The 115,070-nt window shown below is 57.6% G+C and carries 105 protein-coding genes and 3 pseudogenes (2 of these 108 only partly in view); 58 read left to right on the top strand and 50 right to left on the bottom strand.

The features are described 5' to 3' along the window. Positions 1-179: the start of a 5-methyltetrahydropteroyltriglutamate--homocysteine S-methyltransferase gene (locus GRI39_RS13295; protein WP_160740207.1), read on the bottom strand. Its footprint begins 922 nt before the window's first position; only the first 179 of its 1,101 coding nucleotides appear in the window; its start codon is at positions 177-179; the stop codon falls past the left edge of the window. 192 nt (positions 180-371) lie between these two features. On the opposite strand from GRI39_RS13295, the gene GRI39_RS13290 reads away from it, so the two are divergent. The 7 genes from GRI39_RS13290 (at position 372) to GRI39_RS13260 (ending at position 6,556) form a co-directional block, all read left to right on the top strand. After that, positions 372-1,136, top strand: a complete 765-nt coding sequence (locus tag GRI39_RS13290) for a glutathione S-transferase family protein (protein WP_160740206.1) — start codon at positions 372-374, stop codon at positions 1,134-1,136. Beyond that, on the top strand, positions 1,136-1,924 hold the full coding sequence (locus GRI39_RS13285; RefSeq protein ID WP_160740205.1) for a glutathione S-transferase family protein: 789 nt from the start codon (positions 1,136-1,138) through the stop codon (positions 1,922-1,924). The genes GRI39_RS13290 and GRI39_RS13285 overlap by 1 nt, the downstream gene beginning before the upstream one ends. Positions 1,925-2,054: 130 nt before the next feature. Further along, entirely contained in the window at positions 2,055-2,927 is an 873-nt protein-coding gene (locus tag GRI39_RS13280; protein ID WP_211371610.1) for an amidohydrolase family protein, read from the top strand. A gap of 56 nt (positions 2,928-2,983) precedes the next feature. Continuing rightward, on the top strand, positions 2,984-3,730 hold the full coding sequence (locus GRI39_RS13275) for an SDR family NAD(P)-dependent oxidoreductase (RefSeq protein ID WP_160740204.1): 747 nt from the start codon (positions 2,984-2,986) through the stop codon (positions 3,728-3,730). A gap of 33 nt (positions 3,731-3,763) precedes the next feature. Further along, positions 3,764-4,537 carry a glutathione S-transferase family protein gene (locus tag GRI39_RS13270; RefSeq protein ID WP_160740203.1) on the top strand — a complete coding sequence of 258 codons (774 nt, stop codon included), beginning with the start codon at positions 3,764-3,766 and terminating at the stop codon, positions 4,535-4,537. A 53-nt stretch (positions 4,538-4,590) separates the two neighbouring features. Beyond that, complete coding sequence (locus GRI39_RS13265) at positions 4,591-5,598, top strand: zinc-dependent alcohol dehydrogenase family protein (RefSeq protein WP_160740202.1); 1,008 nt, start codon at positions 4,591-4,593, stop codon at positions 5,596-5,598. A gap of 58 nt (positions 5,599-5,656) precedes the next feature. Then, positions 5,657-6,556 (top strand): TauD/TfdA dioxygenase family protein, encoded by a 900-nt coding sequence (locus tag GRI39_RS13260; RefSeq protein ID WP_160740201.1) that lies wholly within the window; start codon positions 5,657-5,659, stop codon positions 6,554-6,556. 24 nt (positions 6,557-6,580) lie between these two features. On the opposite strand, the gene GRI39_RS13255 is transcribed toward GRI39_RS13260, so the two are convergent. Continuing rightward, on the bottom strand, positions 6,581-6,982 hold the full coding sequence (locus GRI39_RS13255; RefSeq protein WP_160740200.1) for a VOC family protein: 402 nt from the start codon (positions 6,980-6,982) through the stop codon (positions 6,581-6,583). Positions 6,983-7,094: 112 nt separating this feature from the next. Here GRI39_RS13255 and ligM point away from each other — a divergent pair, with 112 nt between their 5' ends. Continuing rightward, on the top strand, positions 7,095-8,495 hold the full coding sequence (ligM, locus tag GRI39_RS13250; RefSeq protein WP_160740199.1) for a vanillate/3-O-methylgallate O-demethylase: 1,401 nt from the start codon (positions 7,095-7,097) through the stop codon (positions 8,493-8,495). 119 nt (positions 8,496-8,614) lie between these two features. On the opposite strand, the gene GRI39_RS13245 is transcribed toward ligM, so the two are convergent. Continuing rightward, positions 8,615-9,625 carry an NAD(P)H-dependent flavin oxidoreductase gene (locus GRI39_RS13245; protein WP_211371609.1) on the bottom strand — a complete coding sequence of 337 codons (1,011 nt, stop codon included), beginning with the start codon at positions 9,623-9,625 and terminating at the stop codon, positions 8,615-8,617. A gap of 194 nt (positions 9,626-9,819) precedes the next feature. Between GRI39_RS13245 and GRI39_RS13240 the strand changes: the two genes are divergently transcribed. Continuing rightward, positions 9,820-11,361 carry a catalase gene (locus GRI39_RS13240; RefSeq protein ID WP_281351883.1) on the top strand — a complete coding sequence of 514 codons (1,542 nt, stop codon included), beginning with the start codon at positions 9,820-9,822 and terminating at the stop codon, positions 11,359-11,361. Positions 11,362-11,454: 93 nt separating this feature from the next. Here GRI39_RS13240 and pyk read toward each other — a convergent pair whose 3' ends face one another. After that, a complete protein-coding gene (gene pyk, locus GRI39_RS13235; protein WP_160740197.1) occupies positions 11,455-12,909 on the bottom strand; it encodes a pyruvate kinase in 1,455 nt (484 codons plus the stop codon). 45 nt (positions 12,910-12,954) lie between these two features. On the opposite strand from pyk, the gene GRI39_RS13230 reads away from it, so the two are divergent. The 7 genes from GRI39_RS13230 (at position 12,955) to GRI39_RS13200 (ending at position 16,064) form a co-directional block, all read left to right on the top strand. Beyond that, complete coding sequence (locus GRI39_RS13230) at positions 12,955-13,266, top strand: DUF1244 domain-containing protein (RefSeq protein WP_160740196.1); 312 nt, start codon at positions 12,955-12,957, stop codon at positions 13,264-13,266. Positions 13,267-13,367: 101 nt separating this feature from the next. Then, complete coding sequence (locus tag GRI39_RS13225; RefSeq protein ID WP_160740195.1) at positions 13,368-13,604, top strand: DUF2312 domain-containing protein; 237 nt, start codon at positions 13,368-13,370, stop codon at positions 13,602-13,604. A gap of 112 nt (positions 13,605-13,716) precedes the next feature. Beyond that, on the top strand, positions 13,717-14,034 hold the full coding sequence (locus GRI39_RS13220; RefSeq protein WP_160740233.1) for a heavy metal-binding domain-containing protein: 318 nt from the start codon (positions 13,717-13,719) through the stop codon (positions 14,032-14,034). Between the two features lie 128 nt (positions 14,035-14,162). Continuing rightward, on the top strand, positions 14,163-14,906 hold the full coding sequence (locus tag GRI39_RS13215) for a YebC/PmpR family DNA-binding transcriptional regulator (RefSeq protein ID WP_160740194.1): 744 nt from the start codon (positions 14,163-14,165) through the stop codon (positions 14,904-14,906). Between the two features lie 15 nt (positions 14,907-14,921). Continuing rightward, positions 14,922-15,389: a crossover junction endodeoxyribonuclease RuvC gene (ruvC, locus tag GRI39_RS13210; RefSeq protein WP_160740193.1), complete on the top strand. Its 468-nt coding sequence runs from the start codon at positions 14,922-14,924 to the stop codon at positions 15,387-15,389. A 4-nt stretch (positions 15,390-15,393) separates the two neighbouring features. Next, positions 15,394-15,708 (top strand): antibiotic biosynthesis monooxygenase family protein, encoded by a 315-nt coding sequence (locus GRI39_RS13205; protein WP_160740192.1) that lies wholly within the window; start codon positions 15,394-15,396, stop codon positions 15,706-15,708. Between the two features lie 8 nt (positions 15,709-15,716). Beyond that, positions 15,717-16,064 carry an ArsC family reductase gene (locus tag GRI39_RS13200; protein WP_160740191.1) on the top strand — a complete coding sequence of 116 codons (348 nt, stop codon included), beginning with the start codon at positions 15,717-15,719 and terminating at the stop codon, positions 16,062-16,064. A gap of 64 nt (positions 16,065-16,128) precedes the next feature. Here the strand turns inward: GRI39_RS13200 and ubiG are convergent, their stop codons facing one another. Beyond that, positions 16,129-16,869: a bifunctional 2-polyprenyl-6-hydroxyphenol methylase/3-demethylubiquinol 3-O-methyltransferase UbiG gene (ubiG, locus tag GRI39_RS13195; RefSeq protein ID WP_160740190.1), complete on the bottom strand. Its 741-nt coding sequence runs from the start codon at positions 16,867-16,869 to the stop codon at positions 16,129-16,131. Positions 16,870-16,921: 52 nt separating this feature from the next. Between ubiG and GRI39_RS13190 the strand changes: the two genes are divergently transcribed. Together GRI39_RS13190 and GRI39_RS13185 are read left to right on the top strand one after the other, a co-directional pair. Beyond that, the gene (locus GRI39_RS13190) at positions 16,922-18,193 is read left to right on the top strand and encodes an aspartate kinase (RefSeq protein ID WP_160740189.1); all 1,272 of its coding nucleotides are present in this window, start codon (positions 16,922-16,924) and stop codon (positions 18,191-18,193) included. A 96-nt stretch (positions 18,194-18,289) separates the two neighbouring features. Then, a complete protein-coding gene (locus GRI39_RS13185) occupies positions 18,290-18,856 on the top strand; it encodes a YcxB family protein (RefSeq protein WP_160740188.1) in 567 nt (188 codons plus the stop codon). 16 nt (positions 18,857-18,872) lie between these two features. Here the strand turns inward: GRI39_RS13185 and gltX are convergent, their stop codons facing one another. From gltX to rpoB, 3 genes are all read right to left on the bottom strand, one after another. Beyond that, positions 18,873-20,204, bottom strand: a complete 1,332-nt coding sequence (gene gltX / locus GRI39_RS13180; RefSeq protein WP_160740187.1) for a glutamate--tRNA ligase — start codon at positions 20,202-20,204, stop codon at positions 18,873-18,875. 114 nt (positions 20,205-20,318) lie between these two features. Continuing rightward, positions 20,319-24,632, bottom strand: coding sequence for a DNA-directed RNA polymerase subunit beta' (gene rpoC, locus GRI39_RS13175; RefSeq protein ID WP_160740186.1), 4,314 nt, complete (start codon positions 24,630-24,632; stop codon positions 20,319-20,321). A 76-nt stretch (positions 24,633-24,708) separates the two neighbouring features. Then, positions 24,709-28,869: a DNA-directed RNA polymerase subunit beta gene (gene rpoB / locus GRI39_RS13170; RefSeq protein WP_160740185.1), complete on the bottom strand. Its 4,161-nt coding sequence runs from the start codon at positions 28,867-28,869 to the stop codon at positions 24,709-24,711. Positions 28,870-29,320: 451 nt separating this feature from the next. Here rpoB and GRI39_RS13165 point away from each other — a divergent pair, with 451 nt between their 5' ends. The 5 genes from GRI39_RS13165 to rplL all read left to right on the top strand — a co-directional run bounded on the left by GRI39_RS13165 (position 29,321) and on the right by rplL (position 31,540). Further along, positions 29,321-29,458, top strand: coding sequence for a hypothetical protein (locus GRI39_RS13165; protein ID WP_160740184.1), 138 nt, complete (start codon positions 29,321-29,323; stop codon positions 29,456-29,458). Between the two features lie 24 nt (positions 29,459-29,482). Then, positions 29,483-30,022 carry a DUF2975 domain-containing protein gene (locus tag GRI39_RS13160; protein WP_160740183.1) on the top strand — a complete coding sequence of 180 codons (540 nt, stop codon included), beginning with the start codon at positions 29,483-29,485 and terminating at the stop codon, positions 30,020-30,022. After that, on the top strand, positions 30,022-30,246 hold the full coding sequence (locus tag GRI39_RS13155) for a helix-turn-helix domain-containing protein (protein ID WP_160740182.1): 225 nt from the start codon (positions 30,022-30,024) through the stop codon (positions 30,244-30,246). Before GRI39_RS13160 ends, GRI39_RS13155 begins: the two co-directional genes overlap by 1 nt. Positions 30,247-30,581: 335 nt before the next feature. Further along, the gene (rplJ, locus tag GRI39_RS13150; protein WP_160740181.1) at positions 30,582-31,097 is read left to right on the top strand and encodes a 50S ribosomal protein L10; all 516 of its coding nucleotides are present in this window, start codon (positions 30,582-30,584) and stop codon (positions 31,095-31,097) included. 74 nt (positions 31,098-31,171) lie between these two features. After that, positions 31,172-31,540, top strand: a complete 369-nt coding sequence (gene rplL, locus GRI39_RS13145; protein ID WP_160740180.1) for a 50S ribosomal protein L7/L12 — start codon at positions 31,172-31,174, stop codon at positions 31,538-31,540. Positions 31,541-31,713: 173 nt separating this feature from the next. Here the strand turns inward: rplL and GRI39_RS13140 are convergent, their stop codons facing one another. Further along, positions 31,714-33,015 (bottom strand): O-acetylhomoserine aminocarboxypropyltransferase/cysteine synthase family protein, encoded by a 1,302-nt coding sequence (locus tag GRI39_RS13140; protein WP_160740179.1) that lies wholly within the window; start codon positions 33,013-33,015, stop codon positions 31,714-31,716. Positions 33,016-33,144: 129 nt separating this feature from the next. Continuing rightward, positions 33,145-33,636 (bottom strand): c-type cytochrome, encoded by a 492-nt coding sequence (locus GRI39_RS13135; RefSeq protein WP_343033347.1) that lies wholly within the window; start codon positions 33,634-33,636, stop codon positions 33,145-33,147. A 186-nt stretch (positions 33,637-33,822) separates the two neighbouring features. On the opposite strand from GRI39_RS13135, the gene GRI39_RS13130 reads away from it, so the two are divergent. From GRI39_RS13130 to groL, 3 genes are all read left to right on the top strand, one after another. After that, positions 33,823-35,220 (top strand): MATE family efflux transporter, encoded by a 1,398-nt coding sequence (locus GRI39_RS13130; protein ID WP_160740178.1) that lies wholly within the window; start codon positions 33,823-33,825, stop codon positions 35,218-35,220. Positions 35,221-35,371: 151 nt separating this feature from the next. After that, complete coding sequence (gene groES / locus GRI39_RS13125) at positions 35,372-35,659, top strand: co-chaperone GroES (RefSeq protein ID WP_160740177.1); 288 nt, start codon at positions 35,372-35,374, stop codon at positions 35,657-35,659. Positions 35,660-35,714: 55 nt separating this feature from the next. Continuing rightward, complete coding sequence (groL, locus tag GRI39_RS13120; protein ID WP_160740176.1) at positions 35,715-37,364, top strand: chaperonin GroEL; 1,650 nt, start codon at positions 35,715-35,717, stop codon at positions 37,362-37,364. A gap of 108 nt (positions 37,365-37,472) precedes the next feature. Here groL and GRI39_RS13115 read toward each other — a convergent pair whose 3' ends face one another. Then, a complete protein-coding gene (locus tag GRI39_RS13115) occupies positions 37,473-38,984 on the bottom strand; it encodes a sensor domain-containing diguanylate cyclase (protein WP_160740175.1) in 1,512 nt (503 codons plus the stop codon). A 392-nt stretch (positions 38,985-39,376) separates the two neighbouring features. On the opposite strand from GRI39_RS13115, the gene GRI39_RS13110 reads away from it, so the two are divergent. The 3 genes from GRI39_RS13110 to GRI39_RS13100 all read left to right on the top strand — a co-directional run bounded on the left by GRI39_RS13110 (position 39,377) and on the right by GRI39_RS13100 (position 41,763). Then, entirely contained in the window at positions 39,377-39,784 is a 408-nt protein-coding gene (locus tag GRI39_RS13110) for a baeRF12 domain-containing protein (protein WP_160740174.1), read from the top strand. Positions 39,785-39,996: 212 nt separating this feature from the next. Beyond that, positions 39,997-41,001, top strand: a complete 1,005-nt coding sequence (bla, locus tag GRI39_RS13105; protein ID WP_160740173.1) for a class A beta-lactamase — start codon at positions 39,997-39,999, stop codon at positions 40,999-41,001. A 135-nt stretch (positions 41,002-41,136) separates the two neighbouring features. Continuing rightward, positions 41,137-41,763 carry a glutathione S-transferase family protein gene (locus tag GRI39_RS13100; RefSeq protein WP_160740172.1) on the top strand — a complete coding sequence of 209 codons (627 nt, stop codon included), beginning with the start codon at positions 41,137-41,139 and terminating at the stop codon, positions 41,761-41,763. A 99-nt stretch (positions 41,764-41,862) separates the two neighbouring features. On the opposite strand, the gene GRI39_RS13095 is transcribed toward GRI39_RS13100, so the two are convergent. Next, a complete protein-coding gene (locus GRI39_RS13095; RefSeq protein WP_160740171.1) occupies positions 41,863-42,141 on the bottom strand; it encodes a hypothetical protein in 279 nt (92 codons plus the stop codon). Between the two features lie 259 nt (positions 42,142-42,400). Between GRI39_RS13095 and polA the strand changes: the two genes are divergently transcribed. Further along, positions 42,401-45,271, top strand: a complete 2,871-nt coding sequence (gene polA / locus GRI39_RS13090; protein ID WP_160740170.1) for a DNA polymerase I — start codon at positions 42,401-42,403, stop codon at positions 45,269-45,271. A gap of 49 nt (positions 45,272-45,320) precedes the next feature. Next, positions 45,321-46,433: a mechanosensitive ion channel family protein gene (locus tag GRI39_RS13085; RefSeq protein WP_211371608.1), complete on the top strand. Its 1,113-nt coding sequence runs from the start codon at positions 45,321-45,323 to the stop codon at positions 46,431-46,433. Here the strand turns inward: GRI39_RS13085 and GRI39_RS13080 are convergent. The 3 genes from GRI39_RS13080 to GRI39_RS13070 all read right to left on the bottom strand — a co-directional run bounded on the left by GRI39_RS13080 (position 46,430) and on the right by GRI39_RS13070 (position 50,416). After that, positions 46,430-47,500: an acyltransferase family protein gene (locus tag GRI39_RS13080; RefSeq protein ID WP_211371607.1), complete on the bottom strand. Its 1,071-nt coding sequence runs from the start codon at positions 47,498-47,500 to the stop codon at positions 46,430-46,432. The genes GRI39_RS13085 and GRI39_RS13080 overlap by 4 nt on opposite strands. A gap of 185 nt (positions 47,501-47,685) precedes the next feature. Further along, the gene (locus GRI39_RS13075) at positions 47,686-49,995 is read right to left on the bottom strand and encodes a CDC48 family AAA ATPase (RefSeq protein WP_160740168.1); all 2,310 of its coding nucleotides are present in this window, start codon (positions 49,993-49,995) and stop codon (positions 47,686-47,688) included. 43 nt (positions 49,996-50,038) lie between these two features. Continuing rightward, positions 50,039-50,416, bottom strand: coding sequence for a hypothetical protein (locus GRI39_RS13070; protein WP_160740167.1), 378 nt, complete (start codon positions 50,414-50,416; stop codon positions 50,039-50,041). Positions 50,417-50,646: 230 nt separating this feature from the next. On the opposite strand from GRI39_RS13070, the gene GRI39_RS13065 reads away from it, so the two are divergent. Continuing rightward, positions 50,647-51,354: a CoA transferase subunit A gene (locus GRI39_RS13065; protein ID WP_160740166.1), complete on the top strand. Its 708-nt coding sequence runs from the start codon at positions 50,647-50,649 to the stop codon at positions 51,352-51,354. A gap of 2 nt (positions 51,355-51,356) precedes the next feature. Then, the gene (locus GRI39_RS13060; RefSeq protein ID WP_160740165.1) at positions 51,357-51,992 is read left to right on the top strand and encodes a CoA transferase subunit B; all 636 of its coding nucleotides are present in this window, start codon (positions 51,357-51,359) and stop codon (positions 51,990-51,992) included. 95 nt (positions 51,993-52,087) lie between these two features. Here GRI39_RS13060 and metK read toward each other — a convergent pair whose 3' ends face one another. The 6 genes from metK to hisS all read right to left on the bottom strand — a co-directional run bounded on the left by metK (position 52,088) and on the right by hisS (position 59,272). Further along, complete coding sequence (gene metK / locus GRI39_RS13055) at positions 52,088-53,302, bottom strand: methionine adenosyltransferase (RefSeq protein ID WP_160740164.1); 1,215 nt, start codon at positions 53,300-53,302, stop codon at positions 52,088-52,090. 52 nt (positions 53,303-53,354) lie between these two features. Further along, positions 53,355-54,944, bottom strand: a complete 1,590-nt coding sequence (gene lnt / locus GRI39_RS13050) for an apolipoprotein N-acyltransferase (RefSeq protein WP_160740163.1) — start codon at positions 54,942-54,944, stop codon at positions 53,355-53,357. A gap of 78 nt (positions 54,945-55,022) precedes the next feature. Then, positions 55,023-55,883, bottom strand: coding sequence for a DUF4167 domain-containing protein (locus GRI39_RS13045; RefSeq protein ID WP_160740162.1), 861 nt, complete (start codon positions 55,881-55,883; stop codon positions 55,023-55,025). Positions 55,884-56,124: 241 nt separating this feature from the next. After that, complete coding sequence (gene prmC / locus GRI39_RS13040; RefSeq protein WP_160740230.1) at positions 56,125-56,964, bottom strand: peptide chain release factor N(5)-glutamine methyltransferase; 840 nt, start codon at positions 56,962-56,964, stop codon at positions 56,125-56,127. An 8-nt stretch (positions 56,965-56,972) separates the two neighbouring features. Continuing rightward, positions 56,973-58,040, bottom strand: coding sequence for a peptide chain release factor 1 (gene prfA / locus GRI39_RS13035; RefSeq protein WP_160740161.1), 1,068 nt, complete (start codon positions 58,038-58,040; stop codon positions 56,973-56,975). Then, a complete protein-coding gene (gene hisS, locus GRI39_RS13030; protein ID WP_160740160.1) occupies positions 58,037-59,272 on the bottom strand; it encodes a histidine--tRNA ligase in 1,236 nt (411 codons plus the stop codon). The genes prfA and hisS overlap by 4 nt, the downstream gene beginning before the upstream one ends. A 271-nt stretch (positions 59,273-59,543) precedes the next feature. On the opposite strand from hisS, the gene ppa reads away from it, so the two are divergent. Further along, positions 59,544-60,089, top strand: coding sequence for an inorganic diphosphatase (gene ppa / locus GRI39_RS13025; RefSeq protein ID WP_160740159.1), 546 nt, complete (start codon positions 59,544-59,546; stop codon positions 60,087-60,089). Between the two features lie 287 nt (positions 60,090-60,376). Beyond that, positions 60,377-61,291, top strand: a complete 915-nt coding sequence (locus GRI39_RS13020) for a type I restriction enzyme HsdR N-terminal domain-containing protein (RefSeq protein WP_343033346.1) — start codon at positions 60,377-60,379, stop codon at positions 61,289-61,291. Positions 61,292-61,526: 235 nt separating this feature from the next. Here the strand turns inward: GRI39_RS13020 and GRI39_RS13015 are convergent, their stop codons facing one another. The 3 genes from GRI39_RS13015 to GRI39_RS13005 form a co-directional block, all read right to left on the bottom strand. Then, positions 61,527-62,936: a mechanosensitive ion channel domain-containing protein gene (locus tag GRI39_RS13015; protein WP_160740158.1), complete on the bottom strand. Its 1,410-nt coding sequence runs from the start codon at positions 62,934-62,936 to the stop codon at positions 61,527-61,529. Continuing rightward, entirely contained in the window at positions 62,933-64,279 is a 1,347-nt protein-coding gene (locus GRI39_RS13010) for a TldD/PmbA family protein (RefSeq protein WP_160740157.1), read from the bottom strand. The genes GRI39_RS13015 and GRI39_RS13010 overlap by 4 nt, the downstream gene beginning before the upstream one ends. Before the next feature lie 90 nt (positions 64,280-64,369). Beyond that, positions 64,370-64,747 carry a hypothetical protein gene (locus GRI39_RS13005; protein WP_160740156.1) on the bottom strand — a complete coding sequence of 126 codons (378 nt, stop codon included), beginning with the start codon at positions 64,745-64,747 and terminating at the stop codon, positions 64,370-64,372. 246 nt (positions 64,748-64,993) lie between these two features. Between GRI39_RS13005 and lptB the strand changes: the two genes are divergently transcribed. From lptB to GRI39_RS12980, 5 genes are all read left to right on the top strand, one after another. Beyond that, on the top strand, positions 64,994-65,755 hold the full coding sequence (gene lptB, locus GRI39_RS13000; protein WP_160740229.1) for an LPS export ABC transporter ATP-binding protein: 762 nt from the start codon (positions 64,994-64,996) through the stop codon (positions 65,753-65,755). 106 nt (positions 65,756-65,861) lie between these two features. After that, entirely contained in the window at positions 65,862-67,340 is a 1,479-nt protein-coding gene (rpoN, locus tag GRI39_RS12995; protein WP_160740155.1) for an RNA polymerase factor sigma-54, read from the top strand. Positions 67,341-67,506: 166 nt separating this feature from the next. Further along, complete coding sequence (gene ctrA, locus GRI39_RS12990; RefSeq protein WP_160740154.1) at positions 67,507-68,202, top strand: response regulator transcription factor CtrA; 696 nt, start codon at positions 67,507-67,509, stop codon at positions 68,200-68,202. A gap of 110 nt (positions 68,203-68,312) precedes the next feature. Then, positions 68,313-69,017 (top strand): tRNA (guanine(46)-N(7))-methyltransferase TrmB, encoded by a 705-nt coding sequence (trmB, locus tag GRI39_RS12985; protein ID WP_160740153.1) that lies wholly within the window; start codon positions 68,313-68,315, stop codon positions 69,015-69,017. A 114-nt stretch (positions 69,018-69,131) separates the two neighbouring features. Beyond that, positions 69,132-69,971, top strand: a complete 840-nt coding sequence (locus GRI39_RS12980) for a tyrosine-type recombinase/integrase (protein ID WP_246205076.1) — start codon at positions 69,132-69,134, stop codon at positions 69,969-69,971. A gap of 406 nt (positions 69,972-70,377) precedes the next feature. Here GRI39_RS12980 and GRI39_RS12975 read toward each other — a convergent pair whose 3' ends face one another. Further along, positions 70,378-70,842: a cupin domain-containing protein gene (locus GRI39_RS12975; protein ID WP_160740152.1), complete on the bottom strand. Its 465-nt coding sequence runs from the start codon at positions 70,840-70,842 to the stop codon at positions 70,378-70,380. A gap of 91 nt (positions 70,843-70,933) precedes the next feature. Between GRI39_RS12975 and GRI39_RS12970 the strand changes: the two genes are divergently transcribed. Then, on the top strand, positions 70,934-71,797 hold the full coding sequence (locus GRI39_RS12970) for a LysR family transcriptional regulator (RefSeq protein WP_160740151.1): 864 nt from the start codon (positions 70,934-70,936) through the stop codon (positions 71,795-71,797). A 15-nt stretch (positions 71,798-71,812) separates the two neighbouring features. Here GRI39_RS12970 and GRI39_RS12965 read toward each other — a convergent pair whose 3' ends face one another. From GRI39_RS12965 to GRI39_RS12935, 7 genes are all read right to left on the bottom strand, one after another. Continuing rightward, entirely contained in the window at positions 71,813-73,276 is a 1,464-nt protein-coding gene (locus GRI39_RS12965) for a PepSY-associated TM helix domain-containing protein (protein ID WP_160740150.1), read from the bottom strand. Then, entirely contained in the window at positions 73,273-73,824 is a 552-nt protein-coding gene (locus GRI39_RS12960; protein ID WP_160740149.1) for a hypothetical protein, read from the bottom strand. Before GRI39_RS12960 ends, GRI39_RS12965 begins: the two co-directional genes overlap by 4 nt. Next, on the bottom strand, positions 73,824-76,277 hold the full coding sequence (locus GRI39_RS12955) for a TonB-dependent receptor (RefSeq protein WP_160740148.1): 2,454 nt from the start codon (positions 76,275-76,277) through the stop codon (positions 73,824-73,826). Before GRI39_RS12955 ends, GRI39_RS12960 begins: the two co-directional genes overlap by 1 nt. 83 nt (positions 76,278-76,360) lie before the next feature. Next, positions 76,361-77,353 (bottom strand): FecR family protein, encoded by a 993-nt coding sequence (locus GRI39_RS12950; RefSeq protein ID WP_160740147.1) that lies wholly within the window; start codon positions 77,351-77,353, stop codon positions 76,361-76,363. After that, on the bottom strand, positions 77,326-77,835 hold the full coding sequence (locus tag GRI39_RS12945) for a sigma-70 family RNA polymerase sigma factor (protein WP_160740146.1): 510 nt from the start codon (positions 77,833-77,835) through the stop codon (positions 77,326-77,328). Before GRI39_RS12945 ends, GRI39_RS12950 begins: the two co-directional genes overlap by 28 nt. A gap of 144 nt (positions 77,836-77,979) precedes the next feature. After that, positions 77,980-78,417, bottom strand: coding sequence for an NUDIX hydrolase (locus GRI39_RS12940; RefSeq protein WP_160740145.1), 438 nt, complete (start codon positions 78,415-78,417; stop codon positions 77,980-77,982). 38 nt (positions 78,418-78,455) lie between these two features. Continuing rightward, positions 78,456-79,325, bottom strand: a complete 870-nt coding sequence (locus GRI39_RS12935) for a LysR substrate-binding domain-containing protein (protein WP_211371606.1) — start codon at positions 79,323-79,325, stop codon at positions 78,456-78,458. Positions 79,326-79,440: 115 nt separating this feature from the next. Between GRI39_RS12935 and GRI39_RS12930 the strand changes: the two genes are divergently transcribed. From GRI39_RS12930 to GRI39_RS14840, 6 genes and pseudogenes are all read left to right on the top strand, one after another. Continuing rightward, entirely contained in the window at positions 79,441-80,706 is a 1,266-nt protein-coding gene (locus tag GRI39_RS12930) for an MFS transporter (RefSeq protein ID WP_160740144.1), read from the top strand. 12 nt (positions 80,707-80,718) lie between these two features. Beyond that, entirely contained in the window at positions 80,719-81,300 is a 582-nt protein-coding gene (locus GRI39_RS12925; RefSeq protein WP_211371605.1) for a LysE family translocator, read from the top strand. 13 nt (positions 81,301-81,313) lie between these two features. Then, positions 81,314-82,291 carry an NAD-dependent epimerase/dehydratase family protein gene (locus GRI39_RS12920; RefSeq protein WP_160740142.1) on the top strand — a complete coding sequence of 326 codons (978 nt, stop codon included), beginning with the start codon at positions 81,314-81,316 and terminating at the stop codon, positions 82,289-82,291. After that, positions 82,288-82,731 (top strand): carboxymuconolactone decarboxylase family protein, encoded by a 444-nt coding sequence (locus GRI39_RS12915; protein WP_160740141.1) that lies wholly within the window; start codon positions 82,288-82,290, stop codon positions 82,729-82,731. Before GRI39_RS12920 ends, GRI39_RS12915 begins: the two co-directional genes overlap by 4 nt. 47 nt (positions 82,732-82,778) lie before the next feature. After that, positions 82,779-83,741 (top strand): GNAT family N-acetyltransferase, encoded by a 963-nt coding sequence (locus tag GRI39_RS12910; protein ID WP_160740140.1) that lies wholly within the window; start codon positions 82,779-82,781, stop codon positions 83,739-83,741. After that, positions 83,738-84,031, top strand: a pseudogene (locus GRI39_RS14840) (NAD(P)H-dependent oxidoreductase); the annotation flags it as partial. The gene GRI39_RS12910 and the pseudogene GRI39_RS14840, both read left to right, overlap by 4 nt. A gap of 13 nt (positions 84,032-84,044) precedes the next feature. Here GRI39_RS14840 and GRI39_RS14650 read toward each other — a convergent pair. Genes GRI39_RS14650 through trbB form a run of 3 tightly spaced genes read right to left on the bottom strand, consistent with a single transcriptional unit; the run spans position 84,045 to position 85,647 of the window. Continuing rightward, positions 84,045-84,332: a VirB3 family type IV secretion system protein gene (locus tag GRI39_RS14650; protein ID WP_246205075.1), complete on the bottom strand. Its 288-nt coding sequence runs from the start codon at positions 84,330-84,332 to the stop codon at positions 84,045-84,047. After that, the gene (locus GRI39_RS12900; protein ID WP_160740138.1) at positions 84,329-84,664 is read right to left on the bottom strand and encodes a TrbC/VirB2 family type IV secretion system protein; all 336 of its coding nucleotides are present in this window, start codon (positions 84,662-84,664) and stop codon (positions 84,329-84,331) included. Before GRI39_RS12900 ends, GRI39_RS14650 begins: the two co-directional genes overlap by 4 nt. Further along, positions 84,661-85,647, bottom strand: a complete 987-nt coding sequence (trbB, locus tag GRI39_RS12895; protein ID WP_160740137.1) for a P-type conjugative transfer ATPase TrbB — start codon at positions 85,645-85,647, stop codon at positions 84,661-84,663. Before trbB ends, GRI39_RS12900 begins: the two co-directional genes overlap by 4 nt. A gap of 273 nt (positions 85,648-85,920) precedes the next feature. Between trbB and GRI39_RS12890 the strand changes: the two genes are divergently transcribed. Beyond that, entirely contained in the window at positions 85,921-86,178 is a 258-nt protein-coding gene (locus GRI39_RS12890) for a ribbon-helix-helix domain-containing protein (protein ID WP_211371615.1), read from the top strand. A gap of 4 nt (positions 86,179-86,182) precedes the next feature. Next, on the top strand, positions 86,183-86,497 hold the full coding sequence (locus GRI39_RS12885; RefSeq protein WP_160740136.1) for a type II toxin-antitoxin system RelE/ParE family toxin: 315 nt from the start codon (positions 86,183-86,185) through the stop codon (positions 86,495-86,497). Between the two features lie 198 nt (positions 86,498-86,695). Here the strand turns inward: GRI39_RS12885 and GRI39_RS14850 are convergent, their stop codons facing one another. From GRI39_RS14850 to GRI39_RS12865, 5 genes and pseudogenes are all read right to left on the bottom strand, one after another. Continuing rightward, positions 86,696-87,397, bottom strand: a complete 702-nt coding sequence (locus GRI39_RS14850) for a DnaJ domain-containing protein (protein ID WP_246205085.1) — start codon at positions 87,395-87,397, stop codon at positions 86,696-86,698. Positions 87,398-88,054: 657 nt separating this feature from the next. Further along, a pseudogene (locus tag GRI39_RS14640) lies at positions 88,055-88,255 on the bottom strand (ParB N-terminal domain-containing protein); the annotation flags it as partial. Positions 88,256-89,073: 818 nt separating this feature from the next. Further along, complete coding sequence (locus GRI39_RS12875) at positions 89,074-89,967, bottom strand: plasmid partitioning protein RepB C-terminal domain-containing protein (protein ID WP_160740134.1); 894 nt, start codon at positions 89,965-89,967, stop codon at positions 89,074-89,076. Then, the gene (locus tag GRI39_RS12870) at positions 89,964-90,848 is read right to left on the bottom strand and encodes a plasmid partitioning protein RepB C-terminal domain-containing protein (protein WP_160740133.1); all 885 of its coding nucleotides are present in this window, start codon (positions 90,846-90,848) and stop codon (positions 89,964-89,966) included. The genes GRI39_RS12875 and GRI39_RS12870 overlap by 4 nt, the downstream gene beginning before the upstream one ends. Beyond that, positions 90,845-92,413 (bottom strand): recombinase family protein, encoded by a 1,569-nt coding sequence (locus tag GRI39_RS12865; protein ID WP_160740132.1) that lies wholly within the window; start codon positions 92,411-92,413, stop codon positions 90,845-90,847. The genes GRI39_RS12870 and GRI39_RS12865 overlap by 4 nt, the downstream gene beginning before the upstream one ends. 73 nt (positions 92,414-92,486) lie before the next feature. Here GRI39_RS12865 and GRI39_RS12860 point away from each other — a divergent pair, with 73 nt between their 5' ends. From GRI39_RS12860 to GRI39_RS12850, 3 genes are all read left to right on the top strand, one after another. Beyond that, the gene (locus tag GRI39_RS12860) at positions 92,487-92,855 is read left to right on the top strand and encodes a hypothetical protein (protein WP_160740131.1); all 369 of its coding nucleotides are present in this window, start codon (positions 92,487-92,489) and stop codon (positions 92,853-92,855) included. Positions 92,856-93,028: 173 nt separating this feature from the next. Next, entirely contained in the window at positions 93,029-93,370 is a 342-nt protein-coding gene (locus tag GRI39_RS12855; RefSeq protein WP_160740130.1) for a helix-turn-helix domain-containing protein, read from the top strand. 6 nt (positions 93,371-93,376) lie between these two features. Continuing rightward, positions 93,377-94,627 carry a type II toxin-antitoxin system HipA family toxin gene (locus tag GRI39_RS12850; RefSeq protein ID WP_160740129.1) on the top strand — a complete coding sequence of 417 codons (1,251 nt, stop codon included), beginning with the start codon at positions 93,377-93,379 and terminating at the stop codon, positions 94,625-94,627. Between the two features lie 387 nt (positions 94,628-95,014). Here GRI39_RS12850 and GRI39_RS12845 read toward each other — a convergent pair. Both GRI39_RS12845 and GRI39_RS12840 read right to left on the bottom strand, forming a co-directional pair. After that, a pseudogene (locus tag GRI39_RS12845) lies at positions 95,015-95,287 on the bottom strand (integrase core domain-containing protein); the annotation flags it as partial. A 132-nt stretch (positions 95,288-95,419) separates the two neighbouring features. Then, positions 95,420-97,612 carry a TonB-dependent receptor gene (locus GRI39_RS12840; RefSeq protein ID WP_160740128.1) on the bottom strand — a complete coding sequence of 731 codons (2,193 nt, stop codon included), beginning with the start codon at positions 97,610-97,612 and terminating at the stop codon, positions 95,420-95,422. 52 nt (positions 97,613-97,664) lie between these two features. On the opposite strand from GRI39_RS12840, the gene GRI39_RS12835 reads away from it, so the two are divergent. After that, positions 97,665-98,588: a helix-turn-helix domain-containing protein gene (locus tag GRI39_RS12835; RefSeq protein ID WP_160740127.1), complete on the top strand. Its 924-nt coding sequence runs from the start codon at positions 97,665-97,667 to the stop codon at positions 98,586-98,588. Between the two features lie 39 nt (positions 98,589-98,627). On the opposite strand, the gene GRI39_RS12830 is transcribed toward GRI39_RS12835, so the two are convergent. From GRI39_RS12830 to GRI39_RS12805, 6 genes are read right to left on the bottom strand one after another with little or no spacing between them, the layout of a single operon-like run. Next, positions 98,628-99,632 carry a siderophore ABC transporter substrate-binding protein gene (locus GRI39_RS12830; RefSeq protein ID WP_160740126.1) on the bottom strand — a complete coding sequence of 335 codons (1,005 nt, stop codon included), beginning with the start codon at positions 99,630-99,632 and terminating at the stop codon, positions 98,628-98,630. Then, on the bottom strand, positions 99,629-100,405 hold the full coding sequence (locus tag GRI39_RS12825) for an iron ABC transporter ATP-binding protein (protein ID WP_160740125.1): 777 nt from the start codon (positions 100,403-100,405) through the stop codon (positions 99,629-99,631). The genes GRI39_RS12830 and GRI39_RS12825 overlap by 4 nt, the downstream gene beginning before the upstream one ends. Next, complete coding sequence (locus GRI39_RS12820; RefSeq protein WP_160740124.1) at positions 100,402-101,352, bottom strand: iron chelate uptake ABC transporter family permease subunit; 951 nt, start codon at positions 101,350-101,352, stop codon at positions 100,402-100,404. The genes GRI39_RS12825 and GRI39_RS12820 overlap by 4 nt, the downstream gene beginning before the upstream one ends. Continuing rightward, a complete protein-coding gene (locus tag GRI39_RS12815; protein ID WP_160740123.1) occupies positions 101,349-102,311 on the bottom strand; it encodes an ABC transporter permease in 963 nt (320 codons plus the stop codon). Before GRI39_RS12815 ends, GRI39_RS12820 begins: the two co-directional genes overlap by 4 nt. Further along, positions 102,308-103,009, bottom strand: coding sequence for a TetR/AcrR family transcriptional regulator (locus tag GRI39_RS12810; protein ID WP_160740122.1), 702 nt, complete (start codon positions 103,007-103,009; stop codon positions 102,308-102,310). Before GRI39_RS12810 ends, GRI39_RS12815 begins: the two co-directional genes overlap by 4 nt. A 37-nt stretch (positions 103,010-103,046) precedes the next feature. Further along, positions 103,047-105,173, bottom strand: coding sequence for a TonB-dependent receptor (locus GRI39_RS12805; protein ID WP_160740121.1), 2,127 nt, complete (start codon positions 105,171-105,173; stop codon positions 103,047-103,049). A gap of 111 nt (positions 105,174-105,284) precedes the next feature. Here GRI39_RS12805 and GRI39_RS12800 point away from each other — a divergent pair, with 111 nt between their 5' ends. From GRI39_RS12800 to GRI39_RS12790, 3 genes are read left to right on the top strand one after another with little or no spacing between them, the layout of a single operon-like run. Next, the gene (locus GRI39_RS12800; RefSeq protein WP_160740120.1) at positions 105,285-106,094 is read left to right on the top strand and encodes a siderophore-interacting protein; all 810 of its coding nucleotides are present in this window, start codon (positions 105,285-105,287) and stop codon (positions 106,092-106,094) included. Between the two features lie 3 nt (positions 106,095-106,097). Next, positions 106,098-107,702 carry an ATP-binding cassette domain-containing protein gene (locus GRI39_RS12795; RefSeq protein WP_211371604.1) on the top strand — a complete coding sequence of 535 codons (1,605 nt, stop codon included), beginning with the start codon at positions 106,098-106,100 and terminating at the stop codon, positions 107,700-107,702. Further along, entirely contained in the window at positions 107,699-109,264 is a 1,566-nt protein-coding gene (locus GRI39_RS12790) for an ATP-binding cassette domain-containing protein (protein WP_160740119.1), read from the top strand. Before GRI39_RS12795 ends, GRI39_RS12790 begins: the two co-directional genes overlap by 4 nt. Positions 109,265-109,552: 288 nt before the next feature. On the opposite strand, the gene GRI39_RS12785 is transcribed toward GRI39_RS12790, so the two are convergent. Next, the gene (locus GRI39_RS12785) at positions 109,553-111,817 is read right to left on the bottom strand and encodes an NADP-dependent malic enzyme (RefSeq protein WP_160740118.1); all 2,265 of its coding nucleotides are present in this window, start codon (positions 111,815-111,817) and stop codon (positions 109,553-109,555) included. 114 nt (positions 111,818-111,931) lie between these two features. On the opposite strand from GRI39_RS12785, the gene mutS reads away from it, so the two are divergent. Together mutS and GRI39_RS12775 are read left to right on the top strand one after the other, a co-directional pair. Continuing rightward, positions 111,932-114,541 (top strand): DNA mismatch repair protein MutS, encoded by a 2,610-nt coding sequence (mutS, locus tag GRI39_RS12780; RefSeq protein WP_211371603.1) that lies wholly within the window; start codon positions 111,932-111,934, stop codon positions 114,539-114,541. 44 nt (positions 114,542-114,585) lie between these two features. After that, entirely contained in the window at positions 114,586-114,981 is a 396-nt protein-coding gene (locus GRI39_RS12775; protein WP_160740117.1) for a YidH family protein, read from the top strand. A gap of 22 nt (positions 114,982-115,003) precedes the next feature. Here GRI39_RS12775 and GRI39_RS12770 read toward each other — a convergent pair whose 3' ends face one another. Continuing rightward, positions 115,004-115,070: the final stretch of a hypothetical protein gene (locus GRI39_RS12770; protein WP_160740116.1), read on the bottom strand. The gene runs 266 nt beyond the window's last position; the window shows 67 of its 333 coding nt (coding positions 267-333); its start codon lies beyond the right edge, outside the window; its stop codon occupies positions 115,004-115,006.

Genomic DNA, 115,070 nt, shown 5'->3' with positions numbered 1-115,070 from the left:
CCATCCGTAATGGCTTTCAGGCCAAGGCTTTCCTGCCATTTGACCAGCTCGGCAATGGACTGATTCTCGATTTCGCGCAGCTCGGCAGGGTCCATCCGGGCATCGCGCGCTTCCACCAGCTTCTTGGGGCGCAAAAAAGAACCGACATGATCGGCACGCAAAGGAAGTTTCTGAGGCACGCGAAGCGCTCCTTTTCATATAGGCGAATACTAATCGGCCTCGCCTATGGAATAAGCTGCTCTACATCGCAATGGTGAAAACGGTGGCTTTATAGCGCCTCAGCCGTTCAACTTGACCGCCTCCCCCGCCTGATTGTATGTATGACTTACAAACAACAGCCCTGAAAAAGAGGCTGAAAAATCGGAGAGATCATGGCTGACGTCACGCTCTATCACTGGGAGCCGAACGCCAATTCAGGCAAGCCTATGCTGGCCCTGATGGAAAAGGGTGTGCCCTTCCAATCGCATTACATCAACATGCTGGAATTCGACCAGCACAAGCCGGAATATCTCGCGATCAACCCGCAAGGTACGATCCCGGCGATGACCCATGGTGCCCGTGTGCTGACCGAAAGCACCGCGATCATGGAATATGTGGATGAGGAATTTTCGGGGCCGGAACTGATGCCAGCCGATGCGCAGGATCGCTGGCGTATCCGCTGGTGGATGAAGTTCATGGATCAATGGCTTGGCCCCAGCTTCTCCATGATCGGGTGGAGCACCTTTGTTGGCCCGATGGTCCGCCAGAAACCCAAGGAAGAATTGGAAGCGCTGATTGAACGCATACCCTTGCCTGAACGCCGCCGCGCATGGCGCAAGGCCATGTTTGGGCAATTTGGTGAAGAGGAACTGGCCGAAAGCAAGCGCCGCGTGGGCTTCGGGATCGACCGGTTGGAAGAAGAACTCGGCAAGCGCGAATATGTCGGCAGCGATCACTATTCGCTCGCCGATATCAACATCTTCAATTCCACCTATTCGCTACCGCTCTCCCATCCGCATTTCGCGAGTAAGGAGCGGACCCCCAACATCATGCGCTGGCTCAAAACGGTCTACCTGCGCCCGGCGGTTCAGGAGACATGGAAAATGGGCAAGACCGACCTTGCCCATCGCTATAGCCTCATCATGGAGGATATCTGATGGCCACTGCAATTCTCTACCATGGTGAGCCCAATGGCCCCTCTTTGAGCGTTTTGGCAGCGCTGGCCGAAAGCGGGCTGGACATTGAATGCCGCTCGATCAACCTGCTGAAAGGGGAGCGGTACACACTCCCCGGCGCGGAACAAACACTCGCCAGTGATATGGCGGTGGAAGGCGAAGGGCCGGTTCTGCTGAAAGATGGCGAAACCATGAGCGAGGCGGTGTTCCTCGCGCAATATTTCGATGATGCGGCAGGCAGCTGCGGGCTGCAGCCCAAGGATGCCTATGCCCATTGGGAAATGATGATGTGGTGCCGTCAAACAACAGAACGGCTTGCCCCGGCAGTCGCTTATATCGGCAATCTGGCCACTTCGCAGAGCGTGGTTGGCGCGATGGATGAGGCAGAGTTTTCCGCCATTGCCAAGAGCGTTTTCAGTGATGATTTGCGTGAACGCTGGCAGGATTTACGCGATAACCGGGTGGATGCAGCCAAGCTGGAAGATAGCAAAACCAAGGTCGCGCAATTCGTTGAACGGGTTGAAGAAAAGCTTGCCGATGGCCGCGAATGGCTGATGGGGGATTTCTCCATCGCCGATCTTGAGACCTTCGCCTGGTTGCGCCCGATGGCTGCGCTGGAAGCAGCGGCTTTCAAGGGAAAACTGCGGGCTGCGGCATGGATGGAACGGCTGGAGCAACGGCCTTGTATCAAGGCGGCTCTGGCGCACGCGACGGTTGACGACCCATCCCATGCTTTCGCCCCCGGCCCGGAAATCAATCGCTGGGGCTAGGCTAAAAAAGCTGAAACCATAAAGCAGGGCACACATGGTCCGCTCTATGGTTTCACCGCGACGACCTTTCGGGCTCTCGCAACTCGTTTGGAGAGTATAAGATGAACGCAAAATTATCGGGAGCAGATCCTTGCCTATAGATCTCAGTAAAATTCGGGCGATTGACGTTCACGTCCACGCCGAAGTGTCCTGCCATGACCCCGAAGATCCGGTGATGGGCAAATATTTCGACGCAGCCAGCACCTATTTCAAAGCGCCTCGTGAACGGCCAAAGATTCCTGAAATCATTGAACTTTACCGTGAAACACAGATTGCCCTGTGCCTGTTCACGGTCGATTGCGAAAGCGGTATGGGTGCCAAGCGCGTATCCAATTACGAGATCGCCGAATTTGCCCAGAAGAACGATGATATTTGCATGGCCTTTGCCAGCATTGATCCGCACAAAGGCAAATATGGCGCGCGCGAAGCCCGCGATCTGATCGAGAATCATGGTGTCAAAGGCTTCAAATTCCACGGCATCGCTCAAAACGCGCATCCAGCCGACCGGATGGCCTATCCGATCTATGAAGTGATTAACGAATATAAGCTCCCGGTGATTTTCCACACCGGCCATTCGGGCATGGGCACCGGAATGCGCGGCGGCGGCGGGATGCGGCTCAAATATGGCCAGCCGATGCTGATTGACGATGTGGCGGTGGACTTTCCCGACATGAAGATCATTCTGGCTCACCCAAGCTGGCCATGGGTGGATGAAAGCCTGTCGATGGCGCTGCACAAAGACAATGTCTTCATCGACCTGTCTGGCTGGAGCCCGAAATATTTCATGCCCCAGATCATTCGCTATGCGAACACGCAACTGAAAAAGAAGATGCTCTTCGGGTCAGATTTCCCGCTGATTCATCCGGATAAATGGATCGCAGCGGCCAAGGAAGTGGGCTTCAAGGATGAAGTTATGCCCCTGATTATGAAGGACAATGCCGCAAGAATTCTCGGCCTGTCCTGATGTGATGACCAGCCGACTGCGAAAACGTGGCGGCTCAAAACCTGTAAGGATGCTCAATGGACTTCACCGGACATCATGTCGTCATCACCGGCGCATCAACCGGGATTGGCAAGGCGACCGCTCAGCGGATCGTTGAGGCCGGTGGCAAAGTCTCGCTTATCGCGCGCCGTGCCGGGCTGCTGGAGGAATTGGCCTCCCAGCTCGGCCCCGCTGCGACATGGGTTGCGGCAGACGTGGCGGATCAGGCCGCCTTGCTCGCCGCACTCGATAGCTTGGTGGAAATACAAGGGCCGATCGATGGCCTGTTTCTCAATGCCGGAATTGGTGGAGCGTTTGCCCCGATCAGCGGATATAGCGACGAAACCTTCGATCAGGTTCTTGCCGTCAATCTGAAGGCGCCCTTCTGGGCGATCAAACATGTGTTGCCCGCTATGGCCCGGCGCGGACGCGGCGCTATTCTCATCACCGCTAGCCTTGCCGCCAAACGCGGCATGGCGATGAATGCGGGGTATGTGGCGTCCAAACACGCGGTGCTGGGCCTCGCCCGCGCTGTAGCGGTGGAGGCTGCCCCGCAAGGCGTACGTTGCAATTGCGTGATCCCCGGTTTCATCGAAACCCCGATGCTGGACGAAGTTCCGGCCGATCAGAAGGGCAAGATCGAAGCACGTGTGCCGCAACGCCGGATGGGTTCAGCGGAAGAATTGGCTGCAGTTGCCGCCTTCCTGCTCTCCGATGCCGCCAGCCATGTGACCGGGCAGGATTGGGCGGTCGATGGTGGCGTGCTCGAAAGCATAGAAATGTGATGGCTTTTCAAAGGCCACATTTGGGAGAGTGAAATGGCGATCAAATATTACCACGCCGAACCTTTGGCCAATTCGCTGAAAAGCATGGTCCCCCTGATTGAGAAGGGGCTCGACTATGAATCAATCTATGTCGATCTGCACAAGTTCGAACAACATTCCGATTGGTTCACCGCAATCAACCCGGAAGGGCAGGTGCCGGTGCTTGACCATGATGGCACGATCGTCACCCACACCACCGTCATCAATGAATATCTCGAAGATGTCTTCCCCGACGCACAGCCGGAATCCGGGCATTTACGCCCCACCGATCCGGCAGGCGCAGCGCGGATGCGCTATTGGAACAAATTCGTCGACGAACATGTGATGAACCACGTGTCCATGCATGGCTGGCACCGTCTGGTACGGGTCATCGCACGCAATATTGAAAGCGGCGATTTCGAAGAATTGATGAGCCATGTGCCGCTGCCCGATCAACGCAAGAAATGGATGCAGGCCCGCTCCGGCTTTTCCGAAGCGGACCTTGCCAATGCGATGGAAAAGATCGAATATGCGATGAACAAGGTCGAAGCCCAATTGGGTGAAACACCGTGGCTCGCCGGATCGACCTATACTCTGGCCGATATCAATTTCTTTGCCCATTGCGGCGCGATGGTGGAGCGGATGTTCCCCGATCTCGATGTGGAAAACCGCTTTCCGCGCACGGTGGATTGGCGTGATCGGGTCAAAGCACGCCCGGCCGTGGCAAAGGCGCTGCAAAGCGAAGACCGCACGGCCCCCGGCCTTCGGACCTGGAGCGGCGATCAATAGTTGTGACTATGAATGCCCTATCAGGGGCACCCATAAATGACAGGAGATCGACCATGCGCGCATGGATGCTTCCCGCAAACTCAGACAGCTACAAACAGATCGCTTTGCATCAAGTGGAACAGCCCTCACCCGGCCCCGGTGAAGTGCTGATCCGCATGAAGGCATGGTCGCTCAATTACCGCGATTTCATGATCGCATCAGGCCATTACTTTGGCGGCAAGCTCACCAGGGAAACGATTCCCCTGTCCGATGGCGCAGGTGAAGTCGCTGCTGTGGGGCAAGGTGTCACCCGCTTCAAGGAAGGGGACCGCGTGCAAAGCGCGTTCTTTTCGCATTGGGAAGAAGGCCCCCCACGCCAAAGCCCCGCGCTGGGCGATGGCCAAGCACCCGGCGTGCTGGCCGAATATGTGGTCCTGCCTGAAAGCGGCGTGGTCCCGATGGCTAAGAGTCTCGATTTTGGCGAAGCGGCCTGTCTGCCCTGTGCTGGCGTAACCGCATGGAATGCGCTTGTTGAAGGCCCACGCCCCGTAAAAGCCGGAGACAAGGTTCTGGTACTCGGCACCGGCGGTGTTTCCATGATCGCACTACAAATCGCGCGGGCCTGCGGCGCTGAAGTGATCGCCACCAGTTCGTCCGATGCAAAGCTTGAAAAGGTGAAACTTCTAGGCGCTTCCCATACGGTCAATTACAAGAGCACACCCGAATGGGGCGCTTATGTGAAGGAACATTTCGGCGGGGCTGACAAAGTCGTCGAGGTCGGCGGCGCCGGTACGGCCGAACAATCCATGAATGCCCTCGCCATGGAAGGGGAAATTGGCTTCATTGGTGTCCTATCACCCGAAGGCGGTCCAAACCCGCGCGGGCTGATGATGTCTGCCGGATTGATGCGCGGGATTTTCGTGGGCTCTTCTGCCATGGCCAAAAGATTGAATGCAGCCGTGGACGCCAATGGTATCACGCCTGTCATCGGCAAACGCTTCAGCTTTGAAGAAGCAGACAAGGCCTATGCCCATGCCGATAGCAACGATAGCTTCGGCAAAACCGTGATCGAATTGGCATAAGCGCGGATGGCGGGGTTGGTGCGATGGCTCAACCCCGCTGACAAATGGAGAGGAATTGATGGAAGAGGCAAAGATCAGCCTGCATGGCGATTTTGACAATGCTGCGCACAATTATCAGCATATCAGTGTAAAACCTGCGGCCGCAGCCCTTGGCGCAGAAGTGTGCGGCATTCGCCTCAGTGACCTTGGCGAAGCGGCGTTTGCCGAATTTCGCCATGCTCTCCATCGCCACAAGATCCTCTTCCTGCGCGATCAGCATCTCTCTCATGAAGAACATGAAGCCTTTGCCGCTCGCCTTGGTCCCTTCGCCGTCGATGCCTATACGCAAGGGACAGAAGGGCACCGCAATGTTCACCCGATCATCAAGGAAGCCGAAACCCGCTCCAAGGCGCTGTTCGGTGGAGGGTGGCACACCGATTCACCTTTTTTGGCAGAACCGCCCTCCATCACCATGCTGCGCGCGGTCGAGATTCCGCCCTATGGCGGCGACACGGTCTGGGCCAATACGGCGCTCGCCTTCCGCTTCCTGAGCCCGGTGATGCAGGATATGCTGCGCCCCTTGCGGGTCCATATGTCCGCTGCCGCCAATTATGCGACACAGGCCAAGGTGGCCGGCAAGGCCCTGCCCTTTGCCGATGAGCAGCAAAAGAGCGAGGCGCTGGAAGGCCGTTTTCACCCACTGGTCCGCACTCATCCCGAGACGGGCGAAGAAGCGCTCTATGTCGATGAAGTCTATGCCGTGGGGATTGAAGGGCTGACACAGGAAGAAAGCCGCCCGCTACTCGATTTTCTCCGCCGTCATATCACCAACCACGCGCTGACGTTCCGCCTGCGCTGGGAAGTGGGCATGGTCGCCATGTGGGATAACCGCGCCACGCTGCATCTTGCCGCCAACGATTATGACGGTTTCCGCCGCGAGATGTATCGCACCACCACGGCAGGCACCGCGCCACGATAAAAGACGTGCAGTGGTGTCATTCGATCATTGGGCGAAGAAGTTCAATTCCAGCAGAATATTGTTCGGGTCAGCGGTGAAAATCTGCCGCAGATTGATCGCAGCCACATAGTTTTCCTGAAAATCGGCCCCTGCTGCTTTCAGCCTGGCGATCACCGAATCATAGCCTTCACACTTCAGCGCCACATGATGCAGTGCGCCGGTCAGAGATCCGGGTTTGACAGGACGATCATAAGTGCGTGGACAGTCCACACTGTTGATGTGAATTATCGCACGGCCTGCCTCATCAAACATCCAGATGGCGTTTTCCGGGGTCAGTGGCGGCGGCGCATTGCGCCGTTCCAACTGCAATAAATCGCTGTAAAATCGGGCGGTTTCCTCCATCCGATCAGTGATGATGTTGATATGGTCGAGGGACTCGACGCGCATCTTATAGCTCCCTAACGATATCCTGCCTTTGGGCTTGCAGCATGGGCAAAATTTAGTATGTAGTGCTTACAAATTTTCAGAGTTTTGGTTTCATTTGAGAGAGGAAACTAACATGGCCGCAAATCTAGAACAAAAACTTGCTGAGCAGTCGAGCATTGTCGACATGCTCCGCAATTCACAGATCGGTGCCTATGTGTACCCGGTCGTGGCTCCTGAATTTCACAACTGGCGTTCTGAACAGTGGGCATGGCAGCACAGCGCCGTCCTGTTCGACCAGTCACACCACATGGTTGACCTCTACATCCGTGGTAAGGATGCGCTGAAGCTCCTCTCCGACACGATGATCAACTCCCCTAAGGGTTGGGCCGTCAACAAAGCCAAGCAGTATGTTCCGACCACGCCTTATGGCCATGTGATCGGCGACGGCATCATCTTCTGGCTCGCTGAAGAAGAATTCGTCTATGTGGGCCGTGCACCTGCTGCAAACTGGCTGATGTATCAGGCAGAAGTCGGCAAGTATGATGTCGAAATCGTCCATGATGATCGCTCGCCAAGCCGCCCGATGGGCAAGCCCATCAGCCGCATCAGCTGGCGCTATCAGATCCAGGGCCCCAAGGCCTGGGACATCATCGAAAAGCTGCACGGCGAAAAGCTCGACAAGCTGAAGTTCTTCAACATGAGCGAAATGAAGATCGGTAACAAAACCGTTCGTACACTTCGCCACGGCATGTCCGGCGCACCTGGCCTTGAACTCTGGGGTCCTTACGAAGAAAAGGACTACATCAAGGAAGAAATCCTCAAGGCTGGCGAAGAATTCGGCATCGTGCCGGTCGGTAGCCGCGCCTATCCGTCCAACACGCTGGAATCGGGCTGGATCCCTTCCCCGCTGCCTCCGATCTACACCGGCGACAAGCTGGCTGACTATCGCAAGTGGCTCGGTGCGGATAGCTACGAAGCCGTGGGCGCCATCGGTGGTTCTTTCGTCTCCGAAAACATCGAAGACTACTACCTCAACCCATGGGAACTGGGCTACGGTCCGTTCGTGAAGTTCGATCACGACTTCATCGGCCGTGAAGCTCTCGAAGCTCTGAACCCTGCGGAACAGCGCAAGAAGGTCACGCTGGAATGGAACAGCGACGACATGAAGAAGATCATGGGCTCGCTCTTCGATCCAGAAGGCGGCGTTCCTTACAAGTTCTTCGACCTGCCGCTCGCCAACTATGCCAACTCCAACTACGATTCGGTGGTTGATGCTGGCGGCACCAATGTCGGCCTGTCGATGTTCACCGGCTACTCCTTCAACGAAAAGAAGGCATTGAGCCTCGCCACCGTGGATCACGAAATCCCCGAAGGCACCGAACTGAAGGTCATCTGGGGCGAACCAGACGGCGGCTCCAAGAAGACCACGGTTGAACCACACAAGCAGATCGAAGTCCGCGCGATTGTATCGCCGGTGCCTTATTCTTCGGTTGCTCGTGAAAACTACGCTGAAGGCTGGCGCACCAATCGCTAAGCTTTAGCGAGACGCAAAATAAAGAAGGCCCCCGAGATACACTCTCGGGGGCCTTTTTGTTGCCTTCAGTATCTCTAGAGGCCTTTAAGGCCCCTTTAGGTCGCGCTAGCCCCCATCAATTATCGCCGAGCCAACGCTGCTTCGGATTCAGCCATCAGGCCTGCAATGATCTCAGCCGCAGGCTCTTCCTGCTTGACCATACCAACCGATTGCCCGGCCATAATCGAGCCATTTTCAACATCGCCATCGATCACCGCACGGCGTAAAGCCCCTGCCCAATAGCGTTCAATCTGAAGCTGGGCCTCCATCATCTCAACCGAGTTGGAATCCAGCAAAGCCGCCACTTCGCGTTGTTTGGCGGTAAATTCATCCGTACCCTTATTCTTCAGCGCACGCACCGGAATCACGGGCAAACGCGCATCAACCTGAACGCTCGAAACCGCATCACGGGCATTGGCGCGGAAGAATGCTTTCTTGAAATCCGGGTGGGCAATACTCTCTGTCGCACAGGCAAAACGCGTGCCCAATTGAACGCCAACAGCGCCCATTTCGAGATATCCGGCAATCGCTTCACCGCGGCCAATGCCGCCGGCCACAAACACCAGGTGATCTTCCGCCAGCGCCGGCAGGAATTCCTGCGCCAGCACGCTGGTGGACACCGGGCCAATATGGCCGCCGGCTTCCGAGCCTTCGATCACCAGCGCATCGGCGCCGGAACGGAACAGCTTTTTGGCCAGCGCAATTGTCGGTGCAAAAACAATCACTTTCGCCCCAAAAGCCTTGATCGCTTCCACGCTGCCCTTGGGCGGAATGCCGCCTGCCAGCACCACATGGGTCACGCCATGCTTCTTACAAACCTCAATCAAATCAAAGATATCAGGATGCATGGTAATGAGGTTCACACCGAAGGGCTTATCCGTCAGCTCCTTGGTGGCAGCGATCTCAGCATCCAGCAGATCGGGGGTCATGGCGCCGCAGGCAATGACACCAAAACCACCGCCATTGGAGATCGCCGCCACCAGATTACGTTCCGAAACCCAGCTCATCGCACCGCAGAGAATGGCATGTTCCGTGCCAAGGAATTCCGCACCGCGGCGCATCAGTTCATGGGTTTTGGGATAAAGGGTCATGGATCGCATCTTCTCAAATAAGGGTTTGCCGCCCTACCTAGCCTGAGCGCGACCGGCAAGCCGCAAGCAATGAGAAGCTGCATCATGCGCGCTGCATTAAATCGCATATAACGATTATAGTTACGTGTTTAATCGGTTTTACCGAAATCATGAACTCTCCTACATCTGTTTTCATCAACCAGAGGAGTGATCTCATGGATAATGGAAATTCAGGCGGCAAATGTCCCGTCATGCACGGAAACCTGCCAAAAACCGCGCTGACCACAGCATTCGGCGCGCCCGTCGTCGATAATCAGAACAGCTACACGGCAGGGCCGCGTGGTCCGCTGCTGATGCAAGATGTGTGGCTCCTGGAAAAACTCGCCAACCTTAACCGTGAAGTCATTCCCGAACGGCGGATGCATGCCAAGGGTTCAGGCGCATTTGGCACTTTTCGCGTTACCAAAGACATCACCCGCTATACCCGTGCGAAATTCCTGTCCGAAGTGGGCAAGGAAACCGAAATGTTCGCCCGTTTCACCACTGTTGCGGGTGAACGCGGCGCGGCTGATGCCGAACGGGATATTCGCGGTTTTGCACTGAAATTCTACACTGAAGAAGGCAATTGGGACCTTGTCGGTAATAATACGCCTGTCTTCTTCCTGCGCGATCCGCGCAAATTCCCTGACCTCAACAAGGCAGTAAAGCGCGATCCCAAAACCAATATGCGTTCGGCCACGAATAATTGGGATTTCTGGACCCTGCTCCCTGAAGCATTCCATCAGGTTACGATTGTCATGTCTGATCGTGGCATCCCCAAAAGCTATCGCCACATGCACGGCTTTGGCAGCCACACTTACAGCTTCATCAATAGTGCCAATGAACGGTTCTGGGTGAAATTTCACTTTAAGACCCAGCAAGGCATTGAAAATCTTACGGATGAAGAAGCAGCAGCCGTGGTGGCAGCGGACCGTGAATCCAATCAGCGTGACCTGTTCGACGCGATTGAACGTGATGACTTCCCCAAATGGACCATGTATATTCAGGTGATGAATGAAGAAGAGGCAGCGACCTGCGGCTTCCATCCCTTCGACCTCACCAAAATCTGGCCCAAAGCAGATTACCCGCTGATTGAAGTCGGCGAATTCGAACTGAACCGGAATGCTGAAAACTACTTTCAGGATGTCGAACAGAGCGCCTTTGCACCTTCCAACACGGTGCCGGGAATTTCTTTCTCACCTGACAAAATGCTGCAGGCCCGCCTCTTCGCTTATGCCGATGCGCAGCGTTATCGTCTGGGCGTGAATTACCATCAGATCCCGGTTAATGCGCCGCGTTGCCCGGTCATGACCAATCACCGCGATGGAATGGGCCGGATGGATGGCAATTATGGCTCTTTGCCACATTACCAGCCGAACAGCTTTGGCCAGTGGCTTGAGCAACCGGAATATCGCGAGCCTCCGATGAAAATCGACGGCAACGCCGATTTCTGGAACTTCCGTGAAGATGATGACGATTACTTCAGCCAACCCCGCGCATTGTTCAACCTGATGAGCAATGAGCAAAAGCAGGTCCTGTTTGACAACACAGCACGTGCGATGGGTGATGCGCTCGACTTCATCAAGCAGCGGCACATCAACAACTGCACCCGGTGCCACCCGGACTATGGTGCAGGCGTTGCCAAGGCCCTTGGTATGGAAGCGCCATCGGCTGAAATGCTGGAAGGGGTCAGCCCGGATCTCGCTGAAGCACTGTAAAGGTTCGAACCATAGGCCAAAGCCAGTGCTCCGCTGGCTTTGGCTTATAACTCTTCGCGCCCTTGCTCCCTCATCGGCGCGAAGAGTTCTTTCTTAATTTTCGTGCTTCTTCAATTCATCGCCCTGAAGGGTGACGACATGCAGAAGATTGGTGGCGCCCGGTGTACCAAACGGAACACCAGCCAGCACGATCAATTTATCAGTCGCATCACCAAAGCCATGGCGCAAAGCCATACGCTTGCCCTTGGCGATCATCTCTTCAAAGCTGCCAATATCCTTGGTTATCACTGGATAGGCCCCCCACAGCAGCGCTGTGCGGCGAGCAGTCACGGCAGAGGGCGTCAGCACCATCACTGGCACGGAAGGCCGTTCGCGGACCACCCGCCGTGCGGAAGCCCCACTGGCCGTGAAAGTCACAATAGCGCGAATCGGCACAGTATCGGCAATCGTCATGCAGGCATGGGAAAGCGCATCAGCCGTTGTCGCGTCAGGCGGTGTTTCCAGAAAACGCACGCGCTGTTTGAAATCGTCGCTGCGTTCAACCTGGGCCGCGATACGATCCATCATCAGGACCGCTTCTTCCGGCCAGTCACCAGCGGCCGTTTCAGCCGACAGCATCACCGCATCAGCACCATCATAGACAGCGTTGGCGACGTCTGACACTTCGGCGCGGGTGGGTGATGGGCTTTCAATCATGGACTCAAGCATTTGAGTCGCCACGATGACCGGCTTGCCAAGCGTGCGTGAGAAATTGACGATGCGCTTCTGCAGCGGCGGGACTTCTTCAGGGTTCAATTCCACCCCAAGGTCCCCACGCGCAACCATCACACCATCGGACAATTCGATAATTTCATTGAGTCGTTTGATCGCCTGCGGCTTCTCAATCTTGGCGCAGAGCGAGCCGTAACCGCCCATCAATTTGCGCGCTTCGGCGATGTCTTCCGGGCGCTGAACGAAGGACAGGCCGATCCAGTCAGCGCCGTGCTCAATCGCAAAGGTCAGATCGCGGCGATCTTTTTCTGTCAGAGCCGGAATCGGCACTTCAGCATCAGGGACATTCACCCCCTTACGGTTGGAAATCACCCCGCCAACTTCAGCCGTGCAATGAATCGCATCGGGCGTCGCTTCACGCACACGCATACGAATCTTGCCATCGTTAATCAGCAGACGGTGGCCTTTTTCGAGCAGACCAAACAATTCAGGATGGGGAAGCTGGACACGGGTTGCATCGCCAGGTTCTGGATTGCGATCTAGCGTGAAGCGCGCACCGTGGGCGATGAGCGCCTTGCCATCCTTGAATTCGCCAACCCGCAACTTCGGCCCTTGCAGATCGCACAAAATCGCGATCGGGCGCTGGAATTCCTTCTCGAGCGCGCGAATCGCCTCAAAGCTCTTTTCATGGATCGAATGATCACCATGACTCATATTAAGGCGGAAAGCGTCAGCGCCTGCGCGCACAAGCCGCCTGAGCATTTCGGGATCACTGCTTGCGGGGCCAACAGTAGCGAGAATTTTGACCTTACGGTCACGCGGTTGAAATTTTGCCATGACCCACGCCTATGGCATAGCAATGAGACAAGACAAGGACCAAAAATGACCAAAGTGAATGATCCGCTGGATGAATTGCCCGATCAGGTGGCCGCAGAGGCTTTTCGGAGGCTTGTCCGCCATCTGCGCCATCGCCATGATGCACAGAATATTGATCTTATGGGACTCTCCGGCTTTTGCCGTAACTGCCTGGCTGACTGGATTCGCGAAGCGGGAGCCGATGTTGATAAGGCCACGGCCCGCGAAATCATTCACGGTATGCCGATGGATGAATGGAAAGACCGCTATCAAACGCCCGCAACCGCGGAACAGCTCGCCCGAATGGAAGCGAGTGTGAAACGAAACACGCCCAAATGATGCTCATGGTGGGTAAAATTCCGGGGATGGGTTCACCATTGCCCGGCACAGCGCTATCACGCCGCCCCAATTGATTCTCGAATATTCCTGGAGTTACCCCGATGGCCGAAGCCCATGACGACCGCCTGCGTCTTCTCATTGAACGCATTGAGCGACTTGAAGAAGAAAAGAAGGGCATTTCTGACGATATTCGCGACGTTTACGCTGAAGCCAAAGCCGTCGGCTATGATCCCAAGATCATGCGCCAGGTGGTCCGCCTGCGCAAAATGAAGCCCGATGACCGCAATGAGATGGAAACCATTCTCGATACTTACAAAGCAGCGCTTGGCATCTCATAAATTCTGTTTCGAACTTCTCTGTCAGGCATTACGCTCAACAGAGAAGTTTATAACAGATTAAGAGGATGAAAGTATGGCCAGCCCCTGGAGCGACAACTCGCACAGCGACCGCATGATTGTTACCACCACGACCGCGATTGAAGGACGCCCGGTGCGCGATTATCTCGGCGTGGTGACGGGTGAAGTGATTGTTGGTGCGAACCTGTTTCGCGACATATTTGCATCCATCACCGATCTTGTTGGCGGCCGCTCGGGCAAATATGAAGAAGTGCTGGCCCGCGCCCGCAAGGAAGCCATCGCTGAAATGCAAAGCGAAGCGAAAGCCTTGGGCGGCAATGCGGTGGTGGGCGTCGATATTGACTATGAAGTCCTGGGCCAGAATGGGTCTATGCTGATGGTCAGCGTTTCGGGCACCGCCGTCATCGTCTAAACCAGCTTCAAAACCTTGCTTTTCTGGCCAGTGTTGCCCTTTAGGCGCTCTGCGGTGTAAAGGCAGCAACCGCGAGAGGGTAAGCCGCGTGACGTGGCTGGCCCGGACATACAATTTCGAAGGTTCCCATGGCAGGCCATTCCAAGTTCAAAAATATCATGCACCGCAAGGGCGCGCAGGATAAAAAGCGCTCCGCGATGTTCTCCAAACTTTCCCGCGAAATTACCGTCGCGGCCAAAATGGGCATGCCCGACCCGGATATGAATCCGCGTCTGCGCGCTGCGATCAACGCAGCCAAAGCGCAATCCATGCCCAAGGATAATATTCAACGCGCGATCGACAAGGCGTCGGCCAATGAAGGCGATGAATATGAAGAAATCCGCTATGAAGGCTACGGTCCCGGCGGCGTTGCGCTGATCGTTGAAGCGCTGACCGACAACCGCAACCGCACTGCCACCAATGTGCGCACCGCATTCTCCAAGAATGGCGGCAACCTTGGTGCATCGGGCGCAGTGAGCCATGGTTTTGAACGCCTCGGCCTGATCGTCTATCCGGCATCTGTTGGCGACGAAGAAAAGGTTCTTGAAGCCGCGATGGAAGCAGGTGCTGACGATATTCAGTCCGGCGATGACGAGCATGAAATCTGGACTGCCGCTGAAGATCTGCACGGTGTTGCCAGCACGCTGGAGAAATCACTGGGCGAAGCCGAAACTGTTAAGCTCGCATGGAAGCCCAACCTCACCGTTGATGTAGCAGAAGGCGATGCGCAGACCCTGTTCAAGCTGATCGACGCGCTTGATGATGATGACGATGTGCAGACCGTTTGGGGCAATTACGAAGTCTCCGACGAAGTGATGGAGAAGCTCGGTTAAGAACTGGCACGCCTCGTGCTGATTCTTGGACTTGATCCTTCTCTGACATGTACCGGATGGGGCGTGGTGCGGGTCGATGGCCCGCGCCTTTCCCATGTGGCCAATGGCCAGGTGTCCACCAATGCCAAATCTCCAATGCCAGAGCGTTTGCTGCATCTCCATGATGCGTTGATCGCGGTGATCGAGACTTACAAGCCCGATCGGGCAGCGGTGGAAGAGGTGTTCGTTAATAAGAACCCGCAATCCACCCTGAAGCTTGCCCATGCGCGCGGCGCAGTTCTGACCGCCTGCGGGCGAATGAGCCTTCCGGTGAATGAACATTCTACCCGGCTCGTCAAAAAAGCTGTGGTCGGCACCGGCGCGGCTGAAAAACAGCAAGTGCAGGCCATGCTGAAAATCCTGCTTCCGCTGGCCAAAGTGTCTGGCTCGGATGCAGCCGATGCGTTGGCGGTGGCCATAGCGGATGCTCATCTGAAAGGGTAATGACATGTATCTCGTCGTGTTTCGCAATCGCAAGCGCGCCGATCTCGACCCGATTGCTTATGAGGCAGAGAATCTCCGCATGGAGCAACTGGCACTTGCAAGCCCCGGATTTCTGGCGCTTAAGGCCTACACTGCCGATGACGGCGAAGTGGTGACGATCAGTGAATGGATGAGCGAGGAACATGCGCGCCAGTGGGGTGCCCATGCCGAACATCGCATTGCCCAGCACCACGGTCGGGAACGCTATTACGAAAGCTATACGCTCTTTGCCTGCCCTGATCCGCGCATCCACCAGTTCAACCGGTCACAAGATTCCTAGGACATTTCATGAGTATCACCCTCTACGGCATCCCCAATTGCGACACTGTCAAAAAGGCCCGCAAATGGCTCGAAGCGGAAGGTATTGAATATACCTTTCACGATTACAAAAAGGATGGTGCCGATGGGGACCGCCTGAAAGACTGGACCGATGCCAAAGGCTGGGAAGTATTCGTCAATCGCCGTGGCACCACCTTCAAGAAGCTTCCCGAAGAGCAGAAGGCCAATCTCAATCAGCCCATGGCCATCGCGCTGATGCAGGAGCACACCTCCATGATCAAGCGCCCGGTGGTGGAATATGATGGCGGCCTGCTGGTCGGCTTTGACAAGGCTGAATGGGCCAAGGAACTGAAGTAACACACAGGCTGCGTCCATTGATGTCACCCGGAGACCATTCCGAGGTGACATCAGCGGCGCAGGCTTAATCCTTACGCCATGCCGTGAAGATGTAATTCAGCGACAGATCGTCAGACAAATGCAGCCCCTTCATCGGGCTAAAGGCGATTCCTTTAGGGGCGCTGGTTTCCAACCCTGCCTCTGCCAGTAAATCTACAAATTCTTCCGGTGTGATGAAATCTTCCCAATGATGCGTGCCCCTCGGCACAGCGCCAATGGCCTCCGCAGCCTTGACCAATAGCCAGCGCGATGCAGGTGTCCGGTTGGGTGTGGAGAGCACCATCAACCCATCTGGCGCAAGGCGCGCAGCCAGCTCGCCCACAAAGGCGCGCTTATCAGCCACATGTTCAATCACCTCCATTGAAGTGACAAGATCGAACTGACCCAGCCCCAATTGCCCCAACTCGCCGTGGCGATAGATGATAGGCAGTTGCGACCCTTGCGCATGGGCGCTCGCCGCAGCAATATTTTCTGCCGCCGCATCTACACCCGTCACCGTGGCCCCCAGGCGCGCAAGCGGTTCGCAGAGCAAGCCTGCCCCGCAGCCGACATCCACGGCACTTTTGCCCAAAAGCGGGCGAATACTCTCAGGATCACCGCCCCAGTGCAGATCGATAGACTCGCGAATGAAAGACAGCCTGACCGGGTTCAGCTTGTGGAGCATGGCGGAAGATCCTTGCGGATTCCACCAGTCAGCAGCAAGAGCACCAAAATGTTGGGCCTCTTCAGGACGGATTGTTTCAGACTGGACAGTTGCATTGCTCATTCCACAGCCTTAACAGCGCGCGAGTATCCGCACCAGCAGGAGAAGGCGCGAATTGGCCCGTATCGTAATGAAATTCGGTGGCACCTCTATGGCAGGCAGCGAACGTATTCGCCGCGTAGCCAATATTGTGCGCCGTCAACAAGCTGCCGGACATGAAGTTGCGGTGGTCGTCTCTGCCATGGCTGGCGAGACAGACCGTCTGGTAAACTTCTGCCGTGAAGCCAACGCTCTCTATGACCCGGCTGAATATGACGTGGTCGTGTCGAGCGGTGAGCAGGTCACATCCGGCCTGCTCGCGCTCACCTTGCAGAGCATGGGTTGCAAGGCCCGCAGCTGGCTTGGCTGGCAATTGCCGATGAAAACCGTTGAAGCCCATGCAAAAGCACGGGTGGATGAAATCGATTCAGAAGCTCTGATTGCAGCCATGCAATCCGGCCAGATCGCCGTGATTCCCGGCTTTCAGGGTGTGTCTGATGAAAATCGTATCACCACTATGGGGCGCGGCGGCTCGGACACATCAGCCGTTGCCATTGCCGCAGCGGTGAAGGCAGATCGCTGCGACATCTACACCGATGTCGATGGTGTCTACACCACCGATCCGCGCATCGTGGCCAAAGCCCGCAAACTCAAATATGTCACTTACGAGGAAATGCTCGAACTGGCCTCTGTAGGCGCCAAGGTTCTGCAGACCCGTTCGGTCAGCCTCGCTATGAAGGAGAATGTGCGCGTTCAGGTGCTTTCCTCCTTCATTGATGAAAATGCCCCTCTGGCCGATGAAATTCCCGGCACGATGATCGTCTCTGACGACGAAATGGAAGAATTGCATATGGAACGTCAGCTTGTCACCGGAATCGCCCATGACAGAAACGAAGCGCGCATCGTTCTGACGCGCGTGCCGGATAAACCCGGTGCGGTCTCCTCTGTCTTCGGCCCGCTGGCTGAAGCGTCGATCAATGTCGATATGATTATCCAGAATGTCGGCCGCGATAAGGGTGAAACCGACGTTACCTTCACCGTGCCACAGGCGGATCTTGCCCGCGCACAGGCCCTGCTTGAAGACAAGCGCGATGCCATCGGCTTCAACCGCATCATCACCGATGCACATGTTGCCAAGGTGAGCGTGGTGGGTGTCGGCATGAAGAGCCATGCAGGTGTGGCCGCAACCATGTTCAAAGCACTCGCTGAGCGCGGCATCAATGTGCAGGCGATCAGCACATCCGAAATCAAGGTTTCGGTGCTGATTGACGAAGATGAAGTTGAACTGGCTGTTCGCGTCCTTCACACAGCCTATGGGCTGGACCGCGTGGATGATACCGTAGCCTAAGGGCACAGATCACGACGCAACACACTTTTAAAAGCCCTTCATGCTCCACGCATGGGGGGCTTTTGCTTTTGGCATTGCGGGTTAAGAATACACTTCATGAATGCACCTTCTTTTCCCGAAATCCGCTATCTGCTCAGCGAGAGCGACCTGATAGCTGCGCAACGCGCCTGGTGGGCCGGAGCCATCCGCTGGCAGAATATGCTGATCGTCGCCGGCGTCATGTGGGCAATCTATGCCATCATCCTCATCGGAATTGAAATTTACTCTGATGAGACGCCGGAGATTGCCGTACTGATTACCATGGTGCCTGTGGCGATTATCGCCACTTTGGTCATCATTCTGGTGAGTTACATTCAGGCTAAGTGGCGCGCCAAACGCGCCTATCGAGAGCATAAGGCTTTGTCAGAAGAGCTGACGTTGCGCTGGAACGATGAAACGCTGTCCTTCACCTTGATAAATGGCTCAACGCACTATCCTTGGGGTGATTTTCACTGCTGGCTGGATGGGCCAGAGACCTTACTCCTCTACCAAACGCACGCCCTATTCAATCCGCTTCCCAAACACGCTCTGCCGCCAGGTGCGGTGCACGCCATCATCAGCCGCCTGCGCGACGCCGGTGTGCCGGAACGTGAACGTTTCGGCTTCATCCGTTATAGCGGATGAAGCCTTTGAACAGCTGTCAGGAATTGGCAGCCGCTTGTAAACGTTCGCGGGCAGTAGCTTCGCCGATCAGCGGGAGCATGGCTTTCATATCAGGACCGTGATCCAGCCCGGTCAGCGCCTGACGCAACGGCAGGAACAGTGCCTTACCCTTGCGGCCTGTTTGCTCCTTGAGCGCCTGTGTCAGTGTACCCCAAGGCTCATCGCCCCAAGTAAGTGCTTCGGCGGCTTGGGCGAGGAATAGCTTGGTGTCGGCATCAAATGGGGGCTGATTGATCGGGCCTGTGACCAGTGTCCACCATTCGGCCACATCAGAAACAGTGCCAAGGTTAGGCCTCACCGCTTCCCAACCTTTCGCATCCATGCCTTCAGGTAGGCGCTCTGACACCGCATCATAAGGCATTTGATGGACGATGGCCGTGTTTACACGCTGCAGATCATCGTCATCAAACTTGGCCGGAGCGCGACCAAATGTGCTGAGATCAAAGCTCTCAATCAAAACCTTGCGATCAAGGACAGGTTCAACCGGCTGCGATGTACCAAGCCTTGCCAGCATGGCGATAATCGCTTCCGGCTCGATCCCGTTTTCCCGCATCGCATCGCAACCAAGTGAGCCAAGCCGCTTGGACAGTTTGCCTTCGCGTCCTACCAAAAGCGCTTCATGCGCAAAGCGCGGAGGTGCAGCATGAAGCGCGGTAAACATCTGAATTTGAACGGCAGTGTTGGAAACATGGTCTTCACCGCGCAAGATGTCAGTGACCCCCATTTCAATATCATCCACTGCGCTTGGCAGCATATAAAGCCATGAGCCATCAGCGCGCATTATGACCGGATCAGAAAGCTGCGCCGGGTCAAATTTCTGGTCTCCGCGAATGCCGTCTTCCCATGTGATCATCTCTTCATGGTCAAGCTTGAAACGCCAATGGGGGGCAATGCCCTCAGCTTCCTTGGCGGCCCGCTCATCCTCTGTCAGGGAAAGAGCAGCGCGATCATAGATTGGCGGCATACCGCGCCCGAGCTGAATCTTGCGCTTGATATCCAGCTCCTGCGAGCTTTCATAACAAGGATATATCCGGCCTGCGGCCTGCAATGTTTCGAAAGCAGCCTGATAATGGGCAAGCCGGTCAGACTGACGCTCCTCCCCATCATAGGACAGGCCCAGCCATGCCAGGTCAGTACGGATGGCTTCCACGTAACGCTCTTCGCTACGTTCCTGATCGGTATCGTCGATCCGCAGCAGAAAGCGCCCCCCATGTTTTTGCGCCAGCATCCAATTGTGGAGAGCTGTGCGGATATTGCCGACATGAAGGCGGCCAGTGGGCGACGGGGCGAAGCGGGTTACGATGGACATAAAACAGCGCCTAGCCCTGCCCTCCGCGCCCGGCAAGACAGAGCGAACATCAGACACAAAAAACCCCGCCGGATCGCTCCGGCGGGGTGATTGTGGTCAGAAGATCAGAGTGGCTTATGCGTCGTCGTCAGGTGTTGCCGCTTCGCCTTCGTCACTCTGCTGGAGATATTCGCCAGCATCAGCATCAAGACCGTGCGTTGCACCTTCCATGCGGGCCAGCGGATCATCGCCGATGGCCGCTTCAGCCCCCTGCTTCAACTCAGCTTGATGCTCTTCCTCTGCCGTTTCGGCGGCAATCAACGCTTCCTGCATCTTCTGATACTGGGCGCGAATGGCAGCGTCACGACCGGAAGCGGCCACGCGGATGCGGTTCATACCCGCGCCGGTACCGGCAGGGATGAGACGACCCACAATGACGTTTTCCTTGAGGCCAATCAGGGAATCCTTCTTACCTTCAACCGAAGCCTGCGTCAGAACGCGGGTGGTTTCCTGGAAAGAAGCGGCAGAAATGAAGCTGCGGGTTTGCAGCGAAGCCTTGGTGATCCCGAGAAGGATCGGCTTGCCTTCAGCCGGCTGCTTACCGCGGCCAAGCTTGGCATTCACTTCCAGCATTTCTTCCAGATCGACCTGTTCAGCTGGCAGAAGCGTGGTGTCACCACCATTGGTGATTTCAACCTTCTGCAGCATCTGGCGAACGATCACTTCAATGTGCTTATCGTTGATCTTCACGCCCTGCAGACGATAGACTTCCTGGATTTCAGCCACGAGATATTCAGCCAGAGCCTCGATACCGAGAACTTCGAGAATATCATGTGGGTTCGGGCTGCCAGAGATAAGCGTATCGCCCTTCTTGACGAAGTCGCCTTCCTGAACGTCGATCACCTTGGTCTTGGGGATCAGATATTCTACTGGATCACCCTCTTCCGGGACAATCGCGATCTTACGCTTCGCCTTGTAATCGCGGACGAATTCAATCCGGCCGGAAATCTTGGCGATAACCGCATTGTCCTTCGGGATACGTGCTTCGAAGAGTTCCGCAACGCGTGGCAGACCACCGGTAATATCACGGGTCTTGGCAGCTTCACGGCTGGCACGAGCCAGAATGTCGCCTGCTTCAACCTGCTGACCATCTTCGATGGAAAGCGTTGTGCCCGGAGCCAGCATATACCGTGCTGCTTCACTCTCGTCGGAACCTTCGTTCAGAAGAGTAAGGCGCGGACGCAGATCTTCCTTCTTGGCCCGGCCGCTTGCGCGATATTCGATGACGACGCGCTGGGTCATACCCGTTGCTTCGTCAGTCCGCTCTTCCATAGTCTTGCCTTCAGCAAGATCCTGATAGCGCACGACACCCGACTGTTCAGTGATGATCGGTAGAGTGAACGGATCCCACTCAGCCAGACGATCGCCTTCCTTCACCTTCGCCCCATCCTCGAACATGAGCATGGTACCATAAGGCAGACGGTGAATAGCACGTTCACGGCCTTCGGCATCGATGATGACCATTTCGCCGTTACGGGCCAGCGACAGACGACGGCCACGCTTATCAACGATAGTCGGCATGTCACGGTATTCCACCGTACCATCCGAAATCGATTCAAGATGCGAGGTTTCGTTGAGCTGAGCTGCACCACCAATATGGAAGGTACGCATGGTGAGCTGCGTGCCCGGTTCACCGATGGACTGCGCAGCGATAACGCCGACAGCTTCACCGATATTCACCGTTGTACCACGCGCAAGATCACGCCCGTAGCACTTGCCGCAAACGCCCTGCGTTGCTTCGCATACCAGAGGTGAACGGATCTGTGCGCTCTGCACTTCAGCCGCTTCGATTTCAGCCACCATCGCTTCGTCAAGCAGAGTGCCCGACTTCACAATGACTTCGCCGGTCGCTGCGTTGACGATATCTTCAGCCGTGGTGCGACCAAGAATACGTTCACCCAGCGATGCGATCACCGAACCGCCCTGAATAATGGCCCGCATTTCCAGCGAATTGCTGGTCTTGCAGTCTTCTTCAACGATCACGCAATCCTGCGATACATCAACCAGACGGCGAGTCAGGTAACCCGAGTTTGCCGTTTTAAGAGCCGTATCGGCGAGCCCCTTACGGGCGCCGTGGGTGGAGTTGAAGTATTCAAGAACGGTCAGACCTTCCTTGAAGTTCGAGATGATCGGCGTTTCAATGATTTCACCTGATGGCTTGGCCATCAGACCACGCATACCACCAAGCTGCTTCATCTGGGCCGGGGAACCACGGGCACCAGAGTGGCTCATCATGTAGATCGAGTTGATCTGCGCTTCACGGCCATTCTCGTCCTTCGGACGCGCCTTCAGGTCTTCCATCATGGCATTCGCAACCTGGTCACCGCAACGGCTCCAGGCATCGATCACCTTGTTGTATTTTTCCTGCTGGGTGATGAAACCGTCCTGATACTGCTGCTCATAATCGGCAACCAGCGTCTTGGTCTGTTCGATCATTTCGACCTTCGATTCAGGGATGATCATGTCATCCTTACCGAAGGAAATGCCCGCACGGCACGCATGGCGGAAGCCCAGGCTCATGATCGCGTCGGCGAACAGAACCGTGTCCTTCTGGCCCGTGTGACGATAGACCTGATCGATCACGTCCCCAATGTCCTTCTTGGTCAGGACGCGGTTGATGACTTCAAACGGCACTGTGTGCTTCTTAGGCAGACATTCACCGATCAGCATACGACCCGGCGTCGTCTGAACGCGCATCATATACTGATTGCCGTTCTCATCCGTCTGCGGAACCCGCGTCGTGATCGAAGAATGCAGTGTCACCGCACCGACATGAAGCGCCTGATGCACTTCCTTCATGTCGCTCAGCACCTTGCCTTCACCTGGTTCGCCAGCGCGATCCATTGACAGGTAATAAAGGCCCAGCACCATGTCCTGTGAAGGCACGATGATCGGCTTACCATTGGCAGGTGACAGGATGTTGTTGGTCGACATCATCAGCACACGTGCTTCAAGCTGGGCTTCCAGCGAAAGCGGCACGTGAACAGCCATCTGGTCACCATCGAAGTCGGCGTTGAAGGCCGAGCAGACCAGCGGGTGAAGCTGGATCGCCTTACCTTCGATCAGAACGGGTTCGAACGCCTGAATGCCGAGACGGTGAAGCGTTGGTGCGCGGTTGAGCATCACCGGATGTTCACGGATCACTTCATCAAGGATGTCCCAGACTTCCTTGCGCTCCTTTTCGACCCATTTCTTGGCCTGTTTCAGGGTCATGGAAAGACCCTTGGCATCAAGGCGAGCGTAAATGAACGGCTTGAACAGTTCGAGCGCCATCTTCTTTGGCAGGCCGCACTGATGAAGCTTCAATTCCGGACCGGTCACGATCACGGAACGACCCGAATAGTCAACGCGCTTACCCAGAAGGTTCTGACGGAAACGTCCCTGCTTGCCCTTGAGCATGTCAGACAGCGACTTCAGCGGACGCTTATTCGCACCCGTGATGACCCGGCCACGGCGGCCGTTATCGAACAATGCGTCAACCGATTCCTGCAACATGCGCTTTTCGTTACGGACGATGATGTCCGGCGCACGCAGTTCCATCAAACGCTTGAGGCGGTTGTTGCGGTTGATCACACGGCGATAGAGATCATTGAGATCCGAGGTTGCGAAACGGCCACCATCGAGCGGCACCAGTGGGCGCAGTTCAGGCGGGATAACCGGCACAACTTCGAGGATCATCCATTCCGGGCGGTTGCCGGATTCAATGAAGCTTTCTACAACCTTGAGACGCTTGATGATCTTCTTCGGCTTCAGGGCAGACTTGGTTTCAGCCAGTTCCTTCAGCAGATCTTCGCGTTCCTGCTCCAGATCGAGATCCATGAGCATGATCTTGACCGCTTCGGCACCGATGCCAGCGGAGAAGGCTTCTTCGCCATATTCGTCCTGCGCGTCGAGCAGTTCGTCTTCGGTCAGCAACTGGAATTTTTCGAGCGGGGTCATGCCCGGCTCAATCACCACATAGCTTTCGAAATAGAGCACGCGCTCAAGCTGCTTGAGCTGCATATCCAGCAGAAGACCGATGCGTGACGGCAAGGACTTCAGATACCAGATATGGGCAACCGGAGCGGCGAGTTCGATATGGCCCATCCGTTCACGGCGGACCTTGGTCACGGTGACTTCAACGCCGCATTTTTCGCAGACAACGCCCTTATACTTCATGCGCTTGTACTTGCCGCACAGGCATTCGTAATCCTTTACCGGCCCGAAAATGCGGGCGCAGAAAAGGCCATCACGTTCCGGCTTGAAGGTCCGGTAATTGATGGTTTCAGGCTTCTTGATTTCGCCGAAAGACCAGCTGCGAATACGCTCAGGACTCGCGATTCCGATCTGGATTTGATCGAAAGTCTCGGTCTTGGCGATCTGGTTCGTGAATTTGCTCAGTTCATTCATTTTTCACATCCCTCGCGGGTGAAATAGGTATTGCGGAAGGTAGGATGGCGGCCCCGGACAGGGCCGCCCAAATCCCTTATTCCGCTGCCTTCGGCAGAGCGTCGTCGTCACCATCGTCAATCGATGAGAGTTCGACATTGAGACCGAGAGAACGCATTTCCTTGACGAGCACGTTGAAGCTTTCCGGGATACCCGCTTCAAACGTATCATCGCCCTTGACGATCGCTTCATAGACCTTGGTACGGCCGACCACGTCATCCGACTTCACCGTCAGCATTTCCTGCAAGGTGTAAGCGGCGCCGTATGCCTGAAGTGCCCAGACTTCCATTTCCCCGAAGCGCTGACCACCAAACTGCGCCTTACCACCCAGCGGCTGCTGTGTGACAAGCGAGTATGGACCGATCGAACGGGCATGGATCTTGTCATCAACAAGGTGATGGAGCTTCAGCATGTAGATGTAGCCCACGGTAACCTTACGGTCGAAGGCTTCACCTGTACGGCCATCGAGCAGAGTAACCTGACCCGATGTGTCATACCCTGCCAGGCTGAGCATTTCCGAAACGTCCGCTTCACGGGCACCATCGAAGACCGGAGTGCCCATCGGCACACCATTCTTCAGATTGCCAGCCAGTTCAACAATCTCAGCAGCCGAGCGGTTTTCGATATCCGCGTGATAATGTTCGCCATAAACATATTTCAGACGATCGACGACCGCGGTTGGTGGCGCAGCGGTTTCCGGATCAGGATTGGCCTGGCGCCATTCCTCAAGCGAAGCCTGCACCATCTTGCCAAGACCACGCGCTGCAAGACCCAGATGGGTTTCGAAGATCTGACCAACGTTCATGCGCGACGGCACACCCAATGGGTTGAGCACGATGTCAACCGGTGTCCCGTCTTCCATGAACGGCATGTCTTCTTCAGGCAGAATGCGGCTGATAACACCCTTGTTACCATGACGGCCGGCCATCTTGTCGCCCGGTTGCAGCTTACGCTTCACCGCCACGAAGACCTTGACCATCTTGAGAACGCCCGGTGCCAGTTCGTCACCACGTTCCAGCTTTTCACGGCGATCTTCGAACTTGTCACGGATGCGCTTCACCGTCTCGTCATAGTCAGCTTTGACGGCTTCGAGCTGGGCCTGCATGTTGTCATCGGCCACCGCGAATTTGAACCATTCGTGGCGATCGACTGTTTCCAGCAGTTCTTCCGTGATGACATCGCCCTTCTTGATCCCCTTGGGCGCTGCGCTGATCGTCTGACCAAGCAGCATTTCCTGAAGGCGGTTATAGGTCGCACGGTTGAGAATGGCGCGTTCGTCTTCGCTATCCTTCTTGAGGCGTTCAATCTCCTCATTCTGAATGGCACGCGTACGGTCATCAATTTCGATACCATGACGGTTGAAGACACGCACTTCGACGATCGTACCGGCAACACCGGGTGGCAGACGCAGGGACGTATCACGCACGTCGCTGGCTTTTTCACCGAAGATGGCGCGCAGAAGCTTTTCTTCCGGCGTCATCGGGCTTTCACCCTTCGGCGTGATCTTGCCGACCAGAATATCACCCGGATGCACTTCTGCCCCGATATAAACGATACCCGCTTCGTCGAGGCTGCGCAGGGCTTCCTCACCGACATTGGGAATATCGCGCGTGATATCTTCCGGCCCAAGCTTCGTATCGCGAGCCATGACTTCAAACTCTTCGATATGGATCGAAGTGAAGACGTCATCCTTAACGATCCGCTCGGAGATCAGGATACTATCTTCGTAATTGTAGCCATTCCAGGGCATGAAGGCGACGAGGCTGTTCCGGCCAAGAGCCAGTTCACCCATATCGGTTGACGGGCCGTCAGCGATGATATCGCCAGCTTCCACATAATCACCGACATTCACCAGCGGACGCTGGTTGATGCAGGTATCCTGGTTCGAACGCTGGAACTTTTCGAGCGTGTAAATATCCACACCCGGATTGCCCGCTTCGATTTCGCCGCTGGCACGGATCACGATACGCGTCGCATCGACCTGATCGACGATACCGGCCCGTTTAGCCGAAATAGCCGCCCCGGAATCGCGGGCCACAGTGGCTTCCATGCCGGTTCCGACGAACGGCGCTTCAGCATTCACGAGAGGCACAGCCTGACGTTGCATGTTGGAACCCATGAGCGCGCGGTTGGCGTCATCGTTTTCCAGGAATGGAATAAGCGATGCAGCAACCGAAACGAGCTGCTTGGGGCTGACGTCCATCAGCGTCACCTGCTCACGCGGAGCCATGGCGAATTCGCCATTCTGACGGGTGGAAACCAGCTCTTCAACAAAGCTGCCATCTTCGTTCAGGGCAGCGGAAGCCTGCGCAACGGTGTGCTTCTGTTCTTCCATAGCGGAAAGATAGACCACTTCGCTGGTAACGCGATGGTCCTTCACAATCCGATAAGGCGTTTCGATGAAGCCATATTTATTCACCCGCGCAAAGGTCGAGAGTGAGTTGATCAGACCGATGTTCGGGCCTTCCGGCGTTTCAATCGGGCAGATACGGCCATAATGGGTCGGATGAACGTCACGGACTTCGAAGCCTGCGCGTTCACGGGTAAGACCGCCCGGCCCAAGAGCCGAAACACGGCGCTTATGGGTGACTTCCGAAAGCGGATTGGTCTGGTCCATAAACTGGGAAAGCTGCGACGAACCGAAGAATTCACGAACAGCTGCAACTGCAGGCTTCGCATTGATCAGATCGTTCGGCATCACGGTCGAGACATCGACCGAACTCATGCGTTCCTTAACGGCACGCTCCATGCGCAGCAGGCCGACGCGATACTGGTTTTCCAGCAATTCGCCAACCGAACGCACACGACGGTTACCAAGGTTATCGATGTCGTCGACTTCGCCCTTGCCGTCCTTGAGATCGACCAGTTCCTTGACCACAGCAAGGATATCTTCCTTGCGCAGCGTTGTCACTGTGTCTTCAGCATCAAGGCCCAGACGCATGTTGAGCTTTACCCGGCCAACAGCAGAAAGGTCATAGCGTTCACCGTCGAAGAACAGGCCTTCGAACAGAGCTTCAGCCGTTTCCTTCGTTGGCGGTTCGCCTGGACGCATCACCTTATAGATGGCTTCCAGACCTTCATCACGGTTCTCAGCCTTGTCGGCCTGAAGCGTGTTGCGCATCCATGGGCCGGTTGTGACGTGGTCAATATCGAGAAGCGTCAACTCATCGATACCGGCAGCATCAATCTTTTCGAGATTTTCAGGCGACACTTCGTCACCTGCTTCGATGTAGATGCGGCCTGTCGCGTCATCGACCAGATCCTGCGAAGCATAACGGCCGAAGATTTCTTCGGTCGGGATAAGCAGGGTCTTGAGGCCGTCTTTTTCTGCCTTATTGGCAGCGCGCGGAGAAACCTTCGTACCGGCGGGGAAAACTTCTTCACCCGTATCGGCATTCACCAGCGGGAAGCCCGGCTTGATGCCGCGCCATGCTTCGGCGAGGAAAGGAATCTTCCAGCCGTCAGGCCCGCGTTCCCACTTCACAGTATTGTAGAAGTGCGCGAGAATTTCTTCGCTGTTAAGCCCCAGTGCGAACAGGAGCGAGGTGACAGGAAGCTTACGCTTACGGTCAATACGAACGTTCACGATGTCCTTGGCGTCAAATTCGAAATCGAGCCATGAACCGCGATATGGAATCACACGAGCGGCGAAGAGGAATTTGCCCGAGGAATGGGTTTTCCCGCGGTCATGGTCGAACAGAACGCCCGGCGAACGGTGCATCTGCGAAACGATCACACGTTCCGTACCATTGATTAGGAAGGTGCCATTCCCGGTCATGAGCGGCATATCGCCCATGTAAACGTCCTGCTCCTTAATATCGAGCACGGAACGGGTTTCGGTTTCCTGATCGACTTCGAACACGATCAAACGCAGCGTCACCTTCATAGGCGCTGCATAGGTAATCCCGCGTTGACGGCATTCTACCGTATCAAACTTGGGATCTTCCAGTTCGTAATGAACGAAATCCAGCTCGGCAGAGCCGGCGAAATCGCGGATCGGGAAAACCGAACGCAAGGTCTTTTCGAGACCCGAGACGTATCCGATATCCTTGTTGGAGCGCAGGAAGTGCTCGTAACTTTCGCGCTGAACCTCAATGAGGTTCGGCATCGGCACGACTTCGTGGATATCCCCGAAGATCTTGCGGATGCGCTTCTGCTTGCTGCCGGTAGGAACCGGTGCGTTCGCCTTGGTCGCCATAAGTGAGTGGACCTCTTCGCTTTAGTCGATTCGGAACCGGCATTTGAAGACCGATTCGTAAATATTCATGCCACGCGCAGATGTGGCCCATAGAGGCAAGAACAGCCGCAGAAGCGCACGCAACCCTAGGGATTGCGCAGCCTGCAGCTCTTTTCGCGTCTATGGAAAACCGGTGCTTCCATCCTGGCCAAACCCCCGCGCCGGGTTCAGCTTGCTCGAAGCAAGACCGATATGTGAGGCTGGATATAGGCAGACCGCCGCCCTGTGTCAATGCCAGCCCCTCCGCGAAAAGCGCCGATTTGAGCGCCTTAGAGTGCAGCTCAACATGCCACCCGGCACATTTTCAGCATGAGAAACGATATGCTAATTATTGTTTTTCGATATTATCGTTTGACAATAAATCCAATGGGCCATATTGAATATCGATATCGGACATATTGGAGAACGAACAATGCTCAGCACCAAAACCATCACCAACAGCCTCGCCATCCTTGGCGCAGTCCTGATCACACTCACCGCCTTTCAGCAGGCTTTGACCATTCCGCAAACTCACGCCGCCACACTGATCAGCGCGCCTGCTCTGGCCTGATCCACACATAAGGAGACTTTAGTCATGTCGTCACTGACCAAAGACCCGCTGCTATCGATTGCCAAAATCGTGCTGGTGGTTTTTCTGGGCGCTATTGGAGTGGCCGGTGTAGCACTCACAGCCGCCCTGATAGGCTTGCCGTTTTATAGCGGCCTGTTGCTGGAAAAGCTGGCAGAACAAAACTCTCCGGTCGGATCGCAGCTTATCTGGGCACTCGCAGGAATCTTCATCCTTGCGATAGTCCTCGTAGCCATTGCATTCTATTTCTTTGCGCTACTGCGCCGCATCGTAAACAGCGTGGGCGATGGCGATCCTTTCATCGCAGAAAATGCCACACGCCTCACCCATATGGCCTGGGCCTCGCTAGCCGGACAATTGACCGCCATACCATTGACAGCAGTGGCAACCTATATCGGGAAGATTGCTTCAGATGCAGGCAAACATGTGAATTACGACATTTCATTTCCCATTGATGGCCTGCTGATGGTCCTGATCCTGTTTATTCTGGCTCGGGTGTTTCGTAAGGGCACCGAAATGCGCGAAGAGCTGGAGGGGACTGTCTGATGCCGATTGATGTAAAGCTGGACGACATCCTGCACGATCGCCGGATGACCCTGACCGAACTGGCCGATAGGGTTGGCCTCACCCTCGCCAACCTGTCGATCCTCAAAACTGGCAAGGCCAAAGCCATTCGGTTTTCTACTCTCGAAGCCATCTGCCGTGAACTGGATTGCCAGCCGGGTGACTTGCTCGGCTACGCATCGGAGGCGAATGAACCAGCCGAATAGGCTTTCATGCTTGACTCCTGCCACAAGAAAACTAAAGGCCTGCCCTGACCGGCGGGCCTTTGCCTGTTGGTCGTCCGTCCGAGACAGCTGGTGTGCTCAATTGGGAGTGCTTAATTTCCGGCCTAGACGGGGAAAAGAGTTTCAAGGCAGCTTGTAAGAGCTGCCAGCGCACCAATTAGGTGCACCTCCTTCCCTTAGTCACGGACTCGCCCGTATCGGACCATCCGGTGCGGAGCTTCTGTGTGTTTGCGCATGCAGAGGCAAGCAAACGAAGCCGGTTACGGAGGCTGAGGGAATTTCCTTCAGGCGAAGTGGCCATAGTGAAGGAGTACGGCATGGATCGTTCGCAAAAAACCGACGCGGTCGCCGAGCTTAACGCTGTCTTCAACGAGATGGGCGTGGTGGTTGTCACCCGCAATCTCGGCCTTTCGGTGGCTCAGTCCACTGAACTGCGTTCGAAGATGCGTGATGCTGGCGCGACTTATAAGGTTGCGAAGAACCGCCTTGCCACGATCGCCCTCAAAGACACGCAGTACGAAGGTCTGGAAGAATATCTTACCGGTCCTACCGCACTGGCATGGTCAATGGACCCTGTCGCAGCCGCCAAGGCTGCCGTGGAATTCGCCAAGACGAACGACAAGCTCGAAATCGTCGGCGGCGCAATGGGTGCGACTAAGCTCGATGAAGCTGGTGTAAAGGCTCTTGCCTCTATGCCATCGCTCGACGAGCTGCGCGGCAAGCTGGTGGGCCTCATCAACGCTCCGGCGACGAAAATCGCCCGCGTTGTCAACGAACCCGCCAATAAGCTCGCTCGTGTATTTGGCGCATATGCCGCCAAGGACGCAGCGTAAGCGGTTCAACGCAAGCAAACATTCTCCCGGCACCGAAATGGGCCGGGCAAGTCATCTGATTGGAGTGAAGTATCATGGCAGACATCGCCAAAATCGTAGAAGAACTTTCAACGCTTACCGTTATGGAAGCTGCTGAACTCGCAACCGCGCTTGAAGAAGCTTGGGGCGTTTCTGCTGCTGCTGCTGTTGCCGTTGCTGGCCCAGCTGCTGAAGCTGCTGCAGTTGAAGAAAAGGACGAATTCGACGTCGTTCTCACCGGCGACGGTGGCAAGAAGATCCAGGTCATTAAGGAAGTCCGCGCCATCACAGGTCTGGGCCTCACGGAAGCCAAGGCTCTCGTCGAAGGCACGCCTAAGGCTGTCAAAGAAGGCGTCAGCAAGGCTGAAGCTGAAGAAGTTAAGGCTAAGCTCGAAGCAGCCGGCGCAACTGTCGAACTCAAGTAATTGGGTTGGGTCCGGCTTGCCCGGACCCGCTACTTCTCTCAAGCCTGAGAGACAGGAAAAGGGTGGTACCGCGAGGTGCCGCCCTTTTTGTTGTTTATCATATTAGCGCCTTAGCGCCAGCCAGTCTGCCTGCCTCACTCGGATCAGAGCAAGGCAGGCGACAGGAGTGGGTGTCAAGCCTTGGCGGCGCTGTCCAAAGCCTGCGCCAGATCGGCCAGAATGTCGTCATGATGCTCCAGCCCGATGGACAGGCGCACATAGCCCGGAGATACGCCGGTCGCGACCTGCTCTTCTTCCGATAGCTGGGAGTGTGTGGTTGAGGCAGGATGGATCGCAAGGCTACGCGCGTCCCCAATATTGGCGACATGATAGAACAACTTCAGCGCATCAATGAAGCGGCGGCCAGCATCGCGCCCACCAGCCAGCTCCATACCCACCAAGCCGCCAAAGCCGCCTTTCAGATAATGGTCTGCCCGCTCCCGCTGCACCCCGGTCTGCACCGATGGGTGAATGATCCGGGTCACATCATCACGCTGGGAAAGGAAGTCCACGACCTTCAGCGCGTTCTCACAATGGCGTGGCATCCGAAGCGGCAGGGTTTCAAGTCCCTGCAATATCTGAAACGCATTGAACGGAGAGAGCGCCGCCCCCAGATCGCGCAGCAGCACAGTTCGTGCGCGCAAGGCATAAGCAATGGGTCCCAAAGGCTTCGCCGCTTCAGACCACACCGCACCGTGATAGCTTGGATCAGGTGTGTTGAGCAAAGGCTGGCGTTCCGGGAAAGCGCCCCAGTCAAAATTGCCACCATCCACGATCATGCCGCCAATCGACGTGCCATGGCCGCCGATATATTTGGTGGTGGAATAAACCACGATGGCAGCTCCATGATCGAGCGGACGAGCAATCAAAGGTGCCGCGGTATTGTCCACGATCAGCGGAATACCCATAGCGCGCCCGGCATCAGCGATATCCGACATTGGGCTTACCACCAGCTTCGGATTCGGTAATGTCTCGACATACCAGGCCCGCGTGCGTTCGTCAGAGGCCTTTGCAAAAGCTTCCGGATCACCCGGATCGACAAAGCGGGTTTCAATCCCCATTGCCCGCAGCGTGTTGGCGAAGAGATTATAGGTCCCGCCATACAGATCGGTGCCACTGACGATATTATCGCCTGCAACGGCAAGATTCTGCACCGCATATGCCGAAGCCGCCTGCCCTGAAGCCACGGCAAGCCCTGCGGCACCACCCTCCAGCGCAGCGACGCGCTGTTCGAGAATGTCGGTGGTTGGGTTACCGAGGCGAGTGTAAATATTGCCCAATTCCTTCAGGGCGAAGAGATTGGCCGCATGATCCGCATCATGAAACTGATAAGATGTGGTTTGGTAGATCGGCGGCGCGACCGAGCCGGTCACCGGATCGGCCCGCCAGCCAGCGTGGAGGGCAAGCGTTTCTGGATGAAGTGTACTGTCAGTCATAGGCTCTCTTCCCGAACTATCGCAAGGATACCCGAAAGCGGCTAAGAGCCATCACCGCACAATGCAATAAGGTGAGCGACCATCTGCTCTCACTTTATTACCAAGAGCGCGTATCCTTGGGCAGTTTTATTAGGAAGTGAGGGACTTGATATAAGCAATCACTTCTTTGCGCATTTCCGGATTTTTCATCCCGGCATAGCTCATCCGGGTGCCCGGAACCACTTTGCGCGGATTTTCAAGATAGGCATCAAGCGTAGCATCATCCCACACAAGGCCGGATTTCAACATGGCTGGACTGAAACGGAAACCTTCGACCTCGCCCGCTTTCTCCCCATAAATGCCCGTCAGAGAAGGGCCGATCATGTTCTTGCCCGGCTGTGTGGAATGACAGATCGAACATTGCGCAAATGCCTTGGGCGGTCCTGATACGGCTGATACTGCGGAGGTTTCGGCTGCATCCGATGTTTCAGTGGGCGCAGGCGCTTGTGACGCTACCGTGTTCCCAGCCTCACTATCTGTCGATGAAGGGGCTGCACTTCCTCCATCATTCGACTCTCCACCGCTGCAGGCGACCAGCACGATAGACAGAACAGAACAGGCCAGAAAATTTTGAAACGTCACGATTCCACTCCAATTATCACGATCGTTACTATCGTGATAATCCCGTGATGCAAGGCTCAAACTGTAGAGGCGCAGCAAAAAGCCGGTAGGTGTGTCACCCGGCAGTCGCAGCCCCCGCCAATTCCAACCCGTCTGCGACAATAGCGCTGGCACAGCTTCTGAAATACTCCTATCCGCACCAGCTTTATGTCTGTCATCAACCCTCGATCCATCGGTAAAACAACCGATAGCTGGCGCGGCGAATTTGCTGCCACCTTGCGTCTTGCCGGGCCATTGGCGCTGGCCGGGTTGCTGCAAATGGCCATCGGCGCGATGGACGTCATGTTCATTGCCCGGCTCGGCCCGATTGAATTGGCAGGCTCCAGTCTGGCGGTGGCATTCCAGGGGACAATTCTGTGGAGCCTGATGGGCCTCACCGGCTCTGTCAGTGCGGTGATTGCCGAAGCCATTGGACGCAAAGGCCCCGCCGTGCGCGAAGTGCGCCGGGCAACCCGCATGGCTTTCTGGCTCAGTATCTTGTTTGGCCTGTCCGGCATGGCACTATGCTTTGCGGGCGAATGGGTGATGCGGATCACCGGACAGGAGCCACGGGTCGCAGCACCAGCCTCAGCCTATCTCGATATTATTGCCTGGGCCTTCATCCCACAGCTTCTGGCGAATGTGCTGCGCAATTTCGTGTCCGCGCTGGGCCGGCCTTTCTTTGCCACTTTCATTGTCTTTAGTATGTTGCCGGTCAACTTCGTCGGAAATTATCTGTTGGTATTTGGCGCTTTTGGCTTCCCCGAACTGGGGCTGGAAGGCGCGGCCTGGGCCAGTGTCATCACCGGCATTGCAACGCTCGGAGCCTACATCCTCGCCATCCACAGCGACCGGCGGCTGCGGCGCTACCATATTTTCGGCAATGTGTGGCGGTCAGAATGGGCTGCCTTCCGAACCATTCTGCGCATAGGCTGCCCGGTCGCTGTCACCATCATTGCTGAAGCCGGCCTGTTCAACGCCGCCGCTTTCCTGATGGGAAATATCGGTGCGCTGGAACTGGCTGCACATACTCTGGCAATCAATATCGCTGCCCTTGCTTTCCAGATTCCTTTCGGGATCGGACAGGCCGCCACAATCCGCGTGGGCTATCATTATGGTGCGCGCAACAAGGTGGCAGTCGGCCGCGCCGGATGGGCAGCGGTGATCTGCGGTCTTGCCTTTGTGGCCTTCACTGGCGGCGCTATGCTTTTCACACCCGAATTCCTGCTGACGCCGTGGATCGACCCGACCGCGCCTGAAAATCGCGCTCTTGCGGCCCTTGCCGTCAGCTACCTCGCGGTTGCTGCCGCATTCCAATTGTCAGATACAGTGCAGGCCATTTTGATGGGCGCATTACGCGGCCTTCAGGATACCCGCATCCCGATGACCTTTGCGCTGATCGGCTATTGGGGCTGCGGCTTCACGCTGGCTATCTATCTCGGATTTGAAACGCCCTTTGCAGGCCAGGGCATCTGGATCGGCCTTGCGACCGGCCTGAGTCTCGTTTCCATAGCGCTGCTCCAACGCTGGCTCCGGCGCGAAAAGCTCAACCTCATCCGGCACTGAGAACGGCCTGCCGCCCTATTCATCACTGCGTCAAAAAAATGCACCAACAGGTGCTTGACGCAAGCAAAGCGCAGAACCATATCCCCCTCGCTGGCACTCTCAATCGGAGAGTGCCAAAACACATATTCAACTCTAGGAAGAGGTCATACATATGGCATTCCGTCCGCTGCACGACCGTGTTCTGGTCCGTCGAATTGAGGCCGAAGAAAAAACGGCCGGTGGCATCATCATTCCAGACAGCGCTAAAGAAAAGCCCAGCGAAGGCGAAATCGTCGCTGTTGGTACTGGCGCGAAGTCTGAAGATGGCAAGGTTACCCCGTTGGACGTCAACGTTGGTGATCGCGTGCTTTTCGGCAAGTGGTCCGGCACTGAAGTCAAGGTCGACGGTGAAGACCTGCTCATCATGAAGGAAAGCGACATCATGGGTGTGATGGCCTGAGCCATCCCCGTGTGACGATTTTCCCAAAGTTTTCTAGATTCCAGGAGAAACTATAATGGCTGCTAAGGACGTGAAATTTTCGCGCGACGCGCGCGAACGCATCCTCAAGGGTGTTGATACACTCGCCAATGCCGTGAAGGTAACGCTCGGCCCTAAGGGCCGCAATGTCGTGATCGACAAGAGCTTCGGCGCTCCACGCATCACCAAGGATGGCGTTTCCGTTGCCAAGGAAATCGAACTGAAGGACAAGTTCGAAAACATGGGCGCACAGATGCTGCGCGAAGTGGCTTCCAAGGCGAACGACAAGGCCGGTGACGGCACCACCACTGCTACGGTTCTGGCTCAGGCTATCGTTCGCGAAGGCATGAAGTCGGTTTCCGCTGGCATGAACCCGATGGACCTCAAGCGCGGCATCGACCTCGCTGTGGGTAAGGTCGTTGACGATCTCCACAACCGTTCAAAGGTTGTTTCCGGCACTTCTGAAGTGTCCCAGGTTGGCGTTATCTCCGCCAATGGCGACAAGGAAGTCGGCGAAAAAATCGCTGAAGCCATGGAAAAGGTCGGCAAAGAAGGCGTCATCACGGTTGAAGAAGCCAAGGGCCTCGAATTCGAACTCGATGTCGTTGAAGGCATGCAGTTTGACCGTGGGTACCTGTCACCTTACTTCGTGACGAACCCTGAAAAGATGACGGTTGAACTCGAAGATCCATACATCCTGATCTTCGAAAAGAAGCTGACCAATCTTCAGTCCATGCTGCCGGTTCTCGAAGCCGTTGTGCAGGCTGGCCGTCCTCTGCTCATCATCGCAGAAGACATCGAAGGCGAAGCGCTTGCAACACTCGTGGTCAACAAGCTGCGTGGCGGCCTGAAGATCGCTGCTGTCAAGGCACCTGGCTTCGGTGATCGTCGCAAGGCGATGCTGCAGGACATTTCGATCCTCACCAAGGGTGAAATGATTTCCGAAGACCTCGGCATCAAGCTCGAAAGCGTTACGCTGGGTATGCTCGGTCAGGCCAAGCGCGTCACGATCGACAAGGACAACACCACCATCGTCGATGGTGCCGGTGAAGCTTCCGACATTCAGGCACGGGTTGAACAGATCCGCGGCCAGATGGAAAACACCACGTCCGATTACGACAAGGAAAAGCTGCAGGAACGTCTTGCTAAGCTTGCTGGCGGCGTAGCCGTAATCAAGGTTGGCGGCGCAACTGAAGTCGAAGTGAAGGAACGCAAGGATCGCGTTGATGACGCTCTCCACGCTACCCGCGCTGCAGTGGAAGAAGGTATCGTCCCTGGCGGCGGTACGGCTCTTCTCTATGCCACCAAGGTCCTTGAAGGCCTGACCGGCGTAAACGAAGACCAGACCCGCGGTATCGACATCGTTCGTCGTGCTCTTCAGGCTCCGGTTCGCCAGATCGCTGAAAATGCTGGCCATGATGGCGCCGTTGTCGCTGGCAAGCTGATCGACGGTAACGATGAAACCATGGGCTTCAACGCATCCACCGATGTGTACGAAAACCTCGTCACCGCCGGCGTGATCGATCCTACGAAGGTTGTTCGCACAGCCCTTCAGGATGCAGCATCTGTTGCTGGCCTGCTGATCACTACGGAAGCCGCCATTTCGGAACTGCCTGAAGACAAGTCTGCTCCTGCAATGCCTGATATGGGTGGCATGGGCGGAATGGGCGGCGGCATGGGCTTCTAAGCCCATCAGCCCACGCAAATTTTGCAAATGAAGAGGCCCGGGGGAGCAATCCTCCGGGCCTTTTGCATAAAAGCTAATACTCACCGTATCGTGCGCAGAGAAACCCGATCACGCTGCGGCAATGCACTCGTAGATCGTGCTCTTCTCACTATTGCTCTGAGTATAGCATACTCTGTCGCGGCCAAGCGCCTTTGACCGATACAGCGCGGCATCTGCCAGCCTGTATGTGCGGGACAGGGTTGCCCCCCAGGCAGGGGCAACGCCCACGCTCAGCGTCAAAGGCTTTTTAAGAACGCTGACCTCATGAGCCACCGCTGCCGTGATGTTTTGGCGTAATTCGTCCATTGCAACACTGGCCTGGCTCCCAGACTCGCTCACGATCAGCGCACCAAATTCCTCACCTCCCAGCCGCCACGCGCGGACCAATATCCGATCTTCCACAGCGAAGGCCAATTCGCGCCCGATAACTTTAAGCACAGCATCTCCGATCAGGTGACCATGCTGATCATTGACCAGTTTAAAATGGTCCACATCAAGCAGGACAAGGTGATCCTTTTCCATCCATTCCTGCCGGTCAAAAGAACGGCGGTTGGGCAATCCGGTCAAACCGTCTGTTTCGGCAAGAATCGTCAGCTCATCACGTCGTGCCAGTGCGCGATCCCGCTCCCTGCGCAATTGAGACACACGCCATGCCACCGCCATCACCATGACGATGGATTCATACCCCATCGCAACATAAAAGCCGTAATCCCATTCAATGGGAGCGCTATAGAAATTGAGGCCGCGCAACACCCTTTCGGCCGCCATGGCAACCGGCAGAGCCCAGGCCAGCACGACATAACGCACCGCGATACTGCCACGGCGCCAGGCATTGACGCAGACCAGAGTGAAAATGATAGGTCCTGGCACGAATAATAAATGGTACAGGGGCCGTATTTTAAACGGCAATACTTCCCCGAAAATCGGAACCACAAGCGCGGCAAAACATGCAAATGGAGTAAAGCTCATCCCGATTTTCTTAAAAAGAGGGGACAGCGCATCACGTTCAAGAAAGGACAACAAAAACGGCACCAGCATGGCCATAGCCAGTGCCGCGCAGCCATATGACAGGCCTGACCTCACCCACAATGTTGTACCGGGGAAGAACAGGAAGATCAGTGAACTTGAGGCGATCGTATAGAGCGCCAGCAATACGCCGGTGAAGGCATGATAAAGGATGAATTTAGCCTTCATCACAATGAACAGGCTGGCACAGTAGAACGCCGCCAATCCCATCATACCCACGACCAGCGCAAAACTGACCAAGGCAGAGAGCCGTTCGCCATCAGCATGGGCTCCGCTGTCCAGCTCCAGCATCTCACTGACCAGAATGCCCATGGGTTTATCCACACGCACATAGAGCGCTTGTAGCGCTCTCCCCTTCGTGTCCAGCGGCAGGCTAAACCACGTCCCTGCACCAAAATGGCGCGCTAAGGCCTGAGCATCATAATAATGGGAGCTTTCCGATCCATCGGTAAATTCCATATGAACCATCAGGCCGCGAAAGGGAGAGGCGTCACTGGCCAATTCCAAATCGCCGGCTTTGGAAAGATCGCGCAAGGCCGGACTATCGATGTTCATCCGCAGCCATACATAAGGGTAACGTGCAGCTTCTTTGGTAGGTTTACAGTTCCAGTCGCCACGTTGTTTGACTGTTACAACATCGAGAGGTGTATCACTTGCTAATAAGCAGCTGTTTTTAAAGACAGATTCTTTTGCCTGGGCAGGTGTAGTCATTCCCAGAAAAAAGACTGAGACAACTAAACACAATAATACAGCCCCGCGTTTCATATACACAACGTTGTGGATGATCTTTCTATCTGGCCACATTGAACGCACGTCCCAGGCACTCGATACTATATTCCTGACCCATAAACGACTAATATTACGCACATAGTTCACTACACCGGAAACCGGGCACATTGTGTGTGGCTGTGCGTTGGCTCTAAGAACATAAAAGAGGAGAACGATTCATGAAATGTCCGCATATGGCACATGTCGCTATTGTAGACGGAGCCCGCTTTGTCGTGATGCGGAACAAAGGGCAAGCTTTTGAGCCCAAGCTTGAAAAGGTGAGTAACCCTGAATTGGAAGCTACCAACTTCAGCGCGGGTATTCGCCATCAGGATGATGGCGGGCAACGCCACGGCCGCACCGATCTTAATGAACTGGCGCATGGTGCCGCTGCTGCACAATGGCTCAACGAACAGGTGCTGGCTGGAAAGATCGATGATCTGGTGGTGATTGCTGACCCTAAAACGCTGGGCGAAATGCGCCGCCATTATCATAAGGAGCTTGAACAAAAGCTCGTGGGTGAGCTGGCCAAAGAACTAGCCAATGAACCCGCCGATGTGATCGAAAAGGCCATCGCGGCACATTAACTGCATAAACCAGTCGAAACATCGGAAGGCGGCGAATCATTTTCGCCGCCTTTTGTGTTCCCCATTGCAGGTAACTTGGTGCGCGAATCCCGGAAAACCGCAGGTTCCATCACTTCAGCGCAAAAAATTGCTCGGCTCGTCCGATATGGCTTGGTGTAAGTGTACTGGCTAAGTTAACAATTTCCCAAGAAACTTTCCTTTAATTGAGAGTCATGAAAACGAGACTGATCCATCGCATCGCTGCAGGGCTAGCTCTCGCCACCGCCATCATTGCCCCGGCGCAGGCGAGTGACCAGACTTTTGAAGCGGCTTTCGACACCGCCCTCGGCACCGATCTGCGTGCCCCACATGATTACAGCCCGAAATTAAGAAGTGCGCTCGAAAGTCGAATTGCACAGATTGCCAATGGCGATCAGGGCCGCATCGGCGTTGCTGCGATCGATTTATCAACCGGCCGCGAATTATCCGTCCTGGGAGATCAGCGTTTCCCCATGGCCAGCACCAGCAAGATTGCCATTGCAGCCACTTATCTGGACGGTGTGGATAAGGGGAAGCTCAGCCTCAGCAGCGAATATCCGCTGATGGTGCCGGTGAGTTCCAAGCCCTTTTCCTCCAAAATTGCCCCGGTGAAAAAAGGCCAATATCTCAGCGCTCGTGAGCTGATTACCTTGATGCTGACGCGCAGTTCCAATTCTGCGACTGACGCCATTCTCGCGGCTCTTGGTGGTCCAAGCGTGGTGGATGAGTGGGTTCACCGGCAGACAAAGATCACCAATTTCACACTCACCCGCGATATTGCCACTCTTGTGCGTGACGATGGAGAGATTGACCCCGTTTCTCACATAGACACCCGAGACAGTGCATCGCCCAAGGCGATGGTGCGCTTGCTCAAAGGCCTGTATCAGGGCGACTGGCTGAGCGAACAGAGCCGCAGCTTTCTGATTTCCACAATGGAAAAGTGCCGCACCGGCACGCGCCGTATCCGCGCCCAGATGCCTTCCACCGTAACCGTTGCGCATAAAACCGGATCGCTTCACAATACGTCGAGCGATATCGGCATTGTGACCACGCCTGATGGCCGCTCCTTTGCCGTAGCGATTTATGTGACCGGTCAAGGCACGCGCGCCAATCGTGAAGCTAAGATCGCCACCATCGCCCGTGCGATTTACGATGGCTATAGCGATTCAAAAACACATTGGGTCGACGCAAAATATTGATATTTCACACTGCTTGAGCGCGCACTTCAGGTGCGTGCTTAACCTGCCAAGATTGCGCTATTTTGCGCGGCATGTCGCCAATAAGCTGCATCATGCGTTAGAACCTCTGATTATTCAGCAAAATCGGAGCGTTCCATGGCGATCATCGTCCACCATCTTGAAAATTCGCGATCCCAGCGCGTGCTTTGGCTGCTGGAGGAGCTTGGGCTCCCTTATGAAGTAAAGCGCTATGAGCGTGACAAGGCGACCATGCTCGCTCCACCTGAACTCAAGCGCATCCATCCCTTAGGTAAATCGCCACTGATTGAGGATGAGGGGGTCGTCATTGCCGAGACCGGGGCGATTGTGGAATATCTCGTCGCCAAAGCAGATGGTCAGCTAGGCCCGCCAGTAGGCGAAAAGGACGCGCTTTTGTGGCGCCACTTCCTTCATTATGCGGAAGGTTCTTTAATGCCGCCGCTTCTGGTGATGCTTGTCATGGCGCGTATTCCATTGATGGGAAAACTTGCATTGAAGAAGTTTCGCCCGATGGCGGAAATTCACTTCGAATATGTCGAAGGACAGCTTGCTGCACGAGACTGGTTTGCAGGGGACCACTTCACCGCCGCAGATGTGATGATGAGCTTCCCGATCGAAGCTGCCGCTCATCGCGCGAGCATCACACAAGGCCGCCCGAATATCGCCGCATGGCTCGAAAAGATCCATGCCCGCCCCGCCTATCAAAAAGCCCTCAAAGCTGGCGGGCCGTACGCCTACGCGTGAGGAAAAGGGAACTTCTGTTCACGCTAAAGCTGGACATGAAAAAGGGCGCCGCCCAATGGCAGCGCCCTCAATCATGCGAAAAAGCTCGCTCTCTGGCTATTACTTAGCAGCAGGAGCAGCAGCTTCGTCCTTGGCTTCGTCAGCAGCAGTTGCAGCTGAATCAGCAGCAGCTTCAGCAGAGTCAGCAGCCGAATCAGCAGCAGCAGCAGCGTCATCACCAGCAGCTTCAACAGCGTTACCAGCTGCGTCTACGTTTGCAGCAGCGTCATCCATTGCGGAGTCAGCAGCTTCGGTGGTTGCATCCTGCGTGCCTTCTGAGCAAGCTGCGAGTGAAAGAGCAGCACCAGCAACGGCAACAGCGAGAACGATCTTGCGCATTTATAAAATCCTTAACAGCGAGTGGACTGTGCACGGCAACAGGCCGTACGCAAAGCCTCCCGAGTTGGGCGGCTTCAACGTCGCTAAATAATCGTGTCGTGAACGCTATGCAAGATAAATGCGTCGCAAGGAGTAAACACCTTGCGACTGGGCACCTTCAGACCCCCTCTTTGATAATCCCGCCATAATAGTGAATTACGTCAAGACTAAGGCGGGAATTGCGGCTGACCTTACTGCAAACGCCTGCTAGCAAGCATCCATGTCGGACAAGCAGCACCTCTATCTCGTCGATGGCTCGGCCTATATTTTCCGCGCCTATCACCGTCTTCCGCCCCTTACGAACCCGGAAGGCACGCCCGTCGGCGCAGTTTACGGCTATACCACTATGCTGTGGAAACTGGCTGAAGAGCTACACAAGGCCAATGGCCCGACTCACCTTGCGGTGATTCTCGATAAGGCTTCGAAGTCCTTTCGCAACGATATCTACCCGGAATATAAGGCGAATCGCCCGCCGCCGCCCGAAGATCTGGTGCCGCAATTCCCGCTGATTCGCGATGCGACTCGGGCATTCTCGCTGCCCTGCATCGAAGAAGAGGGACTGGAGGCCGATGATATCATTGCCTCTTATGCCCGCGCTGCGGCGAAAAAGGGTTGGGATGTAACGATTGTCTCATCCGACAAGGATCTGATGCAGCTTGTCGGCACTTGCGCCCCAAGCAGTGACGAGCCTGAACATCCCGGCGGTGGCTGCATCGACATGCTCGATACGATGAAGAATCAGCGGATCGGCCCAGATGAAGTGGCTGAGAAATTTGGTGTCCCCCCGGAAAAGGTCGGCGATGTGCTCGCACTGATGGGCGACTCAGTTGATAATATTCCTGGCATCTTCGGCATCGGCCCCAAGACCGCGACCAAATTGATCCAGGAGCATGGCAGTCTCACCGGTGCGCTTGATGCAGCGCCCGATATGAAGAAGTCCAAGCTCAAGGAACGGATGCTCGAAGGGCGCGCAATGGCTGAACTCAGCCGCGTGCTCGTCACTTTGAAAGAAGATGCGCCGCTGCCGATGGCGCTGGATGATTTCAAACTCGATGCGATCCCGCCAGAGCCTTTGATGGAATTCCTGTCCACCCATGGTTTTTCCAGCCTGTTGAAACGTCTGGAAGCGGGCACCGGTAGCCCGTCACGCAAGACTGATCTCAATCCGCCCAAGGCTGACAATGGCAAAGAAGCGGCCCCCGCATCACAGGATGGCCATCGCCAGCCTCTGCCGGATATGCCAGCCGTGGACCGCTCGGCCTATATCTGCGTGCAGGATGAAGAAACGCTCCAGACATGGATAGCCCGCGCCTTCGCCGCCCGCGAAATCGCGATTGATACAGAGACCAGCGCACTGGATGCGATGCAGGCTGATCTGACCGGAATCAGCATCGCCATCGGGCCGAACGATGCCTGCTACATACCGCTCGGCCATGGCGGCAGCGATATGTTCTCCGAAAAGCCGGCTCAGGTACCTTTCAGTCGCGCTCTGGAGCTGTTGAAGCCTCTTCTGGAGGCTGAGGCAGTGCTGAAAATCGGCCAGAACATCAAATATGACCTCAATGTGCTGGCCCGCCATGACATTATGGTGCGCCCGATTGACGATACGATGGTCATCAGTTTCAATCTCGATGCAGGCCGTTCGGATCAGGGAATTGGCGGCGGACACGGCATGGATGAACTGTCCGAACGCCACCTTGGCCACACGACCATGAAGTTCAAAGATGTCTGCGGTACGGGCAAAAAAGCGATTTCCTTCGGTGAAGTCCCGCTCGACAAAGCCACCGAATATGCCGCTGAAGATGCTGACGTTACCTGGCGGCTCTATCAGCATTTGAAACCACGCCTCGCGCTGGAAGGCGGCACACGCATTTATGAACGCGTTGAACGGCCCCTGATTCCGGTCGTTGCGGCGATGGAGCGTGAAGGTATTCGCGTCGACCGCGAAGCCCTCTCCCGCCTCTCCGGGGAATTTGCCGAAACCATGGCGAGCCTCGAAAAGACCATTCACGAAATGGCAGGCGAAGAATTCACCATCGGCAGCCCCAAGCAATTGGGAACGATCCTGTTTGAAAAAATGGGCTACAAGGGCGGGCGCAAAGGCAAGAGCGGCCAATATTCCACCGATCAGGCGATTCTGGAAAAGCTTGCCGGGGAAGGTGCGGAGGTCGCCAGCAAAGTACTGGAATGGCGCCAGCTTTCCAAGCTGAAGAGCACCTATACTGATGCTCTGCAAGCGGCGATCAATCCCAAGACAGAGCGGGTGCATACCAGCTACTCGCTGGTTGGCGCACAAACCGGGCGTTTGTCTTCCACTGATCCCAATTTGCAGAACATCCCGATCCGCACCGAAATTGGCCGCCAGATTCGCCAAGCCTTCGTGCCGGAAAAGGGCAATCTGCTTCTGGCGGCCGATTACAGCCAGATCGAATTGCGCCTGGCCGCGCATATGGCCGATGTCCCGCCTTTGAAGGAAGCCTTTGAAAAAGGTGAGGATATTCATGCCCGCACAGCAGGTGAACTGTTCGGAACGGTTGACCGTGACACGCGCTCACGCGCCAAGACGATCAACTTCGCCATTCTCTATGGCATTTCACGTTGGGGATTGGCCGGCCGGCTCGGCGTAGAATCCGATGAAGCCCAAGCGATGATTGACCGCTATTTTGAACGCTTCCCCGGCATCCAGCGCTATATCGTCCGCACTCTGGAAGAAGTGCGCGAACGCGGTTATTCCGAAACGCTGTTTGGCCGCAAGACATGGTTTCCCCGGATCAATTCCAAGAATCAGGCGGAACGGCAAGGCAGCGAACGCGCTGCCATCAACGCGCCGATCCAGGGCACCTGCGCCGATATCATCAAACGCGCGATGTCGCGGATGCTGCCCGCATTGGCCGAAGCTGACCTCGGCCATGTCCGCATGTTGCTGCAGGTGCACGATGAATTGGTGTTCGAATTGCCGGAGGGGGATGTGGAAAAAGCGAGGCCAGTGATCGAGAAGGTGATGGCCGAAGCCGCCCTTCCCGCCGTTGATCTCTCCGTGCCACTGGCGATTGAGATCGGTACCGGGATGAGTTGGGACGCAGCGCACTAGGAACCATTTCGCAGTTGCAGCATCGTTTGAGAAAGGTGATGCTGCAACTATGTTGAGTCAATTGGACCCTTATCTCGACGGATTCCCGACATGGGCGCCCGTTCTTATGCGCGTTTTCGTGGCTGGTGGGCTGGCGATTATCTTTGCCCTCCTCCTTCATAGCCTGTTGTTCCGCCTGCTGCGGCGCTTTGCGAAGGCAAGTGACAGCGCATCGGACAATATTGTGGTGCGCAAGCTCGCCCGGCCAAGCCGGTATGCGCTGGTGGCGCTGTCTCTGGTGGTGGCTGGCCATGCCATTCCTGAGCTGGAAGAATTGTGGAACAGCATTAGCGGCGGGGTAATGCCCTTGCTGGTGGGGTGGATGGCGGTGGCGATTCTCCACGCCATGACCGAAGCGATGATCCTGCGCAGCGATATTTCGATGCCGGACAACCGCGCCGCCCGCCGCCGCCGGACAAGACTGTCCATCTTCAGCCGTATCGCCACTTTCATCATCGTATTTGTGACTATCGGCCTGATGCTGCTCGCCATTCCCGGCGTGCGCGATATCGGGGTGACACTGGTCGCATCGGCAGGGCTTGCCGGCCTCGCAGTGGGTGCCGCTGCGCAGCCTGCGCTCAAATCCCTGATTGCTGGCTTCCAGATGGCGCTGACAGAGCCGGTTATTGTGGGAGACGCGGTCATCATCGGGGGAGAATGGGGCTGGGTCGAGGAAATCCGCACCACCTATGTTGTGGTGAAAGTATGGGATGAACGCCGCCTTGTGGTGCCAACCTCCAAATTCCTGGATGAGATTTTCCAGAACTGGACCAAGACCACCTCAGAATTGCTCGGCACGGTCTATCTCTATGTCGATCCGATGACCAGGCTCGATGCGATCCGAGCCAAATTCATGGAAGCGATCGAGGAGAATGAGAGATGGGATGGGCGTGTCAAACATATGCAGATCACCGATCTCACCCGCGATGCGATTGAAGTGCGCCTGCTCATGACCGCCAAAGATTCGCCCACGCTCTACGATCTGCGCTGTGACATTCGCGAAGAACTGATCCAGTGGATTCGTGACACCATGCCCGAAGCGATCGTGCGCGGCCGGGTGCAGCCTGAAGGTTCGCTCACCCTGCGCGATGAACGCAGCACCGATTTTCAGCGCGGTACTTAAGCCCCTTCAGGCCATGCGGGGATCGTTTTGCGCCTCGGTTCACCAGTCAGCCGCCCACCGCTCAACAGGTCTGCCGCCGATGGCCAATAACGGGTCAGCGCCATGCCAATCGGCATGATGACCGCCAGCACCATAAAGGGCTGTGTGAGAAAATAGATCGGGTAGAGCGGTGACCCGAGCTTACCAAAAACTTTGCCCAGCAATGGCCCGCCCAGCCACATCAGGATGAGATGGGCGCAAAAATAGAAGAACATGTAAGGTTCGATTTTGAGAAAAGTCTGGCGCAAAGGGCTGAAGGTCAGCGCCCAGGCCACCCGCCAATAGGCCAGAGCAGCAGCGATGCGCACGGCAAGGTCAAGTTCGCGCGCTTCAGGCGTCGCCATGTCCCAATCGCGCGTCAGCGTCAGACAGAGCTGGATAGGCATCACGATCAGGAATGGCAAAGCCGCAAGGATCAGCGGCCATTGCGTGATCCGGTCGGCCAGATTGCTCCGCCGCACCAAGATACCCAGCGTGAAGAAGAACAGGATCGACACGCGTAGGATGATCGGTGCACCAAGGTCAAAGATATGGCACACACCCGTCAGCGCCAGCACGCAGGCCAAGGCCCAACCCGGCCAGCGCACAAGCATGGGGGCCAGTACCATGCACAGGAACAGATCACGCAAGAATGGCATCTGCACATTCATGTCCGGCGGGCGGGTGAGGATAAAAACTTCCTGAAACACCCAGGATAAAGAGGGCGGCCATGGCACTTGCAGATTGAACAATTTGCCTGACCCGCAAATGAGAATCAGCGCCAGCACATTCCATAAGACCATCGGCAGCAGAATCGTCCGAGCTTTGCGGGCAACATGGCTACCCCAATTGCGGACGCGGGAGGAACCAGCCACCAACCAGCCCGATACCAGGCCCAGCAGTGGTACAGCGCTGCGGCCAAAGACATCCATCATCACCCAGCGCATGATATCCTGCGCAGAACCGCGTAAGGCTTCAAATTCTGGCCCTGTCAGGCCCGTCCACGCATGAACGTAGACAATGCCCATGATGCAAATGACCCGGGCCATTGAGATCGCTTCGGATCGCCGTGCCGGGTCAATTCTCACATATTCAGACAAGCATTCTTCCCGATCTTTCAGCCGAAACAGCCCGGTCAAAAACAAGCATGTCTGGCGAAAGGTTCCTCGACAAGGGTGACCTCACGCAAAAAGGGGCGGTTTCCCGCCCCTTTCCGGTTCGGCTGTGTGCAAAATCAGCCGTGTTTCTTTTCACGCGTCGGTTCCAGCATACCATCATAGACAAAGCCGATGGGGTTCACCTCAAGCGCACGCTTTTTGAGCTCACCCTTCATCTTGCCATATTCGGCTTCCATCTGTTCGGAAACGGTCGCGCGGCTGTCTGCCAAGGCCTCGACAAAATCCTGCCCTGTCACAAGGGTGGCACTTTCGCCGGATCGCCTGATGGCCACAAGTCCGGCCCGGCGAACCACGTCCTGAAGGTCTGCGCCGGTATAACGCTCCGTCTGCGCTGCGACATGCGCCAGATCCACATCCTCTGCCAGTGGCATATTCTTGGTGTGAATCTTCAGGATATGTTCACGCCCTTCAAGGCTTGGGGTGCCGACATAGACCAGTTCATCAAACCGGCCAGGGCGCAGCAGCGCCGGATCGACAAGGTTTGGCCGATTGGTGGCACCGATCACCACGATGGAGTTCAATTCCTCCATTCCGTCCATCTCGGCAAGGATCGTGTTGACCACCCGCGCCGTGACTTGTGGCTCATTCCCGCCCATGCCGCGGGCGGGCACGAGACTGTCGATCTCATCAATAAAGATCACGCATGGCGCCACTTGCCGTGCACGCGCGAACATACGGCTGATCTGCTGTTCACTCTCACCATACCATTTGGACAGGAGGTCAGAGCTTTTCATCGAGATGAAATTGGCTTCGGCTTCCTTGGCCACGGCCTTGGCCAGCAGCGTTTTGCCGGTTCCGGGCGGACCATAGAGCAAAAAGCCCTTGGCCGGGCGAATGCCCAAACGTTCAAACGCCTGCGGATTACGCAAGGGCAGCTCCACACCTTCTCGCAGCTTTTCCTGCGCCTCGGTGAGGCCGCCAATATCCGACCAGCTTGTGGTGGGTGCCTGCACCATCACTTCACGCATGGCCGAAGGCTGCACGCGCTTCAGCGCTGCCTTGAAGTCATTGCGTTCAACCTGCAGTGTTTCCAGCACTTCCGGCGGAACCGTGCGCTCATCGAAATCGATCTTGGGCATGATGCGGCGGACCGCTTCAATCGCTGCTTCCCGAGCAAGGGCGGCAAGGTCAGCACCAACAAAACCATGCGTGGAGCGCGCAAGCTCAGTCAGATCGACACCATCACCCAGCGGCATCCCGCGCGTGTGAATGGCAAGGATTTCACGGCGGCCCTTGTCATCCGGCACACCGATGATAATTTCACGGTCAAACCGGCCGGGGCGGCGCAGCGCTTCGTCAATTGCATCGGGGCGATTGGTAGCCGCGATCACGACGAGGTTAGAGCGTGCTTCCAACCCGTCCATCAGCGTCAGCAATTGGGCAACGAGCCGCTTTTCCGCTTCGCCACTGACATTTTGCCGCTTGGGTGCAATGGAATCGATTTCGTCGATGAAAATGATCGAAGGCGCAGCACGGCTGGCTTCTTCGAACACTTCACGCAGGCGCTTTTCGCTTTCACCATAGGCAGAGCCCATGATTTCAGGGCCGTTAATGGTGAAGAATTCCGCATCGCTTTCATTGGCGACAGCCTGCGCCAGACGGGTCTTGCCCGTTCCCGGCGGGCCATGCAGCAACACGCCCTTGGGCGGATCTACGCCAAGTCGCGTGAACAATTCCGGATAGCGCAGCGGCAGTTCCACCATTTCGCGCAATGCGGTGATGGTGTCTTCCATGCCGCCGACATCGTCATAATTGACGCTGCCCCGGCCATCGCGCGGCTCCTCAAATTCGGCGCGCAGTTCGACTTCGGTATTCTCGTCAATATGAACGATACCCTTGGGCGCGGTGGAAACGACCTGAAGCCTGATCTGCGTCAGCGCATAGGCCGGCGTGTTGAACATGCGCCGGATTTCGGGCGGCACGTCCTGCACCGGCTGCTGGCCATGGGTGGCCACCAGATCACCTGCCACCATGGGCTTACCGAAAAAGACCTTCTTCAGCGCCTGTGACGGACCTTGAAGCCGCATTTCCCGCTGCGCCGGGGCAAAAACCACCCGCGTTGCAGGGCGTGAATTCGCCCGACGGATAGTAACATGCTCACCCGAACCGGTTTCCGCATTGCCCCGCTGCAAACCATCGAGCCGGATAACCGACAGCGATTCATCTTCTTTGTAGGAGGGGATCGCGATCGCCGCAGTAATCCGCTTTCCTTCAATCTCCACGGCATCGCCTTCGGTGATGCCGAGTGCCTGAAAGGCTGAACGGGGGATGCGAGCGATGCCCTGCCCGCTTTCTTCTTGCCTGGCCGCCGCTACCTGCAGCCGCGCTTTTTTCTCGTCGACTGCGCTTGCGTCCTCATCTGCCATCCGAACTCTCGCTTATTGCCTGAGATATTGTGTCAGGGAGAAACTAAGCACCCCGCCCTTCTATTTCAAACCGGCAGAACGGCAGGAAGGTCCAAAAACGCTGTGCACTCACACCTGCTCCACCGGCAGGCAGCATAAATCGCAAGGCTTTGCGCCAATCGCATAAGCGATAAACACTTGGCGGACGACATAAAGAAAAAGGCCCAGCCGTTGCCGGCCGGGCCATTGAAGTTTTGGGAGAGGATGCCTGAAAGGCCTGCTCTATATGTGCCAAAGTGCCGGTTCTCGCAAGTGCGAAAAAATCAAATTTTGTTGCAAATTTTGCAATTAGAAAATTCATCTCGGAGAAAGGTAAAGGTTTTCTGCGATTTATGAAGCCAACATTAACGGTTTCTTGTGCAACCGCTAAGGAATCATGCATAGTTTTTTGTGCAGTGCACCACGAAGAAACCCCTAGTGCCATACTATCAGATCAAACATAAAAATTACGCGTAAGCGCGCAGTGTTGCATGTTTTCGAACAAGCCCACACAGCCTCTTCTTCGTGATTCGAAGCTGCCTGAGATCCGCGAATGGGTGACAGCGTCCAAGCGAGGGTTTATGTGCATTGCATCATCAAACGGGCCATGCCCGCCCGACAATGGGAGTTAAGATGCAAAAGCTCTATCCGGACGCCACCGCCGCACTTGATGGCTTGCTCAAAGACGGAATCACCATCGCTTCGGGAGGTTTTGGCCTCTGCGGTATTCCCGAAAGGTTGATCGATGCGATTCAAGCGAGCGGGGTCAAAAATCTGACTTTCGCCAGCAACAATGCCGGAATCGATAATGAAGGCATTGGCAAACTGCTGCGGTCCAAACAGGTTTCCAAGATGATCTCTTCTTATGTGGGAGAGAATAAGGAATTCGAACGACAATATCTGGCCGGCGAATTGGAGGTGGAATTCTGCCCTCAAGGAACACTGGCAGAGCGGATGCGCGCTGGTGGCGCAGGTATCCCGGCTTTCTTCACCAAGACGGGTGTCGGCACGCTGGTGGCGGAAGGCAAGGAAGTGCGTAATTTCGATGGTGAAGATTACATCATGGAGCGCGCTATTGTTGCTGACCTCGCTATTGTGAAAGCATGGAAGGCCGATGAAACTGGCAATCTGATGTTCCGCAAGACCGCGCGCAACTTCAACCTACCTGCGGCAACCTGCGGCAAATATTGCATCGTTGAAGTGGAAGAAGTGGTGCCCACTGGCTCGCTCGACCCGGATGCGATTCACCTGCCGGGTGTCTATGTCCAGCGCATGATCGTTGGTGCGCCTTACGATAAACGTATCGAATTCACGACAACCCGCGAAAGGGAGGCCGCATAATCATGGCTTGGACACGCGATGAAATGGCTGCACGCGCCGCGCGCGAGCTGGAAGACGGTTTCTATGTCAATCTTGGCATTGGTATCCCGACACTGGTAGCCAACCACATTCCCGCAGGGATCGACGTAACGCTGCAATCGGAAAACGGGATGCTGGGGATTGGCCCCTTCCCTTATCCTGACGAAGTGGACGCCGATCTGATCAATGCTGGCAAGCAGACGATCAGCGAATTGCCCAACTCCGCCTATTTTGACAGCGCGGCAAGCTTTGCCATGATCCGTGGCGGCCATATTGACCTCACCGTTCTGGGCGCGATGGAAGTGTCCGAACAGGGGGACATCGCCAATTGGATGATTCCGGGCAAGATGGTCAAAGGCATGGGTGGCGCGATGGATCTCGTGGCCGGGGTCAAGAAGATCATCGTGGTGATGGAACATGTCTCGAAAAACGGCAGCTCCAAATTCATCCCTGAATGCAGCTTGCCGCTGACGGGACGCAATGTGGTGGATATGATCATCACCGATCTCGCTGTCTTCCAGCGTCCCGATCACGATAGCCCGTTCAAGCTGATCGAAATGGCACCCGGTGTGACGGCAGAAGAAGTGGCGGAAAAAACCACGGCGCACTACCTCTCCTGACAAAGGCAGCTCCCCTTAAAGGGATAAACCCATGACAAAAAAGCCCGGCTATCTCGCGATGAGATACCGGGCTTTTTTATACCTTCGAAGCGAGATCAGCCGAGGGAGGCTTTCAGATCATCAGCCAGATCGGTGCGTTCCCAGGGGAAGAAATCGCCATCGGCCTTGCGTCCAAAATGGCCATAGGCAGCGGTGCGTGAGTAGATCGGCTTGTTGAGCCCCAGATGCATCCGGATACCGCGCGGGGTGAGACCGCCAAGCTTCTTCATGCCGCGAATAGCTGCTTCAATCGCTTCATCGCTCACACCATCAGCCGAAGTGCCATGCGTATCGACATAGATCGACAAAGGTTCGGAAATGCCGATGGCATAGGAAAGCTGGATCGTGCAGCGCTTGGCGAGGCCTGCCGCCACGATATTCTTGGCCAGGTAACGAGTGATATAAGCCGCAGAACGGTCCACCTTGGTCGGGTCTTTACCGGAAAAGGCACCGCCACCATGGGGTGCGGCCCCGCCATAAGTATCGACGATGATCTTGCGCCCGGTCAGGCCCGCATCACCATCTGGCCCACCGATTTCAAACGTGCCGGTAGGGTTGATGTGGTAGACAGTTTCATCGGAGAGAAGATCAGCCGGAAGAATGTCAGCAATGACATCCTTCACATATTTCTTCAGTTCGGCTTCCTTCTCGCCTTCATCATAACCCGGCGCATGCTGGGTTGAGAGGACAATCGCAGTGGCGGCTTCAGGCTTGCCATCGCGGAAGCGCAGTGTGACCTGGCTCTTGGCATCAGGTTCCAGAAACGGTGCCGCACCGGATTTACGGTCGTTGGCCATGCGCTGCAGGATCTTGTGGCTATAATCCAGCGTCGCAGGCATCAGATCAGGGGTTTCATCGCAGGCAAAGCCGAACATGATACCCTGATCGCCCGCGCCTTCATCCTTATTACCAGCCGCATCGACGCCTTGCGCAATATGCGCAGACTGGGCGTGGAGGTAATTTTCGAAGTCGAACGTTTCCCAGTGAAAACCATCCTGCTCATAGCCGATCTTCTTGACCACAGCACGCACGGTCTGTTCGATTTCTTCCAGCGCACCATCGGTCCACTTGCCGTCTTCGAACACGCCCTTGCAGCGGATTTCGCCAGCAAGAACAACCTTCTGTGTCGTCGTCAGCGTTTCGCAGGCGACCCGTGCTTCAGGATCTTTGGACAGGAAGAGATCGACAATGGCATCAGAAATCTGATCTGCAACTTTGTCGGGATGGCCTTCTGATACGCTTTCGGAAGTAAACAGATAGGTCTGACGCATAAGGCTTTTTCCTCTTTCGCTCTCTTGCGAATGACTGGATGTGATGGTGGCTCTAACGAGCGCGCCGCCGCAAGGCAATGATGGCCAAGCCGAGGAAAACTATCGCCCAGCACAGCGGCAATATATTGCCCAATTGTGAAAACAGGGTTGGAGGGGCCGCAGGGGGCACAAATGTGTCCATCCGGCCGACCTTCAACCGGTCGAGATGATTGCGCACTACGCCGCGCGCATCAATGATACCGCTGACGCCGGTGGTGGTGGCGCGAAGCACAGGAAGCCCTTCCTCGATGGCGCGAAGGCGAGCCTGCGCAAAATGTTGCGGCGGGCCAAAGGCACCAAACCAGCCATCATTAGAAGGGTTAAAAATATAGTCCGGCCGCTTGCCGGGTTCGGTCACATGGCCGGAAAAGATAATTTCATAGCAAATGTCCACGCCAGCATGGCCCCAGGGGCCAAGGTCGAGCGTTCTGGGTCCGGGACCGGGCAGGAAATCAATCGCGCCTGCCACCAGACGCCGTGCGCCCAATGGCTCAAGCAGCCAGCGCAAGGGCAGATATTCGCCATAAGGCACCAGATGGGCCTTGTAATAGCTCCCGACGATCTGACCTTCGGAATTGAGTGCCGTGACGGCATTGCGGGCACCAATCGCCCGCCCCTGCTCAAGATCGAGGTCGACCGCTCCCGTCATCAGCAAACTGCCGGGGCCAATGACATTGGCAATCCGGGCGCGGGCATAGTCCGGGCTGCCTTCAACGGTCGTCTGATCATAATAGCGCTGCGGGTAGCCATCGCGCAGATAATCGGGGAGACCCGACTCCGGCCACAGAACCAATCTTGGCTCCCGATCATCACGTGGCAGACTGAGTGCGGCGAGAGTTTGAAAATTGCTTTCAAATAGGCGCGGATCGTCGAGCTTTTCCTGACCCAGATCAGGCTGCACCACAGTCACGGCCAGAGTGCCTTGCGCGCCCTTGCCGACCGGCCAGTACATTCCGGCAACCAGCAGTGTCGAGGCCAGTGTAAGGCCGATGAAGCGCCTGTCTCGCAGCGCATAAACCAGCCCCGCAGCGATCAGCACGGCAAGGCCCGAAAGCGCATAAGTGCCCAGCCATGGGGTGATGGCAGCAATCCCCGGGCGGTCCATAGGACCAAGCAACACCATGCCAAAAGGGTTCCAGGCATAGCCGGTGAAGATCCAGCTTCTCAGCCATTCGCTGATGATCCAGCTCCCGGCAAAGGCGAATGGCATCGCCCAGCCTCCATGGTCACGACGTACCAAAGCCCGTGCAGCGCCTGCAGTCAGTGCCGGATAAACAGCCAGATAAAGCGAGAGAAGCGGAACCGCTGCCCAGCCCAGAATGGCGGGCATCTCAGCCTGATAGGTAAAGGCGGTTGCGATCCAGCAATTGCCGAGCGTGAAATGCCCCATGCCGAAGATCCAGCCGCGCCATGCAGCGCTGCGCCAATCAGGTGCTGCAGCCACAATAAGCACAAAGACGCCCATCGCAAGCAGCGCAAGCGGCCAGAGGCCAAGCGGCTGAAAGCCAGTGGCCGACACCACACCGAGCACCAGCGCGGACAAACGCGGCCAGCGCGTTACGCAGGTCACGAATCGCCTGAAGATCGGGATTTTATCCGTCATAAGCCGCCTGTGGCCTCACCCGCGCCCGGCTGCAAGACAGTTGCAGCCAAAGCGCATATTGCCGGGTCTAACGGATGATCAATTCACCGTTTCGAGCGAGCCATTATCGGCTTCGCCATTGGCACCCTCTGCAATTTCGTCCTTGGGACGGGTCGTACGACGAGTACGGCGGGGTTTGATTTCCTTGGCCGGAAGAGCTTGTTCATCACCTGCATCTTCGCCTTCTACGCCGCGGCCAATGGCCGGGGGCAGAGCCGCCATATCAATGCTGTTATTCTCCGCATCGTCAGCGCTCTTGCGTGAACGACGGGGCTTGGCTTCGCGAGTAGCAGTGGATGTGCGGGGGGCGCGACGCGGCTTGGGAGCCGGTTCTGCTTCAGCCGCATCGCTGCTCTCGGCAGACTCAGCGCCCTCATGACGTGGGCTACGTTCGCGCCGGGTTTCGGTTTCACCACTGTCATCAGAGGGCTGACGGCGATTGCGACTGCGCGGCGCATTGCGAGGCGCGCGATCTTCGCTGTCATCATTATCGCGATCATCAGCGGCCTGATCATTGTCGTCGGAATTGTTGTAACCACGCGACTGAGACTGGCGGCGTGAAGACTGATCGTCCCGGTCATGATCCTGATCATCGCCAGAATTCTGTTCCCGCTCCCCTTCACGGCGGATGCGGGATTCTTCTTTCTGAGCCTTGATGTCGGCAATCACGCGGAAATAGTGATCCGCAAACTGAAGATAATATTCGGTCAGAACCCGATCATCATTCAACGACGCGTCACTGGCCAGTTTCTTGTATTTTTCCAGCAGTTGCGGCGCATTGCCTCGTGCCCTGCTGTCAATCCGGTTCAACTGGTTACCACCGCCACCATGGTTGCGGTTATTATTACCGCGTCCGCGCCGACGATTGTTGCTATTGTTGTTGCCACGATTATTGTTCAAGGGAATTCAGTTCCTCAATTGGGACCTCCGGACATCATGTCCGGCCAGGCCGCAAGACCCCTCGCCACGGCGCTGCTGCGCTCCGTCGGCTCCCCATCTGCATAGGCGACCGGTGGCTTTCCGCCGGTTCAATGCAAGCTATGGAGTTTGATGGCCCGGGGAACGTTTCGTCTGTGTTCCAGCCGATAGCCTGCCTCTGACCTAGCTACTGAAAGAGCACTTGCCAAGCCTTATCTTATTTTTATTGCGACAAACCTTTCCGAGATAACACCAGGGCGCGCGGCCTTCCGGCCAAATCATGCGTTAATTGTGAGCGATAGCCTGCTTCTTCGGCAATTTTCGCCACCCCTTCCGCTTGGGAAGCGCCAATTTCCAGCACAATCTGCCCATCATTGGACAGGAGTGCATCCAATTGCGGGATAAGCAGGCGGTAATCATCCAGCCCCTCTGGCCCGGAAAACAGCGCACCTGCCGGTTCATATTCGCGCACCGAAGCATCAAGCGGGGCATTATCTTCAACATAGGGCGGATTGGCGATAATGCAGGTAAACAGGCCCAGCCCGTTCTGCCAACCCGGCATACTCCAGTCGCGTTCCAACAGGGTAACCTGCCCGCCCAGCCCCAAAGCCTCAGCATTATGCTGCGCGATGGCCAGCGCCCCGGCACTGCGATCAATCCCGACCCCACTGGCACCCCGATTTTCCGCCATGATCGTGAGCAGAAGCGCGCCCGACCCAACGCCGCAATCGAGCACCCGGCCTTTTGACCCTTGCAACGCCAAAGCCGCACCGACCACGCTTTCGCTATCCGAACGCGGGATCAGCACATCAGGGGAGACCCGAAAGTTACGGCCGTAAAAATCCTCATGCCCCAAGATATAGGCCAGCGGCTCATGCGCTTTGCGCCGCTCGACCGCTTCCCAAAAACGCTCCGGCACTGGCCCCGATGCACCGGACAGCAGCAATTGGCTGCGGGTAAGCCCCAGAGCATCGGCCAACAGATATTCGGCATCGAGCCGCGCCGTATCGCTGGTGGCGCTCAAATCCGCAGCGGCTTTGCGCAAAGCTTCAGGCACCAGCATGGCCACGATCAATCGCCCAGAGCAGCCAGCCGCTTGGCTTCATCCTCAGCGATCAGCGCATCGACCAATTCACTAAGGCCCGCCCCGGCCAGAACTTCGGGCAGTTTATGGAGCGTGAGGTTGATCCGGTGGTCCGTCACCCGGCCTTGCGGGAAATTATAGGTGCGAATGCGTTCAGACCGATCGCCTGAGCCGACCATCGCTTTCCTCGCCTCAGCCTCAGCCCCATGGGCTTCAGCGCGCATCTTTTCATAAAGCCGCGCCCGTAGGACCTGCATGGCCTTGGCCTTATTCTTATGCTGGCTGCGCTCATCCTGCTGGGTGACAACAAGGCCGGAGGGAAGATGGGTGATCCGCACGGCAGAATCGGTGGTGTTCACATGCTGCCCACCGGCCCCGCTGGCGCGATAAATGTCGATCTTGAGATCATTATCGGCAATCTCGACATCCACTTCGGTCGGTTCCGGCAGCACAGCTACAGTCGCGGCCGAGGTGTGAATCCGCCCGCCGCTTTCCGTTACGGGCACACGCTGGACCCGGTGAACACCGCTTTCAAACTTCAATTTCGCAAAAACGCCCGTGCCCGTGACATTGGCGACTATTTCCTTGAAGCCCCCTGCATCTGAAGCATTCATGCTCACCGTTTCGACTCTCCAGCCCTGTTCGGCGGCATAGCGTTCATACATGCGAAACAAGTCGCCCGCGAAAAGCGCTGCTTCATCGCCGCCGGTCCCGGCACGAATTTCCAGCATGGCAGGCCGTGCATCGGCAGAATCGCGCGGCAGCATGGCCACGGCCAATGCCCTTTCCGCCTCAGGCAAAGCATCGCGCAGCCGGGTGATCTCATCCTCGACCAGCGCTTTCATTTCCGGATCGGAATCGCCCATCGCTTCCAACTCGGCCAATTCATCGCGCATGGCATGGACATCGCCAGCAGCCTTGGCGACCGGTTCCAGCTCGGCATAGTCACGGCTCGCGGTGACGAATTCGTCACCCTCCAGCGTACCCGATGCCAGCCGCGCTTCCAGCTCGGCAAAGCGCTGGGCAATCTGCCGCAGACGGTCAGCGGGGATCATGGGGCCAATATCGCCTGAATGGCCTGCGTCAGCGCGTCATCCGTATTGTCACCGCGAATGTTCACCGTGGCAACACCATCCGCAAAACCAATCGCGGCAATCCGTGCAGCACCTGACTTCACCGCTTTATCAAACCGCTTCTTGGGTGAACCGGTAGCGACAATATCTGCCACAATACCGGCGCGCCGCAAGGCGTTCAATTTGCCAAAGGCGAAGGTGGCAGCCGCATCATCCTCAACCGCGATCATGACATCGAAAGGCAGTTCCTGCTCTGCTTCAAGCAACATCGCCAGCCGCTCGATCCCAGCCGCCCAGCCAACAGCAGGCGTAGCCGGGCCGCCAAGCGATTCCATCAAGCCATCATAGCGCCCCCCGCCCAGCACAGTGCCTTGCGCACCCAGCCGATCGGTCACGAATTCAAACGCGGTGTGGCGGTAATAATCCAGCCCGCGCACCAAAGCAGAATTGCGCTCCCAGGCAACACCAGCAGCATCGAGCCCAGAGGTCACTTGCGCAAAGAAATCCTGCGCCTCAGCAGAAAGGTAGTCATCAATCTTCGGCGCATCTGCGGTGAAGACCTTATCGCGTGGGTCTTTACTGTCGAGAATCCGTAAAGGATTGCGCTCCAGCCGGTCCTGACTGTCTTCGGACAGTTCTGACCTGTGTGCCCGGAAATATTCCACCAGCGCCGCACGCCAGTTTTCCCGGCTCGCACCATCACCCAGCGTGTTGAGCTGCAAGGTAACGCCTTCCGAAATACCCAGCTCTTTCAGCAGATGATCCGCCATCGCCAGCAGTTCCACATCGGCCTGTGGTTCGGCCGCGCCAATCACTTCAGCGTCAATCTGGTGGAACTGGCGATAGCGCCCCTTTTGCGGCCGTTCATAACGGAACAGCGGCCCGTGGGTCGCGATCTTCACCGGGGCATATTGCTTCCAGCCATCGGTCAGATAGGCCCGCGCGATGCCGGCGGTAAATTCCGGCCGCAGGGTCAGCGATTCATCGCCGCGATCGAGGAAGGAATACATTTCCTTGGAGACCACATCGGTCGTCTCACCCAGTGAACGGGAGAACACTTCAGACTTCTCAAACACCGGCATTTCCGCACGGCGGAAGCGATAAAGCTTGCGAATGCGTTCGAATGTCGCGGTGACATGGGCGAAACTTTCTGCTTCTGCGCCGAAAATGTCCTGCGTGCCGCGCACGGGCTTGGGAGTTTTGATGCTGCTCATGATGCCATATCTTCCATTTACCGGGGGCTTTAGGCGCTAATCACACAAACGAAAAGACGGCTGCTGGCAAAATTACCTCCACCTTTGCCACTGGTTAACCTTTGCCTGCCGCACGAAAGGGCACATTGAACGGCTTTTCTACCAAATAGACGCTCGCAAAATGCACACTCTTGCTTTACGCAGTGCAGCAAAATAGGCGATTATACAGATCGGCCCTCCGGCCACCTGCTTTCACCGTCATTCACAACAACTGTTCGGAAACTCAAAAACCATGCGCATCGACCTCATCCCGACCGGCGATAATCCGCCTGAAAGCCTCAATGTCGTGATCGAAGTCCCCACTGGCGGTGAGCCGGTGAAATACGAATTCGATAAGGAATCGGGCGCTCTGTTCGTGGACCGTATCCTCCACACACCGATGCGCTACCCGGCCAATTACGGCTTCGTGCCGCACACACTCTCACCCGATGGTGATCCGCTGGACGCGCTGGTGGTGGCCCGCAGCCCCTTCGTCCCCGGCTGCGTCGTACGCGCCCGTCCGATTGCCGTGCTCAACCTTGAAGACGAACATGGCGGCGATGAAAAGCTGGTCTGCGTACCAGTGGATTCAACCTTCCCTTATTACAGCCATGTGCTGGAAATGGGCGATCTGCCCGATATCGTTTTGAAGCAGATCGAACATTTCTTCACCCATTACAAAGATCTCGAAGCTGAAAAGTGGGTCCGGGTCGGCACCTGGGGCGGCGCGGAAGACGCCAAGAAGATCGTGCTCGAAGCCATCGAACGCGAAAAACAGGCTATTGCCGCAAAGGGCTGAGGCTTTACAGCTTTTTACAAGAAAAGGGCTCCGGTTTCCGGGGCCCTTTTCTTGTAAAAAATCATAAATTGAAATCAACCGGAAGAATAATTTGCACCTTAATCATCACCCTCTACGATTAGCGAATCGCTGCAGAGGGATGATATGGAATTGGAAGCAAAACTATCCGAAATCACGAAAGTTATACGCGAGCACCGCGAGGTTCTACTTACTGAGGAAGCGGCTAAAAACGCTTTGGTGATGCCGTTCCTTCAAGCGCTAGGCTATAATGTTTTCAACCCAGCGAAGTGATTCCGGAGTTCACTTGTGATGTAGGCACGAAGAAGGGTGAAAAGGTTGACTATGCTATCTGCAATGATGGGAATGTCTCCATCCTCGTTGAGTGCAAGCCTGCAAGTTCTGAGCTTAGCCTAAACCACGCGTCGCAACTCTTTAGATATTTCTCTGTAACAGAGGCGCGTGTTGCGATTTTGACCAACGGCGTAGTGTTCAAGTTCTTCTCGGATATCGATACTCCGAATAAGATGGATGCAAAGCCGTTTTTCACTTTGCAAATGGATGCGCTGAAGAAAGCAGACATTCGAACTCTATCGAATTTTACAAAAGGCAATTTTGATATTGAGACGATTGTCACTGAAGCTGGTAATTTAAAAATGCAAAGCTTGGTGGCCAAGGAACTGGAAAAGGAATTCAGTGATCCATCGGATGAATTCACTCGCCTGATTGCAAAGAGAATTCACGAAGGACATCTCACAGCTACCATCAAGGAAAGCTTCAAGAAGCTCCTGACTACATCGATCAGCTCGCATATCCGCGACAAGGTGAACGAACGCCTCACGTCAGCCCTCCAAGCGTCCAATCCTGTCGATTCTGAGAATGATTCAACCGCGGCAAAAACGGACAGTGACGGCGTCATTACCACACAGGACGAAATAGACGGTTTCAATATAGTCCGCGCCATTGGTTCACGAGTCATTAGCCCTGATCGTATCGTCATGCGGGATGCTAAGTCATATTGCGCAGTACTGCTTGACGACAACAATCGAAAAACGATTATTCGTCTCCACTTCAACAGCCCTACCGCTCGTTATATTGGGACTTTTGCCGGAAAAGAGGAAACAAGACACTCTGTTTCAGGGCCTGTTGACCTCTACAAATTTGAAAAAGACATAATGGACCGAATTACGGAACTTGAAATGTAATTTTTGAGAAATCTTGCATTGCACGCTTGTCCATTTAGCCATTATTTTTCCGCTTCATTAGCCTCCTACAAAAATTGGGTGCGATAATGAGCAGAAAATCCGGACAGGTGAAAATGACCAAAGGGGGTTTGGTAGAGCTATCCGACTACCAATAGTTGCGCTGCTGTGCCTTGTGTGGTTGGTAAAAGGGCCGTGGCGCAAAAATCTTGCTGCGCGGTAGAGGCTGATCAACGGCCTATTCGACCGGGCGACGAGAATCGAGCAAATCGCTTTCCGAAGGGGCATTAGCCCGCTCCCGATCGACCATTTGAGCCACCTCATTTTCGGGTACGACATCTTGCGTGATTTCAGAGGCTTTTGGCATCTCTTTCGTGCTCTTTGGGCGCGCTTGTGTTCCCTTGTGTCCTTCTGCAGTGCTGGTAGAGAGGCTGGCCAAAAGCTCCGGTGAAGGATTTCCGCCAACATCAAACCGCAAGCGGTAGATGGGCTCAGGCAGGGCAAAACCGGCATCTTCCAACGCGTCCTTCACCGCCGGAATGGCCCTGCTGCGGCCTTTCTGAAAATCGGTTTTTTCCTGATCCAGCCAGCCCATGAAACGGATCACAATATTGGAATCGCCAACCTCTTCCACCACTGCAGATGGCTCAGGAGTGTCGAGGATAAAATCTATTGATTTTAATATTTTAACTCCCAAATGGCGGGCCTCATCAGGGCTATCATTCGCATCGATCCCCAACACGAATTCGAACCGGCGTTGCGGGTTTCTGGTGTAGTTCAAAATCACCGCCTTGAAGACCGTAGAGTTCGGAATTCTCAGGTGATTTCCGTCCAATGTCATCAGGATCGTTGCCCGGCTCGTAAGGCGGATAACCCTGCCTTCCATCCCCTCAATCAGCACATGATCATTAGCCCGAAAAGGTTGCCGCAGTGACAACATCAGCGAGGCAACATAATTCTCAATCGTGTCCCGCATCGCAAAGCCCAGCGCAATGCCAACCACGCCCGCACCGCCCAGAACCGCGCCGAGCAGCGCCCCTGCGCCCAGCATATCGAGACCGACCACCACCCCGCCGACGACGAAAATAAAGCGTATCGCGCTGCGTATCAGGTCAGAGAGAAATACATTGGGTGTCACCCTCTCCCAAAACCCGCGGAAAGCTGCGATTGCATAGCCAATTGCACCGATAATAAGCGCCACGAGAATGGCCATTCCGGCGAGCGGGCCAAGATGCCAGAGGTTGGTCAAACGCTGAGAAAGGCTCTGAAAAGCCTGCCCCTTATCGACCGAAACATCGCGGGTAACACGATTCTCTACCGTCACAACGCCGGAAACCCGCGCCGCAATCGCCTCTGCCCGCACCCTGTCCGCCGGGTCGGAAACAGTGCCTGAAAGCGTCACGACGCCTTCCCGCACTTCTGGCACAATCCCGGAAAGACTTGGAATTTCAGAGAAAATTCCGGAAATGCGGCTGGCGATCTGCTCGTCTTTGCCAGACTGATATTCGGTTTCGATCTGGACCGGTGCCGCTTCTGCCTGTGCTGGCTCGCTGCCCCCCGTAGTGACCGATGGTAAAATAGCTTGCGCAGAAACAGCGGAGAAACCCAGTAAAACCGCCGCAATCCAGGCCGCGACCCGCATCGTCATTCTCCCGCGATCGTCATTCCATCAACCCTCATGCTCGGCACGTTAACCGATCGGATCATGCGCAGATCATCCGCGAGTTGCAAACCAGCGAACATATCAATGAGGTTTCCAGCGATAGTGAATTCCGTGACAGGCCCGGCAATTTCGCCACCGGTGATGCGAAAACCCGAGGCTCCCCGGCTGTAATCACCGGTCACCATATTCACGCCTTGCCCGGATAATTCAGTGATGAGCACGCCATCTTCAATTTCAGCAATAAGCTCATCCCGGCTGCGGTCACCCGGCTCACAATGGACATTGCTGGTTGAGACTCCCGGCGCTCCTCCTGCTCCACGCGATGCATGGCCAGTCGGTTCAATTCCCAATTGCCGAGCCGAAGCGCAGCTTGCGAGCCAGCCGGTAACCTTGCCATTGTCGACCAAGGCACGCGGTGCTGTCGCCAGCCCTTCCCCATCAAATGCTCGAGACCGCAAGCCTCTTCTGCGATGAGGATTATCGAGGATTCTCAAGCCTTCTGGAAACAGGGCCTCACCTTCACGCCCCAACAGGAAACTGGACCGCCGGGCAATCGCGGGGCCGGACATCGCGCCGATCAGATGCCCTATCAATGATCCGCCAACCCTTGGATCAAATACGACAGGCATATGTCCGCTTTTCAAACGCCCCGGATTCAATCGCGATACGGCCCGTTCTCCAGCGGTTTTCCCGATGATGGCACAGTCTGGCAAATCTTCAGCATGACGCATAACGCTATGGTCATAGTCACGCTGCATCAAGGCACCCTCCCCCGCGATAACGCTAGCACTGATAGAATGGCTTGTGCCAACCGAAGTCCCGCTGAAACCATGACTGGTCACCAGGGTTGCGCAGCTTTTACCAAAACTCGCCGAACCACCTTCGCTATTAGTGACGCCTACCACTGCTCTGGCTGCATCTTCGACTTGCAATGCCTGCTCCCGCAACCATTCCGGGGAAGGTTCAAAAGGGTCATTCAGGTCAAAATCAGCAAATGGTGCATGGCTCAGACGGTTTTCAGGAGCAAGTCCGGCATATTCGTCCAGAGGGGCGATTTTCGCCATGGAGACAGCTCGCTCTGCCAACTCTGCCAAAGCGACATCGGTCAGATCGCTGGCATGAATGGATGCAGAGCGCGAACCTACGAAAACGCGCAAACCGATATCTGCGGTTTCTGAGCGGTCCACACTTTCCAGCTTGCCCAGCCTCACTTCAACGCTCTCACTCATGCTGCCTACAGCCATCGCGTCAGCAGCTTCGGCCCCATTCTTTCGCGCAAGGTCAAGAAGGGCTGCACAGCGTTCCTGCGCAATTGCGGGGTCTAACATCGGGTTGGTCCTGTCTCGGCGTGAACGCACTGTCCTAGCGATTCCAGCGAGCAGGTAAACAACCCCCTGGAAGATGCAGGATTAAACCCGTTAGAAAAGCGCCGCAGCAGCCTTAAAGATCAAGGTCAGGCCAAAAGGGAGGCCGATGGCGCAGAGCCACAAACCTGCTCGGTCACGGTGAAATGGCGCGGAGAATGCTGGATCAACGGCCTCTTCGTCAGTGAGATTATCCCAACGTCGTTCAAATATTCGACAGGCGGGGATGATCGCTGCAACCAGCACGACCAGCGCAAAATAGGGCAGAATCGAACCATGACCGCTCTTAACAGCATGCATTGTAACGAAAATCTGGAGTCCAGTATAAGCAAGGAGAGCATAAGCGACATTGTCGCTCATTCGTTTTCGCCAATCGCGCTTCACCTTCGCCACGGGCGTCCGTTCTTGTGAACGGCGGGCGACATTATTCATAAGCCGTCTCCTTGTATCCCATTATATTCGAAACGATTATTCCACTCTAACTCCCATTGCACAAGAAAGATCGCGGTCACTCCTCTTGTTGAGACGGGTAGTGCCAATGCCGCGAAGAGCTGCATTCGCGTTCATCATGCACGTTTCTTGCCAAATTGGGTTCAATCCCTGCTCACAAGTGCTAAGATTGAATTTATGACCACGCTCGACCATTCCACGCTGGACAAGGAATCCTTGTCCCACAGCATGGCAGAGGCTCATGCCAACGCCTCCCCTCCTATCCCGCAAGGCGGGCTGGAAGTTGTCTCCATCGCTAAGAGCTACGATAAACGGCCTATTTTGACCGATATCTCACTGTCGGTCGGAAAAGGCGAGGTACTGGGCCTGCTCGGTCCAAATGGTGCGGGTAAGACCACTTGCTTCTATTCAATCATGGGGCTGGTACGGCCCGACAGTGGTCGCATTTTGATGGATGGCGAAGATGTTACCAAACTGCCAATGTACCGGCGTGCTATTCTAGGGCTGGGCTACCTTCCTCAGGAAACCTCGATTTTCCGCGGCATGACGGTCGAACAGAATATCTCCTGCGTGCTGGAGATGGTCGAACCAGACAAGGATGTTCGGGCTTCTGAACTCGAACGTCTGCTTGATGAATTTGGCCTCACTCGCCTGCGCACCAGCGCGGCGATGGCCTTATCAGGTGGTGAAAGGCGACGTTGCGAAATCGCCCGTGCACTGGCAGCGAAACCCTCCATTATGCTGCTTGATGAGCCATTCGCCGGGATTGACCCCCTGTCGATCAGCGATATTCGTGACCTGGTCATCGATTTGAAGAATCGCGGCATTGGCGTGCTCATTACGGATCATAACGTTCGTGAAACACTCGATATCGTGGACCGCGCCTGCATCATTTACGGTGGCCAAGTGCTCTTCGCAGGCAGCCCTGAGGAACTGGTTGCTGATGAAAATGTGCGCCGGCTTTATCTGGGTGAGAGCTTTGCTCTATGATGGCATGGCGGCGTGAAATCCATCTGCGGCGCGCCGACACATGTCTTGCCCCCTTTCTCAGACACACCGTATTCGAGCACGTGATTGCTGCACGGAAATATAATCGGTGAGCCTCTCTCCACGCCTCGATTTGCGGCAAAGTCAGTCGCTTGTCATGACGCCGCAATTGCAGCAGGCGATCAAACTGCTGGCTCTATCTAACCTAGAGATTGAAGCTTTCATCGGTGATGCGCTGGACAACAACCCGCTTCTCGAAAGTGGTGATTTACAATCTGAGGTGCTGGACAACGTTCATAACGATGGCGAATCCGCACCAGACACGCCTTCGTCCGATGAACTGATATTGCAGGGGAAAGGAGAGGCGGATTCTCCGCTCGACATCGACCCCACTGCACTGGATCACGACAAAGATACCGGAGACTGGTCCGCGCAACTCAATGGTAGCGGTTCTGGCGAAGCCTTTGACATTGAACAGCGCAGTGCAGAAGAAGAAACTCTCTTCCAACATCTGACTGCGCAATTACTTTTAGTAACCAGCGACCCACAGATTGCCTTTGTAGCGCGAGCATTGATCGGCCAAATCGATGACGCGGGCTATCTCCATACGCCGCTCAGCGAAACTGCGTTGGAGCTAGGCATTACCGTTGAGGTGGCCGAGGAAGCACTGGCCCTTATTCAATCGCTCGATCCCACAGGGGTCGGTGCACGGTCTCTGGGGGAGTGCATCGCGCTGCAAGCACGCGATGCTGATCGCTATGATCCGTGTATGGCACGTTTGCTCGACAATCTTGACCTCGTGGCGAAAGGCAATTTCGCGCAAGTCAAGCGTTTGTGCGGGGTGGATGATGAAGACCTTGCCGACATGCTCGCAGAATTGCGCAATTACGATCCCAAGCCGGGCATGAAATTTGGCGGTGGCACCAGCGCACCTATCGTTCCGGACGTTCTAATAGCCCCTGCCCGCGACCATGGGTGGAATATTTCGCTCAATCAGGAAACGCTGCCCCGCCTGATCGTCAATCGCCCCTATTACGTCGAATTGAGAGGCAACTGCCAAAAATCCGACGCTAAAAGCTGGCTTAATGAAAAGCTGGCGGATGCCAATTGGCTGATCAAAGCACTCGATCAACGCCAGAAGACCATTCTGAAGGTCGCGGCGGAGATCGTAACTCAGCAAGATGGGTTCTTCCGGCACGGTGTTTCAAAGCTAAAACCGCTCACTCTGCGAACCGTTGCTGAGAAGATAGACATGCACGAATCAACAGTCAGCCGCGTGACCTCCAACAAATATCTTCACTGTCAAAGAGGGACTTTTGAGCTGAAATATTTCTTCACCAGCGGCGTGTCTTCTGCCGATGGTGAAAGCTCAGTCTCGGCTGAAGCGGTGAAAGCGCAGATACGGTCTCTGGTCGATGCAGAAGACGCCAAGAGTATTCTGTCAGACGACAAGCTCGTTGAACTGTTGCGCGAAAAGGGTTTTGATCTGGCACGACGCACAGTGGCGAAATATCGCGAAGCCATCGGAATCGGATCCTCCGTGCAGCGGCGCAGACAAAAAAAGCTGAGCATGACCCGCTGCGAATGAGGGAAACAGCGCTCCAGCCCGCAACAATTTCTGAGATAAACGCGCAAAAACCTCGTATTTTAGTGCTTTACGTATAATTAACCTTTTTTGTTCAGACATGACGTGGTTAACAGGGGAGAACGCTTTCTAACGAAGCGTTATCACGAAGCAATAAGGGGGTATCCCAATGCGCGTGCTGCTGATTGAAGACGAGCCGACCACTGCAAAAGCTATTGAGCTGATGCTTAATGGTGAGGGATTTAACGTTTATTCCACCGATCTGGGTGAAGAGGGCCTGGATCTGGGCAAGCTGTATGATTACGATATCATCCTGCTCGACCTGAACCTGCCCGACATGCATGGCTACGATGTGCTGAAAAAGCTTCGCGTCGCCAAAGTGCAAACACCTGTTCTGATCCTCTCGGGTATTTCAGAATTGGACTCAAAGATCCGCAGCTTTGGCTTTGGCGCTGATGATTACGTCACCAAGCCATTTCATCGTGATGAACTGATTGCCCGTATTCATGCGGTTATTCGCCGAAGCAAAGGGCATTCGCAAAGCGTTATCCGGACCGGCAAGCTATGCGTTAACCTTGATGCTAAAACCGTCGAAGTCGATGGTGCCCGCGTCCATCTGACCGGCAAAGAATATGCCATGCTGGAACTGCTCTCCTTGCGCAAAGGCACTACGCTGACCAAGGAAATGTTCCTTAACCATCTCTACGGCGGGATGGATGAACCTGAGCTCAAAATTATTGACGTCTTCATCTGCAAGCTACGCAAGAAGCTTTCGACAGCCTGCGCCGGTGAAAATTACATCGAGACAGTTTGGGGACGTGGCTATGTTCTGCGCGATGGTGATGAAGAACAGGAAGCGGCCTGAGCCCTTCCTGACAGCTCTTGCTACCTCATAGCGAATCAGCCTTCTGAGCAGGAAGAATTTCGTTAAAAGCGGTTTCCACTCGCCGCATCCTGCTTTATCGGCTCCAACCCATGACTGCGCATAAACCCGGCGATCCGACCACGCTAAACCGACTCTACGGCCGCTCGCAAGGCCGCCCCTTGCGAAAAAGCCAGCAGGAGTTGGTTGAAGATCTTTTGCCCAAAATCAGTGTTCCTGGTGAAGGCCCGATCACTTCTGAACGGCTCTTTGGCCAAGATACACCTCTCCATTTCGAGATAGGTTTCGGCGGTGGTGAGCATATGGCCAATCGTGCCGATATGCTGCCAGATCACGGCTTTATTGGCTGCGAACCATTTCTGAATGGTGTTGTAGGTGCCCTCACCCACATTCGCGATATGCACCTTGGCAATGTTCGCCTGCATATGGGCGATGCGCTTGAAGTGTTAAGCCGCATTCCTGACGGCGCCTTATCCTTCGCCTATTTGCTTCATCCCGATCCTTGGCCAAAGGCACGCCATGCCAAGCGTCGGATGATGAATGACGGCCCGGTAAACATGATTGCAGCCAAGCTGAAGCCCGGCGGCGAATTTCGCTTTGGTACGGATCACCCAGTATACCTTCGCCATGCACTGATGATTATGCGGCGACACACGGATCAGTTTGAATGGCTGGCTGAAGGGCCTGAGAGCTTCCAGAAACGGCCGGGTGGGTGGAGCGAAACACGCTATGAAGCCAAAGCCCGTAAACAGGGCCACGAAGTCTGGTATTTTCGCTGGAAGCGCACTCTGGCGTAGTACAGCGTTGATTTTTATGTCTTTTTCCTAAGCCTTATTGCGCTACACTTGCAGTCTCTTGGCGGCTTTTTCCGCTTCGGTGATTGCTGGAAAGCACCTGCAGGAGGCTCGAAAATGGCTACAGGAAGAATAGGTAAGCGCGCGGTTGATGCGATGCGCTCGGCCGGCGTTGCTGGCTTCTTATGGGACGAGGATATCAAAGGCTTCGGGATGAAGGTCACTTCATCCGGCGCGGCATCCTACGACCTGCAATATCGAATGGGAGGGCGCGAATCCAAAACACGGCGGTATACGATCGGCGCGCACGGTTCTCCCTGGACACCAGCTACGGCACGAGCAGAAGCTGAACGGCTCAGCCTGCTCATTGCGCAAGGCACCGATACTACAGAAGCGAAAAAACGACGTCGTCGAGAAGCCGTCGATCTCGCCTTCGACAACTATGCCGACCGGTTCGCACAATCATGTGCGGGTAAAGGATGGATAATTCTCGTGAAGCGTTCGTTCCGGCTTCATGCCAAGCCAGTCTTGAGAAACAAGCCCTTGCCTCAAATTACACGAGCGGACATCGTAGCGGTGTTCGATCGAATGCCCACTGAGCAGGTTGCCAACAAGCGCAACGTGTTCGCGGTTTTGAGGCGTATGTTCCGCTGGGCTGTTAGCAGAGGTGATATTGAACGCAGCCCTATGGAGGGCATGGAGACACCCCCTCCTGTCAAGCCGAGGGATCGCTGGTTGTCCGATGAGGAGCTTCCCCGAATATGGAAGCAAGCCCTGAAGACGCATCATTGCTTCGGGCCAATCGTGCGCCTGCTGATCACGACGGGCCAACGTCGCGAAGAAGTGGCGGGGCTTGCCTGGGAAGAGCTGAATAGAGCCGAGCGCATGTGGACGCTGCGGGGGAAAGGACGAAAAATAGTGAGCCAAACAGCGTTCCGCTCAATGATCTCGCGGTAGCCGTTCTAGATGGTGTCGCAGAAGGGAAAGATGAAACTAGACCAACTCATTGAGGACGATGGGGGCGAGCCGGTACCTCCGTGGCGGCTACATGACCTGCGACGGACCTTGGCCACGGGATTTCAGAGACTCGGCGTACGATTCGAAGTCACTGAAGCTGTTCTGAACCACGTAAGCGGCTCACGAGCTGGGGTCGCCGGCATTTACCAGAGGCATGACTGGAAAGACGAGAAACGTGAGGCATTGCGATCTTGGAGCGACCATATCGTTGGGTTGCTTGGTGAGCCGCAATAGCTGAGAAAGCGATGCAGAGCTCTAACACTGCTCGAACCGGCATACTCTTACGCAGTCTCGATATCGGCAGATTGATTAACAAATCAAAGTCGAAGTGCGGCTGAGTAGGAGTTCATGGTTGCACCACCGGTCCGACAATCGCCTGATGGAATTGCTCACAGACTGCCGCCACTTCGCCGGGATCATGCGGTACAGGAAGCTCGGATAGCGCACAGAAAAAGCCGTCATGGCGGCTCGGTGTCGACACCAGCGTCATTCGGGCCTGACCATCGCCAACCGCTGAAAAACCGTGCGTCACCCCTTTCGTCACGAGGATATGATCACCCGTCTCCCCGCGCACCCGGTCTTCACCGATCAGAAACAAGAACGCGCCGTCCGTGACATGGAAAACCTTATCCTCGTCGAACGAGATATGCGCCGGTGCGCCAAGACCTGTTTCAACGGTCATCACCATCACCGTGCAAGGCGCATCGGCTCCACCAAGGAGGATGTCTGCCGTGATCCCCGAAAAGCAGGCCCGGGCCTGCGACGATAAGATACCGCTGCGGTGGGGTGTGTCGTCGGAATCGAATGGCATGATGACTTCCTTTCTGCCTGTCGGACCTAGACACTCCTTACTGTTCATATAAGGCCGTAAGTCCTGTCATCATTGTTCAGGATTATGCATAATGCCAAAGCTCGATCTGGTGAGGACCTTTGTCGAAGTCGTGCAGGCGGGCAGTTTTTCCGCGGCGGCCGAGCGGCTGGGGATGCCGCGATCAACCGTCAGCCTGCACATCAAGACGCTGGAAGGCGAACTTGGGACGCGGCTGATGAAGCGTTCCACCCGATCCTTTGCACTCACCGATGATGGGCAAAGGCTGTTCGATCAGGCGGCAGGCGGGCTTCAGGCCCTGCTGTCCGCGCTGGAGAATGTTCGGGCCCGTCCGGGAGAATTAAGCGGGCTGATACGAATTGCGGCTCCGGCTGACTTCCCTACCAGCTTTCTGGCAGGGGCCGTGACGGCATTTCGGGAAATGCATCCTGCCGTGCGCTTCCAGATTATGCTGTCGAGCACGACGAGAGATCTGATCGATGACAACTTTGATCTGGCAATCCGCATCGGTAATCGGGGAAGCCAGGACAGAGTGGAGCGCCCGCTTCAGAATATTCACTGGCGTTTTTGCGTCAGTCGCGAACGCGCGGGCGAAATGGGTGAGCCCCGATCTATCGGCGAGATCGACCGGTTTCTCTCCCCCGCACCCGATCTACGAACGTTTCTGGAAAACACCGTTCTGGGGAACGAAAAACTTCCGTCGGCAGAAGTGACCGCCGATAATCTGGCTCTGCTCCACGATCTGGTGCTGGGCGGTTGCGGTACTGCGCTTCTACCCGCCGGCATGTGCGCCGAAGCGATTGAGAGTGGAGCGGTCGTGACATGCCTTGCAGACAAGACCGTCGCTGTCACACGGTTGGTGCTTACCTTCCCCAGCCGCGCCGATATCCTGCCGCGTGTCCGCGCCTTCGCTGATGTGCTGTCGTCGCAGTTCTGACAGGCCGCTCTGGCTTTACGCAGGCAAGACAGAGTTCGACCGGAAGAGCTTCCATGCCAGTGCAGCACCAGCGACAAGGGCTACGACCAGCAGAGACACGTTCATCCAACGGGCCAGCGGATCCATCGCCGCCCAGCCAAACTGGGCCAAGTGGGCCAGACAGGCTGCAGCAATCGCGATCAAAGTAAGCAGTCTCAATCCCATCGAGAGGCGCGGCAATCTGAGTGGCGAGGCCGATACAAGCAAAGTGAGGAGCGTCATCCCGGCATATGCCTCTGCGGGCGACACCAAATCCATCGCCGCGATCAGAGCGGATGTAGAGAGCGCGAGGGGCTGGCCCCACAATATAGCGCACCAGAGCCGTTCGAGAATGGCAGAGCGCTGCCCCTTTGATCGCCGCCGTTCGAACCAGATCGTCATGCCGGTGGCGGTGATCCAGCACAAGGCGAGCCCCAAGAAGACATAGAGCAGGCGCATGGGCAGCCCGCCGAATTTGCCGACATGCAACGGATAGAGCGCCGCCTGTATCTGCTTGCCCGCGCTGCCGTCGGTGAAACCGCTTTTGACAAAACTGCTGCCGTCACCCGTCGGATGCCATGCTTCGCCATTGGCCAGATCGCGCGGAGCATCGGTGCCAATTTCTATAACGGGGTCCCGACTTCCCGCACGCTGGACCAGCAGGAAGTTCACCCGTGCCGGAGCCGCCTGTCGTTCGACTTCATCGATCATGGCGGCAATATCCGGCGGAGTTTCTGCCATATGCAGAGCCGCCTCCGCAGGTGGGCCGTAAAGCTCGTCCGCATTGTCTTCAAGTAATCCCAACAGCGGCCAGGCAATCGCAACAAGCGCCAGTGCCGCGCCGGTAAGCGCAATGGCAGTATGGAATGGCAGCGCCCACACGCTCATCCGGTTGTGCAGGTCCGCAGCCTCCAGCCGCGGCGAACCGCCAAGGCGCAGCCGGAAAGCATCTTTGAATATCCGGCTATGGGCCAGAACACCCGTCCCTATCGCAGCCAGCAGCGCTACGCCCGATATCGCGATCAGCAAGCGCCCCCAGGGGAATCGAAGATGCAGGCTGTCGTGCAGGCTGACGAGGAAAGTCGTCCACGGGGTTATAGCGGAAGCCACCGGCGTTCCTTTGGCATCGGTCCAGCTATCAAGCACACCCGGCACGCGAACGCGCATGCGCGGCAGATCGTCTGTCGGCCCAAAAACCATCACGGTGGCATTCGAATCGCCCGCCTGCTCGACACCGGCCGTAAGTGCCGCCGCGAAAGCGCGCGCATCGCCCGCTTCCACCCGTGCAGCATCGGGCTGTTCCCAGCGTTTCCATTCCGGCGCGAGCATGCTCAGGGTACCGGTCAGGCAAACCTGATATATGAGCGCGCCCAGCACCAGCCCCAATAGCGAATGCGCCCGCAGAGACTGGGCAATCAGGCGGCGATATCCGCGCGGTTGCGATTTTTGCGCGCCGCTCATCCGATAAACCTGAATGCGATAGCTATTGCTGCAAGGCCGGAGACAAGCACCATCGCTGCTGACAAACGCGTCGGTTGTTCACTGCCGAGAACCCAGCCGCCCAATGTCGCCCAGAGAAGCGGGAACAGCAGGATGGCCAGGATCAGACGCAGGTCTGAGTTACCGGGAAGCCAGATCGCTGCCCCTGCGGTTCCTGCGACAGACGCGGCCAGTGCACACGGCCCTGCGCCCACCCAGCGCAAGGCCAACCGCGTCGAGACCATCTGGCCATCGGCTGCGGCGGTTCGCACTCTGGGGCTGACACGCGGACGCCGTGTCGCATTGGTGACGACAAGAATGTATGCAGGCACGGATACGGCAACCGAAAGAATGGCGACTGCCAGTTCCACGCTTGTCGCCTGAAGAGCGAAAAATACTGCGGCAAACAATGCCAGCGCCACGGCGCACAGCCATTGCACCCTTCGCTGCGGCTGCCCCCAGGCGAGCCGCAGCGTCAGGACGCCGCCCATAAGAGCAAGCGTCGAGAAGACGACAGAGCTTGTCGGCATCAGTACCGGGCTTGCAACGTTACCCCGATCACGCGTGAGCGCCCCATCGTGGCGTAATAGTCCTGTTCGCCGTCACCATATCCATAATCGGTGCGGTCGAAGTAGGTGTAGTACTGCTTGTCGAACAGGTTTTCCGCGAACACCATCAAGGAGACATTGGGCAGTGAGTAGCCGACACGGGCATTCGCGATCAGATAATCGCCGAGCTCGTCGATCGGCGCGTTCTGCATATCGCGCGCAAGGAAGGTGCCGGTGTACTTGATGTCGGCGCCGACGAAGAAGCCTTGCCGGGGGCGATAGTCAACGCCTGCGGCGACCGTCCAGTCGGGCGCCTGCGGAAATGAAAGGCCGGTAAAATCACCAAGGTCAGCCGCCTGAAAATCGGTGAAACGGCTGTTCACATAACCAAGCGACAGAAAACCGGAGATGTTGGGCAGCGGGTTCAGCTTTGCCTCCAGCTCACCGCCATAAAGGCGGGACTTGCCTGCATTGGCGACGCTTCTTGTCCGGCTGCCATCCGAATTCATCGTATCGAACTGGATCTGTTGGTCGGTCCAGTCGGTATAGAACACGTTGAGCGAGACGGTCCCAGCCGAACCCAGATTATGCCGCAACGAGCTCTCATACGTCGTTGCCTTCTCCGGGCCGAAAGTCATCACCACACCATCGCTGTCGCGCGTGATGCCACCGGGACGCCAACCGCGCTGGAGGACGAAGCCCAACTTCGTTTCCGGTGACAACGACACATCCACGCCAAGCTTGGGCAGAAACTCGGTCTCGTTCCGCGTGCCGTCATAGTCGACATTGGAAACGGGCTGCGAGTTGTCCGCATAGCTGCGCGTCAGATGCGATTCGAGCAGCATATCCGTGTGATCGATGCGCCCCCCTGCGATCAGGCTCACCCTGTCGACCACGGGAACCGTGATTTCACCGAACAGTGCATAGTTGCGCGCGCGATTGAGCAGAGTGCTGTCATCCGTGCGCGTGGTGGTGCCGCGCGGGGTGGTGATGATCCTGTCGGCGCTGCTGCGCGAGAAATTGTAATACAGACCCGCGACACCGCGAATGCCGGTTGCGCCTTCATAATTGAGCCGCAGCTCCTGTGTGAATACCCGGTCCTTCTCACCGCCGGTCAGGACAAGCGTTTCACCGGCCGTTCCGGCATTGACCGATCCACGATCCGAATGGGTGTTCACCAGCGATGTGATGGACGAAAGCGTGATCTCAGGTGACAGTTCGTAAGCAATCCGCGACGCACTGGAATGGTTCTTCGTGCTGCGCACTTCCTGATAGTAAGGCGCGTTGAAATCGCCGCGCTGGTCAGCGAAATCCCAGCCGAGACCCGGCCCGCCGATGTCGTCGTAAGCGGGGGAGTCGTAGCTGTAGGCGTAGGAGAAATGCGCCGTGAGGCCGGGTAACGGATCGAGCCGCACTTTGCCGCGAAGCTGGTAATACTCATCTTCGGCCAGCTTGCCATAGCGGTCATACTGCTCGAAGTCGGGATAGTTCACTTCGCTGTCGCGCCGCTGATATTCCGCCGCGAAGCGAACCGCGAGCACATCCTCCACCACAGGCCCGCCAAGGGCGATGGCGGCCTCGCGGGTATCAAGCTCACCGGCACTGAGCCGCGCGGCGGCATCAAACGCATAACCGGGATCGCGCGTGTTGACATAGATGGCGCCTGCCATCGCTGCGCGGCCGGTCAAGGTGGATTGAGGGCCGCGATACACCTCGACCTGCTCCACGTCCCAAAGTCCGCGGGCGCCCCGCCGGGTTCCCATCCGGGACTGCTCGGCGCCGTCTACATAAAGCGCAGCGAGAGGCGCGCCTGAAACCAACCCCTCCGAATTGACACCGCGGATGATGAAGCCAGTATCCAGCCAGTCGCCATCCATGACGTTACCCATGGTGCGAAACGCTTCGCGGAAACTGGTGATGTCCTTTTCCCGGATGTCTTGCGCCGTGGTCACAGCCACGCTGGCCTGCGTGTCGAGTAGTGTGCGCTCTGCCTTTTGCCCGGTTACGATGATTTCCGTTGGCGCTCTGCGCTCCGGCGGTGTCGCAACGGGCGCCGCCGGGGGAGACGGCTCGTCAGCCTCCCCCGCTACCGACCGAGGCGCAGGCGCAGCGGTCAGGACATAGCCACCCTTGCCATCCGACCGCGCGACAACGCCGCTGCCTCGCAACAAGGCATCGAGCCCCTGACGCGGCGAATAGGTCCCTTGCAGGCCACTCGTCCGCTTTCCCCGCACAAGATCGGGGTCCACTGTGATCATGACACTTGCCTGCCTTCCCAGGCGTGCAATCGCCGAACCCAGCGATCCGGCGGGAATATTCAGCCGAACTTGCGTTTCGGACTGCGCCGATGCCGGCTGAGCAGCCAACGTCGCACCCGCGCCGGACAATGCGACAAGCGCCGTGGCGTGAAGAAATGTGCGTGCGAACTGATGCATTGAAGTGAGCCTCTTGTAATCCGTGGTGCGTGATCCGCTTTCACCAGCGGGACGGACGAGATCGGCAAACGGCTCAAAAAACTTCAGCGCGGGACAATCACGATGTCATTGTCGGCCTTCCGCACATCCAGATTTGCGGTGCGCGCAAGGCCCTCCAATGCGCGGTCGATATCGGTCAGAGGATAGCTGCCAGTCACGCGGCGCCCGGCCAGTTGCTCCGCGTCGAAGCGGATGGGTCTGGCGCTGTAGCGGCCAAGCTCGCTGAGCACGGCCGCCACATCCTGATCGTCCGCTTCGAGCCACCCCTCCGTCCAGAGAAGGGCCAGCTCCGGGTCAATATCCGGCAGACGGGAAACCGCCTCCGGCGTCATGCTCGCGCGCTGGCCGGGGGACAGGGTCAGGCAGCGTGTGTCCGTCTGCGGCGCACCACCCGGACACACACGCACACGCGATTGCGTGACCGTGACGACGCTCGCCGCCTCCGTTTGCCGAACCGCGAAGGCGGTGCCTAGCGCGGTCGCACTGCCGTCCTGTGTGGTGATGACAAAAGGCAGCGAGGCGTCTTTGCGGACTTCGGCAAAAACCTGGCCCTTGCGAAGATGAACCTGACGCCGATCGGTGGTCATCGTCACATCGATCAAACCATCCGTATCGATCGTCAGGCGGCTGCCGTCATCCAGCTCGACAACGCGCTGCTCTCCACGCTCAGTGTGATAGACAATTGCAGGCGCATCGATGGGGTGCTGACGCAGAAGCAGCCAGCCGGAGACGGCGAGGCACAGAGCCAGAAAAGTCGCGCCGCCAACACGGCGAGCAGTGGCCCGCTGGTCCAACACCTTGCGCAAGGCCGTTTTCTCGACAGCTCCGACCTGGTTCACACGATCATGAAAACGCAGCATCCTCTCCAGTACCTCGCGGTGGCCGGGTTCGGCGGCGCACCAGGCTTCACACTCGGCACGTTCGTTCTCGCTCATGTCATCCGCATCGATCATCGCTGCCCATTCAGCGGCCTGCGCGATAACAGCCTGTTTGTCGCTGGCGTCAGCCATCAGGCGGCATCGGCGAAGGCATAACAATGCGCGTAGGCAAGCGCGATGTGGCGCTTGACCGTACTTAGCGAAATGCCCAGCCTTGCGGCTATCTCGGCCTGTTGCAGACCCTCAATGCGGCGCAACACGAACGCCTGCCGCGCCTGCTCCGGCAATGCGTCCAGTAGGCGCATGACCGCATCGAGAAGGTTCACCGCTTCGACAATTCTTTCTGGTGTGAAAGCGTCATATGCGTCCTCAGTCAGAGCGAAGGCATCACGCACTGCCCGTTCGATCTCCCGGTGGCGTATGTCATCGATCAGCAGCCGACGGGCCACAGTCGCCAAAAATCCACGCGGAGCACAAGGCATCGGCTGTGTCGGGCGTTCCAGCAGACGGCAAAATGTATCCTGGGTCAGATCGGCCGCCCGTTGCGCACAACGCGTCCGTTGCCGAAGCCAGTTCCGCAGCCAGTCGGCATGATCCGAATAGAGCAGTTCGATGTCGCCGGCTGGCCGATGCGCCCGCATGAATAACCCCTGATCGTAACCCGGCGATCATGGTTCTTTAAAGTCGTCGAGCAAATATATGCCAGCGGATAACGCGAATGATAATGATTTGCAACAATGGACATCGCGGAACGCTAATCAGACTTTGAGCGAAACCTCCAACGCTTAACTGGCTCGGCTCATGGCGGTGGCCTGCCATGCAACCTCGCTGACATTCAGACTGAGTGCGACGTTTGCGTCCTTGAGTTCCGCGAGGTCGAACCATCTGGCTTCGAGCGCGTCATCACCAGCAACAGGTTCGCCCGAACACCATCGGCATAGCACGGCAATAAGGATAAAGTGCCGACGAAGCCCGCCGTCGTCATCATAATCGAAAGCATCGACAGCGGTGAAGGTTTGTAAGGCCTCGCCTCGGATCGCGGTTTCCTCGTAAAGTTCGCGAATGGCAGCCTGTTCTATGGTTTCGCCGGTTTCGATCTTCCCGCCGGGAAAACCCCACCGCCCTGCATCTGGCGGATTGGCCCTGCGAACGAGCAGGACCTGACCCTCACGAAAAACCACCGCGATGGTTGCCGCTATCGGACGTTGCGGTCCTTCTGTCATGATGAGATCCTTTCAGCTCCGTACACGCCATCTGGTTATCAAGTCGGCGCGATCAGCCGATTTGCCTCTCCGCGCAGGATTCCACACATATCCTCCGCGGAAGACGAAGCGGTTTGCGAGGTGAGCAGGCGGATTTCGATGGGAGGCAGGTCGGGAAGGCCGAACCTGCCATCGACGCAGACCATATCCTCCGGGACACCATGCGCAGTGCGCACAGCTATTCCAAGCTTCGAGCGAAGTGCAGCCCAGACATAGGAGAGGCTGGGGGTTGTCACCGCCGCGCGCCACGGCAGTCTGGCACGGTCCAAGGCGGACAGCGCCGCTTTACGAAACAGGCAGGGGTGGTCGAACATCACCAGCGGCACCGGCTTCGCCCCTGCGGGCTTGAAACTCTCATGGACAAGCCAGCGCATCGGCAAGGTGCAGAGCAGCTCCCCTTCGCCACCGGAACCCTCGTCGAAATAGACGATAGCGCCGTCCAGCCTGCCTGCGGCAACTTCCTCGGCAAGCTTATGATTTTGACCAGCGCGGATATCGACCTGTGCGGTTGGATGTTGACTGGAGAACGCGGTGAGCGTTGCAGGCATTACATCCTCGAAGAAATCCTGCGGCAATCCGAGACGCACAACCCCGGTATTGGTGGCAGCGCCCAAAGCGAGCGCCGCTTCGTCATTCAGGTCCACGATCTTGCGGGCATAGGCGATCAGCGCTTCGCCGGCGGCGGTGGGGACGAGCCCCCTGCCTTTGCGCGCGAACAACTGCGCGCCCGCCTGCTCCTCAAGCTTCTTGAGTTGCATGCTGATCGCCGATTGCGAGCGCCCTAGTTGCACCGCTGCGCGCGAGAAGCTGCCTAGGTCTGCGCCGACCACAATGGCCCGCAGAGAGTCGATGTCGAACGACGTCTTCAATTTCGAATCTACGAACTCACACTTCAAATACATTCGTTATTCGAATTGGTAGGTGAGTGCTACACAGCGGTCAAGTTCCGGCCTCAGCTGAACCAATTCGGGAGCAGAACACGCGTTGCCAGTCATCGACGAGACATCCACACTGCAAAAGCGCTCGATGCTCCCGATCATCCTGGCTGGTGGGGTGATACTGGCGCTCGCCTTCGGAGTCCGCTCAGTATTCGGCGGCCTCGTCGAACCGCTCTCGAACGACCTGTTTGGCGGCAGGATCGAGATATTTTCCCTCTCGATCGCGATCCAGAATCTCGCATGGGGCCTCGCACAGCCCGCCTTCGGCCTGATTGCCGATCGTTATGGCGACCGCCGCGCCTTGTGGATCGGCCTTGGCTTTTACACCGTGGGCATGGTCGTTTGCGCGCTCGGGACGACACCACTGGCCCAGCATCTGGGCGCCGGACTGCTGGTCGGAATGGGCATATCGGGCACGGCATTCGGCATTGTCCTGGCCGTGGTCGGCAGAGCCGCACCCGTCGAAAAGCGCAGCCTCTATCTCGGCATCGCGTCAGCTTTGGGCTCAGCGGGACAGGTCGTTGTGCCGCTCGTGGCTGCGTGGCTCATCGAATGGCTGGACTGGCGGCTGACCATGCTCGTCCTCGCGGCGATGATTGCGCCGATGGCCCTGTGCATTCCCTATTTGCGAACCACCCCCAGCCAAGGCGACAGGCCCGGCGAATTCCGGCGCATCGCTCCGGTCGCGCTTGTCGGCACGGTTGTTTCTGCCTGCCGGCACCGCGGCTTCCTGTTCCTGAACGCGGGCTTCTTCGTCTGCGGCTTCCATCTCGGCTTCATCACCGCCCACTTGCCCAATTATGTGGAGCATTTCTGCACCGGCACCAGCATGTCGCCAGAGGAATTGCGCGCGTTCGGCCTTAAAGCCCTGTCAATGGTCGGGCTGGCCAATATCCTCGGCACGGTTCTCGCCGCACAGCTGAGCATGATCTTTCCCAAGCCCTACATTCTGTCGGCGATCTACGCCTTGCGGGCCCTGGTCATTCTCTCCTTCATCAACCAGCCGGTCACGCCGTCATCGGTCATGATCTTCGCCTTCGCCATGGGGGTTCTGTGGCTTTCGACCCTCCCGCTGACGAGCGAGCTGGTGCTGGCGATGTTCGGGCCACGCGTGATGGGCACGCTGTTCGGATTAGTATTCCTCAGCCATCAGCTCGGCAGCTTCGCTGGCATCTGGCTCGCCGGGGACTGGTATGACTACTATGGCAACTACGCGCTGATTTGGCGCGTCTCGATCCTGCTCGGCCTGCTCTCCGCCGTGCTGCACCTGTTCGTAAGGGAGCGGCCCCTGACGCCCGGGCTGGCAACCTAGCCGATGGAGAACTTGGCTTTCCTTCTGCTCGCGGCCTTCCCGCTCATGGGGAGCCCCGGCCCGGTAACAGTGAGCCTAGCCGGCCTGGGATCGGCATTCGGCTTTCGCCCCGGCTTGCCCTATCTCTGCGGCGTCATGGCGGGCACCGGCGCCGCCCTGCTGATGATAGCCACCGGCGTCACGGCATTGCTGCTTGCCTGGCCAGCCCTACTTACAGCGCTGATGGTGCTTGCCGGCGCCTATATCCTCTACCTTGCATGGACAATCGCGACCGCGCCCGTGGGCCCCGCCGCGAAGTCCGCCACGAAGCCCCCCGCTTTCATGCCGGGATTTGCGCTCGCTATTGCGAACCCCAAGGCCTTTGCCGCGATCGGCGCGGTCTATTCAGGGCATAGCGTTGTTGCAGGCGATCTCATGCTGGACATGGTCGCCAAGCTGGCTGCGCTAACCGGCGTGATCATCGTCAGCCAGACAGCATGGCTCGCCTTCGGGGCGACATTCTCGAAATTACTCAACCATCCGAAAACTGGCCGGGCAGCCAACATCGTCTTCGCACTCATGCTGCTCGCCTCGGTCGGACTGGCCCTGTTGTGAAGGAAGAACAGACATGCGCGTTCTGCTGACCGGATCCTCGGGATGGCTCGGCCGCTTCCTGGTGCCGATGCTGGCCGAACAGGGGCACGACGTCACCGGCTTCGATATCGCGCCCGGCGAGTACACCGGGATTGTCGGTTCGGTTTCGGATCGCAGCATGGTCGACCGGGCATTTTCCAATGCGGATATCGACGCGGTGATTCATGCGGGCGGATTGCATCAGCCCGACCTTGCCCGATGCCCCGCCTCTGCCTTCGTGGACACGAATGTGCACGGCACACTGAACATGCTGGAGGTATCGCGCGCCGCCGGGGTCGACCGCTTCGTCTTCACGTCGACCACATCGCTCATGGCCAGCCAGGCCGTGCATACCGGGACATCCGCGAGAGCGGTCTGGTTTGACGAAAGCTATGCCCCTCTCGAGCCGCGCAATGTCTACGGCGTGACCAAGCTCGCAGCGGAACAGCTATGCCGCCTGCATTTCCTTCAGCATCGGATGAACTGCATCGTCCTGCGACCAGGCCGGTTCTTCCCCGGAGAGGATAGCGCACAACCGGATCTGAGCGCGGACAATCACAAGGCCAACGAGTTTCTGAATTGCCGCCTGACGGTCGAGGACGCTGCGCGAGCACATGTCCTCGCCTTGGAGCGAGCACCAGCGCTAGGATTCGACACGTTCATCCTGTCCGCGCCGACACCCTTCGCGCGCGAAGACACAGACGATCTCAAATGCAATGCCAAGACAGTCATCGGGCGTCAGCTTCCAGAGGCAGCGCGGCTGTTCGCCCGCCGGGGGTGGCAACTGCCGGAATCGATCTCGCGCGTCTACGATTCAACCCGTTCGCAAAGCGTTCTCGGCCTGCGCTACGACACGCGCTTCTCCGACATTCTGACAGCCTTGCGGGAGGGCGACGACCTTCCGTTCGCCACAGATCGATCACCGGGCTGCGAACAGAACCCCGACCTTCAGAGAATGGAGAAAGACCTATGACCTATGACGATTTCAGAACGTCTCAACCCGACGCCCACGCAGCGCTCCTCGCATTGGGCAAATGCGTCGATGATGTCGGGCTTGAGAAGGAGCTGACCGAGCTGGTGAAGCTGCGCGTGTCGCATATCAACGGATGCGCCTTTTGCATCCAGCTGCATCTCAATATCGCCCGCAAGCTGCCTGTCGATGAGACAAAGCTTGGGCTGGTTGCAGCCTGGCGCGACGCCGGCATTTTCTCGGAACGCGAAATGGCGGCGCTGCGCTGGGCAGAGCTGCTGACGGAGCTCGCCTGCACATCGCCTGGCGAGAGCGACTGGGAAGACCTGCGCGCTGTGTTCGATGAGAAAGAGGCAGTGCTTCTCACCGTTACAGTCGGCGCGATCAACAACTGGAACCGTATCGCCGCAGCCCTGCGTTTTCCGCCTCCGATTCCGCGGTAGCTACTCCGTCAGACCGCCCCTCCTCTCCCTGAATACGAAGAATTCCCATGATCCATTTAGTCCCGTTTGCCGCTGAGCATTTCGATCTCGTCTGCAGCTGGTTCACCAATGAAGTCGAAGCCGTGCAATGGGGCGGCCCGTCCGTCAGCTATCCTCTCGCAGCACAAATGCTTCAGGCGATGCTCGACGAAGGAAAGACGAATCCTCCCAACCGCCTATGCTGGATGGCGCAGGAGGACGGTGAATCTGTCGGTCACATCCAGCTCGCGCTGGATTGGCGTAGCGGCAATGCGACCCTCTCGCGCGTGGTCATTGCTCCGCAGATGCGGGGTCAGGGAAAAGGCAGCCAGATGCTGCGCCTCGTCACCGAGCATGCCTTCGGCTTCGAAGCGATCGAGCGTGTCGAATTGAATGTCTACGCCTGGAATTCGGTGGCCATAAGAACCTATGAAAAGCTGGGCCTCAAGCTTGAAGGCACGCGCCGGTCGTCAGCATCGGTGAATGGTGAGCGCTGGGACACGTGCATTATGAGCGTGTTGCGGGAAGAATGGCATCAGCCGCTCACCGTAAGACGTGTCGAAACGCCGGAGGATGTGGCGCTCTGTTTTCCTCTGATGCGACAGTTACGGCCGCACCTCGAGAACGAGGGCGATTTTATTGCGCGATGGCAACGGCAGAAAGCCACCGGATACAGTCTGATCGCGCTTTGGAAGGACGAACAGCCTGTCGCGCTGGCCGGTTACCGCATCCAGGAAAACCTCATTTATGGTCCGCACCTCTATGTGGACGATCTCGTAACCGATGCGGATGTCAGGGGAAGCGGTGCAGGCCACCGATTGCTCGACAGACTTAAAGCCGAGTGCGGCGAGCGCGATCTCAGTCTGCTGGTTCTGGATACGGCGCTTTCGAATTCACTGGGGCACAAATTTTACTATCGCGAAGGATTGTTGCCCCGCGCTCTGCGGTTTTCCTATGATATCAACTCCGACCACGCGCCGTTGCCGGCATGAGCATCCTGCATATCAGCACCAGCCCGCAGCAGGCCGGGTCTCACAGTCGCGAATTGGGCCGCCACCTTGTCGAGCGGCTCAAAAGCGCGATTGATCTCCCGGCCGTGGTCCGCGATCTTGCCGAAACGCCGCCGCCTTTCCCCTGCGCCGGTTTCGTGCAAGCCAGCCTGTCAGCGAGCACGAGATCATTTGCAAACAAGTCGGACGCTCTGACCGTATCGGAGCACCTGATCGCCGAAGTCGAACAGGCAAGCGCGATCATCATCGACATGCCGATGCACAATTTCACGGTGCCTGCTGCTTTCAAGGCGTGGATAGACATGGTTGTGCGTCCCGAGCGCACATTTCGGCCATGTCCACGAATTGCGGATCGCGCCGCGCGGCCCAAACTGACAGCACATGACCGAACGCCCAGATCGCCAGGCCGGCGATCCAGAGCCGCAGGCCGAGGCCGATCGCGCCCGCCAGCGTGCCATTGACGATGGCGAGCGCGCGCGGCGCGCCGCCGAGCAAGATCGGCTCGGTCAGCGCCCGATGGACCGGCGCATGGAAGCCCGCGATCAGCTCGCCAGGATCGGCCGCGTCGCTCATGCGACCAGCGCCCCGCCGCCGAACGAGAAGAACGACAGGAAGAAGCTCGACGCGGCGAACGCTATCGACAGGCCGAACACGATCTGGATCAGTCTGCGCGCGCCGCCCGACGTATCGCCGAACGCCAGCGTCAGGCCGGTAATGATGATGATCATCACCGCGATGATCTTCGCCACCGGACCCTCGATGCTTTCGAGGATCGACTGGAGCGGCGCTTCCCAGGGCATCGACGATCCGCCGGCATAAGCAGGCGAAGACAAGGACAGCGCAATCACGCTGGCGGTGACAACAAGCATAGCGCGACGGGCGCCATGCCGGATGGCATGAATCATGGCAGGTCTCCTGATGAGGGCTGGGAAAGCGCAGTGAGGCGGTAGTCGCCGGTGGAAGAATCAAGCCCGTCGACGCGGGCGAGTTCGGCCAAGCGGCGGCCGTGCCCGTCGCGGACCAGCACGGCGACGATGTCGATGGTCTCGGCGAGCAGCGCGCGCGGGACCGTGACGACGGCCTCCTGGATGAGCTGTTCCATGCGCCGCAGCGCGCCGAGTGCGGTTCCGGCATGGATGGTGCCGATCCCGCCCGGATGCCCCGTGCCCCAGGCTTTCAAGAGATCGAGCGCCTCGGCGCCGCGCACCTCGCCGATCGGAATGCGGTCGGGCCGCAAGTGAAGCGAGGACCGCACGAGATCGGACAGCGAAACCACACCATCTTTGGTCCGCATGGCAACAAGGTTAGGCGCGGCGCACTGCAGCTCGCGCGTGTCTTCAATCAGGACGATGCGATCAGCCGTCTTCGCCACCTCGGCCAGCAGCGCATTGACCAGCGTGGTCTTGCCGCTGCCCGTCCCACCAGCGACGAGAATATTGGCGCGTGTTGCAACACCCTCGCGCAGTGCTGCCGCCTCAGCCTCCGACATGATTCCGGCGGTCGCATAATCGTCGAGCGTGAACACCGCGACGGCCGGTTTGCGGATCGCGAAGGCGGGCGCGGCGACGACGGGCGGCAGCAGTCCCTCGAAGCGTTCGCCGCTTGTCGGAAGCTCGGCCGAGACGCGCGGGCAACGCGCATGCACCTCGACGCCAACATGGTGTGCGACCAGACGGACAATGCGTTCGCCATCGGCAGCGCTGAGCGTCATGCCAGTGTCGGCGATGTCTTCTTCCAGCCGGTCGACCCAGAGCCGACCGTCGGGGTTCAACATGACCTCGATCACCGTCGCATCGTCGAGCCAGGCCGCGATCGACGGACCCAGCGCCGTGCGCAGCATGCGCACGCCGCGTGAACTTGCCTCGGAACGGATCGGATGGACGGTCAAGGTGAGCCCCCGCAATCGTGCCGGGCAAACCGCCGCCCGGCGTCAGGGCTCATCAAGAAAGCCGTAAAGCGGAAGGGCTCAACAGGAAAACGTGCGCGTCGCAGGCTGGCGAAGAAAGACAGGAAATGGCGTAGGAGCACCTTTGAACGCCGGGCAGTGACACAAGGGAACCATCAATGGTTTAATGCGGTAACGCACCGGACTGAATGGCCATATGCTTGCACTTGTCCACAATATCCCTTAAATTGAGGACAAGATATGAAGGAAGCTGCAATGCCCAAGGCCATGACCCTGAATGTGCGCGTGAGCGGCACGCTGGGCGAGTTTGTCGCCAACAATGTCGGCGACGACGGTGCCTATGAGAATGTCAGCGAATATGTCCGCGACCTCATCCGCCGTGACAAGGAGCGCGCTGAGACGGAAGGGTTCCAGCGACTGAAAGCCGAACTGACCGCCGCTTTCGCGGCACCGGAATCGGCCTATGAGGCCCTTGATGCCGAAACCGTGATCGCCCGCAACGCGCGGCGCTGATCGCATGGCCGTCTTTCGCGTCCAGGATCGCGCGGGCCGACGGCTCGATGAAATTTACGTCTATACCCGCGACAATTGGGGCGAGGAGCAGGCGGCTCGCTATATTCGAGGCCTGTTCGAACGATTCGACGAAATCGCGGCTCGGAAAATTCCATGGCGCCCGATCCCGGCCGAGTTCGGAGTGGAAGGATTCTACTGCCGCCACCAACATCATTATATCTATTGGCGGGTACTGTCCGATGGCGCGGTCGGGATCGTCACCGTGCTTCACGAGAGAATGCACCAACTCGACCGTTTTCGCGAGGATTTGCCGCAGTAGAGATCGGCTCACCCTACCTAGGACAATGGCGGTGTCTTAGGGCGACAGCTTTCGCCGACATAGCTGCCATTCCAAGCTCGACCTAGCTGCCCAACACCTGCCCTTTGTTCATATCGACGAATAGCGACAGCTTCGCGCCCTCTGCTCGGTTATTGAGGTGCTAGAGATTGCCGGGAAGGCTGCCATCAGTATGTTTTGCTACGCCCCGGGCGATGGCCGGATGCCACGGAAACGCCCACGATGCGTCCGTGTCTCTATGACCAGATCTCCTTCCTCCACGTAAGCACGGCGGATCGGCGCTTTGGTAAGGGCGATCCCGAGTGGTGTACCGTCGTGGGTAAAAACCCTGACACCTTTAGCCTCAACCAGGAGAACTTGTTCTTCGAAAATAAGCAGGTCACATTTGCTTGGGCAGTCCTCCAGCGCCATCAGGCAATCCCCGTGCAACACGTAAAGGCGTGTGGTCGTCATCACATAGAGATAGGCGTCAGTCTCGACGATCCGGACAGGTGCGGAGCCGACATCATAGATCGTGGTTGGCGTCCCGTTTTGATCGACGCGCACCACGCGACCGGCGTAGCTTCCCAACAGCGCAGTTTTCCCGTCCGCTGAAAACGCCGCTGCATAGATCCAATCGGAGGAAGCGCCGAAGCTGACAATGATCTCGAAGCCGCCGTCCTCGACGATTTTTCCGGCAAGCTGGTCCGCGTCTAACCCGGTCAGACGTTCTGCGGCGACGTTCACCGCCTTCATCTTCTCCTCGCTTCCGGGGTTGATGTCAGGGTGGAATTGACGCGCTAGCTGTCGGTACCGCTTGCGGATCACCTCTGGAGTGACGGGCAAATCGAGGCCCAGAACCTTGAGTGCCTCATCGATTTCGGTCGCCGTCCCGAAACCCATGCAGCCGACCCGAATGCGAGTGGGTTCATTGGCCGGCATGCGAAGGCCCCAGATACGCTCTCCCTCCCGGCTGATGCACCAAGCCTCATCGACATGTGTAAAAAGATAACGATCCCTCTCCGGGGTCAGGCCGACGCAGCGTATCGTTCGATGGGCCTCACCCTCAGCCAAGCCGAGGCGATCCCGGTTTGCCGCAACCTCCGGCGCGCTTTCGAGATCAGTTTCAAAATCGACTTGTAGATCTCCGCCATAAACCGTCAGCACATTGCTCTTCGAACGCAGCGCGAAGCCTTCATCCTCTGGGTGGACCGAAATGTGGTAAGGATCGCGACGAAGGGGAGCGGTTGCGCTTGGCTGCCCTTTGGCGTTGCTGAACATTACCGCGCCAGGCGCACCTCGACTTGCATTCGATTTCTCAAGGTCATCAAACGACAGTGTGCCATGCAGCGTGCTGTAATGCCTGCGGAAGGCCGGGTCGGGACGGTCGCCCTTCGCGAACGGCTCGATCACGATCTCTCGCCAAGCGCCTTCGGGGTCCGCGAAGGTCTCCTGCGTACTGGGAAGCTCGACCGGTCGCTCCCAGACATTAGGTGATGGTGGGAGAGGCAATTGGCCAAACTTGGAATGGGCCAAGCAGTGGGCTGCGATAGGCGTTCCGTCTTCCGTCACTTCGGGTTCCACCACAAGGTTCTGGATCAGCCCCTTGTGCGCGATGGATGCGGCCAGCGCCTCGATGGCACTTGTCCCATGCGGCACCTTGCGCGCATTGCGCGGGGACTTCTTGAGCTTGTTCAATGGCACGAGAATCTCGAAGCCCGACACAGGCTCGGCAGCGGTGGTTTCGGTAACAGCGTTCATCACACTTCTCCTTCAACACACACTCACCCCGGAATGGGGTGGGCGGCGAAGGAGCGACCAGAAGGCCCGCCGGCAGAGCCGGGGCGCATCCGTAACGACCGAAACGCAGAGAAGGTAAGCGCGGCTTGCCGCGCGTTGCGGCCCGGCGCGGCGGGCCTAAAGGGAAGCGTCGCCCCACCCCATCGACGGAGAGAGTCACAAACAGGCGCGATCGGGACGGCGAATGCCCTGTCCCGATCTCCGCAACTACGGAAAGACACAAATCCGTGGACTCGGATTTACGGATCGGCGTTAATACGCCGTGCCGCCATGGCGATCGTCACCGGAATCGGACGAAACCCGCAAAGGGGTTCGGTCGGAGTGCAACGGAGATAGAGCGGCGGTCCCGCAGGGAGGCGCCCGATACCCCTTCACTTACGATCTGAAAAAGGAAACGGAGAGCTGAACGCGGAATACGTTCTGAACTAGTCTACTTATCGCGCATTTCCTGGCTCGACATGTTCCATGCGGCCCCAAGTGCGGCATAACCCACGAAAACCCGATGAGATGGTGCGCTCTCGCTCGCCTATTCTCTTTCCGCGACCGTGCGCACAACCCACGCTACAGAGTGGGGCGCGCCGGTTCCCCAACCGACGCGCCCCAGGGCCTGCCCTTCCCAAACATGCCGCAAGCGGCATGCAGCCAGTCCTATGGCGACTGGCCTAGCGGGCTTGCTGCGGGGTCGCCGCCGTTCCCGCCACCGCCCTTGATCCGCCCCACGCGGCGGCTTCTCCGACGGTCCCGGCGCTTTCGGGTCCCGGTCCCCATTGAGCAATTGGTCAGCTTACGCCCGATGGCTGGTCGAGCGCGGTCGCCTGGACGATTGATCGGAAGTTCTCGAGAAACTCGGGGTGCCGGCTTTCCAGGAAGTGCTCGATTTCGGGTCTGGAAAGCATGCGTTCCAGAAAACCCGATGCGACGACCAGCACCAGCATGTCGTCGCCATATGACATCTCCAACTCCTTGTAGTCGGTGCTGAGTTCCGCCATTTCGCGTTCGAGCCGCACCATCTGCTCGGAGGACAGACCGGTCGCCTTGCCGTGTCTGTCGGGCTTGTGGAGGTCGTCCGGCTTCGTGGTGACGAGCAGCGCCTTGGCATAGGAAGCGGTAAAATTGTTCGCCGAGATCATGAGTTCGGCGACCTCTAACTGACGGATCGGCTTCATCTTGCGCAGTTTCTGAAAAGCCACATGTCCGACAGGCTTGTCCTTGAGCAGTTCGGCCACATCCTGACTGATTCCGTTGAGCAGGTGACGGCGCTGCCGGATGACCTTGGTGTCGACATTGAGCGCCCGCGCGAGCTTTTCCTCGGAAACACCGCGCTCCAGAGCAAGCACGATCATGTAGTGCTCCTGGATCACCGCCAGGCGGTTGACCCGCTTGTTGTAGGTTACGCCTTCGTCGTCATGGGCCAGGATGCATTGGGCCTCTGTGGCCCCATGTGCGCGCAGCGCCGCGAGCCGGACATGCCCATCAAGTATGAGATAGGTGCCGCCTTTCTGGCGTATGACAGAGAGCGGTTCGATCACTCCGATTTCTCCTACCGAAGCCGCGATGCGCCGATATTTGACGCTCGCTTCAAGTCCCTTAGGCAGGCGCTTGGTCGGCAATAGTCGGTCGAGCGGGACGGTGAGCACGTGCTGCTCGAAGGCGATCTTTACCTGTTCGTTCATGATGTCGGGACCGCGCCGATCCGGTCGGCCAAAGGCTCTGGCAGGGTGGTCAAGCCTTCGGCACGCATCAGCGTCACGAAATGATCGTCAGCCAGCAGGCGGCGCATTGCATTGGTGACGAAGAGCAGCCGGCTTCGTGCTAGCGAAGCCCGTTTGATAAGCAGCTTCTGACGCTCGGTTTCACGCTGATAGGAGCGGATCAAACTTTCGGAACTTACGCTCCGCTTTCGCAAGTCCTTGCCCGAACCACGGTGGATCTGTTTACCACTCACCTTGCGCTGTTCGATGATTTGACGGATCGTAAGGACCTGGTTTCCCGGCAGCTTGTTCTGCTCATAGGCCTCGGCCAGAGCGTTCTGGACTTCACCCTCCTTCGCCCTGGCGATTTCGATCGCAATTGAGTGTGGAATGGTTCCGCGTTCGACGGCGTTGATGAGCTTCTCCTCTCCTCGCTCGAGGAGTACGCAGATGGCGGCGACATAATCGGCCGAGAAGCCTACCTTTTCGGCAATCTCTGCATGGGAGTAGCCGCGTTCGGCCAATGCGCCGATTCCGTGAACGAGTTCCAGGGGGCTATGCTGACGGCGAGCGAGGTTTTCGACCAGGCTCATGACGAAGCAATCCTCCTCGCTCGCTTCGACGATGATCGCGGGGATTTCCGCGGCGCCCAGAGCAATGAACGCTTCGAGCCGCCCTTGGCCGCAGACGAGGTCGTAGCGATTCTTGCCTGGGCGCTGGCTGACGGTGATCGGCTTTTTAAGGCCCAGTGCTGCGATCGAGTCCACCAGTTCCTGAAAGACGCGCTTGTTGCGGGCACGGGGATTGAGAACAGTGATAAGATCGATTGGCACCTGCCGGATTTCGGGGGGCTCGGCGCTCATGCCGCCCTCCTCAGCGAGGACCGGCGGGTCAGTTCGACGAATGCATTCAGGCTGTCATAGCGGAAGGCATCAAGCAGAATGCCATTGTCCGGTGCCAGCCGGAGTTTCGGCGTTTGGCTGAGGTCGAGCCAGGGGAAGAGATAATAGTCCCGGATTGTCCGGTTGTCGTCTTTCATCCGGACGGCGATGGTGAGGTCGGGGCGCAGGCCGCTGTCGAATCGGACCTTCCAGCGCATTCCGCCTGCCGGCGAAATATGGCAGCGGGCGATCACAAGCGCGACCGTGAGCTCGTCATTGATGCACAGCAGGTCGGACAGAGGATCGCGCTCCACCGCGCCGCCCTGTGCCTCGATGTCGTCGATGACAGAGGTGACGATATCAGGATGCATGGCGCGTAGTGCGCGGTTGATCTCGATATAGCTGTAATCACGCGGAGGCGTGTAGCCGACAAGCTCATAGGCGCGGGTCAGGCTTCCGAAGCGATGCCGGAACGTCGAACTCGACGGCATATCGTCAAGCTCGTCGATGACCATGCCCGAAAGCCAGCCCTTGTCGGCGAGAAGGCTGGACAGCCGGTCGAGCAATTCCTGGTCGGTGAAACGCCGCGAACGGGCCTGGATGATGCGCTGTGCAGCGTCGAAGAAATCGCGTTCGACGATCGGTTCGAAAGCACCGTCCTGGCGCACCCACATATCGGGCGGATTGGCGACGCGCTTCGCTTTCAGTTTGTAGGAGATGCGGTTGTAGACATTGTTGCCGATATATTTCTCGTTGGTCAGAATCTGGTGGACCGTTCCGCGCGTCCAGTTTCGACCGAGATCGGTCTTCAGCCCTTCCGCGTTGAGAGCCTCGGCGATTTCGCTTTCTGACCGCTGCTGGACCACGAACATGCGGTAGAGGCGGCGGACCGTCTCGATTTCGTCGGGCGGCCCAGGTTGCAGGATGACCCTGTCGGTCTGAAGGCTCTTGTGCTCACCTCGCGCCAGTTCGGCCTTCACTACACCATGCTCGTCTACCAGCATGCGCCGAAGGCCATAGCCCGCTGGCCCACCCTGCCGGTAGCCGAGCCGGATCAGGCGACACTGACCGGTGAAGACCTTGGCCGAAAGTTCGCGGCTATATTCACCGGCCATCGCGCGCTTCATACTCTTGATGATCGTCGCGCTCAGGCTTCCGTCATTCTCGAACTGCTCGGCGCAATAGTGGACGGTGATCCCGCCCTCACGGCAGATAAACTCGTAATAGGCGCTCTCGTCGGCATCCTGGAACCGGCCCCAGCGGCTTACGTCGTAGACGAGCACGGCCTCGAAATCGGCTTTGCCGCCTCTGACATCGTCTATCAGTTGCTGCAGCGCGAGACGGCCTTCGAGCTTCAGCCCGCTCTTGCCGGAGTCCTCGTAGGTTTTGACGATCTCGAAACCGCGCCGCGTGGCATATTGCGCGATGATCTCCGCCTGATTCTCAGTGGAATATTTCTGATGCTCGGTCGACATGCGCACATATTGCGCCGCCCGGATCAGCGGTCCTTCATGCTCTGCTTCAGTCCGTTCGTCGCTCGCCCGCATTGGTCCAATGCCTTCATGTCACCAGGAAATGACACCCTCTGACTCTGGAAAGTCTTATTGGGAGATCAGGCGTATGTCGTTCACCGAGAAGGACCGAAAACTTCGGTCGAAATCTGGAGATAATTTTCCCGAATTGTCGCCTTCGTCATTGAGTGCGGCGCTCGCACTCGCCTTGAAGACGGAGTTTGGTGCTCTTGCGTCATCGGTAAAAACTGTTGCGAGGCTGACGAATTCGAATGAGCGAGCTGTGCGCAACTGGTTCGACGGCAAGAATAGTCCGAGTGCGGACAATCTGGTTATCCTGATGCGCCATTCCGACCAGATATTGCGGACGGTGCTCGAACTTGCCGATCGGCGTGATCTCGTTCTTGCTGTGGGACTCTCTGGGTTGCGCGCGCAGTTGGTCGACGTGCTCGCTGCTATCGACAGCGCACAGAGCTGACTTGGACAGGTTTGTCAGATCAAGAGGGTTAGAGAGGGGGGCACATGCTTCGATGAGCGCAGCTTGTCCGCTTGGGCGACATCTGCCATTCTAGAGGCACTTCGATTGCCTCAATATACATGACATATCATGTGTAATTGACAGAATACGCATGATATGTCATCTACGCTGCTATGCCACGTGCTTCTAGAGCTGCCAGCGGACTGCCGCCCCAGAGCCTGCGCGCCATCGCGCAGCTCGGAAAGGATATCGCGCTCGCGCGGCGGCGGCGCAAGCTGCCGCAGCGGCTTATGGCCGAGCGCATGCTTGTGTCGGTGCAGACGTTGCAGCGCCTAGAGGCAGGCGACCCGACGGTAGGCCTCGCGGTCCTTGCCAGTGCGCTCCATGTGTTCGGTATGACCACGCGTCTTGCCAGCCTGGTTGCCGCCGACAGCGATCGCGCGGGCATTAGCGAGGATCTCGCGCGTCTCCCGAAGACGACCCATGCCTCGGATGTCGATGATCTGGATTTCTGATCCGTCATGGTGAGCGTGCGCACCTATGTCTTTGTGCATCTGCCCGAAGGTCCGGTTCCAGCCGGGCTGCTCACCATGACCGACGAGCCGCGCAACAAGTTCGCGACATTTGCCTATGGCCGCCGCTATCTTGAACGCCCCGACCGACTGGCGGTCGACCCGGTTGCCCTGCCACTCCACGACGCGGACAGCGGCCACACTTTCCGCACGGAAGAGGGCTTCGCGGTTTTCAACGCCATCCGCGATGCAGCCCCCGATGGCTGGGGCCAGTATCTCATGTACAAGGCCATGGGCGACCGGCTACCGAACGAGATCGACCTTATCCTCGCATCAGGCGAACACCGGGTTGGTTGTCTGGCCTTTGGTCCGACCCCGGAGCGCCCGCAGCGCATCACACCTTGGGGCGAAGGCGATGCGCCGGGTGAACATTTCACGCTCGAAGAGCTGGCCGAGGCGGCTGAGCGTGCACAACATGTCGATGAACTCGATGAAAATTTGCGGCGACTGCTAACGGCTGGATCATCGCTTGGCGGTGCGCGCCCCAAAGCCGCGACCGAAATCGGGGACCAGCCCTGGATCGCCAAGTTTCAAGCACGCAACGACAGCTTCCCCGAATGCCGGGTGGAATATGCCACAATGCGGCTTGCGACCGAATGCGGGCTGAACGTGCCGGCGATCGATCTCAGGCGCGTACTTGAACGAGACATCTATCTGATCGAGCGGTTCGATCGGGCTCCACATGGCAATGGGATGGAGCGACGGCATTTCGCATCGGGACTGACCATCCTTGGAGCACATGAAAGCGAAGTCAGCCGCTACAGCTATGCCGACCTTGCCGGCGCCCTCCGTCAGTACGGCACACAAGTTCGCCAGGACCTGCAGGAACTGTTCAAGCGCATGGTGTTCAACATCCTCGTCACCAATGACGACGATCACTTGCGCAACCACGGCTTCCTTTATGACGGCAATGGCTGGCGCCTGTCCCCGCTCTACGATGTCGTGCCCAAGCCGCAGGTCGGCCTTGAACGACGGTTGGTGCTCGGCGTGGGGCCACAAGGGCGCAATGCGACGCTTGAAAATGCCTTGGCTGGAGCGGCGGTATTCAATCTCGGCCCGGACGAGGCCGAGGCACTAGTTGCCAAAATGCGCGCTGTGGTCACCGCGCGCTGGCAGCCACTGTTCGAGGAAGCCGGTCTTGGCTCCGCCGATCAGGGACGTTTCGCCACATGCTTCCGGCTGGCAAGCGACGATGAATGAGCCGCCCACAACCTGCGAACATGCAAACCGGGCCTGCCTCAACCGCCATCTCGAAACCGTGATTGCTGGAAAGCACCTGCGGGAGGCTCGAAAATGGCTACAGGAAGAATAAGTAAGCGCGTGGTCGATGCGATGCGCTCGGCCGGCGTTGCCGTTTTCTTATGGGACGAGGATATCAAAGACTTCGGGATGAAAGTCACTTCATCCGGCGCGGCACCCTACGTCCTGCAGTATCGAATGGGTGCGCGCGAATCCAAGACGCGCCGATATATGATCGGTGGACATGGCTCTCCCTGGACGCCTGCTACGGCACTGTCCGTCGTCAGAACATTTGGCACAACTCGTGTCGTAGATCAGCGGAGTGCGAGCCTCGTCTGAGATTGATGTTTAGGCGGCGAGCTTGCGGTGTTGCAAGCGCCGATATTCAAGTGTCTGTCGCTTGATCCTTTCTCTTCGTTTGATGATGGCAGGTGCCCTGCCGAAGTAAGCATCGGCGGGCGTCACATTGTCGAGGCTCTCGTGGTAGCGCTGGTGGTTGTAGTGCTCGACGAACGCTTCGATCTGTTGTTCGAGATCGCCGGGCAGGAAGTAATTTTCCAGTAGCACGCGGTTCTTCAGGGTCTGGTGCCAGCGCTCGATCTTGCCCTGTGTCTGCGGATGGAACCTGTTGGGCTGCCGGATCGCTGAAACCGAGATCGGCATTCTGCGATGAGGCAACCACGCGAGCGGCCAGTGTAATGAGAAGGGTCCCGGGCACACCCGAAAGCCCCGCGCTGCTGGGATCGGTGCCGCTCATAGCTTCCACTCAAGCTCGATCCCGCCTTGCCGCGAGCGGCCGATCGGCGCGTACCAGTTGCCATCATTGCCAAAGCCAAGGTTACGGAAGGCCAGCCCCGTACCGCGCCGCACATCGGTGAGGTTCTCGACAAACAGGCGAACAGCCCAGTGATCCGCCTCATACCCTGCCTGCAAGCCGATCATCTGCGTCGCGGGCTGCACGGCTTGCCCCAGACTTTCGAGCGACTCCTTGCCGGTGAAGGAGACGTCGGCGCGACCGTAGAATCCTCCGGGCGTCTGGTAGCGAGCCGCCAGATAACCGTCATAGGAGGGCACCAGCTTCACCCGCCTGCCGCGCGCATTGGTCGCCGCATCGATCTGAAGATCGCGATAGCGTGCGTCGGACAGCCCGAAATTGGCGGTCAGCGTCAGTCCGGGCGCGGGCCGCGCCGATGCTTCGAGTTCGAACCCCTTGCTGTCGATCGATGCGTCGGAGCCGATATAGTCGGACGAGATGATCCGGCCCGAGGCATCGGTGGCGACCTGAATCTCCTGCCAGTTGTTTGACCGGATATAGAATGCCGCGCCGGCAAGGCTCAGCCTGCCATCGGTCGATTGCCATTTGAAGCCTGCTTCCTGGCTCCACATCGTTTCCGAGCTGTAGCGCAGCACATCGTCGGTGAGGTCCGCCTGCGCCGCGGTCAGGTTGAACCCGCCGGGGATGTAGCCCTTCGCCGCATTCGCGTAGAAGGAAAGCTGCGGCGATATGGTGTAGTGGACGGAGAAACGCGGCAGCACGGCGTCGAAATCGCCCTCCAGCGAGGCATCGCGATAGATGAACAGCGCCCCTCCCCCCAGGTCTATCTGACCGGCGCTCTGCTGCGCCGAGCGGTGTGCGTGATCGTAACGAAGCCCGGCGCTGAGCGTGAGATCGGGTATCTGGACGGGAGACCAGCTGGTCGAAACAAACACGCCCCAGTCGCGCGCCTGCGCAAATTGCCGGGGCGACGGGGCATAGGAATCGAGCGTTCCCGGCCCGACGAAGGTGGTCTGAAAGCGCTCATCTGCCTGACGGTAATGGGTAACGCCCAGAATGGAGGTAAACGGCTCGTCCGCGGGTGAGGCAAAGCGCAGCTCGAAATTCCAGAAATCCTTGTCCTTGTAATCCTGTCCCGCAGCCGTCGGCAGCGCGGTGAAATCGAAGTCGAGCCCCTTGGCGTCGGTCTTCAATCGTCGGTACGAAGCGGCAGCATCGATAGTGCCGTAGCCCAACTCGTAGCTTGCGCTGGCACCGAAAACTGCTTCGCCCTCTGTGGTGCGCTTTGGTGCGTCGTTTATGTAGGTGAAACGGTCGATCTCACGTCCGTCATTGTAGAGATCCGCATAGGTCCGGTTGTAGAGGTCGACATCGAGCGGAAGATACTCCTGATCGAATACGCCGGGCGCTCGGGTAGAGAGCAGATATGCCGTGGCATTGAGCGTCAGCCGGTCGGTCGGGATCCATCTGAGCCGTCCCTGGAGAAACGTCTCGTCGATCTTTCCTTCTGGCTCGCCCGGCTGGATGTTGCGCAGGAAGCTGTCCCCCCGCGAAACCTTGAAGGCAAGCGAGCCGGACAAGCTATCGCCTGCCAGCGGCCCTCCGACAAATCCATCGACGGCGCCGTTCGCGCCTCCGCCGAAAGCCGTGCCGGTCGCACGGGCTTCGGCAATCGGGTAGTCACTCGGTGCGCGGGTGTTGATGACGATCAGTCCTGACTCGCTGTTCGCCCCATAAAGCGTCGCCTGCGGGCCGCGCAGCACCTCGACCGATTCTACCTGGTTCAGAACCGCGTTGGACAGTTCGCGGAACGGAATCCCATCGATGTAAACGGCGGCGCGGTTGACGATAAAGGGGTTGGACTCGATGCCCCGGATCGAGATGAAGGTGCTGCCGAGCTGGCCGCTCTCGTTGAACTGGACGTTGGGAACGACCGCATCGAGCTGGCGCACATCGCGAATGCGCGCCTCATTGAGCATTTCGCGGTTGATCACCGTGACCGAGATATCGGCATCCTGCAGAAGAGTATCCCTTCTTGTGCCGGTGACGATAATCTCCGTCGGCTGCTGTTCCGCTGTGTCCGTGCGTTGCTCGTCGCGAGCAGAGGCTGGCTGTGACAAGGCAGCTGACAACGCAGCGAACGAAAGCGAATATAGGCAGAGAAACCGCATTTTGCCCCACAACATTATTGAGAATTATTATCGGACCATGTAACAGAGTATCATGACTGCACTACTCCGATCCGGGACCGACTTCTCCAATTCAGGAATTAATCGCTGTGCGGCGGCCGATCGCACCCGGATCGAGCATCATATGAAGAACGCCGATCAGGTCCACGCCAATGGCGATGGCACCGCCATGCTCATCAGCACCGACTACCCGGCCTTCGAGGGCGAGGTTCACAATGGCCCATTCTTGCGGATCGCGCTCGCTACCGGACCATCCAGCAGACTGGTTCAGCATATCGACGGCGCGGCGCTTGAAGGCGTCTGGCGCCGTGGCACGCTTGCGATCAGTCCGCCCAATGCGCAGGGTTTCGCCAAGGCGGGCAAGACGTCGATGATCGGGCTCGCCCTGCTGCCCGATCCCGGCGAGGCGGAAAGCCCGCTGGACCTCGATCACATCACGGCGCTTGCCGGGACATTTCAGGATGACGGCCTGTTGGTATCGGTCATCACCACCTTGCGTCATGAAGCCGCCATTCACGGCGCATCGACCGCTTTCTTCGACGAAGGCCGGTCATTGATCCTGCGCCGTCTGGCGGAGTTGCGCGGTGCTCGCCCCGGTCGCCGAAAGTCCCATCCCCTGTCCGACCTGCGCTACGCGCAAGTGCTAGCCTATGTTGAAGATCGGTTCGCCTATGATCTGTCGGTCGCCCAGCTCGCCCGGGTTGCGGGCATGGACAGCAGCGGATTCACGCGCGCCCTGCGTGCCCGCACCGGGCTGGCCCCCTATGCCTGGCTGACAGAACGCCGCATGGAACGCGCCGAAGCCTTGCTTCGCTCCGGATGCTCGGTGACACAAGTTGCGACGATGTGCGGCTATTCCAATCCGGGAAAGTTCTCGTCCGCCTTCAAGGGCGTTACCGGCCTCTTACCCTCGCTGTGGATCAGAGCTCAGGAAGACCGGGGCACAGGCGCGCGGTGACGGAAGAACGATGTGCCAGAAGGACCGTCGAAGGCAATATCAGTCCGCAGCTCCCCGACTGTCCGCATAGCCTTTGAGGACATCGTCGATCACGATCCCGATCGACGTGGGGCCAGCTCCGGTGACGTACCAGGCTTCGGGGTCGACAAAGATCACGCGCTTGTTTTTCCACGCCTTGGTGGCTCGGATCAGCGGGTTATCCATGGTTGCCGCGCTCATCCCAGCGCGGTGCTCCATCACCGCCGTCCGATCGATCAGATAGATGATGTCGGGGTCCGCCTGCTGAATGAATTCGCTTGAAACGGGTAGGCCGTGCAGGCTTTCCGCGTCCTCATCGCTGGCGGGGCTGACCCCAAGCGCTTCATGGACGAAGCCATAGCGCGAATTGACGCCCATGAACCGGTAGGCCCCGGCATTGTGCATCAGGATCAGCGCCTTTTCCGGACGGTCGGCAATGGTGTCTCTCGCCTCGACGATTATTGCTTCGAGTTGGTCGGCCTTGCGCCGCGCGAGTTCCTCCCTCCCGAAGATGCGGCCGAGCGTGAGAAGGTGATCCTTGGCCGTGTCGAAATAATCGCTGCCGGTGTCCTGATAGTCGACATCGAAAGAAATTGTCGGGGCGATCTGCGATAGTGCTTCGTACTGATTGGCATGCAAGGACGAGATCAAGACCAGATCTGGCCGCAGCCCGTAAACCTTTTCCGTGTTGGGCTGAACGATCGAGCCGAGATCGGCAATTGTATCATCGTCCCGGTATTTGGCGAGAAAGCCGGGAATGAAATCTTTTGGCATACCCGCGATGGGGACACCGAGTTGATCGAGAAAATCGACCTCGTTCATATCGAGCGCAGCCACCCGCTGCGGAGGGGAGCTGACCACGGTGGTGCCGAGCTTGTGCTTGACGGTAACGGGGGCGAAATCGCCCTCAGCCTGTTCCTGGGCATCCTCGCGCGCGTCATTGCCCGAGCGGTCGCATCCCTGGAGCATGACCGCGCAAGCAAGCAGGGCGCAGGCGCTGGTCGCGCTTTTCAGCTTCAGCATCATTTACATATTCCCATCGGTTTGAAGTAATTGCAGAAGTATCCGTCCGGCCTCGCGGAAACCTCGAAATCGAGACCGTACAGCTCTCGCAGGCACGCGCTGGTCACCACCTGCGCAACGGGGGCCGCGCGGAACACGCGTCCGCCTTTCATGGCGACGATGTGATCGGAGTAGTTGGCGGCAAAATTGATGTCGTGGACGACAAGAATAACCGTTCGCCCTTGCTCGTCGCACAGGCGGCGCAGCGCGCGCATGATGCCGACAGCGTGCTTCATGTCGAGATTGTTGAGCGGTTCGTCGAGCAGCAGGCAGTCGGTCTGCTGCGCGATCGTCATGGCGAGGAAGGCCATCTGGCGCTGTCCGCCGCTCAACTCGTCGATATAGGCGCGGCGCAGATGGTCAATCTCCACGAAGGCGAGCGCTTGCTCGATGGCAGCGTGGTCTTCAGCGGTCAGAAAACCTCTGCTGTAAGGGAAGCGGCCATAGGCCACGAGTTCGTCAACCGTGAGGCGCAGGTTGAAATCGGGCGACTGGCGAAGCGTTGCGATGCGTCGCGCGAAATCGGCTGGGCGAAGCACCGCGATATCCTCGCCTTCAAGACGAACTTCGCCCGAGCTGCGCGCCAACAGGCGGCCCATCATCATCAGCAGCGTCGTCTTGCCTGCGCCATTGGGGCCAATCAGCGAGGTAAGCTTACCAGCAGGGAAATCGAGGTTCACATCCTCGACGACCACCTTCTCGCCATATCTTTTCCGAAGGCTTTGCACGGAGATCATGCGCGTTCGCTCCTGCGCACCAACAAGGCCAGAAAGAACAACCCGCAAGATAGATTGATGAGGATGCCGACCGTGGTGCGGTAGTTAAAGACATGTTCCACCAGCAGCTGCGCGCACAGGAACAAGGCAATGGCAATCACGCAGCCCATGCTCAGGATGCTGCGATGACGGTGATCGCGCGCGAGGACATAGGCGCCGTTGGCGACGAAGATGCCCATGAAAGCCGTGGGGCCGATCAGGCTGGTCGAGATCGCCACAAGCAGCGCGATCAGGCCGAGGTGAAGCCGCACGAAACGCTGATAATCGACCCCCAGCGAAATGGCCTGATCGCGGCCGAGCGACACCACGTCGAAGGTGCGCAGCGAGCGGATGACAGGCACGCTGACCAGCGTCAGGATCGCGGCGGCAATGGCCAGTTGCGCAGGCTCCGCCCGGTTGAACGAGGCCAGCGAATAGCCTTGCAGCAGGGCAAATTCGCCGGGACTGATGCTGTACTGGATCACCTCGGTCAGCGCGCTGATGGCAATGGTCATGACCAGCCCTGCCAGCAGCAGGAAATAGACGTTGTTTCTGCCTCCGCGGAACAGCCAGGCGTGAATAGCCAGCGAATAGGCCAGCAACACCGCCACCGAGAGCAGGAAATTGCCGTTCGCGCCCAACAGCATGGGGCCGCCCGCACCCAAAGCGAAAACCAGCAGCGCTTGAAGCAGCAGGTAGATCGCCTCGTAGCCCATGATGGCGGGCGTCAGAATGCGGTTTTCGGTAATGGTCTGAAAGGCGATGGACGACCAGGCAATGCAGATGCCGCCGATGACGATGGCGGCAAGCCGGGTCAGCCGCCGCGGGATCACATAGTCGAAGTCCAGCGCCGCTCCGGCCAACAGGAACGCGGCGGCCAGCGCCCCAAGCACGGCCCAAACAGCCAGGGTCCGCAGCGAACGGGTCATCGCGATTTGCGCCAGATGAGCACGAGGAACATGATCCCGCCCAACAGGCCGGTGGTGAGGCCGATGGGCATCTCGAACGGTTGGATCACCAGCCGCCCGGCAATGTCGCAGACGAGCAGGAATGAAGCGCCGCCGAGCGCGATCAGCGGCAGGGTCCGGGCCAGATTGTCGCCATGATACAGCGAAACGAGGTTGGGGATGATCAGGCCTACGAATGGAATGGCCCCGACCGTGATGATGGTGGAGGCAATCGTCGCCGCCACGAGCATCAGGCCGAAGGTGACCATCGCCGGGTAGCTCAGCCCAAGGCTGGTCGCCATGTCCGCGCCCATGCCGACGATCGTGAAGCGGTGTGCAAACAGATAGCTGGCCACCACGATCGGCAGGATGATCCAGATGACCTCGTAATTGCCCTGAACCACGCGGGAGAAATCGCCTAGCATCCAGCCTTGCATGCTTTGCATGATATTGTTCTGGTAGGCGTAGAATTCGGCGAGCGCGTTAAGCACGCTGCCGTACATCAGGCCGATGACCGGCACGAGCACCGCATTGCGCAAGCGAAGGCGGCGGATAGCGGTGACGAATAGCAGGCTGGAGGCGAGGCAGAACACCAAGGCGGCAAACATCCTCGGCAGATTTCCGAGTTGGGGCATGCTCGTCAGCGCGATCAGCATGCCCATCTTTGCCGCGTCCAGCCCGCCGGTGGTCGCCGGTTCGACGAACCTGTTGCGAACGATCTGTTGCAGGATGACACCGCAGATCGCGAGCCCGGCACCCGTCAGGACCAGCGCCGCCAGACGCGGCAACCTGCTGGATAGCACGATCCGCCACACGTCCTCGTTCGCAGATGCCAGCGCGCCGGGTCCGATCGGCGTGGCGCCGATCAGAACGGAGGCGCAGCAAAGCGCGGCGAACAGCATCAGGGCGGCCGGTTGGGTGAGCCAGGTGCGGGCGGTCATAGATCGCCCGCTGCCGTATCGTCGAGCGCGGCGTTGCGGGCACGGGTGGCCGCGATCCCTTCGAGGACAAGATCGCGCTTGTTCTCCCACCACTGGCGGCGGCCTGCGTGCATGATGGCGCTCATGCCCATGAGCTGTTCGCGGTAATCGGGCGCTTCGTCTGCCTGTGCTTCCCACAGATCGATCATGCGCTGGCGCTGCTGGCGGCCATCGTCGTCGGTGGTAGAGATCGACCACCAACCGAGGAAGCACTCGCCCACCATATCGACCAGCATATCGACCGCCATCAGTGCTTCATCGAGAGGGAAACCCTTGGTCTGCAGGCGGGCCACCGACTCGGCGAAGGAACGCATGCCCGCTTGTGGGGTGATTTCCCCGCGATGCACTGCCTGCGCGAGGCCGGGGTTATGCTCGTACAAGGCCCACAGTGCGTCGGTCAGGATGACAAGCTCGTCACGCCAGCCGGTCGCTTCGGGCGCGCGCCAGTCCAGTTCCTCGACCGCGATCTGCGCGGCCAGCGCGATGATCTCCTCGCGCCCCGTCACATGGCGATAAAGCGAGGAGTGATCCGCGCCAAGCCGGGTTGCCAGGCTGGTGAGCGTGACCCGGTCGAGCCCGATGTCGAGCGCGGCGCGGGCAATCTTTTCGCGCGACAGGCGGCTGGGCCTGCCGGGTTTGCGTGGGGGAGCATCGGTCATGGCGTGATCCTAGGGGCGTTCGAGAAAGCCTGGCCAATCAAAACCGCAGCCGCACGCCGCCGCCGACTTCTCGTGGCTCGACGATATAGGCCGATGTTCCGGCCACGCTCCGGTCGATGAACCGCTGTACCGGGGCATGGCTGTCGAACAGATTGGTGACATATCCGAACAGCTCGACCCCGGACGCAAGCGTCCACGAGGAGCGCAGGTTGGCGAGCGTATAGGAACCCACCTCCAGGGCCGGATCGTTGGTATCGTCAGAATAGTAGCCGCCGGTGTGGCGGACATCGCCGCTAATGCGAAGATCGGAGGTGATCTTCAGGTCCGCACCCAGAGTGAACATATGGCCCGGCGCGCGGCTGAATTCGTTTCCGACGAACACCTCGCCGCGATAGTCGGCAAATTCGCTGATTTCGGTGTCGAGCAGACCGAGCGAACCGTAGATCGTCAGGGCAGAGATCGGCTGTGCTTCAAAGCCGATCTCTGCCCCGAAGGTTTCGGCCTTGTCGGCATTGACAATGATCGCGCCGAAGGGGCGGCCATCGAGATAGTCGGTTACCGAGCGCTGCGAGCCCCGATAGTCGGTGTAGAACAGGTTGCCGTTGATCGTCACGCGCCCGTCCCAAAGCGCCATGCGCGTGAACAGCTCATAGTTCCAGGCAGTTTCCTTGCCGAACGTATAGTATTGCGCACCGCGGAAGTTCAGCCCGGTGCCGCCCGGGGTGTAACCGCGGCTGACGAGTGCGCCCACCGTGGCCTCGTCGGTCAGGTCGTAGGATAGCGAGAGCTTGGGCAGGACCGCATCGAAATCGCCGCTGTAAACGTAGGTCACTCCCGGAACGTAGCTGGCGGTGCCGTCATGTTTCACAGTGTCGTGCTGATAGCGCAGGGCGCCCGTCAACACCCAGCGTCCGGAGCGCAGCGAGAGCTCGGCAAAGGGCGCGAGCGAAATATGCGTGAGATCGGCGTCGGCGTTACCCAGTTCGTTGTCGAGAATATTGCGGGTCTTGTCGTGCCAGTAATAAAAGCCGACCACCCCGCTCAGGCCATTGCCCACATTGCCGAAATTCAGGCGCGTTTCGTTGGAGACGTTGGTGTTCGATCGGTCCGCGATCCCGGCAAAGGGTGGTGCGAAGCGATAGTCGTAGCTGCCTTCGGAATATTGCAGCTGGTTGTGCAGTCGCACGCCATTGCTGAATTCGTAGGACAGATCAAACAGCCCGGTGTCGTTGTTCGTTGTCAGATTGTCCTGATAGAGCGTTGCGTTCTGCAGATCGGCGTAGGGCTCGGACACCGCTTCGTTGCGGGGGCGCTCGGCCTTGGTGTGCGAATAGGTGAGCTTGGCGGAAAGGCCGGGAATGGAAACCGGTTCCCAGAGCAGTTTCGTCCGGACGTTGAGGTTCATCCAGTCGAAATCGAAGTCGCCGGCGGTGAAGGTCGGACTGGAATAGGTGACGAAGGTGTCGCGCCCGCTGTAATCTATCGCCACGCGCACGGCGATATCCCCGCTGAGCGGCGCAGAGGCGGCAAGCGATGCGCGATACTTGTTGCGTTCACCCAGCAGCACCTGGCCGGCAAACTCGGGCGAGAATGTCGGGTCGTTGGTGTTCATGACCACAGCCCCGGCAATCGCATTTGCGCCCTGCGAGGTGGTCTGCGGGCCGCGGTAGACTTCGATCGACGCCACGTCCCATGTCCCGGCGGCGCCGATGTCGAGTTCGCCGGCATTGAGATAGCGCCCATCGACGCTGATCGTCGCTCCGGGGATCGGCTTCGACAGATAGGCATTACCAAAGGTGATCGGCCCCTTGGCATCGATACCGCGGATGATCGGGGCGTCGGTGTCTCCGGCGTAGATCACATTGGGCACCCCGCGCAGGGCATCGGCAACTGTAGCCTGATCGTTCCTCTCGTTCAGCCGCTCTGCCGTAATCACGTCGATTGAGCTGGCCGTCTCCCTCACGGTTCGCTCCAGCTTTTGGCCTAGAACGATGATTTCCAGAGGCATGATGGTGGTTTGCGCCTGCGCGTCCTCCGCCTGCGGAGCCTCCTGAGCCTGCGCTGCACCAGCACTCGCCGCAATGGCTACCGCAAGAGCCGCGCCGCGCAGCAGCGCCCTACGAAGACTGGTAACGGAGCGATGCGATGATCCGGTGATGGTCATATTCGAAGCTTTCCTCAGGCTGACAGTTGATGGCTTGCAAATGATTCGCAGCAGCGTTAGAGGGCGTTGTATTAGTTTGCAACAGTCTGTTTCTATTTGTGTGAGGAAGCCATGGTGCGCGAGGAAAAGCATGACCGGGGGCTGGAGTTCGTCACCGCAGTGGTGGAGCGTGTAAGCCAGCCATTTGAAAGCGTGCGCAGGGTGACCGCGCGGCTGCCAGAGATCATCGACCATGCGGCATGGGGGCGTGCCAATGTCGCTTTTCGCATCTTCCTGGGCGACGATTATGGTGGCGCATCGCGGATATACACCGTGCGCAAATTCGATCCCGCGCGCCGGACAATCTCTTTCGATATCATTCTGCACGGCGAAAGCAGTCCGATGATGCAATGGTCGTCGCAGCTTGATCGCGATGCGCGCTTCGACATTGCTGGTCCGCGTCCGCATTTCCTCATCCCTGATGCGAATGGCAAGAAGTTGGCGCTGTTTCTGGATGCGACCGGGATTCCCGCGCTCTGCGCGATACTCGCCGAGGCCGAAGCGCCCATTCCGGGCACCGGCTGGGTCCATGTCGATGACGAGTCCTATTTCGCCGAACTGCCTGCCTGCCCGGGCCTTACGCTGCATCGGATTGGTGGCGCAGGCACAGGGGATGTACCCCTGCTGGAACAGACACTGGCACTGAACGACCCAATGATCGGCAGCGTATGGGGGGCCGGGGAACGCAAGGAAATGCGCACCATCCGCGCCCATTTTCGCGACACGCTCGGCCTTCCCGCAAGCGCTGTAGCCGTTGCTGGATACTGGACCAGCGGCATCAGCAACAGCCAGGTCGATAAGATACGCCAGAAGGTCTACGAAAGCCTGCTGGCCAAGGGCGGAACTCCCGAGGAGTTCGACGATCTCGCACTGGAGCTATGACCGGTGCGAAGCGAACCCAAAGAAAACGCCGACGCTTTCAACGAGGCTTTGCGCCCATCACTGCCATGGCTTGGCCTCAGCGTTGCACTGGTTGTAGCGGGTGGGCTGCTGACGGTGAGCGTGCTCTGGATGCTGGTATGCTTCATTGGCGAGCCGGGCGTAAACACCGCCCTTTGGGCTCTGGCCCTGTCGGGCGGCACCGCGCTGTGCGCTGCTCTGTCATCCTGGCTCGCCCATTCAGGCGAGATGAGCTTTGCAGCGCGCTTACGGGAGAAGGTCGCCACGCACCTGATGTTGCTGCCCCCCAGCGCTGTCTCGCAGTACGATGGCCAAAAACTGCGACGTCTGGTGGCCGACGATATCGTCGCTCTGCATCATATGATCGCGCATTTCCCCCATGAAATCGCGACCTTCCTGATTGTGCCGCTGGCCTCGATCTGCCTGCTTGTGGCGATCGGGGGCTGGGTATCGCTGGCGGCCCTGATCCCAGGGCTGGTTGCCGCGCTGTTTATTCTGGTCGCGGTGCCGCGCCTCGCCTCCCGTGAGGGCAAGATCCAGTTCGACGTGATGGGCGACATCGCGCTAGCGGTTGACGATTATGCACGGGGCATTCGCGTCAACCGCATCTTCGCAGCGGAAGCCGGTGCGGCCGCGCGATATGAGGAAGCGACCCAGCGCTTTTCGCGCGGCATGGTTGAACGAGTCGGCAGGGTTGCCACGATCATGGCCATGGCAACCGCCTTGCTTCAGCCTGTCGCCACCTTCGCCATTATCTATGCCACAGGATTCGACCGGCCGGCGCAGGTACTTGCGGCGAGCCTGTTCTTCAGCCTCGCAGTGGTCACGCCGGCTCGCCAGCTTGGCCATGGTCTCGACTATATCTCCATGGGCAGAGCCGCCGCAGGCCGTATCCGCGCCTTTCTCGCCGAAGCGTCGGTGGTGGGCGGCCCGGTCAGCGACCAGCCGTCAGAGCGCGCCGATCTGGTCGTTCGCAATCTCTCGGTCATGCTCGCAGACCGACCGGCTCTTGCCCCGGTTTCGCACTGCTTTCCAGCCGGGACCTTGACCGCGATCACAGGAACAAGCGGTGCGGGCAAAACGACCCTGCTGCGCGTATTGGCGGGGCTGGAACCGCCCACCACCGGCACGGTCCTGCTGGCGGACACACCCCTTGCTGAACTGGCACCTGCCAACCGCACGGCCTGGGCTGCATTGATCGCACAAGGCACCGACGTGCTTTCCGCTCCGATCCGCGATAATCTGCTGCTCTCAGCGCCAGACGCCCGCGACGATGTTTTGCAAGCCGCGCTTCGTGCCGCGCAAATAGAAGAGGGTCTCGATACCGACGCCGAGCGCCTATCGGGCGGCGAGAAGCAGCGCCTGAACATATCGCGGGCTTACCTTTCAAGCGCGCCGCTGCTTCTGCTCGATGAACCGACCAGCGCGCTGGACGCCGACACTTCGCGGCGCGTGGTGGATGAATTGCGTCAGCTCGCGAAGAGCACGGGCAAGGTCATCGTCATGGTCACGCACGATCCGGCAATGGCGGCACGGGCTGACGAGATACTGCCCCTGCACCCGGTCGATTATGATGGAGCTAGGCGATGACAATGCCCGACAATACCTTGCGTGTCGCCCGTCGCCGCATGCTGCCCGCTGCGCTTGCCTGGATAGCGGTCGCGATTGCCGAAGCGCTGTTCTACACGCTGCTGGCCATGGCGATTGTGCGGCACGAGCCCCCGTCTCTCGTCATGCTGTTCGGCGGTCTGGCCGTGCTGGCCACGACAATCGCCGCAAGGGCGGGCTTCTTCACCGGTGCGCGGCTGACAGGCGACCTTTACGCCTCGCTGGGGCAGGCCCTGACGCGCGCGAAGCTGGCGTGGTTTACCGATGAGAACCGGGCGAAGCTATCCGCGGTGGCAACCCGCACCATTCCGGGGTTCATGAGCATTCCGGCGCACCACCTGCAGACCTTCATCCATGCGCCATTGCTGCCGCTATTGCTTCTACCCGGCACGCTGCTGGTTGGCGGCTGGCGTGCCGTGCTTGTGGCCGGGGCGCTTCTCGTACTTTCCTTCATGGCGCAGTTCACCGCACAACGCGCGCTGCGCAACGCCGACCAGCGCCGGGGTGAACTGGAAGGCGAAGCGAACCGGGTGGCGCTCGATCTGGTGGACCATCTCGAACTGCTGCGAACAGCGGCCGGCCCTATCGAGGCGATCCGCCCTGCCCAGAGCATCTGGCAAGAGCAGGCAGCGGCAATGCGCCGCACCAACCGCGCGGCATCGCTGGCCAGTTTCGTGTCAGCTATGGCGGGCGCATTTCCGGTGGTGGGAATGGCGATATATCTGGCGCTGGTGGCAGGTCTGTCGCCCGCCGCAATTCTCGCCCTGCTGTTGCTGGTGATGCGCGCTGCGGCTCCGCTGGAAACGCTTGCTGTGGCCGGCATCATGCTCAACGATCAACTCCGCGCGGCGCGCGACTTCGCCACGGTCATCTCCGCCCCGTCACTGCCGGAGCCGCCGCCACAGCTGGCCGAAAATCCGGTTGGCACGACTCTGGTGCTCGACAAGGTTGCCTCGGCTCCCGCCCTCAAAGGTGTGTCCGCCACGATCGCTCCGGGCGATCGCATTATCGTGACCGGCCCGACCGGCTCGGGCAAGAGCACGCTGCTTGGCCTGATGATGCGCTTCGACGATCCGGAGGATGGCACGCTCATGCTTGGCGGTGCGGCATTGAGCCGGATCACCTATGGCAAGCTGGCGCAGCACTTTGCCTATGTGCCGCAGGAGCCGGTGGTCTTCACCGGGACTTTGGCCGACAATATTCGCCTGGGGCGGCCAGAGGCCAGTGATCGGGAGATCGAAGACATCGCTCGCCGTGCGACGCTGGGTCCGGTGATCGAGCGCTCGGCTATGGGCATTCATCAGCCCGTCGGGCATCATGGCAGCGCCCTGTCTGGCGGAGAGCGGCAGCGCCTGGCCTTTGCCCGAGCTTTGATCAGTGATGCGCCAATTCTCATGCTTGACGAGGCGACATCGGCGCTCGACGAGGCGAGGGAACGGGCGCTCGCCAGCCTAGTACGCGAGTTGCAGCGGACGGCGATCATTGTCGCGCACCGCAATCCGGAAATCTGGTCGCCGACCGGTCAAATGAACCTGGCGCTCTAAACTGCAAGATGTGCTCCGCCGACTCGACCCGATATGTAATCCGGAATCAGCGCTACATCGAAAAGCCCTTACTCCGGCTCACGAGAAATCACGGCTGACGGTGATTGCTGGGTGATTGCTGGAGCAATTTTCGAACCTCAAGCTTTCCATAAAAAGGCTTACAATCAATATGATACTTGAGATGCAGCACGAAGTCTGGTATTTTCGCTACCGTCGCAAATTGAGCACGTGAGATCAAATTTAAAAGACCCGGCGGAAACTTCCGACCGGGTCTTTTAGTATCAGTGGTTATTTCACCACGCCAGCACTGGCGAGCACGGCCAGCGTCAGAATATCTGGCGCGCTCGCCGTCATTGGAGCGATCTGTACAGGCTTTTCCATCCCGATCAGCATCGGCCCGATAACCGTATTACCGCCCAATTCCCGCAGCAACTTAGCTGAGAGGTTAGCTGACTGCAGGCCAGGCATAATCAGCACATTGGCCGGAGCAGACAAGCGGCTGAAAGGGAAATTTGCCATCACGGCCGGGTTAAGTGCCGCATCCGGCCCCATCTCACCTTCATATTCGAAATTCGGATTTTCCCTGTCGAGGATCTGCACCGCACCACGAATATTTTCGAGCCAACGCCCTGCCGGGTTGCCGAACGTCGAATATGACAGGAATGCTACACGTGGTTCGTGCCCAAGCCGACGAGCTACAGCAGCCGTTTCTGTAGCGATATGCGCCAGCTCTTCAGCGGTAGGACGTTCATTCATGGTGGTATCTGCGAGGAAGACAGTATTCGTCTTGCCGATCATCAAATGCACGCCAAAAGGTACACCATCGGGCTTGGGATCAAGCACGTGGCGCACTTCTTTCATGGTCTGCGCGAATGGACGCGTCAGGCCGGAAATCATCGCATCGCCATGGCCCAAAGCGACCAAGGCGCTGGCAAAGATGTTGCGATCCTGATTGACGACGCGGCGAACGTCGCGCTCCATATACCCGCGACGCTGAAGGCGTTTGTAGAGGTAATCGACCATCTCAGGCACATAGGGCGAATCGGCTGAGTTCTGGATTTCGAACGCTTCAGGGTGCGATACACCCAGTTCCTGCAGCTTATCCATGACTGCCTTCGTCCGGCCGACCAGCACAGGCGTACCATAGCCGAAATCGCGGAACTGTATGGCAGCTCGCAATGTCACTTCTTCTTCTGCTTCGGCGAAGACAACGCGCTTTGGATTGGCTTGCGCGTCAGCGTAAACTTGCGTCAGAACCGAAGTTGTCGGGTTCAAGCGTGCCTTGAGCTTCATCTTGTAAAGCTCGAGATCTTGGATCGGCGCCTTGGCAACACCACTATCCATTGCGGCTTTTGCGACTGCTGCTGATACCCGCTCCATCAGGCGCGGATCAAAAGGAGCCGGAATGATATATTCCGTGCCGAAACGATGGTTCTTGCCATAAGCGGCGGCAACCTCTTCAGGCACACGCTCGCGCGCCAGTCCCGCAATAGCTTCTGCCGCTGCAATCTTCATTTCTTCATTGATCGCAGTAGCCTGCACATCGAGTGCACCACGGAAAATGAAGGGGAAGCCAAGCACATTGTTGACTTGGTTTGGATAATCTGACCGCCCAGTTGCAATGATGGCATTGGGGCGAATTTTCTTCGCATCTTCCGGCCAGATTTCAGGCGTCGGATTAGCCATGGCAAAGATGATCGGCTTATCCTTCATCTTCTCCAGCCATTCCGGCTTCAGAGCGCCAGCAGCCGAAAGGCCAAGGAAGATATCTGCACCATCCAGTGCATCGATCAAGGTACGCGCATCCGTGTCGGTCGCATGAGCGCTCTTCCACTGGTCCATGCCATGCTCACGGCCACGATAGATCACCCCATCCCGGTCGCACATAATGACATTTTCATGCCGAACGCCCATCGCTTTAATGAGCGCAGAGCAAGCAATAGCCGCAGCCCCGGCACCATTGACGACCATTTTCACATCTTCGAGCTTACGCCCCGTCAGATGACAAGCATTGATCAAGCCAGCGGCGGCAATAATGGCCGTACCGTGCTGATCATCATGCATAATCGGGATATTCATCCGCTCACGCAGAGTCTGTTCAATGATGAAGCATTCTGGAGCCTTGATATCTTCCAGATTGATGCCGCCAAATGTCGGCTCCATCAGGGCGACGGCATTGATAAAGGCTTCAGGGTCTTCGGTGTTGAGCTCGATATCCATGGCATCGACATCAGCGAAGCGCTTGAAGAGGACACACTTGCCTTCCATCACGGGCTTGGAGGCCAAAGCGCCCAGATTGCCAAGACCCAGAATGGCTGTGCCGTTGGAAATCACGGCGACGAGGTTGGACCGTGCCGTATAATCGGCCGCGCAGGCGGGATCTGCGGCAATTGCCTCAACCGGAGCGGCCACACCCGGCGAATAGGCGAGCGATAAATCTCGCTGCGTTGCCATCGGTTTGGAAGCGATAATTTCGATCTTACCCGGGCGGCCTGTCTTGTGATAAAAAAGCGCTTCGCGGGTGGTGAAACTCGAATTGTCTTGTTCGGCCAAAGCTCGTTAACTCCTGTCTCTGTCCAATTGCCTAAACGACCTTTGCCAAAAGCGGTAGGGGAAAGCTTTCATAATACCATTCCGAATCTTCCTATACACCGCTACCGGGTCTCTATGGCTGGCTCTGCAACACCGATGATGGCGCAATACCTCGCTCTCAAGCAAGAAGCGCAAGACTGCCTCCTGTTCTATCGGATGGGAGACTTCTTCGAACTTTTCTTTGACGATGCCAAGACAGCAAGTGCTGTGCTCGACATCGCGCTGACAAGCCGGGGGGAGCATAAGGGTGAAAAAGTCCCCATGTGCGGTGTGCCGGTCCATTCCGCTGAGAATTACCTTGCAAGACTCATCAAAGCTGGATGCCGCGTAGCGATCGCTGAGCAGGTCGAAAGCCCGGAAGAAGCGCGCAAACGTGGTGGATCGAAGACGCTGGTCAAACGCGATATCGTGCGCTTTGTCACCGCTGGCACCTTGACCGAAGAAGCTCTTCTGGAACCACGGCGAGCAAATATGCTCGCTGCAATTATCGAATTGCGTGGCATGTGCGGTATTGCATCCTGCGACATTTCCACGGGCAAAATGGAACTGGAAGAGTGCCAGCCTGAACGGCTGAATGCGCAATTGGCTCGTATCGGAGCGAGCGAATTGATTGTTCCCGATAGCTGGCTGGCAGAAGGCACGCTGGTGCCGGAACAGGCCATTGGCCGGGACAAGCAGGATTTCTCCAGCGATGGCGGTGAAGAGCGCCTCAAGAAAATTCACGGCGTATCCACTTTAGATGGGTTCGGCGCATTTACCCGCCCCATGCTGGCGGCCGCCAGTGGCTTGATTGCTTATCTTGATCACGTCGGGCGCGGAACACTCCCTTTCCTTCTTCCTCCGACTATGCGGTCAGGCGATACGAGCCTCGCCATGGATGAAGCAACGCGCACCAGCCTGGAGATCGTACAATCACAGCAAGGCGGCCGTCAGGGCAGCCTGCTGGCTTCAGTAGACCGCTGCGTGACAGGCGCCGGAGCGCGGCAATTGGCAGAGGATTTATCCGCTCCACTGATTGATCTGGGCGCGATCGACGAACGCCTTGCACTGGTCCAATACTTCCATGATGATGCGCTATTGCGATCTGACCTTAGGGATATGATGCGCAGTCTGCCCGACATCGGGCGAGCCCTTGGCAGGATCGTGGCAGGCCGTGGTAGTCCGCGTGATCTTGGCCAAATTCGTGACGGCCTGGAGAAAGGTTCACGCATTCATGACCGATTGAGCGAGCGTGACGCAGCGCCTGTGTTGCTCGAACATGCAATGCCTCTCCTCAATGGTCATAACAGCCTGATCGACCTCTTATCGCGCGCACTGGTTGCATCACCGCCAACCGAACGCAATCAAGGCGGCTATATCGCTGAAGGTTACGACGCTTCTCTGGATGATTTGCGTAGTATTTCAGGCAACGCTCGTCGTGCAATTGCAGCTCTTGAAAGCCGGTATCGCGAAGAAACAAACGTTTCCTCTCTCAAGATTAAACATAATGGTGTGCTTGGTTATTTCATCGAAGTACCAAGCCGATATGGCGATGTGCTGATGGCAGCGGATAGCGACTTCACCCATCGCCAGACGATGGCCAACGCCATGCGCTTCAACTCTCTTCATCTTCATGAGGAAGCAAACCGCATTACCGAAGCAGGCGGGCGGGCTATCGCCGCCGAAGAAGCACATTTTGAAGAACTGACCAGCGCCGTCGTCAGTAAGCGACAAGCAATTGCTGAAACCGCCGCAGCCCTGGCTCGGTTAGATGTTGCTGCAGGGGTAGCAGAACGAGCGGCCGACAGTGGATGGTGCCGCCCTACTCTGTCGGAAGACGCGGTTCTGGACATTCAGGGTGGCCGACATCCAGTAGTTGAAGCGGCACTCGCTAAAAAGGGTGAGCGCTTCGTAGCCAACGATTGCCAGCTTGAGCCTAAAGACCGCCTTTGGCTGATCGGTGGCCCTAACATGGGCGGTAAGTCGACTTTTCTCCGCCAGAACGCCCTCATCGTCCTCTTGGCGCAAGCCGGGTGTTTTGTCCCCGCAACATCGGCAAACATTGGCTTGGTGGATCGGCTCTTCAGTCGCGTTGGCGCTTCAGACAATCTTGCCCGAGGTCGCTCCACTTTCATGGTTGAGATGGTGGAAACCGCAGCCATTCTTGCGCAGGCCACAACCCGAAGCTTCGTCATTCTGGATGAAGTTGGGCGTGGAACCTCAACTTACGATGGTTTGGCACTAGCCTGGGCAGTTGTCGAAGCTGTTCATGAAGGCAATCGCTCACGCTGTCTCTTCGCCACACATTATCATGAGCTGGCCCGCCTGGCGGAAAACTGTGACTCTTTGTCTCTCCATCACGTCCGCGCGCGTGAATGGAAGGGAGAACTGGTTCTGTTGCATGAACTGGCCAAAGGTCCTGCAGACAGGTCTTACGGCCTGGCGGTTGCCAAACTGGCAGGTGTTCCAGCTGAAGTGGTCGCCCGTGCCAAGTCTGTTCTGGAACGCTTGGAAAAGGGCCGGGCGGAAACCGGTGGCATTGCTGCTGGCTTGGGCGACCTGCCTCTCTTCGCCGCAAGTGCAGCAGCACTAGAGGAACAATGTGATGAATTGCGTGACAAGCTCAAATCAATCGATGTGGATGCTTTGAGCCCACGAGAGGCCTTGGACGTTCTTTATGACCTTAAACGCGAAGCGGAAAGCTAGACACCTTCGCTTGCCTTTGTGGTTTTGGTGCTTAGTCTCAGCATATGGCAGAGGAGCACAAAGGTTCGGATGAACTTGCGGCAGATCGGACTGATCTGGCGGAAGACCGTACGGTTCAAGCCACTGAGCGCACCTTTGCTGGCTGGCTTCGCACTGCCTTTGCAGCCATTGGCATCGGCCTTGCCTTCCGCGCGGTGTTTGGCGACTTCGACCCTCCATGGCTGGCAAAAGCTATTGCAACCTTGTTCGTCATTTTGGGGGCAAGCATTGCCTTCACCGCACAAAGCCGGGCTTGTAAAACATTTGATCGCTTGTCAGCCCACCGGATCGATCGACCTGAACTGCCCAATATTCGGTGGATGAGCTGGTCAGTGGTGGCCGGGGCGCTATTACTCGTCATCGGATTTTGGTTTCTGAATGACGGAAAGATCGGCCCCTGAGCGACCATTGCGTTTCTATCGTTTAGCGTGGCTCTTCCGGTTTAGCCTGCTTGCCATATTTATCGACATCGTCGTCGTAATTTGGCTCA

The organism is Altericroceibacterium indicum (assembly GCF_009828105.1).
Classification (GTDB): Bacteria; Pseudomonadota; Alphaproteobacteria; order Sphingomonadales; family Sphingomonadaceae; genus Altericroceibacterium; species Altericroceibacterium indicum.
Note: the sequence above shows the minus strand (reverse complement) of the source record. Positions and strands in the feature narration are given on the sequence as shown.

Coding starts and splice junctions, on each gene's coding strand:
- GRI39_RS13290 (WP_160740206.1), top strand. CDS start 372: ATGGCTGACGTCACGCTCTATCACTGGGAGCCGAACGCCAATTCAGGC.
- GRI39_RS13285 (WP_160740205.1), top strand. CDS start 1,136: ATGGCCACTGCAATTCTCTACCATGGTGAGCCCAATGGCCCCTCTTTG.
- GRI39_RS13275 (WP_160740204.1), top strand. CDS start 2,984: ATGGACTTCACCGGACATCATGTCGTCATCACCGGCGCATCAACCGGG.
- GRI39_RS13270 (WP_160740203.1), top strand. CDS start 3,764: ATGGCGATCAAATATTACCACGCCGAACCTTTGGCCAATTCGCTGAAA.
- GRI39_RS13265 (WP_160740202.1), top strand. CDS start 4,591: ATGCGCGCATGGATGCTTCCCGCAAACTCAGACAGCTACAAACAGATC.
- GRI39_RS13260 (WP_160740201.1), top strand. CDS start 5,657: ATGGAAGAGGCAAAGATCAGCCTGCATGGCGATTTTGACAATGCTGCG.
- GRI39_RS13255 (WP_160740200.1), bottom strand. CDS start 6,982: ATGCGCGTCGAGTCCCTCGACCATATCAACATCATCACTGATCGGATG.
- ligM (WP_160740199.1), top strand. CDS start 7,095: ATGGCCGCAAATCTAGAACAAAAACTTGCTGAGCAGTCGAGCATTGTC.
- GRI39_RS13245 (WP_211371609.1), bottom strand. CDS start 9,625: ATGACCCTTTATCCCAAAACCCATGAACTGATGCGCCGCGGTGCGGAA.
- GRI39_RS13240 (WP_281351883.1), top strand. CDS start 9,820: ATGGATAATGGAAATTCAGGCGGCAAATGTCCCGTCATGCACGGAAAC.
- pyk (WP_160740197.1), bottom strand. CDS start 12,909: ATGGCAAAATTTCAACCGCGTGACCGTAAGGTCAAAATTCTCGCTACT.
- GRI39_RS13230 (WP_160740196.1), top strand. CDS start 12,955: ATGACCAAAGTGAATGATCCGCTGGATGAATTGCCCGATCAGGTGGCC.
- GRI39_RS13225 (WP_160740195.1), top strand. CDS start 13,368: ATGGCCGAAGCCCATGACGACCGCCTGCGTCTTCTCATTGAACGCATT.
- GRI39_RS13220 (WP_160740233.1), top strand. CDS start 13,717: ATGATTGTTACCACCACGACCGCGATTGAAGGACGCCCGGTGCGCGAT.
- GRI39_RS13215 (WP_160740194.1), top strand. CDS start 14,163: ATGGCAGGCCATTCCAAGTTCAAAAATATCATGCACCGCAAGGGCGCG.
- GRI39_RS13205 (WP_160740192.1), top strand. CDS start 15,394: ATGTATCTCGTCGTGTTTCGCAATCGCAAGCGCGCCGATCTCGACCCG.
- GRI39_RS13200 (WP_160740191.1), top strand. CDS start 15,717: ATGAGTATCACCCTCTACGGCATCCCCAATTGCGACACTGTCAAAAAG.
- ubiG (WP_160740190.1), bottom strand. CDS start 16,869: ATGAGCAATGCAACTGTCCAGTCTGAAACAATCCGTCCTGAAGAGGCC.
- GRI39_RS13185 (WP_160740188.1), top strand. CDS start 18,290: ATGAATGCACCTTCTTTTCCCGAAATCCGCTATCTGCTCAGCGAGAGC.
- gltX (WP_160740187.1), bottom strand. CDS start 20,204: ATGTCCATCGTAACCCGCTTCGCCCCGTCGCCCACTGGCCGCCTTCAT.
- rpoC (WP_160740186.1), bottom strand. CDS start 24,632: ATGAATGAACTGAGCAAATTCACGAACCAGATCGCCAAGACCGAGACT.
- rpoB (WP_160740185.1), bottom strand. CDS start 28,869: ATGGCGACCAAGGCGAACGCACCGGTTCCTACCGGCAGCAAGCAGAAG.
- GRI39_RS13165 (WP_160740184.1), top strand. CDS start 29,321: ATGCTCAGCACCAAAACCATCACCAACAGCCTCGCCATCCTTGGCGCA.
- GRI39_RS13160 (WP_160740183.1), top strand. CDS start 29,483: ATGTCGTCACTGACCAAAGACCCGCTGCTATCGATTGCCAAAATCGTG.
- GRI39_RS13155 (WP_160740182.1), top strand. CDS start 30,022: ATGCCGATTGATGTAAAGCTGGACGACATCCTGCACGATCGCCGGATG.
- rplJ (WP_160740181.1), top strand. CDS start 30,582: ATGGATCGTTCGCAAAAAACCGACGCGGTCGCCGAGCTTAACGCTGTC.
- rplL (WP_160740180.1), top strand. CDS start 31,172: ATGGCAGACATCGCCAAAATCGTAGAAGAACTTTCAACGCTTACCGTT.
- GRI39_RS13140 (WP_160740179.1), bottom strand. CDS start 33,015: ATGACTGACAGTACACTTCATCCAGAAACGCTTGCCCTCCACGCTGGC.
- GRI39_RS13130 (WP_160740178.1), top strand. CDS start 33,823: ATGTCTGTCATCAACCCTCGATCCATCGGTAAAACAACCGATAGCTGG.
- groES (WP_160740177.1), top strand. CDS start 35,372: ATGGCATTCCGTCCGCTGCACGACCGTGTTCTGGTCCGTCGAATTGAG.
- groL (WP_160740176.1), top strand. CDS start 35,715: ATGGCTGCTAAGGACGTGAAATTTTCGCGCGACGCGCGCGAACGCATC.
- GRI39_RS13115 (WP_160740175.1), bottom strand. CDS start 38,984: ATGAACATCGATAGTCCGGCCTTGCGCGATCTTTCCAAAGCCGGCGAT.
- GRI39_RS13110 (WP_160740174.1), top strand. CDS start 39,377: ATGAAATGTCCGCATATGGCACATGTCGCTATTGTAGACGGAGCCCGC.
- bla (WP_160740173.1), top strand. CDS start 39,997: ATGAAAACGAGACTGATCCATCGCATCGCTGCAGGGCTAGCTCTCGCC.
- GRI39_RS13100 (WP_160740172.1), top strand. CDS start 41,137: ATGGCGATCATCGTCCACCATCTTGAAAATTCGCGATCCCAGCGCGTG.
- GRI39_RS13095 (WP_160740171.1), bottom strand. CDS start 42,141: ATGCGCAAGATCGTTCTCGCTGTTGCCGTTGCTGGTGCTGCTCTTTCA.
- polA (WP_160740170.1), top strand. CDS start 42,401: ATGTCGGACAAGCAGCACCTCTATCTCGTCGATGGCTCGGCCTATATT.
- GRI39_RS13085 (WP_211371608.1), top strand. CDS start 45,321: ATGTTGAGTCAATTGGACCCTTATCTCGACGGATTCCCGACATGGGCG.
- GRI39_RS13080 (WP_211371607.1), bottom strand. CDS start 47,500: ATGGCCCGGGTCATTTGCATCATGGGCATTGTCTACGTTCATGCGTGG.
- GRI39_RS13075 (WP_160740168.1), bottom strand. CDS start 49,995: ATGGCAGATGAGGACGCAAGCGCAGTCGACGAGAAAAAAGCGCGGCTG.
- GRI39_RS13070 (WP_160740167.1), bottom strand. CDS start 50,416: ATGCATGATTCCTTAGCGGTTGCACAAGAAACCGTTAATGTTGGCTTC.
- GRI39_RS13065 (WP_160740166.1), top strand. CDS start 50,647: ATGCAAAAGCTCTATCCGGACGCCACCGCCGCACTTGATGGCTTGCTC.
- GRI39_RS13060 (WP_160740165.1), top strand. CDS start 51,357: ATGGCTTGGACACGCGATGAAATGGCTGCACGCGCCGCGCGCGAGCTG.
- metK (WP_160740164.1), bottom strand. CDS start 53,302: ATGCGTCAGACCTATCTGTTTACTTCCGAAAGCGTATCAGAAGGCCAT.
- lnt (WP_160740163.1), bottom strand. CDS start 54,944: ATGACGGATAAAATCCCGATCTTCAGGCGATTCGTGACCTGCGTAACG.
- prmC (WP_160740230.1), bottom strand. CDS start 56,964: ATGCTGGTGCCTGAAGCTTTGCGCAAAGCCGCTGCGGATTTGAGCGCC.
- prfA (WP_160740161.1), bottom strand. CDS start 58,040: ATGATCCCCGCTGACCGTCTGCGGCAGATTGCCCAGCGCTTTGCCGAG.
- hisS (WP_160740160.1), bottom strand. CDS start 59,272: ATGAGCAGCATCAAAACTCCCAAGCCCGTGCGCGGCACGCAGGACATT.
- ppa (WP_160740159.1), top strand. CDS start 59,544: ATGCGCATCGACCTCATCCCGACCGGCGATAATCCGCCTGAAAGCCTC.
- GRI39_RS13015 (WP_160740158.1), bottom strand. CDS start 62,936: ATGACGATGCGGGTCGCGGCCTGGATTGCGGCGGTTTTACTGGGTTTC.
- GRI39_RS13010 (WP_160740157.1), bottom strand. CDS start 64,279: ATGTTAGACCCCGCAATTGCGCAGGAACGCTGTGCAGCCCTTCTTGAC.
- GRI39_RS13005 (WP_160740156.1), bottom strand. CDS start 64,747: ATGAATAATGTCGCCCGCCGTTCACAAGAACGGACGCCCGTGGCGAAG.
- lptB (WP_160740229.1), top strand. CDS start 64,994: ATGGCAGAGGCTCATGCCAACGCCTCCCCTCCTATCCCGCAAGGCGGG.
- ctrA (WP_160740154.1), top strand. CDS start 67,507: ATGCGCGTGCTGCTGATTGAAGACGAGCCGACCACTGCAAAAGCTATT.
- trmB (WP_160740153.1), top strand. CDS start 68,313: ATGACTGCGCATAAACCCGGCGATCCGACCACGCTAAACCGACTCTAC.
- GRI39_RS12980 (WP_246205076.1), top strand. CDS start 69,132: ATGGCTACAGGAAGAATAGGTAAGCGCGCGGTTGATGCGATGCGCTCG.
- GRI39_RS12975 (WP_160740152.1), bottom strand. CDS start 70,842: ATGCCATTCGATTCCGACGACACACCCCACCGCAGCGGTATCTTATCG.
- GRI39_RS12970 (WP_160740151.1), top strand. CDS start 70,934: ATGCCAAAGCTCGATCTGGTGAGGACCTTTGTCGAAGTCGTGCAGGCG.
- GRI39_RS12965 (WP_160740150.1), bottom strand. CDS start 73,276: ATGAGCGGCGCGCAAAAATCGCAACCGCGCGGATATCGCCGCCTGATT.
- GRI39_RS12960 (WP_160740149.1), bottom strand. CDS start 73,824: ATGCCGACAAGCTCTGTCGTCTTCTCGACGCTTGCTCTTATGGGCGGC.
- GRI39_RS12955 (WP_160740148.1), bottom strand. CDS start 76,277: ATGCATCAGTTCGCACGCACATTTCTTCACGCCACGGCGCTTGTCGCA.
- GRI39_RS12945 (WP_160740146.1), bottom strand. CDS start 77,835: ATGCGGGCGCATCGGCCAGCCGGCGACATCGAACTGCTCTATTCGGAT.
- GRI39_RS12940 (WP_160740145.1), bottom strand. CDS start 78,417: ATGACAGAAGGACCGCAACGTCCGATAGCGGCAACCATCGCGGTGGTT.
- GRI39_RS12920 (WP_160740142.1), top strand. CDS start 81,314: ATGCGCGTTCTGCTGACCGGATCCTCGGGATGGCTCGGCCGCTTCCTG.
- GRI39_RS12915 (WP_160740141.1), top strand. CDS start 82,288: ATGACCTATGACGATTTCAGAACGTCTCAACCCGACGCCCACGCAGCG.
- GRI39_RS12910 (WP_160740140.1), top strand. CDS start 82,779: ATGATCCATTTAGTCCCGTTTGCCGCTGAGCATTTCGATCTCGTCTGC.
- GRI39_RS14650 (WP_246205075.1), bottom strand. CDS start 84,332: ATGAGCGACGCGGCCGATCCTGGCGAGCTGATCGCGGGCTTCCATGCG.
- GRI39_RS12900 (WP_160740138.1), bottom strand. CDS start 84,664: ATGATTCATGCCATCCGGCATGGCGCCCGTCGCGCTATGCTTGTTGTC.
- GRI39_RS12890 (WP_211371615.1), top strand. CDS start 85,921: ATGCCCAAGGCCATGACCCTGAATGTGCGCGTGAGCGGCACGCTGGGC.
- GRI39_RS12885 (WP_160740136.1), top strand. CDS start 86,183: ATGGCCGTCTTTCGCGTCCAGGATCGCGCGGGCCGACGGCTCGATGAA.
- GRI39_RS14850 (WP_246205085.1), bottom strand. CDS start 87,397: ATGGGTTTCGGGACGGCGACCGAAATCGATGAGGCACTCAAGGTTCTG.
- GRI39_RS12875 (WP_160740134.1), bottom strand. CDS start 89,967: ATGAACGAACAGGTAAAGATCGCCTTCGAGCAGCACGTGCTCACCGTC.
- GRI39_RS12870 (WP_160740133.1), bottom strand. CDS start 90,848: ATGAGCGCCGAGCCCCCCGAAATCCGGCAGGTGCCAATCGATCTTATC.
- GRI39_RS12865 (WP_160740132.1), bottom strand. CDS start 92,413: ATGCGGGCGAGCGACGAACGGACTGAAGCAGAGCATGAAGGACCGCTG.
- GRI39_RS12860 (WP_160740131.1), top strand. CDS start 92,487: ATGTCGTTCACCGAGAAGGACCGAAAACTTCGGTCGAAATCTGGAGAT.
- GRI39_RS12855 (WP_160740130.1), top strand. CDS start 93,029: ATGCCACGTGCTTCTAGAGCTGCCAGCGGACTGCCGCCCCAGAGCCTG.
- GRI39_RS12850 (WP_160740129.1), top strand. CDS start 93,377: ATGGTGAGCGTGCGCACCTATGTCTTTGTGCATCTGCCCGAAGGTCCG.
- GRI39_RS12840 (WP_160740128.1), bottom strand. CDS start 97,612: ATGCGGTTTCTCTGCCTATATTCGCTTTCGTTCGCTGCGTTGTCAGCT.
- GRI39_RS12835 (WP_160740127.1), top strand. CDS start 97,665: ATGACTGCACTACTCCGATCCGGGACCGACTTCTCCAATTCAGGAATT.
- GRI39_RS12830 (WP_160740126.1), bottom strand. CDS start 99,632: ATGATGCTGAAGCTGAAAAGCGCGACCAGCGCCTGCGCCCTGCTTGCT.
- GRI39_RS12825 (WP_160740125.1), bottom strand. CDS start 100,405: ATGATCTCCGTGCAAAGCCTTCGGAAAAGATATGGCGAGAAGGTGGTC.
- GRI39_RS12820 (WP_160740124.1), bottom strand. CDS start 101,352: ATGACCCGTTCGCTGCGGACCCTGGCTGTTTGGGCCGTGCTTGGGGCG.
- GRI39_RS12815 (WP_160740123.1), bottom strand. CDS start 102,311: ATGACCGCCCGCACCTGGCTCACCCAACCGGCCGCCCTGATGCTGTTC.
- GRI39_RS12810 (WP_160740122.1), bottom strand. CDS start 103,009: ATGACCGATGCTCCCCCACGCAAACCCGGCAGGCCCAGCCGCCTGTCG.
- GRI39_RS12805 (WP_160740121.1), bottom strand. CDS start 105,173: ATGACCATCACCGGATCATCGCATCGCTCCGTTACCAGTCTTCGTAGG.
- GRI39_RS12800 (WP_160740120.1), top strand. CDS start 105,285: ATGGTGCGCGAGGAAAAGCATGACCGGGGGCTGGAGTTCGTCACCGCA.
- GRI39_RS12790 (WP_160740119.1), top strand. CDS start 107,699: ATGACAATGCCCGACAATACCTTGCGTGTCGCCCGTCGCCGCATGCTG.
- mutS (WP_211371603.1), top strand. CDS start 111,932: ATGGCTGGCTCTGCAACACCGATGATGGCGCAATACCTCGCTCTCAAG.
- GRI39_RS12775 (WP_160740117.1), top strand. CDS start 114,586: ATGGCAGAGGAGCACAAAGGTTCGGATGAACTTGCGGCAGATCGGACT.